67 protein-coding genes and 3 pseudogenes (2 of these 70 only partly in view) are annotated in these 115343 nt (G+C 33.0%); 31 read left to right on the forward strand and 39 right to left on the reverse strand.

Translation table 11 applies throughout. The annotated features are described in order from the left end of the window. Positions 1-2858, forward strand: the 3' portion of a protein-coding gene (locus RHP49_13120) for a T9SS type B sorting domain-containing protein (protein ID WNH11837.1). Its footprint begins 454 nt before the window's first position; only the last 2858 of its 3312 coding nucleotides appear in the window; the start codon falls outside the window, past its left edge; it ends in the stop codon at positions 2856-2858. Between the two features lie 68 nt (positions 2859-2926). Here the strand turns inward: RHP49_13120 and RHP49_13125 are convergent, their stop codons facing one another. The 11 genes and pseudogenes from RHP49_13125 to RHP49_13175 all read right to left on the reverse strand — a co-directional run bounded on the left by RHP49_13125 (position 2927) and on the right by RHP49_13175 (position 17121). Continuing rightward, positions 2927-4978, reverse strand: a complete 2052-nt coding sequence (locus RHP49_13125) for a DUF349 domain-containing protein (GenBank protein WNH11838.1) — start codon at positions 4976-4978, stop codon at positions 2927-2929. A 104-nt stretch (positions 4979-5082) separates the two neighbouring features. Next, a complete protein-coding gene (locus RHP49_13130; protein ID WNH11839.1) occupies positions 5083-5823 on the reverse strand; it encodes a shikimate dehydrogenase in 741 nt (246 codons plus the stop codon). Then, positions 5820-6836: a DUF368 domain-containing protein gene (locus RHP49_13135; GenBank protein ID WNH11840.1), complete on the reverse strand. Its 1017-nt coding sequence runs from the start codon at positions 6834-6836 to the stop codon at positions 5820-5822. The genes RHP49_13130 and RHP49_13135 overlap by 4 nt, the downstream gene beginning before the upstream one ends. Next, a complete protein-coding gene (locus RHP49_13140) occupies positions 6836-7756 on the reverse strand; it encodes a DUF368 domain-containing protein (protein WNH11841.1) in 921 nt (306 codons plus the stop codon). Before RHP49_13140 ends, RHP49_13135 begins: the two co-directional genes overlap by 1 nt. Positions 7757-7808: 52 nt before the next feature. Continuing rightward, positions 7809-9196: pseudogene (locus RHP49_13145) on the reverse strand (tetratricopeptide repeat protein). 155 nt (positions 9197-9351) lie between these two features. After that, positions 9352-10527 (reverse strand): aspartate aminotransferase family protein, encoded by a 1176-nt coding sequence (locus RHP49_13150; GenBank protein WNH11842.1) that lies wholly within the window; start codon positions 10525-10527, stop codon positions 9352-9354. Next, positions 10524-12335: an OstA-like protein gene (locus RHP49_13155; protein WNH11843.1), complete on the reverse strand. Its 1812-nt coding sequence runs from the start codon at positions 12333-12335 to the stop codon at positions 10524-10526. Before RHP49_13155 ends, RHP49_13150 begins: the two co-directional genes overlap by 4 nt. Positions 12336-12483: 148 nt before the next feature. Next, positions 12484-13767, reverse strand: a complete 1284-nt coding sequence (locus tag RHP49_13160) for an adenylosuccinate synthase (protein WNH11844.1) — start codon at positions 13765-13767, stop codon at positions 12484-12486. Positions 13768-13778: 11 nt separating this feature from the next. Continuing rightward, positions 13779-14231 carry a transcriptional repressor gene (locus RHP49_13165; protein WNH11845.1) on the reverse strand — a complete coding sequence of 151 codons (453 nt, stop codon included), beginning with the start codon at positions 14229-14231 and terminating at the stop codon, positions 13779-13781. A gap of 26 nt (positions 14232-14257) precedes the next feature. Continuing rightward, positions 14258-16477, reverse strand: a complete 2220-nt coding sequence (locus RHP49_13170; protein ID WNH11846.1) for a RelA/SpoT family protein — start codon at positions 16475-16477, stop codon at positions 14258-14260. A 71-nt stretch (positions 16478-16548) separates the two neighbouring features. Further along, on the reverse strand, positions 16549-17121 hold the full coding sequence (locus tag RHP49_13175) for a non-canonical purine NTP diphosphatase (protein ID WNH11847.1): 573 nt from the start codon (positions 17119-17121) through the stop codon (positions 16549-16551). 169 nt (positions 17122-17290) lie between these two features. Between RHP49_13175 and RHP49_13180 the strand changes: the two genes are divergently transcribed. Further along, the gene (locus RHP49_13180; protein WNH11848.1) at positions 17291-17590 is read left to right on the forward strand and encodes an HPF/RaiA family ribosome-associated protein; all 300 of its coding nucleotides are present in this window, start codon (positions 17291-17293) and stop codon (positions 17588-17590) included. 3 nt (positions 17591-17593) lie between these two features. Here RHP49_13180 and rlmH read toward each other — a convergent pair whose 3' ends face one another. Beyond that, entirely contained in the window at positions 17594-18067 is a 474-nt protein-coding gene (gene rlmH / locus RHP49_13185) for a 23S rRNA (pseudouridine(1915)-N(3))-methyltransferase RlmH (protein ID WNH11849.1), read from the reverse strand. 130 nt (positions 18068-18197) lie between these two features. On the opposite strand from rlmH, the gene nadC reads away from it, so the two are divergent. The 3 genes from nadC (at position 18198) to priA (ending at position 22535) form a co-directional block, all read left to right on the forward strand. Beyond that, complete coding sequence (gene nadC / locus RHP49_13190; GenBank protein WNH11850.1) at positions 18198-19058, forward strand: carboxylating nicotinate-nucleotide diphosphorylase; 861 nt, start codon at positions 18198-18200, stop codon at positions 19056-19058. Between the two features lie 78 nt (positions 19059-19136). After that, complete coding sequence (locus RHP49_13195) at positions 19137-20078, forward strand: YihY/virulence factor BrkB family protein (GenBank protein ID WNH11851.1); 942 nt, start codon at positions 19137-19139, stop codon at positions 20076-20078. A 3-nt stretch (positions 20079-20081) separates the two neighbouring features. After that, on the forward strand, positions 20082-22535 hold the full coding sequence (gene priA / locus RHP49_13200) for a primosomal protein N' (GenBank protein WNH11852.1): 2454 nt from the start codon (positions 20082-20084) through the stop codon (positions 22533-22535). A 65-nt stretch (positions 22536-22600) separates the two neighbouring features. Here the strand turns inward: priA and RHP49_13205 are convergent, their stop codons facing one another. Continuing rightward, the gene (locus tag RHP49_13205) at positions 22601-23296 is read right to left on the reverse strand and encodes a LytTR family DNA-binding domain-containing protein (protein WNH11853.1); all 696 of its coding nucleotides are present in this window, start codon (positions 23294-23296) and stop codon (positions 22601-22603) included. A gap of 200 nt (positions 23297-23496) precedes the next feature. Here RHP49_13205 and rpsF point away from each other — a divergent pair, with 200 nt between their 5' ends. From rpsF to RHP49_13250, 9 genes are all read left to right on the forward strand, one after another. Then, on the forward strand, positions 23497-23835 hold the full coding sequence (gene rpsF / locus RHP49_13210; protein ID WNH11854.1) for a 30S ribosomal protein S6: 339 nt from the start codon (positions 23497-23499) through the stop codon (positions 23833-23835). After that, the gene (gene rpsR, locus RHP49_13215) at positions 23835-24134 is read left to right on the forward strand and encodes a 30S ribosomal protein S18 (protein ID WNH14424.1); all 300 of its coding nucleotides are present in this window, start codon (positions 23835-23837) and stop codon (positions 24132-24134) included. Before rpsF ends, rpsR begins: the two co-directional genes overlap by 1 nt. Before the next feature lie 13 nt (positions 24135-24147). Next, the gene (gene rplI, locus RHP49_13220; protein ID WNH11855.1) at positions 24148-24594 is read left to right on the forward strand and encodes a 50S ribosomal protein L9; all 447 of its coding nucleotides are present in this window, start codon (positions 24148-24150) and stop codon (positions 24592-24594) included. Between the two features lie 99 nt (positions 24595-24693). After that, a complete protein-coding gene (locus RHP49_13225; GenBank protein WNH11856.1) occupies positions 24694-25161 on the forward strand; it encodes a DUF6495 family protein in 468 nt (155 codons plus the stop codon). 147 nt (positions 25162-25308) lie between these two features. After that, positions 25309-26679 carry a histidine--tRNA ligase gene (gene hisS, locus RHP49_13230; protein ID WNH11857.1) on the forward strand — a complete coding sequence of 457 codons (1371 nt, stop codon included), beginning with the start codon at positions 25309-25311 and terminating at the stop codon, positions 26677-26679. A gap of 694 nt (positions 26680-27373) precedes the next feature. Next, positions 27374-30193, forward strand: coding sequence for an insulinase family protein (locus tag RHP49_13235; protein WNH11858.1), 2820 nt, complete (start codon positions 27374-27376; stop codon positions 30191-30193). A 21-nt stretch (positions 30194-30214) separates the two neighbouring features. Continuing rightward, positions 30215-30661: a protein-disulfide reductase DsbD family protein gene (locus RHP49_13240; protein ID WNH11859.1), complete on the forward strand. Its 447-nt coding sequence runs from the start codon at positions 30215-30217 to the stop codon at positions 30659-30661. A gap of 15 nt (positions 30662-30676) precedes the next feature. Then, the gene (locus RHP49_13245) at positions 30677-32635 is read left to right on the forward strand and encodes a cytochrome c biogenesis protein CcdA (protein ID WNH11860.1); all 1959 of its coding nucleotides are present in this window, start codon (positions 30677-30679) and stop codon (positions 32633-32635) included. 232 nt (positions 32636-32867) lie between these two features. Continuing rightward, on the forward strand, positions 32868-35420 hold the full coding sequence (locus tag RHP49_13250; GenBank protein ID WNH11861.1) for a M1 family aminopeptidase: 2553 nt from the start codon (positions 32868-32870) through the stop codon (positions 35418-35420). Between the two features lie 256 nt (positions 35421-35676). On the opposite strand, the gene RHP49_13255 is transcribed toward RHP49_13250, so the two are convergent. From RHP49_13255 to RHP49_13340, 18 genes and pseudogenes are all read right to left on the reverse strand, one after another. Next, positions 35677-36996, reverse strand: coding sequence for a DUF6055 domain-containing protein (locus tag RHP49_13255; GenBank protein WNH11862.1), 1320 nt, complete (start codon positions 36994-36996; stop codon positions 35677-35679). 18 nt (positions 36997-37014) lie between these two features. After that, entirely contained in the window at positions 37015-38970 is a 1956-nt protein-coding gene (locus RHP49_13260; protein WNH11863.1) for a glycoside hydrolase family 97 protein, read from the reverse strand. A gap of 138 nt (positions 38971-39108) precedes the next feature. Further along, positions 39109-39276: a hypothetical protein gene (locus RHP49_13265; protein ID WNH11864.1), complete on the reverse strand. Its 168-nt coding sequence runs from the start codon at positions 39274-39276 to the stop codon at positions 39109-39111. 275 nt (positions 39277-39551) lie between these two features. Continuing rightward, entirely contained in the window at positions 39552-39812 is a 261-nt protein-coding gene (locus tag RHP49_13270; GenBank protein WNH11865.1) for a hypothetical protein, read from the reverse strand. 69 nt (positions 39813-39881) lie between these two features. Next, positions 39882-40235 carry a hypothetical protein gene (locus RHP49_13275; GenBank protein ID WNH11866.1) on the reverse strand — a complete coding sequence of 118 codons (354 nt, stop codon included), beginning with the start codon at positions 40233-40235 and terminating at the stop codon, positions 39882-39884. After that, positions 40198-40521, reverse strand: coding sequence for a DUF5695 domain-containing protein (locus tag RHP49_13280; GenBank protein WNH11867.1), 324 nt, complete (start codon positions 40519-40521; stop codon positions 40198-40200). The genes RHP49_13275 and RHP49_13280 overlap by 38 nt, the downstream gene beginning before the upstream one ends. 357 nt (positions 40522-40878) lie before the next feature. Then, positions 40879-41200: pseudogene (gene tnpA, locus RHP49_13285) on the reverse strand (IS200/IS605 family transposase). An 822-nt stretch (positions 41201-42022) separates the two neighbouring features. Further along, on the reverse strand, positions 42023-44170 hold the full coding sequence (locus RHP49_13290; protein ID WNH11868.1) for a family 43 glycosylhydrolase: 2148 nt from the start codon (positions 44168-44170) through the stop codon (positions 42023-42025). 152 nt (positions 44171-44322) lie between these two features. Next, positions 44323-45282 carry an ornithine cyclodeaminase family protein gene (locus RHP49_13295; GenBank protein WNH11869.1) on the reverse strand — a complete coding sequence of 320 codons (960 nt, stop codon included), beginning with the start codon at positions 45280-45282 and terminating at the stop codon, positions 44323-44325. An 87-nt stretch (positions 45283-45369) separates the two neighbouring features. Further along, the gene (locus tag RHP49_13300) at positions 45370-48057 is read right to left on the reverse strand and encodes a DUF5695 domain-containing protein (protein ID WNH11870.1); all 2688 of its coding nucleotides are present in this window, start codon (positions 48055-48057) and stop codon (positions 45370-45372) included. Between the two features lie 9 nt (positions 48058-48066). Further along, positions 48067-49773: a DUF885 family protein gene (locus RHP49_13305; GenBank protein WNH11871.1), complete on the reverse strand. Its 1707-nt coding sequence runs from the start codon at positions 49771-49773 to the stop codon at positions 48067-48069. A gap of 29 nt (positions 49774-49802) precedes the next feature. Further along, positions 49803-52862, reverse strand: coding sequence for a glycoside hydrolase family 127 protein (locus RHP49_13310; GenBank protein WNH11872.1), 3060 nt, complete (start codon positions 52860-52862; stop codon positions 49803-49805). Between the two features lie 50 nt (positions 52863-52912). Then, positions 52913-55165: a DPP IV N-terminal domain-containing protein gene (locus RHP49_13315; GenBank protein ID WNH11873.1), complete on the reverse strand. Its 2253-nt coding sequence runs from the start codon at positions 55163-55165 to the stop codon at positions 52913-52915. A gap of 206 nt (positions 55166-55371) precedes the next feature. Beyond that, on the reverse strand, positions 55372-56592 hold the full coding sequence (locus RHP49_13320; GenBank protein WNH11874.1) for a Xaa-Pro peptidase family protein: 1221 nt from the start codon (positions 56590-56592) through the stop codon (positions 55372-55374). Positions 56593-56656: 64 nt separating this feature from the next. Next, positions 56657-57901: an FAD-dependent oxidoreductase gene (locus RHP49_13325; protein WNH11875.1), complete on the reverse strand. Its 1245-nt coding sequence runs from the start codon at positions 57899-57901 to the stop codon at positions 56657-56659. Between the two features lie 109 nt (positions 57902-58010). After that, the gene (locus tag RHP49_13330; GenBank protein WNH11876.1) at positions 58011-59018 is read right to left on the reverse strand and encodes a 4-hydroxyproline epimerase; all 1008 of its coding nucleotides are present in this window, start codon (positions 59016-59018) and stop codon (positions 58011-58013) included. Between the two features lie 32 nt (positions 59019-59050). Continuing rightward, entirely contained in the window at positions 59051-60580 is a 1530-nt protein-coding gene (locus RHP49_13335; GenBank protein ID WNH11877.1) for an aldehyde dehydrogenase (NADP(+)), read from the reverse strand. Between the two features lie 25 nt (positions 60581-60605). Next, positions 60606-61556 (reverse strand): dihydrodipicolinate synthase family protein, encoded by a 951-nt coding sequence (locus tag RHP49_13340; protein WNH11878.1) that lies wholly within the window; start codon positions 61554-61556, stop codon positions 60606-60608. A gap of 138 nt (positions 61557-61694) precedes the next feature. On the opposite strand from RHP49_13340, the gene RHP49_13345 reads away from it, so the two are divergent. Next, the gene (locus RHP49_13345; protein WNH11879.1) at positions 61695-62540 is read left to right on the forward strand and encodes an AraC family transcriptional regulator; all 846 of its coding nucleotides are present in this window, start codon (positions 61695-61697) and stop codon (positions 62538-62540) included. A 68-nt stretch (positions 62541-62608) separates the two neighbouring features. Here RHP49_13345 and RHP49_13350 read toward each other — a convergent pair whose 3' ends face one another. The 8 genes from RHP49_13350 to RHP49_13385 form a co-directional block, all read right to left on the reverse strand. Beyond that, on the reverse strand, positions 62609-65008 hold the full coding sequence (locus RHP49_13350) for a glycoside hydrolase family 127 protein (GenBank protein WNH11880.1): 2400 nt from the start codon (positions 65006-65008) through the stop codon (positions 62609-62611). 71 nt (positions 65009-65079) lie between these two features. Continuing rightward, the gene (locus RHP49_13355) at positions 65080-66510 is read right to left on the reverse strand and encodes a DUF6055 domain-containing protein (protein ID WNH11881.1); all 1431 of its coding nucleotides are present in this window, start codon (positions 66508-66510) and stop codon (positions 65080-65082) included. A gap of 363 nt (positions 66511-66873) precedes the next feature. Then, the gene (locus RHP49_13360; GenBank protein ID WNH11882.1) at positions 66874-71001 is read right to left on the reverse strand and encodes an FG-GAP-like repeat-containing protein; all 4128 of its coding nucleotides are present in this window, start codon (positions 70999-71001) and stop codon (positions 66874-66876) included. A gap of 151 nt (positions 71002-71152) precedes the next feature. Next, the gene (locus RHP49_13365) at positions 71153-72574 is read right to left on the reverse strand and encodes a DUF1735 domain-containing protein (protein WNH11883.1); all 1422 of its coding nucleotides are present in this window, start codon (positions 72572-72574) and stop codon (positions 71153-71155) included. Positions 72575-72610: 36 nt separating this feature from the next. After that, on the reverse strand, positions 72611-74296 hold the full coding sequence (locus RHP49_13370; protein WNH11884.1) for a RagB/SusD family nutrient uptake outer membrane protein: 1686 nt from the start codon (positions 74294-74296) through the stop codon (positions 72611-72613). Between the two features lie 17 nt (positions 74297-74313). Beyond that, complete coding sequence (locus RHP49_13375) at positions 74314-77334, reverse strand: SusC/RagA family TonB-linked outer membrane protein (protein ID WNH11885.1); 3021 nt, start codon at positions 77332-77334, stop codon at positions 74314-74316. A 32-nt stretch (positions 77335-77366) separates the two neighbouring features. Further along, positions 77367-79139, reverse strand: coding sequence for a RagB/SusD family nutrient uptake outer membrane protein (locus RHP49_13380; GenBank protein WNH11886.1), 1773 nt, complete (start codon positions 79137-79139; stop codon positions 77367-77369). Positions 79140-79155: 16 nt separating this feature from the next. Next, positions 79156-82362, reverse strand: coding sequence for a TonB-dependent receptor (locus RHP49_13385; GenBank protein ID WNH11887.1), 3207 nt, complete (start codon positions 82360-82362; stop codon positions 79156-79158). Positions 82363-83585: 1223 nt separating this feature from the next. On the opposite strand from RHP49_13385, the gene RHP49_13390 reads away from it, so the two are divergent. The 16 genes and pseudogenes from RHP49_13390 to RHP49_13465 all read left to right on the forward strand — a co-directional run. After that, the gene (locus RHP49_13390; GenBank protein ID WNH11888.1) at positions 83586-86711 is read left to right on the forward strand and encodes a glycoside hydrolase family 2 TIM barrel-domain containing protein; all 3126 of its coding nucleotides are present in this window, start codon (positions 83586-83588) and stop codon (positions 86709-86711) included. A 620-nt stretch (positions 86712-87331) separates the two neighbouring features. Then, the gene (locus RHP49_13395; protein ID WNH11889.1) at positions 87332-88261 is read left to right on the forward strand and encodes a helix-turn-helix domain-containing protein; all 930 of its coding nucleotides are present in this window, start codon (positions 87332-87334) and stop codon (positions 88259-88261) included. A 66-nt stretch (positions 88262-88327) separates the two neighbouring features. Next, complete coding sequence (locus RHP49_13400; GenBank protein ID WNH11890.1) at positions 88328-89479, forward strand: iron-containing alcohol dehydrogenase; 1152 nt, start codon at positions 88328-88330, stop codon at positions 89477-89479. A 366-nt stretch (positions 89480-89845) separates the two neighbouring features. After that, positions 89846-89995 (forward strand): annotated as a pseudogene (locus RHP49_13405) (IS3 family transposase). A gap of 363 nt (positions 89996-90358) precedes the next feature. Then, positions 90359-94555, forward strand: coding sequence for a two-component regulator propeller domain-containing protein (locus RHP49_13410; GenBank protein ID WNH11891.1), 4197 nt, complete (start codon positions 90359-90361; stop codon positions 94553-94555). Between the two features lie 478 nt (positions 94556-95033). Beyond that, the gene (locus RHP49_13415; GenBank protein WNH11892.1) at positions 95034-97829 is read left to right on the forward strand and encodes a hypothetical protein; all 2796 of its coding nucleotides are present in this window, start codon (positions 95034-95036) and stop codon (positions 97827-97829) included. A gap of 13 nt (positions 97830-97842) precedes the next feature. Further along, the gene (locus RHP49_13420; GenBank protein ID WNH11893.1) at positions 97843-98859 is read left to right on the forward strand and encodes a family 43 glycosylhydrolase; all 1017 of its coding nucleotides are present in this window, start codon (positions 97843-97845) and stop codon (positions 98857-98859) included. A 164-nt stretch (positions 98860-99023) separates the two neighbouring features. Beyond that, a complete protein-coding gene (locus tag RHP49_13425; GenBank protein ID WNH11894.1) occupies positions 99024-100424 on the forward strand; it encodes a glycosyl hydrolase family 28 protein in 1401 nt (466 codons plus the stop codon). A gap of 6 nt (positions 100425-100430) precedes the next feature. Next, the gene (locus RHP49_13430) at positions 100431-101624 is read left to right on the forward strand and encodes a DUF4861 family protein (protein ID WNH11895.1); all 1194 of its coding nucleotides are present in this window, start codon (positions 100431-100433) and stop codon (positions 101622-101624) included. A gap of 119 nt (positions 101625-101743) precedes the next feature. Next, positions 101744-103351 (forward strand): glycoside hydrolase 43 family protein, encoded by a 1608-nt coding sequence (locus tag RHP49_13435; GenBank protein WNH11896.1) that lies wholly within the window; start codon positions 101744-101746, stop codon positions 103349-103351. Between the two features lie 681 nt (positions 103352-104032). After that, positions 104033-105307: a glycoside hydrolase family 88 protein gene (locus RHP49_13440; protein WNH11897.1), complete on the forward strand. Its 1275-nt coding sequence runs from the start codon at positions 104033-104035 to the stop codon at positions 105305-105307. A 24-nt stretch (positions 105308-105331) separates the two neighbouring features. After that, the gene (locus RHP49_13445) at positions 105332-106651 is read left to right on the forward strand and encodes a sugar porter family MFS transporter (GenBank protein ID WNH11898.1); all 1320 of its coding nucleotides are present in this window, start codon (positions 105332-105334) and stop codon (positions 106649-106651) included. A 189-nt stretch (positions 106652-106840) separates the two neighbouring features. Continuing rightward, positions 106841-108691: a glycoside hydrolase family 97 N-terminal domain-containing protein gene (locus RHP49_13450; GenBank protein ID WNH11899.1), complete on the forward strand. Its 1851-nt coding sequence runs from the start codon at positions 106841-106843 to the stop codon at positions 108689-108691. Between the two features lie 642 nt (positions 108692-109333). After that, positions 109334-112546, forward strand: a complete 3213-nt coding sequence (locus RHP49_13455) for a TonB-dependent receptor (protein WNH11900.1) — start codon at positions 109334-109336, stop codon at positions 112544-112546. Positions 112547-112559: 13 nt separating this feature from the next. Further along, the gene (locus RHP49_13460) at positions 112560-114323 is read left to right on the forward strand and encodes a RagB/SusD family nutrient uptake outer membrane protein (GenBank protein ID WNH11901.1); all 1764 of its coding nucleotides are present in this window, start codon (positions 112560-112562) and stop codon (positions 114321-114323) included. A gap of 33 nt (positions 114324-114356) precedes the next feature. Further along, on the forward strand, positions 114357-115343 hold the 5' portion of the coding sequence (locus RHP49_13465; GenBank protein WNH11902.1) for a DUF5013 domain-containing protein. Its footprint extends 225 nt past the window's final position; 987 of the gene's 1212 nt are visible here — the first part of the coding sequence; its start codon is at positions 114357-114359; the stop codon falls past the right edge of the window.

Here is a 115343-nt window from a genome sequence, read left to right on the forward strand (position 1 = left end):
ATGAATATGTGCCAGATTTGGGTATAACTTGGACAGACGCTAGAGTGGCTGCAGAGAGTTTAACATATTTTGGTTTACAAGGTTATTTAGCAACTATTACATCTGCTGATGAGGCTCAGTTAAGTGGAGAACAAGCTGCTGGAGCTGGATGGCTTGGGGCAACAGATGAAGGTGCTGAAGGTGTTTGGAAATGGGTTACAGGACCAGAAGCTGATGAGGTTTTTTGGAATGGAGGAAATAATGGGTCAACACCAACTTATGCCAATTGGAATATTAATCAGCCTGATAATGCATGGGGAGGAGTTGGCGAAGACTATTTACATGTAACAGATCCTACAATTGGTACTAGAGGCGCATGGAATGATTTAAGAGTAGGGGGAGATGGGCCAGGACCTTATAACCCTAAAGGTTATATTGTAGAATATGGTGGAATGCCAGAAGAAATTCCTTTGAATATAGCTACAAGTTCAAGTATTTATACAACGTCTATTGTTAGTACTAAGCCATCTTCAATTTGTGGTAGTGGTGCAATAACTTTAGAAGCTACGGCATCGGGAGGTGCAGATGTATTATGGTTTGATACTCCAACAGGAGGAGATCCTATTGTAAAAGGTACAACATATACAATACCTAATTTAACTACTACAACTACTTATTATGCTTTAGCTTCATTTAATGGCTGTTATGAAGGTGTTAGAAGACCTGTAATTGCAACTGTAAAGCAAATACCGAGTATAGATTCAGTAGTTGGTGATTTAGTTTGTGAGTCTGGTTCAGGAACTTTATCTGCTACTGCATCAGCAGGAATAATAAATTGGTATACAACACCAACAGGAGGAGATCCTATTGTAAAAGGTACAACATATACAACACCTGTTTTAAATACCACTACCACTTATTATGTGGATGCCACATTAAATGGATGTACAACCCTAACAAGAACTGCCGTTACACTTACAGTTCAAAAAATACCTTTACCTACTGCGGTAGCGAATCAACGTTTTTGTGACATTGAAAATGCTACTATTTCTAACTTAGCTATTACTGGAAATTTAGTTTTATGGTATGCTGCTGCTACTGGAGGAACTCCGTTAGATAATACGATTCCATTAACAACAAATACGACATATTATGCATCACAGACACTAAATAGTTGTGAAAGCCTGTCTCGATTGCCAGTTAATGTGGTAATTGACGAAACGGTTGTTATACCTCAATCTTCATTTATTCCTGTTTTGTACGAATGCGATACAATGGATGATAGTGACGATACAAATGGTTTTACACTGTTTGATTTAACAACAAATGAAACTGTTTTATTAAATGGAAAATCTGCTTCAAACTTTACTTTTAATTATTTTTCTGATTTAGCTTATAGTATTCCAATTGCTACACCCTCTAATGCTTATAGAAACACTATTAAAGATGGTCAAATTATATATGTTAGAATTATAAATAACCTTAATAATTCTTGTTTTACAGAAACTTCTTTTGAAATAAAAGTCATAGCATTACCAGTAATTCAATCATCAATAGTATTCAAAAATTGTGATGAAGATGGAATTGCCGATGGATTTACTGATTTTAATTTAGCAGAAGCCAATGATGTTATATCTAACAATAATTCATCTAATTTGAACTTTACGTATTATAAGTCGTTAAATAATGCTAGTATAGGGAATAATGATAATGAAATTAGTGGTTCTATATATAATAATATAGACGGAAATAAAGTTTTTGCACGTGTCGAAAATAGTTATGGTTGTTATCGTGTTTCAACAGTTAATTTACAAGTTTCTGCAACAGCGTTTCCACAGGGGTTAGTTGAAGAATTAGATGTTTGTGATGAAGATGATGTTATAGATGGAAAGTATACCTTTGATTTAACTCAGGCCGATAACATATTTTTAAACCAATTTCCTCCTCAAAATTTAAGTGTTCATTATTATAAAACAAGAAATGAAGCACAATTGGAACAAAATGAAATTCTAACTAAAACGAATTATATAAACGACAATCCATTTTCTGAAGTATTATTTGTACGTGTAGAGAGTGAAGATAATGGTGAGTGTTTTGGAATAGGACCACATTTATTATTAACCGTGCATCCTAGACCAGAATTTGAAGTAGATAATTCTGCCATTTACTGTTTAGATAATAATCCAATTACCCTTACAACATTTAACCCTAAAGGAAATTACACTTATCAATGGAAAGATGAAAGTGGGCAAGTTGTTAGTAATTTGCCATATGCTGAAGTGCTTTCAGGTGGGGAATATACAGTTATTGCATTTTCTAATTTTGGTTGTGAATCTTTTCCTGTATCATTTTCAGTAGTAGAATCTGCTATTGCTACAATAAGTTCTGAAGATATATCTATTGTAGAGCTTACAGCTAACAATAGTATTAAAATAAATAATGCTAATAATAATTTAGGTATCGGTGATTATGAATTTTCTTTAGATAATAGTAATGGACCCTATCAAGATGAGCCTGTTTTTCAATATGTTGGAGCTGGGTCGCATACGGTATATGTAAAAGATAAAAATGGATGTGGGATAGCATCAATAGAAGTTTTTGTACTTGGTTTTCCTAAATTTTTCACACCAAATAATGACGGCACCAATGATACATGGCAAATAAAAGGATTGGGTACAGATTATACTAATGCTTCTAAAGTGAGTATTTATAATCGCTATGGTAAATTAATTAAACAGTTAACCTCTAAAAGTGGTGCTTGGGATGGGACTTTTAATGGCGAATTATTACCCGATTCAGATTATTGGTTTTTGGCAGAATTAGTTGAAGTTACTGGAGAAACTAGAATACACCGAGGGCATTTTAGCTTAATTAGGTAGGATAGATTGAATTATAAACAAAAACAGCTTGGTAATTACCAAGCTGTTTTTGTTTATATACTAAATAATTAATAATGTTCTTTTATTTTTTTTAACTTACTTTTCCATAGTTCCAAAGATTCTTTGTGGTTTTTTATGTTACTATGTACTTCTTTTACAAGCGGGTTGTCATCATTTACATTGGTGAAAAATTGTAAATTATTTTCCAATTGATTTATCTGACTTTTAACTTCATCTATTTTTTTGCGAATAAAAGAACGCTCATTGTCTAAATTTCTATTGTCTTCAGAAGTATTAATGTTGTTAAGTTTGTTTTCAAACTTAATCATTTCAACTTCATTTTTTTCCATTTTTAAATTAGATAATAAACTGTCTATTGTTTTTTGAAATTTACCTTCAATATAACGTTTGTCATTAGGGACTCTACCTAAAGCTTTCCAGTTGTTAATTTGTGCTTTTATAACCTCTATATCTTTGTCTTTATCACCTGAAGGTTTTAATTCTTTAAGAGTTTCAATAAGGGTCGATTTTTTATTGAATGCCTCTATTTCTACTTCGTTTGCAGCATTCTTTTGGGCATGTAATTTATCAAAATAGGCATTGCAAGCGCTTTTAAATTGCTTCCATATTTTATCACTATCCTTACGAGGTACATGTCCGATTTTTTTCCAATCACTTTGTATTTTTTTCATTAAAGCAGTGGTAACTTCAAAATCATCACTGTCTTTATTATCTTCAGCTATTTTTATAAGTTCTAGTTTTTTCTGAAGATTTGTGTATTGGTCTTTTTTAAGTCCTTTATAAAAACTATTCTTTTGTCTGTTAAAAACTCTAACGGCATCTTTAAACTTAGCCCAAGTAGCTTCATTTACTTTTATAGGAACTTTACCAGCATTAAAAAACTTATTTCTAAGTTCTTCAACAGCTTTAATTTTATTTTGCCAACCGCCATGAGAATTTGTTTCTTGGGCATTTAAACTAACTATACTTGTTATTATTTCTAGTTTATACTCAAGGTTTTTTTCATAAACTTTATCTATTTCTTGATAATATTCTTGACGTTTATCATTAATTATTTTCGTAGCAGCTTTAAAACGATCCCATATTTCTTCTCTATGTTCTCTTCCAACAGGACCAAGTTCTTCTTTCCACATTTTATGAAGTTCTTGTAATTCTCTAAAAGAACGCATTACATTATCGTCTTTAGCTAATTCTTCAGCACGTTCTATAATCTTTGTTTTTTTCTCTAAATTATGTTTGAAATCTAAATCGCGTAAATCTCTATTTAAATGTAAAAAGTCGTAAAACATTTCTACATGGTGGTGGTAACTATTCCAAGCATTATTGTATTTGTCTCTGGGAATAGGACCTGTATTTCTCCAACGCTCCTGTAACTCTTTAAAGTGTTTATAGGTTGTGTTTATGTTTTCTTCAAGGTTGATAAGACCTTTAAGTTCTTCTATAATTTCAAGTTTATCAGCTAAGTTTTGTTTTAGATTTTTTTCTAAACTTTTATAATGATCGTTAAGCTTTGTTCTATATTCTTTATATGCTACTTTAAATCTTTTTTGAACAGGAGATGAGTAATAAAAATCAATTTCGTTACCTCCGTCATTTAAAAATTCTTCTTTTTTCTCGTCTAATAGTGCTTGAAACTTATTTTTAAATTCATTATTAATACCATCAACATGAGATTTTATGGCTTGAACTTTTTCGTTTTTAAGTAGTATTTCTAATTCTATGGCAAGTGCTTCTAACGACATGTTATCATACTCTTTTACTTCAATGGTATGTCGTTCTTTGTTGCCTTCATCTTCGGCATCTTCAGCGTTAGATTCTTCAATTTCATTAATCACTTTTTCATCTTCAGAATCTGAGACCTTTACATTAGAAGTCTCTTCTCTATTAGGTTTTTCTTCTTCTTTTATAGGGGCTTCAGTATCTTGATGGCTTTCTGCAATAGCATCTTCATCAACAATAGTTGCATTATTAACTTCAGATTTTACGTCTTGAATTTCTTCTGTCTCTAATGAAGAATTATGAGTTAAGTTATCATTGTTTAACTCACTTGTACTGTTTTTTGTTTCTTCTACTTTTTGTTGTTCGTTACTGTCAGACATTTTAAAAATGTTTAGGTTCATCAAATTACTTTCGCATTAAAGATACTAACAAGTATACTATTTACAAAAGAGAAGCGAGGCTTTTAATAAAATAAAAGTTTGATTTATTCTAAGTTCCAAATGGACCAAGCTTTCTCAGCCTGTAATTTTAACATGTTTAAACCGTTTTCGGTTACTGCACCATGTTCTTTTCCTAATTTAAGAAACTTAGTTTCTTCAGGGTTATAAATTAAATCGAATAAAATGTGTTGGGTTGTAATAGCGCTATATGGAATATCAGGGCAATTGTCAATGTTTGGAAAGGTACCCAAGGGGGTACAATTTATTATTATTTGGTGTTCTTTAATAACGGTTTCTGTTAGTGTGTTATAGGTATAACTAATGCCTTCAGATTGTTTTCTTGAAACATATTTGTACTCAATACCAAGTTTGTTTAAGCTGTAGGCTATGGCTTTACTAGCGCCACCAGTACCTAATATTAAAGCTTTTTTATGATGCGGCTTTAAAAGTGGTTCTATAGATTTTGAAAACCCGTAGCAGTCTGTATTGTAACCAATTAGTTTTCCTTTTTTTGTTATTTTTATCGTGTTAACAGCGCCTATCGCTTTTGCTTTTTTATTTATCTTATTTAAAAAAGGCATCACGTCTTGTTTATACGGAATGGTAACATTTAAACCTTTTAAATTTGGTGTGTCTTTTATAATTGAAGGGAATAAATTGATAGTTTCTATATCAAAATTCTCATATGTCGTGTTTTCAATATTTTCATTTTTAAACTTTTCTTTAAAATATGATCTTGAAAATGAATATGATATGTTTTTACCTAAAAGTCCTAATTTGTTCATTTGTTTATTCTCGTTTTTTGCCCGTAAATTTCTAATGCTAAAACAACAGCTATTCCTAAAAAAATAAAAGCAATGGCATAATACGTTTCTGTGTTAAATTCAGGGATGTAGCGTTTATAATTTTGTATAATTTTTGTTCCAGTTGAATCCAGTAAAAAACCACCGTTTTCATGTATTTTAAAAATAGTTTTTTTCCATGGCCAGACGACACCCAGAGAACCAACTATAAAACCAATAATAGCAGAAAGTGTAATACTTTTGTAATGTTTTAAAATATAGCTTAGTGCATGAGAAAAAGTAACTAAGCCTGTTACTGAACCTAATGTAAATGCAATTAAAACTTTTAGCATTCTTAAGCGTTCTATATTTTCAATAAAGCTGAAATCCCCTCCCAGAATTTCATAGCTTGTATCGTATAATGCGTTTACTGAATCTACCAAAAGAAGCACATAATTTCCTAAAATAATGAGTATAAATGAACCGGAAAAGCCTGGGAGTGTCATACCAGAAACACTAATAATACCACAAAAGAATACAAACCAGAGATTGTCGTTTTCTTTTGCTGGATTTAAAAAGCTGATACTTAAACCTAAAATAATTCCAATAGCTAGTGATGTGTATGTTTTATAATTCCAATCTTTAAAATCTTTATTAATATAATAAATGGAGCCTATAATCATTCCGAAAAACACACTCCAAACATAAAGTTCATAATGCATTATAAGATAATCTAAAACTTTAGAAACACTAAAGTAACTTATTATCATTCCTAGGAAAAGCAACCCTAAAAAGCGTCCGTTTACATAATTGAAAAAGCTTTTAAAACGTCCATTGATAAGTAACATAAAAGCTTTACCGTTAACCTTTTTTAACGAATAAATAAACTCTTCATAAAAACCAGCAACAAAAGCAACAACACCACCAGATACGCCAGGAACTTTATTAGCAGCTCCCATGCCTAATCCTTTTAGAATAAGAAAAAGTTTGTCGGTTAATGTTCTAGTTTCTTGCATTACTGTTTTTTGGTGCCTAATCTTTCTAATATAAAAATAGTTAAAAATCCAATAATCATTAAAGCAACAGCAAAAACGATTTGATTATCGCCATTAAAAGAAAAAGGAGATATGCTTTCTTGTAATAAGGGTATTTTAATGCCTTTTGAATTTGTATATGAAGTCAATGTTTTTTTCCATGGCCAAACTTTATTAAGAGAGCCAAAAATAAAGCCTGTAAGAATTGCTAAAGTTACATTGTGATAATTTTTAAAAAGCCATTTTAAAAGATGACTAAAACTTAATAAGCCAATTAAGGCACCCAAAGTGAAAATGGCTATTTTTTTTATATCGAAATCATGTAGAGCATTACTTAAGGTTTTATAAGCTCCTAGAATAATGAGTATAAATGATCCTGAGATTCCTGGTAAAATCATAGCACAGATAGCGATGGATCCAGCTATAAATAAGTATAATAAACTATCGTTGCTTGCAAGTGCCGGAAGAGATGTAACGTAGTAAGCACTAATACCACCTATTACTAATGCAATAATAACTGTTATATTCCACTTAGTTATTTGTTTCCCAATAAAATAAATACTTGCTATAATGAGACCAAAAAAGAACGCCCAAATTAAAACAGGATGATTTTCTAATAAATATTTAGCAAGTCTCATAATTGATACAAAGCTGATAATAATACCGCCTAAAAGCGCTAAAATAAAATTACCGTTTATTTCGTTCCAAAACGGTTTTATGCCTTTACTAAAAAGGGTTTTAAAAAGAGATGGTTTTACGTTGCTAATTGTAGTAATTAATTCTTCATAAATACCAGAAATAAAAGCTATAGTACCACCTGAAACTCCAGGAACGGCATCTGCCGCACCCATCGCTATTCCTTTAAGAGAAATAATTAAATAATCTTTTAAGCGTCTCTGCATGTATTGATTTTTATAAGTAAACCAAAGATATGTATTTTAACACGACGATTAATTATAGATTTGTTTTTAGTAAATTTTTAACAAGTATTTTGTTAGAAACTTCAGGAAAAAGTTCTTCAATAATAAAGGTATATTCTTCATTATGTTTTAACCCGTTTTTTAAATAAAAAGCACCTTTATCATTTTCGTTTAGAGAAAAATATAACCCTGCTAAGCGGTATTCTATTTCAGCATTATCAGGATGAAATTCTAAAGCTTGTTCAAAATTATATTTGGCGGCTTCAGGCTCACCCAATTTAATTAATAAATCACCTCGAGACAACCAAGTATTTAATTCATAATTGCCTAATTCTAATGTTTTTTTAAATCCACGTTCTGCTTCTTCATAAAAATTTAAACGTTGATTAATATGAGAATATAGTTTCCAATATATTACATTTTCACTATCAATATTAATCGCTTTATTAATGTAGTATAAGGCTTTTTGGTAATTCTTTTTTTGTTATAATATCTAGTAATAGCTATCCAACCTTTGTCTAACAAGGGGTCTTCGTGTACTGTTCTATCATAATATTGAAGTGCTAATTCATCATTATTTAATTTCTCATAACAATTTCCAATTCGTAATAACGCAAATGAAGTAGGATCGTCTAATTTAAGCGTAATACTATAGTTTTCTATAGCTTCTTCATAGCGTTTTAATTTCTCAAGAACTTTACCACGCTCGAGATAGGCTCCTAAAAAAGTGTCGTCTGAAATAATTGCAAAATCAAATGCTGTTAATGCTTTTTTATATTCTTTTAAAGTGAAATACTGTTTGCCTAATTGATGCCATGCCACTTCGCAATATGGATTTTTGTCCAAGAATATATTTAAATATTCTATAGCATCCTCATTCTGATTTAAAAATTCAAAGCAATAAATAATATTATATAGAGCAGAGTAGTCTTCAGTATCTTCCTCTAAGCATTTCATGAAATATATTTTGGCATCTTCAAATTGATCTAGAAATAAATATTCCATTCCTATTAAAGAATACAAATCAACAACATCATCAGTAAGCTCTATAGCAGTTTTTAAGACTTCAATAGCTTGTAAATGTTCGTCTTTTTTAGATAATATATTTGCCTTTTGAATAAAAATTTCTTCATTCATAGGGTCTAAACTATAAAGCTCATTTAACAATGTATCTGCTTCAATTAGTTTGTCTTCAAATACATAAATTTCTACTTTGAAAAGCCTTAAATTAATAGAGGTAGGGTGCTGGTCTAAACCAAGTTTTATAGCTTTTTTCGCCAATGCAATTTTACCTTGATTAAGATAATAATGAATGATGTTTTCAAATTCTTCCGAATCGAAGAATAAAATACGATTTGTTTTTAACATCGATTCAAACTTAGTAAGCGGCAAGTTGTTATTGTCATTATGACTAAACTCCATAAGCACATTTGTAAGGTTTCTACCAGAATAAATTTAAGATTCTATTCTATTTTACAGAGGTAATTTGGTAAATGTTTTTAACAAAGTAATGAACAAGTGTAAGTTTTGGGGTGTTCTGTTCTGATTTTTAGTGTGTTGAAGGTGTTTGGTTAGTGTTAAATATTGTTTAAAATATCGATAATTATAGAACAACCTTTGGTTATTTCCTCATTTGAGATCGTTAATGGTGGTGTGATTCTTACTGCTTTAGGTTCAAAAAGTAACCAAAATAAGATTAAACCTTGGTCTTGACTTTTTAAAACTAATGAATTAGTTATGGTTTCTGATGGTGTAATGATGGCTAGCATAAGACCAATGCCTCTAATTTCTTTAATTAAAGGGTGTACTAAAAGTTTTCTAAATAGTAGTTCCTTTTCTAATGCTTGCTGCATTAATTTACTATTTGTAATTTCTTTTAAAGTAGCTAAGGCAGAAGCCGCAATCACTGGGTGTCCACCAAATGTAGTTATATGTCCTAATTTAGGATTGTTCATTAATAAGTCCATCAAACTACTTGAAGCCGTAAATGCTCCTATGGGCATACCACCACCTAATGCTTTACCTGTAACTAATATATCTGGTATGCAATTATAATTTTGAAAACCAAAAAGGGTTCCTGTTCTGCCTAGCCCTGGTTGAATTTCATCTAAAATTAAAAGTGCTCCAACTTTATCACATTGTGCTCTAACTTTTTCTAAATAGTTGTTTTTAGGAACAATGAAACCAGCGCCTCCTTGTATGGTTTCTAAAATCACACAAGCTGTTTTTGTTGTTATATGTTGTAAATCTTTTTCGTTATTGAATTCTATAAATCTAATATCGGGTAATAATGGTCTAAAGGCTTGTTTGCGTTCTTCGTACCCCATGATGCTTAAAGAGCCCATAGTATTACCATGATAGGCTTTATTGGCTGCAATAATCTCGCTGCGTCCTGTTGCTCTACGAGCTAGTTTTAATGCGCCTTCAATAGCTTCGGTGCCAGAATTGGTTAAATAGGTTTTACTTAATGATTCAGGAAGATTTTTTGCTAATAATTTGGCTAGTTCTACTGCTGGTTTTTGAGCATATTCGCCATAAACCATGACATGCATATATTTGTCTAGTTGGTCTTTAATGGCGCTAACTACTTTGGGATGATTGTGACCTAGCGGACAAGCAGAAACTCCCGCAACAAAATCAAGATATGCTTTGTTATTGGTGTTGTAAATATAACTTCCTTTGGCATGAGAAATTTCCATAGCCAATGGATGAGATGATGTTTGAGCTTGATATTTTAAGAAGTCTTCCTTCATTTAGTTTTTTTTATAACTTTATTTGAATTAAGGACTTGCTTTCTGTTTTTTATGTTTTTAGGCAAGCTTCTAGAGGCTTTTGGTGTTTTGTCTTTGTCTTTAGGAGTTGCGTCTTCAGTTTCAGCTTCTATATCAGCTTTTTTAATGCGTTTTAGTAGTTCTTCATCAAAGAAATCTTCTTGAGGAATATAATCGTCCAATCCTTCTATTATTGGCAAAACCAAAGGTTCATCATCTTTAAATAAATCTTCAACACTTAGTGGGCGTTCATCTTCTCTCCAGTCAAATCCTTTTAGTATTTTTTCTTTTTCTGGGTATTGAGATTCTGGATACATTTTTGCATCAATTTGATTTATTCTATTGTATTCTTCAATGTCTCCATTTTCAAATAGCATATGAATACTTCCTGACTTTGCTTTATCTATACCAACAAGTTCATCTTTATCATTTCTAACATAAAAAATAGATTCGGCATTTTTGTTAATATTTATTTTTCGTAAAATGTTTTCATCATTAAACCATCCTTTTAAATGCATGCCATAAATTTGGCTGTACCCATTTTCACTAAGGGTATCTTTACTTATAATAAACGCATTATTGTAAACTAACAGCGAGTCTAATTTCTCAGTTTTTGGGTTCGATATTAAATGAATAGTATCGCCTGTCATTTGACTTTTTATATTCCAAAGGATGGGTCTGCGTTTTGTAGAAAAGGCATCACTAGAATCAAAACGGTCTAAGTTAATTAATTGAGTTAATCCTGTTTTTTGATCGGCGTGTATAGAATCGGCTTTAGCACTTATATCCGACTTATAAAGTTTGGCATTATAATATGCTTTTACGATTCTATGCTCAGGTTTACCTGTTACCATAATTTTATCGGCATGCATATAAATAGAATCGTTTTCTTGAACTGTTATTGCTAAAGCTCTTTTAGTGATGAAAAGGGAGTCTTTTTCTTTAAATACTTCGGCGTAATGCCCTTTTATAATACTATGGTTTATCGTATCTGTTACTTTTATATTATTGGAAGCAGAAGCAAAACTTGTGTTGTTATCAAAGTATAAACTGTCTCCAAGAATTTCTCTATCATCGTAATCTATTTTTGCGTTTTTAAGTGCGTATCCTACTTTGTTTTCAGTATCATAAAACCCTTTTTCGCAATAGGTTTTACTTGTTTCTGTAGTTATGGTTGAAGGACCAAATAAATAGGCGAGACCTGTATCTGAATAAAAATCAAAAAAGTTTGAATTTATAGTGGCGTCTTTATTTACAAGAACTACATCTTCTACAAATTGATACTTTTTAAGATTCATATAATAGCGACCTATTTTACTGGTAATAGTTCCTGATGAGTCTTTTACTACCGTTCCTCCGCTTTTGTAGAATGTTTGTTGTTTTAGCTTGTCATAATATAAAGTATCGGATGTAATGGTAGAACTAGGGTCTGTTAAAACAACATCGCCACTGGCAAATGCTAATTCTGTTTTACCGCTATATTCAATATATTTAGAGGTCATATTGATAGTATCACCCTCAATCATTTTTACATGTCCGAAAGCTTCAATAAATTTTTCCTTACTATAATGAATTGCTCTGTCACACCATAAATCGATGCTACCATGTTTTATATGAACCTGCTGGGAATCATCACGGGTAAAAATTTGTGCTCCAGGATATTTTACTTCATCAAAATCTAAAAAGCCAGAATATGGAATTTCAATTTTCTTTTTTTCTTGAGCTTGCAAGTTTGTTATTGAAACAAAACTAAAAAGGATTATAAAAAATATAGATGGTAGTCTATTCAAAATATAAAAGATTTGTGACAAAAATAACGATAATAATAATGTTTAATTATCTGTTGGCTTTTTTTTGTGATTTAAATAGGTATTAGTTTGAAGCAAAAAACGCTCCAAAAATAAATTGGAGCGTTTTTAATATATTTAAAGCTTTATATTAAGCTAATTGCTGTCTGAAAATAGTCTGTTTTCTATCTGGTCCAACAGATACAATAGTAATAGGAATTTCTAATTCTTTTTCTAAAAACTCAATATAATCATTTAATGATTTAGGTAATTGAGAAGCTTCAGACATGCCTGTTAAATCTTCTTGCCAACCAGAAACCTCTGTGTAAATAGGTTCAATGTTTTCTGGATCAATATTATAAGGGAAGTGTTCTATAACTTCGCCTTTGTATTTATAAGCTGTACATACTTTTAAGGTTTTAAAACCAGAAAGTACATCGCCTTTCATCATCATTAATTGGGTGACACCATTAACTTGACAAGCATATTTTAGTGCTACTAAATCTAACCAGCCACAACGTCTTGGTCTTCCTGTAGTAGCTCCAAATTCATTACCAACACGACTCATGGTTTCTCCGTCTTCATCAAATAATTCGGTTGGGAATGGACCTGAACCTACACGTGTAGTATATGCTTTAAAAATCCCAAAAACTTCTCCTATTTGGTTAGGAGCAACTCCTAAACCGGTACAAGCACCTGCAGCAGTAGTATTACTTGAAGTTACAAAAGGATAAGTTCCAAAATCTATATCTAATAAAGAACCTTGAGCACCTTCTGCAAGAATGGTTTTTCCAGATTTTTGTGCTTGATACACATATTCTTCAGAGTCTATGAATTTTAAAGATTTTAAAACATCTATAGCTTTAAAGAATTCGGTTTCAAGTTCTTTTAAATTATATTCAATATCTACATCGTAGAACGCAATCATAGATTCATGTTTGTCGGCTAAAGCTCTGTAGCGTTCTTTCCAATCGCTTAATTCTAAATCGCCTACACGAATACCGTTTCTACCCGTTTTATCCATATAAGTTGGACCAATACCTTTTAATGTAGAGCCAATTTTAGCTTTTCCTTTAGAAGCTTCACTAGCTGCATCAAGTAAACGGTGTGTTGGTAAAATAATATGTGCTTTGCGAGAAATAACTAAAGATTTTCTATAATCTACATCTTGCTCTTCAAGTTTATCTAACTCACCTTTAAAGATAACAGGGTCTATAACCACGCCATTACCTACTAAGTTGGTTTTACCTTCGTGAAAAATACCTGAAGGAATGGTGTGTAAAACATGTTTTTTTCCGTTAAATACAAGAGTGTGTCCTGCATTTGGACCTCCTTGAAAACGTGCAATAATATTGTAGTTAGAGGTAAGTACGTCAACAATTTTTCCTTTGCCTTCGTCTCCCCATTGTAATCCTAGTAGTAAATCTACTGCCATTGTAAAATTAGTTAATTGGTTGATTTTCTATTTCCGTAAAAATAAAGTGAATGATTGTTAATTTCGATATCGAAAACTTCTTCGATTGTTTTTTTGATAGATTGAATTCTTGGATCACAGAACTCAATAACTTCTCCGGTATCGGTTAGTATGATGTGATCGTGTTGTCTATCAAAATAAGATTTTTCGTAATGTGCTTGATTTTGACCAAATTGATGTTTTCTTACCAAGCCACATTCAAGAAGTAATTCTATAGTATTGTATAAAGTAGCACGAGAAACGCGATACTTTTTATTTTTCATATTAAGATATAATGATTCTATATCAAAATGCTCTGTGCTGTTGTAAATTTCTTGTAGTATAGCGTAACGCTCCGGTGTTTTTCGGTGCCCGTTATTTTCTAAAAAGTTTGTAAATACACTTTTTACTATGTCTTGATTTTTTGTATCTGCCTTTGCATTCATAATTTCGTCGCAAATTTACACTTTTTTTACACTCTAGTAACCTTATCTATACCATTAATTTTTTTTAGCTTCTCTATAAGCTTTTTTACAAGCGTTTTATTTTTAACAACAACGCTGATTTTTCCTGAAAATAACCCATCATCACTATCAAAACTTAAGCTCTTCATATTCACGTGCATATTTCCAGAAATAACCTTAGTAATATCATTTACTAATCCTATATGATCTATTCCTGTGATAGTAATTTGCGCTGCAAATTCTTGCTGAGTAGAATCCACCCACTTAGCAAGCATAATTCTATAGGCGTAGTTAGATTGTAAAGTTAAAGCGTTTGGGCAATTTTTTTTATGAACTTTTATGCCTTCTGTTACTGTTAAAAACCCAAAAACATCATCGCCTGGAATAGGGTTGCAACAATTTGATAGTTTATAATCTAGTTTCTCTTCTTCTTTTCCAAATACTAGTGAATCATACTTAGCGGTTACTTCATCTTTTTCTAAATCTTCTTTTTTAACATTTGCTTTTCTGGTTATTTTATTTTTAATAAAACTCATTAAAGCATTGTTTCTTGAAGACGCATAATCTTTAATCATGGGATTGTCTATGGTTCCTAACCCCACTCTATAAAATAAGTCTAAACTTGTATTAAGTTTAAAATAATTAACAAGTTCGTTAATAGAGTTTTCATTTAAAGAAATTTTAAGTTGTTTCAATTTTCTTCTTAAAATTTCTTTACCTTCTTCTCCAATACGCTTTTTATCTTCTTTTAAAGCAGATTTGATTTTACCTCTAGCCCTTGCAGTTGTTGCATAATCTAACCAGTTTGCATTTGGTTTGGCACTTTCGGAAGTTAAAATATCTACTTGGTCGCCACTGTTGAGTTCATGACTTAAAGGAACAAGTTTGCCGTTTACTTTAGCGCCGCGTGTTTTCATACCAACTTCGGTATGAATGCTAAAAGCAAAATCTAATGACGTTGCTCCTTTTGGTAGCGACTTTAAATCTCCAGCAGGTGTGAATACAAAGATTTCTTTTGAATATAAATTGAGTTTGAACTGCTCAACAAAATCTACAGCATTTGTTTCTGGGTTTTCTAGAGCTTCCTGTAGCCTGTTTATCCAGCCTTCTAAATTATCTTCTTTTTCGTTTTCTTGTTTGTATTTGTAATGAGCAGCATAACCTTTTTCTGCAATTTCGTTCATGCGCTCACTTCGTATTTGCACTTCTACCCAACGTCCTTTTGGCCCCATTACAGTAATGTGTAATGCTTCGTACCCTGTGCCTTTTGGAGAAGAAATCCAGTCGCGTAAACGTATTGGGTTTGGTCTAAAATGATCTGTTACTATAGAGTAGATTTTCCAAGCTAAAAACTTTTCATTGGCAGCATCACTTTTGTAAATAATTCTGATGGCAAATTTATCATAGACTTCATCAAAAGAGACACCTTGCTTCATCATTTTTTTTCTTATTGAAAAAATTGATTTTGGACGTCCTTTTATAGTATAGTTAAAATGCTCTTTATCTAAAGAATTTTTTATTACATCACTAAATTGTTCAATGTATTTATCTTGTTCTTCTTTACTTTCTTTTGTTTTATTTAAAATATCGAAATAAACCTCTGGCTCGGTATATTTTAGGGCTAAATCTTCTAATTCAGTTTTTATGTTATAAAGACCAATTCTGTGTGCTAATGGCGCGTATATATATAAGGTTTCTGATGCTATTTTTTCTTGCTTATCTGCACGCATAGCATCCATTGTCTGCATATTGTGAAGTCTATCGGCAATCTTAATAATAATAACACGTACATCATCATTAAGTGTAAGTAGCATTTTTCTGAAATTTTCAGCTTGTAAAGACACATCCATGTCTTTTTCTTTGCTTAATGATGAAATTTTAGTAAGTCCATCAACAATAGTTGCTACAGTTTTTCCGAATAGTTTATCAATATCTTCAATGTTGTAATCAGGACTGTCTTCAACCACATCATGAAGTAGTGCAGATGCTATAGAGGTAGCATCTAATCCTATTTCTTGTGCAACAATTTTAGCCACAGCAATAGGATGAAATATATAAGCTTCGCCAGATTTTCTGCGTTGATTTTTATGGCCATCCAAGGCTATATCAAAAGCTTTTCTAATAAGTTTCTTATCGTCGTTAGTAAGTGTTGTATAACTAACTTTTAATAACTCTTTGTAGGCTTTGGTAATGGCTGCGTTTTCTTTTTCTATTTCTTCCTCTGTCATAAATTAAAAATAGCATAAAGAAAATTAACAACCAACAGGATTCTAGTTTTTGTTAAGATTTTTTTTAGGATTTAAGAATTTAAAAATTCTACTAATTGATTCACTGCCTTACCACGATGCCCAATACTGTTTTTTGCACTTAAATCCATTTCGGCAAATGTTTGTTTGTGTCCGTTTGGTTGAAAAATAGGGTCGTATCCAAAGCCTTTTTCGCCGTGTTTGCTAGTTGTAATTTTGCCTTCGCAAATGCCGGTAAAGTTATATTGCTTGTTATTAAGTATTAAACTAATAACTGTTTTAAATTGAGCATTTCTGTTGTCAATACCGTTTAAGTTTTTGAGTAATAAATTCATGTTATCGTTTGCGTCACGTTTTTCACCTGCATAACGCGCTGAATAAACTCCAGGATTACCATTTAGTAATTCAACTTCAAGACCAGTATCGTCTGCAAAACAATCGTAACCATAATGATCTTTTATAAATTGAGCTTTTTGAATAGCATTACCTTCAATAGTATTTTGAGTTTCAGGAATATCTTCAAAGCAACCTATATCTTTTAAGCTTAAAAGTTTAATATGACTAGGTATTAAAGATTGAACTTCTTTGAGTTTATTAAGATTATTTGTAGCGAAAACGAGTTCCATAGGTATTTGAATATATATAGCAAAAATACTATTATAATTATTTAAAGTAATAAGGTCAGATTAAATTTCTAGTGAAAAAAATACAATCATTTTATGATTTTTGTTATTTAGATTTATTTTAAAACTTGTATCTTAGGATAGAATTATTAACCCAAAAAAAGTATTGATTATGACAGTAAATTTCGAATATGTAGGAGTGGATGTAAGTGAAACACTTTCAGCTTTCACAGAAGATAAATTAGAGAAATTATTTAATAGATATGAATTTTTAATAAATGCAACGGTTCGTTTTAAACAAGAAGAAAATCAGCATGATGCGGGTAAAATTTGTAATATAGAATTAAGTTTGCCTGGACCTAGAATTTTTGCAACCTCAAATGAGCGTAATTTTGAAATATCTGTAAGAGAGTCTATTAGTGACTTAGAGCGACAATTAAAAAAGCGCAAACAAGTTTATAAAACGTTCTAAGTATTATCTGTGATGATAAGGTTCATTTTTTAAAATAGTGAATCCTCTATAAAGTTGTTCGATAATAAATAGTCTAACCATTTGATGGGAAAATGTCATTTTAGATAATGATATTTTCCCATTCGATTTTTTATAAATTTCTTCCGAAAAGCCATAAGGACCTCCAATAACAAAAACAAGTTGTTTAATACCCGAGTTCATATGTTTTTGTAAGTATGTTGAAAATCCAACCGAATCTAATTGTTTTCCGTTTTCATCCAATAAAATTAAGATATCTGTATTATTAAGTTTCTTTAAAATAAGTTCGCCTTCTTTTTGTTTTTGCTGTTCTTCGCTTAGATTTTTTACATTTTTTATATCAGGAATAATGTCTAAAGAGAAATTAATATAAAACCCTAAACGCTTTTGGTAGTCGTTAATTAAGGCTTGAAGTTCTTTATTGTCTGTTTTGCCTATGGCGAGTAATTTGATAGTCATATAACAAAATTACTATTTACTATTTATGAATAATGTATTTAAATAAGAAAAAAACATAAAATTCATAAATCTAATATTTAATAAAGTAAATCAATTTCTTATTTTTGTTAAAATAAATTAACCGAAAAATATGATTACACAAGAACAATTTGATAGCGAAGTTAAAAGGATAATTGCAAATGCGATTAAAGAAGATGTAGGGGATGGTGATCATAGTTCATTAGCTTGTATTCCAGAAAATGCAAGAGGAAGAGCTAAGCTTTTAGTAAAAGATAAAGGAATTATAGGCGGGGTTAATTTTGCTAAAAAAGTTTTTGCTTACGTTGATAAAAGATTAAAGCTTGATATTCTTATAGAAGATGGTACAGAAGTTACCTATGGCGATATTGTTATGTATGTTGAAGGCCCATCTCAATCTATTTTAAAAGCGGAGCGTACCGTTTTAAATGCTATGCAGCGTATGAGTGCCATTGCAACAAAAACCAGAATGTTTGTAGATTTATTAAAAGGCACAAAAACCAGAATTTTAGATACACGAAAAACGACTCCATGTATTCGTGTTTTAGAAAAATGGGCTGTAAAAATTGGAGGTGGAGAAAATCATAGATTTGCTTTATATGATATGATTATGCTAAAGGATAATCATATAGATTTTGCTGGTGGTATTACTAAAGCTATAGATATGGCAAAAGAATACTTGAAGGAAACTGGCAAAAATCTAGATATTATGGTTGAAGCTAGAAATTTAACTGAAGTAGAAGAAATTTTACAAAGTGATGGTGTTTATAGAATTTTAATTGATAATTTCGATTATGAAGACACAAGAAAAGCTGTAAAAATGATAGGAGATAAATGCCTTACAGAGTCTTCCGGAAATATTAATGAAGCAACAATACGTCATTATGCCGAATGTGGCGTAAACTATATATCTTGTGGAGCTTTAACGCATTCGGTACATAATATGGATTTAAGTTTAAAGGCAGTAAAATAATTAGCTTAAAAAATAAGTTAATAATTGCATTCCTCTTTATTTTAATAACTTTGTTATAAATTTTAATGCAAATTATTAATGACAAAACCTATTGAAGACAAACTAGATAAAATTCCTGTAATTAATATCTTAGTGCGGTTTTTTAAAAAAATTAAATTACCAGGTCTAGAAGGTTTGTCTTTTTATGATTTGTTAGAATTATATATAACAGGTATTGTAAAAGGGGCATTAACAGCGAGAGCAAGTGCCATAGCTTTTAATTTTTTTACGGCGTTATTTCCTTTTTTATTATTTATTTTAATAATAATACCTTATGTGCCTATTGACGATTTTAAAATTGAATTTTTACGCTTTTTAGAATCGTTTTTACCCCCTACAACTTCCGATTTTTTCTTTCAAAATATTTTTGAAAATATAGATCAATCACAGCGAGGAGGGTTGTTGTCGTCCGTTTTTATTTTATCAATTGTTTTAATGGCAAATGGTGTTAGTGCTGTTTTTTCTGGTTTTGAAAGTTCTTATCATGAGCAATTAATACGTAATGTCTTTCGTCAATACTTATTTGCTTTAGGTATTGCTTTAATATTAGCCTTTTTACTTATAATCACTATTATTGTTTTAGGTTATTTTCAAATTTATGTAGTGCAAAAATTGTTAGACACCTTAGAAGGACAAGGCTATGAGGTAGCGTCACAAGGTGTGTTTTGGTTTGATGTTGTTAAGTATTTGTTTTTTGTGATTATGGTGTATTTGGCAACAGCAACATTGTATTATTTTGGAACAAAAGAAGGAAAACATTCTAGTTTCTTTTCGGTGGGCGCTTTGTTTACCACTCTTCTTATTATACTAACTTCATATTTATTTGGTGTTTATATTGAAAATTTTTCCCAATACAATAAATTATATGGGTCTATTGGGGCGCTCTTAATCTTATTGTTTTATTTGTGGCTTAATTCTAATATTTTATTGCTAGGTTACGAATTAAATGCATCTTTGAATAAACTACGTAAAATGTATTAGTTTATGCAGTATTTTATAGATGTTATCATTCCTATTCCGCTTAAAAAACTATTTACTTATGGCATAACAGCTTCTGAAGCTGAATTCTTAAAAGCTGGAATGCGTGTTGCAGTGCCTTTTGGGAAATCGAAAATATATACAGGTATTGTTTTCAGTATACATAATGATGCGCCAACTGCATACGAAGCTAAAGATATTCAACAAATTTTAGATGAAACGCCTATTGTAAATGCAAAGCAATTGCAATTATGGCAATGGATCGCTAATTATTACATGTGTACTTTAGGTGATGTTATGCGTGCTGCTTTGCCTAGTGGTTTTATTTTAGAAAGTGAAACAGTAATTACTAAAAGTAATAGTATAACAATTGATGAGTCTGTTTTAAAAGACGATGAGTTTTTGGTTTATGAAGCGTTACAGCATCAGTCTTCATTAAAAATTCATGATATTTCTAATATCCTTGATAAAAAGAATGTGCTTCCAGTAATTAAGCGACTTATTGAAAAGGAAGCTATTTCGGTAGAAGAAGAAGTCTATGAAAAATACAAACCTAAGTTAGTTAGATATGTGAAATTGAATGCTAATTTTTCTTCAGAAACAGCGCTTAGGCAATTATTAGATGATTTAAGCAGAGCGCCAAAGCAAAAACAGGTAGTTATGACCTTGTTTTCCGTATCTGCAACAACAAAGAAACCCGTAAAAGTTTCCGATTTATCTAATGAAAGTGATGCTTCTTCTTCCATTATAAAAACGTTAATAGACAAAGGCATTTTTGAAGAATACCATATTCAAACAGATCGCGTACAATATTCAGGAGAAGATAATGAGGACACAAAACATCTTAACACTTACCAAGAAACAGCATTAATAGAGGTAAAAGAGTCTTTTAAAACTCATAATGTTTCATTGCTACATGGTGTAACATCATCTGGTAAAACCGAAGTATATGTGAAGCTTATTGAAGACGCACTTAGTGCTGGCAAACAGGTTTTGTATTTATTGCCAGAAATTGCACTTACCACACAATTAGTTACCAGACTTCAAAATTATTTTGGAGAGCAAGTAGCTGTTTTTCATTCTAAATACTCAACGCATGAACGTGTTGAGGTTTGGAATAACGTTTTAAATCATTCCGCGAAAGCGAAAATAGTTTTAGGCGCACGCTCTTCTATATTTTTACCTTTCGATAATTTAGGATTAATTGTAGTAGATGAGGAGCATGAGCAGTCGTTTAAACAATTTGATCCTGCACCGCGATATCATGCAAGAGACACGGCTATTGTGTTGGCTTATATGCATGAAGCTAAAATACTATTAGGGTCGGCAACTCCGAGTTTAGAAAGCTATTTTAATGCCAAACAAAATAAATATGGTTTTGTAGAATTAATGCATCGTTTTAATGATGTTTTAATGCCTGATATTGAATTGGTAGATATTAAAGATAAGCTAAAAAAGAAGCTTATGAAAGGGCATTTTAGCGATCGACTTATTGGAGAAATGACCGAAACTTTGCAGGAAGGACACCAAATTATATTGTTTCAAAATAGACGCGGATTTTCTCCTATAGTGGAGTGTAATACTTGTGGTGTATCTCCGCAATGCTCTAATTGTGATGTGAGTTTAACGTATCATCAATATAGACATCAATTACGTTGTCATTACTGCGGATATGTAGAAGCGATGCTAAAAAAATGTAAAGCATGCGGAAGTAGTGAGATAGATAGTAAAGGTTTTGGTACCGAGCAAATTGAAGCAGAGGTGAAGTTGTTGTTTCCAGATTATAATGTGGCTAGAATGGATTTAGATACCACGCGAGGAAAATATGGTTACGAAAAGATTATTACAGCACTAGAGCAGCAAGAAATAGATATTTTGGTTGGCACACAAATGCTTACTAAAGGCTTAGATTTTAGAAATGTCAAGCTTGTTGGTATTATGAATGCTGATAATATGTTGAACTTTCCAGATTTTAGAGCACATGAACGAAGTTTTCAGTTGATGTTGCAAGTAGCTGGTAGGGCTGGACGTACTGAAGAACGCGGTAAAGTTTTAATTCAAACCTATAATCCGTACCATAATATATTACAGCAAGTGTCTACTAATAATTATGTAGATATGTTTAACGAACAAATGAACGATCGTTATAATTTTAAATACCCACCAGTTTATAAGCAAATAAAAATAACTCTAAAGCATAAAGATTATAATAGGGTGGAAACCGCATCTATTTGGTTTGCTAAATCGTTACGGCAACTTTTTGCTGATTTTGTTTTAGGACCAGAATCGCCACCTGTAGCTAGAATTAGAAATCAGTTTCATAAAAACATATTGGTTAAGATTCCTAAAAACCAATCGTTATCAAAAACTAAAGAAGCTATTGCTAAAATAAACAACAGCTTCTTTAGTATTAAGGATTTTAGGTCAGTTAAAGTAATATTAAATGTCGATAACTTCTAGTGAAATAGAAATTTATTAAATTCTGTAATTGAACTAGTCCCGATGAAGATCGGGATTTTTATTCTTTAAATATTATTTAATGCGTCAACTAGTTGGGTTTTCTTGTTCCTGCTTAAAGGAATTTCGTAAGTACCAACTTCAACATTTTTACTGTTAAATCTATCAATTTTATCAAGGTTTACAATATAAGATTTGTGGATTCTTAAAAACTTACCTTCAGGTAATTCGGCTTCAAAAGATTTCATCGTAGATAATACTACTAAACTATTTTCTTCTGTTACTAATTTTACATAATCACCAAGGGCTTCAATCCACTTAATATCTTTAATGTAAACTTTACGTTTTTTAAGATTACTTTTCACAAAAATATGTTCACCTTCTTCTTCGTTAAAGTCTAAAGTCAACTTGTGTTGTTCTAAAGCTTTATCAACAGAAGTATTAAAACGTTCTCTTGTAATGGGTTTGTGTAAGTAATCGGTAGCATCGTAATTAAATGCTTTAAAAGCATATTCAGTTTTACCGGTTACAAAAATAATTTGAGGTTTGTTGTTTAATACGTCCAAAAGTTCAAATCCATTTAACACTGGCATTTCAATGTCTAGAAAGATTAAGTCAACTTGATGCGTATTTAAACCATTCTTTGTTTCTAGAGCACTACTGTACTCTGCTATTAAGTTGAGAGAGGGGTGATTCTCTACAAGCTTAACAATAGACAGACGTTGTATTGCTGAATCGTCTACTACTACACAGTTTAAAGTCATAACATTTTGTATTATTTAGGTTAAGATATCGACAATAGTACAAAAAATTCGGCTAAAAACCAAAAAACATCGTTTAAATGCATGAATTAACAAAATTTTAACATTTGTTTTCCTCCACAAATATACTCTAAATTATTGTTGTTTTATATGAAGTAATTAACTATTTTTGCACCCAATTTTTAACAATAAACACGATTTTTATGAATCATTATGAAACTGTTTTCATCTTAAATCCCGTTTTATCTGAAGATCAGATAAAGGAAACAGTAAAGAAATACGAAGATTTTCTTGTTTCTAACGGCGCTAAGATGGTATCAAAAGAAGATTGGGGACTAAAAAAATTAGCTTACCCAATTCAAAACAAAAAAAGTGGTTTTTACCATTTATTTGAGTACACTGTACCTGGAGATGTAATTAATCAATTAGAAGTAGAGTTTAAGCGTGATGAGCGTTTTATGCGTTATTTAACTGTATCGTTAGATAAGCATGCTGTTTCTTGGGCAGAGAGAAGAAGAGTTAAACTTAAACAAAAAGCTTAATTATGTCATCAATAGAACAACAATCTAAAGGAAAAAAAGACGGAGAAATTAGATATTTAACTCCGCTTAACATCGATACAAATAAGACAAAGAAATATTGTATGTTTCAAAAGTCTGGAATCAAATATGTTGATTATAAAGATCCAGATTTTTTAATGCGCTTTATAAACGAGCAAGGTAAAATTTTACCAAGACGTTTAACAGGTACATCATTAAAGTATCAAAGAAAAGTTGCTGTAGCTGTAAAAAGAGCACGTCACTTAGCTTTAATGCCTTATGTAGCAGATTTATTAAAATAAAATACCGATAACAATGGAACTTATATTAAAACAAGACGTTGAAAATTTAGGATTTAAAGACGATGTTGTAACAGTTAAGAACGGTTATGGTAGAAACTTTTTAATTCCTCAAGGACAAGCGATATTAGCAACAGTATCTGCAAAGAAAGTATTAGCAGAAAACTTAAAGCAAAGAGCTTTTAAAGAAAAGAAAATAGTTGATGATGCTAACAAAATTGCTGATGCTTTAAAAGCATTAGAAGTTAAAATAGCTGCTAAAGTAGGTACAGGAGACAAATTATTTGGTTCTGTAAACAACATAGATGTTGCTGCTGCTTTAGAAAAAGAAGGTCAAACTATTGATAAAAAATTCATCACAGTTACAACTGTAAAACGATTAGGTAAATATACTGCCGTAGTACGTTTACACAGAGCAGTATCTGTAGATTTAGAATTTGAGGTTGTTGCACAAGCAAACTAATATCAAATATTTTAGTACAAAAGCCTCAACTTAGTTGAGGCTTTTTTTTATTAAATTTATATGATTTCTGTTTTCACGGAAATAAAAATTAAATTTTCAATGAAGTATAGTAGACTTACAAAAGAACAATTTGAAGAATTACATCAAGAATTTATAAACTTTTTAGCCACACAATCTATTACGGCAGATGAGTGGGCAAATTTAAAAGTAAATAAACCTGAAATGGCTGAAATGGAACTCGATGTTTTTAGCGATTTAATATGGGAAGGTGCTTTAAATAAAGCAGAGTATCTAGAGCATTTTGCACCAAAGCATATGTATTTATTTCGTTTAGGTGAAGAAAAAATGAATGCCATTGTAGTAAACGTAAAAAACGACGTAGATATCACCACGCAAGAAGGATATACTTGGTTACGTGAAAATTTAATGGACGATAGTGTAGAATTTTTACAAGCTGATAAAGATTATAGCGACGATAAAAACTTGGATAAGTTTAAGATGATTGAACAAGGTGCTGTGATAACTAAAGGCGAATTGTTTACCTATTTTAATAAGCTAATCAATTAAATTTTGTCATTCCTGCGAATGCAGGAATCTATTTCAATTAAAAACTATTATTTTTGTTTCCCTCAGCATACTAGAACAAAAGTTGGTATGATGAGGTTACAATTGATAATAACTCATTAAAAAGATACCCGTTTTCACGGGCATATTATGGCTCAAAAACCAAGCATTCCTAAAGGAACCAGAGATTTTAACCCAGAACAAGTAGCAAAACGCAATTATATATTTAATACCGTTCGTGGTGCTTTTGAAACGTTTGGATTTCAACCTATTGAAACACCAAGTTTTGAAAATTCGGATACCTTAATGGGGAAATATGGTGAGGAAGGAGACCGTTTGATTTTTAAGATTTTGAATTCCGGGGATTATTTGTCCAAAGCAAATGAAGAAGCATATAAAGAAAAAGACTCTACTAAGCTAACTTCAACCATATCTGAAAAAGCCCTACGCTACGATTTAACCGTGCCATTTGCTCGTTATGTAGTACAACACCAAAACGAGATAGAGTTTCCTTTTAAACGTTATCAAATACAACCTGTTTGGCGTGCTGATAGACCTCAGAAAGGTCGTTTTAGAGAGTTCTTTCAATGTGATGCCGATGTAGTTGGAAGTCAGTCGTTATGGCAAGAGGTGGAGTTTATACAGTTATATGATACCGTGTTTTCTGCATTAAAACTAGAAGGTGTTACTATTAAAATTAATAATAGAAAAATACTGTCTGGAATTGCAGAAGTTATTGGAGCTTCAGATAAATTAATCGATTTTACAGTAGCATTAGATAAGTTAGATAAAATAGGCGAGGAGAAGGTGAAAGAAGAAATGCTAAGTAAAGGTATTTCGGAAGATGGAATTTCAAAATTACAACCTTTGTTTACGTTGTCAGGTTCTTTTGAATCTCAAATTGAATCTTTAAAATCGATATTATCTGCTTCTGAAGAAGGACAAAAGGGGATTGAGGAATTGGCTTTTATAAATAGGGCTATTTCTGAATTAGGATTATCAACAGCAACATTACAATTAGACGTGACCTTAGCACGTGGTTTAAACTACTATACAGGCGCTATTTTTGAGGTTTCTGCACCAAAGGAAGTCAATATGGGGTCTATTGGTGGCGGTGGTAGATACGACGATTTAACTGGCATTTTTGGAATGAAAGATGTTAGTGGTGTTGGTATTAGTTTTGGTTTAGATCGTATTTATTTAGTGCTTGAAGAATTAGGATTATTTCCTGAAACGGTTGCAAAAAATATCGAGGTATTATTCATTAATTTTGGTGATAAAGAAGCGTTGTTTAGTTTAAAAGCGATTAAGCAGTTAAGAAAACAAGGTATTAATGCCGAATTATATCCTGATGCTGCCAAAATGAAAAAACAAATGAATCATGCTAATAAGCGCGCGATTCCGTTTGTAGTTTTGGTTGGCGATCAAGAAATAGAATCGAATACTTATACGTTAAAAAATATGATTTCAGGGGAGCAACTTAAATTGTCTTTAGACGCTTTGATATCTCATATTAAATAAAAAAGTCCCGAACATTAATTTAGGACTTAAAGTAACATTAAGTATAAAGCAGATTTTGGATTTCGACTAAATCAAACTTTATTTTATTAATATTTTTTTAGTAAATACCCCTTTTAAGGGGTTTACTTTTATAATATATGTTCTAGAGTTTATGTTGTTTTTGTCGTTACAAGTTGTGTTTCAACATTTACTAAGTTTTAAAATTAAAAAAAACGACTTATTAGGTCAGTTGTTTTGAACTAAAGTTTTTCCGAAATTGTTTTACTTACTTTCCTATTTAACTTTTTTGTTAAATAAAATTGACATGAATTAAGGTTTTTTTCTACATTTTAAGATATTAAGAATGCCCCCAAATTTTTTTTAATAATGCTAATACTTTGGATATTATATTCTTGCAAGAAACTAAATGAAAATATTCGATTCCTTTAGATCACATATTTGATTTATAAAAACATTCATTTTTTAGCAAGTTGTCACTTTATTACGTCTAATTAATAATATCGATTGAATTTTAATTTAGTAACATGTATTTTAATGATTTAATTTGTTTCAATTTTTTTGAATTAGTTACTCAAATTTTGAATAAAAAAAGAGGGCTGGTATTAAAGCAGTCCTTTTTTCTTAAAACTATGTCAAATAAATTTCTATCAAATGCTATTAACTTATTTTTACAACATTGAATAATTTAAATCACATGAAACACATTTTTATTATAGTATTTTCTTTTTTTATTGCAATCTCTATAAAAGGGCAAGCACAAGCACAAGAACTTAATTTTAATGATCCTTTGCCTTTAGACGAGACTATTAAAAAAGGAGTTTTGTTAAATGGTATGACTTACTATATAAAAAGTACGGATGTAGTAAAGGATGCAGCGAGCTATTATATTATTCAAAATGTAGGTTCTATTTTAGAAAATGAAGATCAGCAGGGACTTGCTCACTTTTTAGAGCATATGGCGTTCAATGGTACAGAGCATTTTCCTGGAAAAGGTATTTTAAATACGCTTCAAAAGCATGGAGCTGTATTTGGAAAAGATATTAATGCATATACCTCGTTTGACGAGACTGTTTATAACCTAAGCGATATTCCAACTAAAGATGGCTTAATAGATACTTGTTTAACAGTTTTGCATGATTGGTCAAACTATTTATTGTTGACTGATGAAGAAATTGATGCCGAGCGTGGTGTAATTAAAGAAGAATGGCGTACTGGGCAAAGTGGGCAAAAACGTTTATATGTGAAATCGTTGCCTACAACATATAACCATTCAAAATATGCCGACAGAATGCCTATAGGATTGATGTCGGTTGTTGAAGGATTTGATTATAAATCTTTACGTGATTTTTATCAAGATTGGTACCGAACAGATTTACAAGCAATTGCGGTAATAGGGGATGTTGATGTGAATGAAATAGAACAAAAAATTATAGAAAAGTTCTCGAAAATACCTCCTATTGAGAATCCTAAAGAACGTATTATTATAGACATACCAGAGAATACTGAAATGGGTTTCAGTTTTGGTACCGATCCAGAACTTTCTTCAGCTTCTATAAGTTTTGGTATTCGTCATAAAAAATCTTTGGAAACCGAAACCGTTGCCGATTTAAAACGCGATTTATTACAATCTATGGCCGTTAGTATGTTGTCGTCAAGGGTTTCTGATATTGCCCAAAAACCTGAAGCCTCATTTTTAGCTGGCAGAATTGGTTATACTAGTTTATCAAGAACCACCAACTACTTTTATATGTCGGTTTATCCAAAACCTAATCAGCAAAAACAAGCATTTAAAGAAGTGCTAACTGAAGTACAAAGAGCAGTTAATTTTGGATTTATCCAATCAGAAATCGATAGAGCTATTGCTAACATAAGAACGTCTTACGAAAATCAAATTGCTAAAAAAGAAGACAAAAGCCACGAACAAATAGAGCGCGCAATTCAAAACAATTTCTTGTCAAACCGTACTATGGATGACATTGAAAAAAAGTATGAGATTTCAAAGAAAATTTTGGCAGGTATCACGCTTGAAGAATTACACAGTACTATCAAGAAACTATATGCAAAAAACAACAGGTTTTTAAATATAGCAGGTGTTGAAGGGCAAGATAATTTATCTGAAGATTTAGCGAGAGAAGTGATTCTATCCGTTGAAAATGATAGTTCTTTAAAGCCTTATAACGAAGCCTTAGACGGAAAAACTCTAGTATCTAGTTTAAATATAATTCGTGGTTCTATCAAAAAAACAAAAAATGATAAAGCAGTTGGCTCAACTACATTTATCCTAAGTAATGGTGTACAAGTGCATTACAAATTTGTGGATAAAGAAAAGAACAAAGTGAGTTTGAAGGCTATGAGTTACGGAGGTACGTCGCTTTTAGCTGATGAAGATTTACCTTCGGCTTCATTGGTTCGAAATTTGGTTCAGATGTCTGGTTTGGGTGATTTTACTGCAGCCGATTTAAAAAAGATGTTGGCAGGTAAAACAGCTGGAGTTAGAATAGGATTAAGTGAAATTAGCGAATCACTTTCAGGAGGTTCAAACACAAAAGATGTTGAAACCATGCTTCAAATGGTGCATGTATACTTTGCAAAGCCCCGTTTTGATACCGATGCCTTCAAAGTTCTGGAAAGTAATATAGATGGTTATTTAATTAGAAGAAGTAAGAATGTAAGTGAGCAAATGCGCGACAGTTTGATTGTGACAGTTTATGGAAAAAACAATCCGAAAGAGCGTATTTTTAATCAAGAATATGCCGATAATATCTCATTTGAAAAAATCAAGAAAATATATAAAGACCGTTTCGCTGATGTATCCGATTTTGAATTCTTCATTGTTGGCGATGTCAAAGAGGCGCAATTAAAACCACTTTTAGAGCAGTATATTGCAAGTATTCCAACAAAAAAGACAAGAAGAGAAAATTATAAGGATAATGGTGCCGAATGGGTGTCAAAACATATTGATAAAGATATTTTTTTAACATTGGAAGACCCTAAAGCCAACGTAAATATTATGTATAAAAAAGAGATGCCATTTTCAAGAAAAAACGTAATTTGTACCAATGTTTTAGGTGATATTTTACAATTACGCATTACCGAAACCATAAGGGAAGCTGAAGGAGGAGCATACAGTCCGCGTGCCAGTGCCAGTTTTGAAAGGCAACCAAAACCTCAGGCTATTGTATCGTTCAGTTTTGATTGTAACCCAGATATGGCCGATAAATTGGTAGGTATAGTAAACGGTGAATTGCAAAACATTGCGAATGGTACGATTAGTGATGAAGACTTAAGCAAAATAAGAACCAACTTTTTAAAAGAGTACGAACAAGCAAAAGACAAAAATAGTTTTGATATGCAATTATTGACTAAGTATTTTAGGTTCAAAGAAAATATAAACGACCCTAAACACTTTGAAAGTATAGTAAAAAGTATGTCAAAACAAGACATTCAAAATATCGCTAAACAAGTTTTAAATACTGGAAAATCATACGAAGTTGTGTTTAAGCCAAAACAATAATTTTAAAATTTTAAAAAAAGCATGAAAAAATTAATTTTATTAGTTGCTTTAACAATAGTTTTTATAGGTCAAGCTCAAGTATTAGAACCCGTAAAATGGAACGCTTCGGTTAATAAAATTTCTGATTCAGAATATGAGCTTGTTGCAACAGCCACCATTGATAAAGGTTGGCACTTATATTCTCAATCGGTTCCGAAAGATGGACCAATTTCAACAGGTTTTACATTTGTAGGAAACAAAAATTACCTTAAAAAGGGAAATACTTCGGAAGAGGTAGGATATATCATTGACGACCCTATTTTCGAAATGGAAATTAAATATTTCGAAAAAATGGCAGATTTTAAACAGCGTATAAAATTAAAAGGAAAGGTGCCATTTCAAGTCAAAGGTGCCGTTGAGTTTATGGTGTGCAATGATAGGAGGTGCTTATCACCAACCGAAGTAGAATTGATATTCAATGTAAAATAAATTTGAAGTTATAAAATGAAGAAGTTTCTTTTTGGATTAACGCTATTAATATTGTCTTTAACAACTCAGGCCCAAGTACTAGAACCTGTAAAATGGACTACCTCTGTTGAAAAACTGTCTGATTCAGAATATCAATTAATATCAAAGGCTACTATAGATTCTGGGTGGCATTTATATTCGCAAACCGTTCCAGAAGGCGGTCCAATTGCAACATCATTTATTTATGATGATAGTGAAGGCAATTTTACCATTGTTGGCAATACTAGTGAAGATGAAGGGCATATAGTACAGGATCCTGTGTTTGAAATGGAAATTAAATATTTTGATAAAACAGCAACTTTCAAACAAAAAATAGAGGTTAAAGACGGTTTGGAAACCGTGAAGGGATTTGTTGAATTCATGGTATGCGACGACTCCCGTTGCTTGCCACCTACCGAGGTGGATTTGGAATTTAATATCCTAAGTTCATCTACATCTAATGTAAAAGAACCAACAGGTATTTCAGAATTATCAAAAGGTTCTAAAACCCCCGAATCAAAAAGAGGGTTATGGTCTATTTTTATAATAGCGTTTTTATCGGGGTTCGCAGCTTTGTTAACACCATGTGTATTTCCAATGATACCAATGACGGTAAGTTTCTTTACCAAACAGAGTAAAACTAAGGCCGCTGGAATAAGAAATGCTGTTATTTATGGTATTTCCATTATGGTTATTTATGTTTTATTAGGTTCGCTGGTAAGTTTGATTTTTGGAGCGGATGCGCTTAATGCCTTATCTACCAATGTGTGGTTCAACATAATATTCTTCTTATTATTATTAATTTTTGCGGTATCGTTTTTAGGTGCTTTCGAAATTATGCTGCCTAATTCTTGGGCCAACAAAGTAGATCGTCAAGCTGATAGAGGTGGGTTAATTGGTATATTCTTTATGGCATTGGCATTGGCTATTGTGTCTTTTTCATGTACAGGCCCTATAGTAGGTACATTGCTTGTTGAGGCGGCTTCTGGCGGCAGTCAAGTAGGTCCAGTTATTGGTATGTTAGGGTTCTCATTAGCAATTGCCTTACCATTTACATTGTTTGCGGCCTTTCCGGGTTGGTTAAATTCATTACCCAAATCTGGGGGTTGGTTAAACACGGTAAAAGTTTTTTTAGGGTTTTTGGAGTTGGCTTTAGCGTTTAAATTTCTATCAAATGCAGACTTAGTGCTTCAGGCTCATTTTTTGGAAAGAGAAGTGTTCTTAGCGATTTGGATTGCCATTTTTGGAGTTTTGGCGTTTTATTTATTCGGTAAAATACAATTGCCACACGATTCTCCAGTTAGCCATATTTCGGTAGGAAGATTAAGTTTAGGTCTGCTTGTGTTATCTTTTACTATTTATATGATTCCAGGTCTTTGGGGAGCACCATTAAACTTAATTAGTGCGTTTCCGCCACCACAACATTATAGCGAGTCGCCATACGGAGTAGGGTACACCCAATTGGGTGCTGGTAATTCAGCGAGTCATACGGAAGTTCCAGAAGGTGCGCATTTAATGCCTCCGCATAACATTTTGGCTTTTAACGATTACGACAAAGGTTTGGCTTATGCTAAAAAAGTTGGAAAACCTGTAATGATTGATTTCACAGGGCATGCCTGCGTAAATTGTAGAAAAATGGAGCAGAAGGTTTGGGTAAAACCTCAGGTTTTGGATATCCTAAAAAATGATGTGGTATTGATATCATTATATGTTGATGATAAACGTAAATTGAAAGCAGAGGAGGTTGTCGATTCTGAATTAAAACCTGGTGAAAAGCTGAAATATATCGGTCAAAAATGGAGCGAATTACAAACCATTAAATATAAAACAAATTCACAACCATTTTATGTTTTGATGAGCCATGATAAACAAAATTTGATCGAACCCATAGCATATACGCCAGATGTTGACACGTATTACAACTGGCTCAAGGAAGGGATTTCAAATTTTAAGTAAGAGATCTATTTAATTATAATCATCTCTGCTATTGCAGAGAGCATTTTATTAAAGCATAAACAATGAGTGTAATTGGTAATTTTATAAAAAAGTCTAAATAAGAGTTGCTAAGAATAAATTTATTCATAAAAGCAATACGTCTATCGAATCAGAAACTACAAAAGGGTGGTTTTGATACAGATTTAAGAAGTTAACCTATAAACGGACAATCATTAAATACCATTGAATATCTATGAGAAACCTGTTTTTTATTCTTTTTATTGCGCTTTTTTCTTGTAAAAACACCCAAAAAAACGAATCATTGTTGGTTTCAGGCATTTCGGCAGACTTGGCGACTTATCGTAAAGATCAGGTTTCAGATATCGTTTACCACCTGTCATTCAATATACCTTCTGAGAAGGATAAACGCATTAGTTCTAAACTCGAATTAAGTCTCCAAATAAACGATTTGGAACAGCCTTTATATCTAGATTTTAATGAAGATAAATCCCTTATTAAACAAGTAACTGTTAATGGAGATTTTATTGAAATCAATCATCAAAAGGAACATCTAATTATTGCAGAAACATATTTGAAGAAGGGCAAAAATGTTGTTACAGTTGTTTTTGATGCCGGGGAAACATCATTAAACAGAAGCGACGATTATTTGTACACGCTATTGGTTCCCGATAGAGCCAGTACCTTGTTTCCTTGTTTTGATCAGCCCGATTTGAAGGCAAATTATATATTAGATATCACTGCGCCTAAAACCTGGCAAGTGTTATGTGGAGCGCCATTGGAATTAAAGGAAGACAATCATGATTATATCAGATATCTCTACAAGATGTCAGATAAAATGAGTACTTACCTGTTTTCATTTGTGGCGGGCGTGTTTAATAAAACGACACAGCGTCCTGAGGATATGGAAATGACACTGTTATTCAGAGAAAACGATTCTGTTAAGATAAATGCTAGTGTAGATGATATTTTTATGTTGCATCAACAATCACTCGATTTTCTGGAAGATTATACCCAGTATGATTTTCCATTTCAAAAGCTGGATTTCGTTGCTATTCCTGAATTTCAATATGGGGGTATGGAACATGTTGGCGCTGTTCAATATAGGGAATCGTCATTGTTTTTAGATGAAACAGCAACTCAAGAGCGATTATTGAACAGAGCACAATTAATTGCGCACGAAACGGCGCATATGTGGTTTGGAGATTTGGTGACCATGAAATGGTTTGATGATGTTTGGTTGAAAGAAGTATTTGCCAACTTTATGGCTGGTAAAATAGTAAATGGTTCTTTTCCTGAAATAGATCATAGATTACGTTTTATGCAGGAGCATTATCCGAGTGCTTATAGTGAAGATAGAACCCTTGGGGCTACACCTATTCGTCAGAAACTGGGTAATTTAAAAAATGCGGGCACCCTTTACGGTAATATTATTTACCATAAAGCACCAATTATGATGCGTCAGCTTGAAATTATTTTGGGAGAAGCACCTTTTAGAAGCGGAATGCGACAGTATGTAAAAAAATATGCGAATGGTAATGCCGATTGGAATGACCTAGTGACAATATTAGATAACGAAACCTCAATAGACCTAAAGCAATGGAGTGAAGTTTGGGTAAATCAATCTGGTCGTCCTATAATTTCAGATCAAATAGCTTATAAGGATGGGAAGATTTCAAATTTCGACATATATCAAAGTGCAGAGGATGGTAGCGACAATCTTTGGACGCAAACGTTTAGTCTTGGATTGGTTTACGACGATTCGATACATATAGCTTCTATAAACATTAAGGATAAAAAAACAACATTAAGTAGTGTGATTGGTATGTCTAAACCTCGATCAATTATTTACAATTATAAAGGACTCGGGTATGGCGTATTTCCAATGGATCTTTCAAATGCTAGTATTTTTGAAATAAAGGATGACGTAGCACGCAGTTATAGCTATATTAATTTATATGAAAGTATGCTCAATAACCATTTATCTGTTAATAGCGCTTTTAATGAGCTGTTAAAAGGTATTAATACTGAAAAGGACGAGCTTATTGTCGATTTGATTTCTAGTGAAATAAGAAGTGTATTTTTGAAATATTTTACCGAAGAACAACGTGAAAAGATGTTAGGAACATTGGAGAATATTCTAAAAGAACGATTAAGTAAGAATTTGCAACCAGGCATTAAAAAGACAATATTTAATTTATACAGAAGTATAGCTTTTACAATCGAAGGCAAGGATTTTTTATATGGGGTTTGGAATAAAACTAAAATGATAGAAGGTCTAAGGTTAAATGAAAATGATTATACCAATTTAGCGGTTACACTGGCCATTTATAATCATGAAAAAAGCGATGAAATTTTAAAAAAGGCATTAGACGATATTGTAAACTCAGATAGAAAGAAACGTTTCGAATTTATGCTTCCGTCATTGTCAAATAAAGAATCAGACAGGGATGCTTTTATGATATCATTATCCAAACCAGAAAATAGGGAAAAAGAATCATGGGTATTATCGGCATTAAGCAATATACATCATCCATTGCGACAACAGTCTGCAAAAAAGCATTTAAGACTTTGTTTGGATTTATTAGAAGAAATTCAGCTTACAGGTGATATCTTTTTTCCTAAATCATGGCTTAATGCCACAATTGGAAATTATTCATCGCATGAAGCGTATAAAGTGGTTCAGGATTTTTTAACTGATAATCCTAATTTTAATCCAGTTTTAAAAAACAAATTGTTACAATCTACAGACGGACTATACAGAGTTCGAGAATTAAGAAAGCCATAGGTGTTATTATTCTTATTTTAAGTGATAAAAAAATGATTCTAAATTATTGGACTAAGATAGTTGCTTGATGTCGATTTTTTTAGCTCAATACCATAACCATATGCACCATAGTTGATGTTCATTTTTGTACGAGTTGATTTGTGAGATGTCGTTATCAGTAATTGTATCTATTATTACATTATGGAGAAAGACAAAGAACGGTAAGCTAGTTTTGAGTCAAAAGATATAGATAAGTCAAAAGATATGGTTACTTTTTTTAATTATATAGAGTTGTTCCAAATATTTTTATTTTATATGGCCATTGAGCTTCAGGCTTATTTGATTTATTTTCACCCCGACTAACAGGTAAAGTCCAATGTTCAGTTGGAGCACCCATAACAACTAACCATAAATATGCTGTGTTTTTTGGAATCTTAAAAGTAGCTATCCCTTTTTCATCTTTGAACATATCTCCATAAATACGGCTACCATCTTTTAACGATGCAAGAAAACCATAGCGCCAACCAGACTTATCTGTTTTAATAACATTATATTCATTATCAGTAGCAAGTCCTTTAAATTTTAATTTAACTTTTGTTCCTGCTTTTGGAACGTTAAGTTTTATACCATTAAATCCGTAATTTTGTGGACAGTTCATAGAATCTATTTTATACCAACCATGTCCTATATCATTAAGTTTGCTGATGTGTTGATTAGCATATGATTTGGCTACATTTTCAATTCTTTTTAAATCCCATGTGATAAATTTTATTGAAGCATCAAACATTTCATTATTAAATTGTTCTTGTGTTAAGTTTTTGATGCGTTTATAAGTCATAACAACATCTTCACCTTTTTGGGTTGATCGACATAAGTTACCCCAAAACTCAATTCCATATTTATTGGACCAGTATTCAAGTACATAAGGGGAATGATACATGTTTGCAGGATGTAAAAAAGCATAATGTGTCCCTTTTAAAAAACCCTTTAAATGGTAGTTTTCAAAAGTCATCCATTGAGGATAAACTTGCCACAGCATATATTGTGCAGACATTTCCATAATGGGACCTTCAGGTCCTGTTTTACTATCAGCACGACTCATGTATTGAAAGGAGTGACCTATTTCGTGAGCCAATGCACCATAAGGCGGTTTGTTTATTCTTTTGGCAGGTGTCCATAAAACACCCACTTTTTCTTCTTCACCACCACCAAAAGCGGTGTTTTCATCACCTCCAAAAACGTATATGAGTAATTTATAGGTATCACTAATAGAATTTCCTTTTTGTACCAATTTTAAATCATTTACATAAAAATTGTAAAAGCGTTCACACTCAATAATAGCTTTTTTGGGATTGAAACGTTTGGTTGAATCTGAGTTAGTCATGGGATCATTACCATATTCTTTATGCCAGAACATAGCGATGTTGTCTGATTCTATCATACGGCTATAACTGTAATCACTTTGAGGGTTGTCATAATTGTTGTTTTCTGCGACATACCAAACTTTTGAAGGGATGTATAACGTCTTCTTTAAAATATTTTCTTGAGCATTAGTAACACTAAAAAGTGATAAAAATAGAAATGCAAAGCTTTTCATAAAGTGGCTCATATTCAATTATTCTTTGGTGATTATAGCGCTCCATCCGCCACCTGATGCGATGTTTGCAGTCGCCTTTGTGCTTTTGGTAACATGTAATGTTTCTATTTTATAATCTTGAGCAAACATATCTACATTTATACCATCTCTATATACTTCCATGTTATAAGAGCCTTCACCCAAAAAGCTCAAATTAAGGGGTAACGATCTGGCATTGGAATCTGTCATTCCTCCAATGTACCAAGTATCTTCTTTCCTTCTGGCTACAACTATATAATTGCCCACAGAGCCATGAAGCACTTTAGTTTCATCCCAAGTAGTTGGAATTTTAGTTATGAAGTCTACTGTTTCTTGCTCTTTATAATAGGTTGATGGCGATTCACACATCATTTGTAATGGTGCTTCATAAACGACGTACATAGCGACTTGATGCGCCCGTGTACCTAAACTCATGGGGCGATCGAAACTGATGGCATAATTTTTAGTTTGTTTGTTTATCATTGCGCCTGGTGTAAAATCCATAGGGCCTGCTGCCATACGAATAAATGGAATGGTTACATTATGTTCGGGTGTAATATCTTCGCTCCATTTATTATTTTCATTGCCTCTTACTCCTTCGTAATTGACTACATTTGGATACATGCGTCGTAACCCAGAAGGTTTAAATGCTCCATGGAAATCTACCAATAACTGAAGTTTAGCACACTCTTTTGCTATTTGCTCGTAAGAGTTTACCATATATTGGTCGTTACGTTGCATATAATCAATTTTGATACCTTTAGCCCCCCACCTTTTATAGGTTTCAAGAATTTCTAAAAGGTTTTCATCAAGTGGTTTCCAAAGTACCCAAAGTATGATACCAACATTTTTTTCGTTACCATACCTAATTAATTCATTTATATCCATTTCTGGATTAAAGTGCAAAATATCTGTAGTAGATTTTGTCCATCCTTCATCTAAGATTATATACTCGATGTTATTTTTTGAAGCAAAATCTATATAGTACTTGTAAGTATCATCGTTTAGACCTGCTTTAAAATCTACTCCGTAAATATTGTTGGCATTATACCAATCCCAAGCAACTTTTCCTGGCTTAATCCAACTAGTATTTTTTATAACAGTTGGTTTAGCCAATTGATAGGTTAAATTGCTTTCTATCAAAGTGCGATCGTCATCACTTATAATAAATACACGCCAAGGATATACTCTCTTTCCTGTTGTTTGGGCAATATAATCCGCCTCTTTTGTAATGGTTTGAACACGATCAGATTTTCCATTTTTATCAACAGCTTCTAATACATATTTTGGAAATATAGCATTCATGGTAGTGCTGGCATTTCCTTTTAAAAATAAGCCTGGATAATCAATAAGTGCAGTTTCAGTAAATAAAACCTTAGCCTTATTTGTAATAAATAATACAGGAAGACTGCAAAATTCGTTAGTTAAAATTTCTGGTAAGGATTTATCTAAATACAAACGTTCATTATGGGAATACATGGATTCTTCTTGCGGAAACAAAGATTTAGTGCCTTTAGGAAAGGTAAGTGATATATTTTCTGAAACAACTTGGCGTCTTGCATGCGCTTCATCAATAAACTGATAGGCAACCCCATCGTTATAAGCTCGAAAGTTGAGTTTATAATGACCTCGATATGTTATTGAAATTTCGGTATAGTCATCTTTTATTTTAGAATCTTTATGGGCAACTACAGGATGTATAGTTTCAGAAACACTTTTAATGGTATGTTTTTTTACTTTTGGATTTGTTCCGAAATCTGTATTGGACGTAAAATCCATACCAGCTTCAGCCTTTTCTATAATAACGTTACCGTTTAGAGAGGCAGACCATATAATATTATCTGAATTATCAATGCTTATTCGTATGTTGCCATCTGGAGATTTGATTTCATAATTTTGAGAGTGTGCTTGGCAAATGATAAAAAAAATAGATATATAGGATAGTGTTTTTTTCATTTTTAGTCTTTAGTTAAATGTAATGCTTATGAATATTTTTAGTTTATATAAATCAGGATTATTTAATTTTTAAAAATAATTCATTTTAAAAATAATTATCAGGTAATTGTTCACCTTGTTTTGTTGTTTATTACCCATTTACTGCTTTAAACTTATAATATGTTGCTTATTACTAATTGGAAGTATAAATGTTTTTGTGTTTTCTAGCTTGTTTTCGTCGGGGTTTAACTTTCTATCATCAATAAAAACCTGCCATTTACTTTTTGAGAAAAGCGTCATTTTAGTATTATGATTAAAAATGGGCATTATTTTCAATTGTTAATATGATTTCGTTTTTTGTTTTAGAGTAGGTGATAGGTCTATCTTTTTTAAAACTATCCCGATTAATAGTTATTCCTGTTTTTTGTTTATTGGAAACCACCCAGAATGCATTCAAAACTCCATCTTTTGGTAAAATAGAAAACGTGTTATTTTTTAATGTATGGGTTTCTCCATAAGTAAACCAACTAAAAATGGGATCTTCTGCTAAAATGGTTGCAGCAGTTCTAAAAATAGCACCATTTCCTAAATCGGCTTCACCATCATAATGTCAAGAGCCTCTTGGGTTCATTCTGTTCTTGAGCCAGATTCCGCCATTTTTTTACTGACTGAATGCTCAATCCATGGCGCCATTGTTTTCTTTTCCTGAAAACCAATAACCATAAGTTAGAGGCTTCTATTCCAGTATTTATTAAAGTGTAAGAGCTTAGGTAAGAGGCATAGCCTAATTGTAGCCAATCGCAAGGAGTTTCAGAGAAATTTAATGCATAATCTAAAATACTCCAACCTCCCATTCTAGCCATATAGCTTAAAGTATCATCTGAACCTAAAGAATAACAGGAGTTATTAATCTATCCTCTTACTGCTAAGCCTTATGAATGCTGACGTTCCATAAATAATTTACTATCTTTCATAGTTGCTTTTGGATGTGAATACCATTTTCTTAATTTAACGTCATACCAAAGGTTTGAGTCTGGCTTCATTGAAGTTTCTTTATCGTTAGGAATAAATACATTTTTTGCTGCTAAAAAGGGAGCCTTACACAATGCTGGGTCGTCACTTGCTAAAACGTAACCCCACCAATTATCGAAACCATCTGTATTATCTAGATCTCTAAGTTCTTTAGCATCCATATCCCAAACCGAATACAAACCATTATACCATTTTATAGAATTGGTATGCTGTTGTTTATATACAATAAACTGGCTTCGTTTTTTTATTGCCATTATAATAGATGGACAACATGTTTTCTCCTAATTTTTTAAAGTTTACTTCGTAAATTTCAGTATCAGTATTGTTTGATTTTAAATATTTTGTTTCAGTGAATTCAGGATATTCAACGATTATAAAGTCTATCTTGTTTTTTGAACGCAAAGCGAATTTGGCTGTTAAATCTTGCGGTATTGTCATTCCAGGAACTATCCTTGTATCAAAAAGATGGTTTTTATATAGGATGTCCCGCATCTCATTATAACTATTAGCCCATTCTATTCTAAAGCCATATTCGGCCATATCGCCATTTGTTCCGTTCGGATTTAGTTATAATGTTGTATTGTCCAATTTCCAACTTCCCAATTTTTATTTGCTTGCGGCAAGTGCAGAATGAATAAATACATTACCTGTTTCATTAAAATATTCAAGTTTTGTTTCTGGTTTACTCATAACTATTAAGTATGGAGCTTCACCTGAGGGCCTTGTAAAATAAATAAACCACTATGGACTTCCAGTCCATAGTTTTTAACAAAAGAATGAAATTCTTTCTTAACATTACTCTAATATCCAGTTGCCTTTTTCCGTATTGGGCTTATCCTTGTGATGCTCAAGATATTCTTGAACCATCTCATCTGTTATCTGACCTGTACTCTATATCCAACAGCCCAAAAAGACGATCCAATACTGTTTATTTAACTTCGGAAACTCTTGTTGTAAAAGACGAGAGGAACGACCTTTTAATTTCTTTACCAACACTTACACTCATTTATGGTGGGTACTCAACGTGCATATGAATATGGTCTTTACTCACAACACCCTTTAAAATATGGACATCATTAGAATTACATATCTGTATCAACAAATCTCGACAGCGATTTTCAATATCTCCCTGTAAAACGGAATAACGATATTTTGTTACCCAAACTGAATGACAACTTAAATTACTTATCGAATGTGAATTCTTGCGGTAGTTTGACATACAACAAAACTAAAACATTTATAGAAACTAAAGTAACTGCAATGAAATTGCAGGGTTTTAACCTTTAACTTGATAATAAACGAGCCATTTTCTGCTATATGTTGGTGTTTTACAAAACCTTATTCAAAAACATAGTTTGGGTCTTCGCCACTTGGTTTTTTCCAAGGGAGCGGGATAGATAAACTTCCAATGTTCATTGGGAATTTGCTAATATTTTGAATTTTTATATTTCAATCGATGCCACCATTTTTTTACCGAAAATGAACGCTCCATCTTTATAGGCATGCCTTTTAGAAAATCAGTATAAACAGTATTTTTACCATTTTGAGTTACTGTTGTTTTATAGGTGTACAAATCTATCCAGCCTCCATAAACAATTTCATATTGTACTTCAGCCTTGCCCCAAACAGATCCGGAGTTAACAATATTCGCATGGTGTAAATCCTTAGGTGAATAAATTTTACTGATACTATCCTGATTTAGTTCAACAATAATATTAGAATCTTTTATAGTATAAATGCTTGTATTTTGACTATTTAAGTTTTTACTGCTAACTATAAAAAATACTTTTTGATGTGTAATTCATGATTATTGTTTTATTTAAAGAGGATAAGATTATTACTCAGTTCATTTTGAAATATTAGCTGTATGATGGAAATTAAGTTAGAATTACAATTTAAGCATGTATTTGTAAGTTTAAGCCTTTATTGTTACCTGAAAATTTGTGTAAATTATTTTTGTTTTTGTAGAGTAAAAGAAAAGTCCTCTGTATTAGAGGAATTTTTCATGACAAGACAAATAATTATTGAATAGAAATATTCTTTAGTTTTTTTTAGGAGAGGTTGCTTTCATGAGATTTTTTAACTCATTTTCGTTTAGAGCATAGTCATACATTTTTAGTGAAGATATATATCCCGAATAATTTTCACCAATATCTGAGGCACCAATAATTATTTTAGCATTATCAATAGCAGAGGAGAGGAGCATGTTTTGGGAATTATCTAAAACACCATCAACATAAATTTTCTCTACAACACCATCAAACGTTAAAACAATATGATGCCATTTATTAGCTTCGGGTACGTTGTTGTATTTCATGTCAAAATGACCATCTAAATGTGGTGCAGCACCGTAATGTCCACTATTATAAGCAAAAGCATTATATGAATTGGCTAACCTATATTTATATCTGTTACACCAAGAAGCTAGAATCTCACCTTCATTTGAAACCTCTGGATTTTTCACCCAAGTTGCCATAGAGTATGAACCATTCCATGCTAATTGTTCAGGAACTGGTTTATTTAACACTAAAGAGCCTTTAGTAAATTTAAAAGCTTCAATACCTTCATCATCTGTATCAATTGTTACATCTCCTTTTATAGAAAAAACACCACCTATAGACCCTTTGTTTTCAATGACTGCATTCGATTTATCTTTTGAAATCCCTTCTAAATTTAAATCAATCAACATATCATTTTTACTTCTAATAGCTGGTTTAATTTTAGACTTTTTATTTTTGAGTTGTAAAGGAATATCAAACAACGAGCTATAAACTTTTATATTCCAAACAGCAGCGTATAATCCTGATTTTTCTGTTCCTGAAATGGTTAACTTAATATAACGTGCATTTACGTTATTGTCATCAATCATAGGACTTCCAGAGGTTTGATCATTGGATTTATTCGAATACATTTCCCAGGTTTTCCCATCTTCAGAATATTCTAAAGTATATTGGTAATAATAACTAGCAAATTCAAATTGCGTCATGACTCTGGCTACTTCTTGCACAGAACCTAAATCGATCGTTAAATTTTGTGGTAGTGAATTATCGCCTGCTTTCCACATGGTTGCATTATTATTATCGATAGCAAATTCAGACATATAATTATAATCGTATTCTAGTGATTTTAAATGATAAGAAGAAGATGCGGTTACCCTAGTATTATACGCAATATTTTCTGGCACTTTAGAATTTACAATATTTTCGATGCCTTTCATGGTTGGCACAACGGTTTTTATGGTAGAATCGTTTTCAAAAATCATTTTGTCAATACACACTTGTCTTGACAGTCCACCGCGTGTCATTGGGTAATCGTGCTTATGGTATACGATGTAATAATCGTCACCATCCTGCAAAACCGAGTGATGTCCAGGACCGTGTGTTGTTTTATCTTCATTAGTACTTAAAATAGGATTATTTTCTCCTGGAGTAAATGGTCCATAAGGGCTATCTGCATATGAGTACATAACTTTATACGTTTCGTCATGACAAGACTCTCCCGAATACATAAAAATATATTTATCTCCTTTTTTCATCAAATATGCTGCCTCAAAAGAATTTGGAGTTTGTTCTAAAGGAATATTGGTGGAATTCACCATGTCTTTCATGGTATTTGTATCTAATTCACCAACCGCATAACCGCCATTGTAATGTACCCAAGTACCCCAATAACCATATACTTTCCCATCGGTATCAGTAAAAAATTGAGCATCTAATGAAGGAAAACCATCTCTTGGATATCCGTTTGGAATAACGGGCTTATCATTTTCGTCTAACTTTGTCCAAGGTCCCACGGGAGTATCAGACACATAGCCATATATGTTACAACCAATTTCACAGTTGCCGAAGTATAAATAATATTTACCATCCTTTCCCTTTACAATATCTGGAGCCCAGAAATTTGTAATAGGCATATTTGTAAAAGAAGGAATCTCCATCGTATAATTATACCAATTTTGTAAATCGTTACTATACCAGACAGTAGGAGCTCCTGAAGCTAACATTTCATTATCTGTAGTGGCATAGATATAATAGATATCCCCAAACTTTTTAATAGTTGGGTCTGCATAATAACCAGGTAGAATAGGGTTACTTGAAAAATTAGGCAAACTATCTGATACTTTTTCTTTACAACTTGTAAACAAATATGTGGTAATAAAGAAGATGAAAAACACTGATTTTTTAAGCATCGTATTTATATGTTTTTTTAAAATTTTAGAACTATACTTAATTGGTTTTTAAGCACAAAACACCCCTATTAACAAATATAAAATACTATTATTTTAATCGGTGTTAATTATTACCTCATATATTGTAAATATTAGCTTTTCGCTTTTTCGAATTACTTTTGAAATAATTTATAGAAGTATGAAGCTGCGACCAAATCTTCTAAAGCATGACCTACAGACTTAAACAATGTAATTTCAGAATCAGAAGTTCGACCAGATTTTATGTTACTACATAATTCGAACAAATCTGCTTTAATAGTTTCTTTAGATAAAATCCCTTTTGATAATGGTATGGCTATATCTCCACTTTCTTTTAATCCGCCTTGGTAGGTATCTAAAAAAACATTCGATTTTTTTATAGCTTCATCATCGGCTTCTCTAGTATCTTTTTTATAAGCACCTACTAAATCGACATGCTGGCCTTTTTTTAACCATTTACCTAAAACTAAAGGGGTAGGAGATAAGGTTGCAGAAGAAATAATAGCTACTTCAGAAATTTTATCTTCTATATGGTCAATGGCAATACATTTAAACGCTTCATTTTTTAAATTATCACAAATTTTCTGAGATTTTTCTAATGTACGTCCCCAAACATACACTGTTTTAATAGGTCGAACAGAAGTATGGGCTTTAATTAGATTGATTGATAATGCCCCCGTTCCAATCATTAACATCGAGGATGCATCTTTTCTAGAAAGAAAGCTACTAGCTAGTGCTGATGCAGCTGCGGTTCTTTTTGCTGTTAGCGATTTTGCTTCTAAAATGGCTTTAATAAATCCTTTATGCCCGTCTAAATAAATATACATACCTTGTATTGCTGGCAAATTATATATTCCATTATTGGGACTTACAGTTGCAATTTTTACTCCTAAGTCATTTCCAGGATTAAAAGCAGGCATCAATAACAACGTAGAATCTTTTTCTTCTTTAGGGTTCGAAAAATCGTGGTGATGGCGCATTGGAACCTCAATGTCAGCATTTGAAAAACCTATTTTAAGTGCCTCTATTAATCCAATAAAATCACAGTTCTCATTTATGAAATCATCTGTTATGTAAGGAATTGTTGTGTTCATGTAAAATGAATTTAAAAATAAACCCCAAGGAAATTAAATGGTCTTGGGGTTAAAGGTTAAATATAAAAACCAAATAATGAATAGTTTTTACAACTTAATAGTCATACTGTTTTTTTGTAATGGAATTTCAAAAGCGCCTCTAACTTTTGCAAATGGAAGCTCTAAATCATTATTCGATCTTAAATAGGCTTTTGGTGTAAACTTATCTGCGCTATTTAAAGTGATTTCTACAGTATCTGTTTTTGTATTATAGGTTACTTTTTCGAATGTTCCTGCATCTAATGTTAGCCAAAGTTTTTTAGAAGCTATATATACTTTAGATTTTGCAGCTGTTGTTATATTAACCTCAACAACTTCTTTTTTAGTATTTAAATTTCCTCCAAAAGCTACCCAACCTAAATTTTCATCATTTACAATATAAGTTGATGTATTAACAGCATAACCATAAAACCCAGAACCATAGTCTCCAGACAAGTAGTCTATTCTAAGCTCCGTAGGGTATGAGTGAAACGCTGCGGAACCAAAACCATCTTGTGTAATATTAGAAATACCACCTAAAAGCCCTCCATAACCCACTTTTAATAAATAAAAATCATTTGTTTTCCTGTATTGTTTAAGTACAGGAATGGCATTTAAGGATGAGCCATAGTGGTGAATTTGTCGTTCTACTCTCGATAGTTTTCCGCCATATAAAAAATCCCAATATCTGCGCGCATTTCCATTGTATGCCCAATGTGGCATGGTTGGCATATATGCTAAAATGGCATTAAGTGTTATATTGGCTTTCCAATGATATCCAAAATAATCAGACCACATATATACTTCTTCTTGTCCTGTTGAATCCCAAGGCATTTCACTACCAAAAGGGTAATCTAAAGCTTTCCAATGATCTGCTCTTTCTTTCATTCTAGCTTCTAAATCTGAAGCCATTTCTGTATAATTCTCTGTTTTTAAATCTTTTAAAATATATAAAAACACGGATCCTTCCATTTGGCCAAACTGCGCATAATAAGGAGCTTGGTCTACCATCGCAATAGTCGTGTGATAAGCTTGTTTCAAATACCAATCCCAAGTTCTATTATCAACTAGACCTTCGTGATATCTTGCCAAACGGTACATAGTCCAATAAGCTGCAGCTACGTGCGGATAATTATAAGACCTTCCTGGATCATTAGCATGTTTATGATCCCAAGCTGTCCACGATTTATAGTTTTCATCATCACTATAAGTTCCTTTAGGCAATGAATCTGGCTCATAGTAAAAAACACTTTTTTTAACACCATATTTGTTTTTTCCTTCTTTGTATTGAATAACTCCCCAAAGTGTACTATCTACAAACTGTTCTAGTTTTTTTATTTCTTCTTTATCTGGTTGAATCAACTGCTTCATAATAGCAGCTAACCAACTACCAGCACCACCTTCATCACTTAAACCGCTAATCCAAGATCTACTATCTTTTGTTACTTGTTTTTTTGTTTCGTAATCGTAGCTTATTACAGATGGATTTCTTTGAAATGGATCGTTAGGCTCATCAAACCATTGTTTTGTAGTTAAGAAATGACCAAAATCTTTTATTACTTCGGTTTCTGGTTTGATAACCTTATAATTTATGGTTTGTTTTACTCCATTTTCGTAATTAATGGTTAGTCTAGCACGTCCCCATTTTTTACCATGAACTTTATATTTCTTTAGCCCTTTATCTGTTAAGCCTTCCTCTTTTATTTTAAGGGCATCTTTAGGTTCTACTTCAAAAGAACTCACATTACTTTTGTAATTTAAAAATAATTGAGACTCAATGTCTAATGGAAGTACATAACCTGGTATACTTGTCGCCACAGGTTGTTCTTCTTTTACAAGCGTATTTTGAATAGCTTTAATACCTTCAGAAAGGACAAACCTTAAAGAAAAATCTTTAGATTCATTTGGTTTTAAAATTAATGATGTTGGCGTATTCCATTCGTTAACTCCTTTCCACTCATTATCACCATAAGCTTTACTATATACCATCCATTCGTGAAATCCTTCAAAAACGATACTTCTAGGAGTCGGGTCGTCTAATAACGGGCGATACGCTTCAAAAGCCATGTTTTTTTGAGGTAAAACTAAAAGTGATGGACCTCGACCACTCAGTCTTTTTACTTCTAAATATCCTGCATCCATACCGATATAAGGATCGAAAAATACATTTTGAGCATGTGTTTCGTTTAATGATTTTCCTTCTAAAATATTATTGAAAATCATAGGAATTCCTAAAGCGCCGATTTCGATGTTATTTGCCGATTTATTTATTATTTCAAATCGTAATACCAATTTGTCATTATCAATTTCGTAAAAACGTTTAATTGTGACAGGAATATCGTTAGGTAAGGTGTTTGCCAAATCGGCTCCAGCAACGATAGTTCCAAATGGTTCTATAGGTGTCACTGCAGACCGTTTAGCAGCTGTTGAGTAACTTTTCCAATCCCTATCAATTTCTTTAATTCTTAAATTGATATCACCTAAGTGATACAAACCATCTTTATCTCTAATTTCTAATCGGTCACTAGGCGTAAAGTCAAAATTTAAATCTTTAATAGGTTTTAGTCCAGCAACGGTTTGAGAAGCCTTAACTAATTTTAATTGAAAATCTGGTGTGTTAAATTTTTGATAAACATCAGCAATGCCTAATGTTGGCTCTTTTTCTTCAATTCTGCTCCAATAACCTTGAGCTTGAATAGAGCTTGTTGCTATTAAAAATAATACAATATAATAGCTGTGTTTTATTTTCTTATTCATTATATTTTTCTATTTAAATTCTGTTGAGAATTTCCAATTCGTTTTATAATTTTTATTTAATGGTAAGTCCTGTAATAAGCTTCTTAATAACTCAATAGGCATCATGTTTTCTTTTAAAACACGATCATGAAATTGTTTCTCGGTCCAACCTTTTGCTAACATTTCATTTCGCAAAGCATAAAATTGTAAACCACCTGTCATATATGCCATTTGGTACAATGGTGGTGTATAACTTGTCGCAAATGAACGTCTAACTTCAGCTTCTGCATTAGCATATTCGTGTCCCACTTCATCTACTAACATATCAATACATTCTTGAGGAGTCATCTCTCCTAAATGATATTTTAATGAAAAAACAATACGGGCACATCTATGAATTCTCCAAAATAACATCCCTAGTTTTTGTTCTGGTGTTTTAGGGAATTCTTTGTTCCATAAATTTATTTCCCAGTATAAAGCCCATCCTTCCATCCAAAATGGTGTATCGAATGTTTTACGATAGCTTTTATTACGTGCGTTCATGAAAAACTGAAGGTTGTGTCCAGGTAATAATTCGTGTTGGACTGTGGCTCTTGAGAAATTAGGATTATTACCACGCATGCTCATCATCTTATCATCTTCACTCATATCTTGTGTAGGGTAGGAGATGCTTATTTCCCAACCACCCGTAAAGAAAGGGTTCACTTTTTGGCGTTCTGGAGTCATCATAATCATACCCCAAGTTTCTTTAGCCATTTCTGGGAAAGTAATTAAATCTCTTTCTTCAATAAAGTCAACAGATTGATTGTATAGGTCCGTAATGACTTGAGGTTGTTCTCCAACAGGTACATAGGTGTCTTTAACGTGTTCTAAAGCTGCTTTCCAGTTGGTTCCGTAACCTAATTCCTTTGAAGCTTTTATCATTTCTTCTTTACACCAGTCAAACTGCTTTTTTGCAGTTTTTATCATATCTTCTGGCGTATAAGGAATATATTCAAAATTTAAACTTTCAATAAGTGCTTCTCTCCCTATAGGTCTTCCAACAATTCCGCTACCGTCATCTTTAATGCTAGATTTAGAGTAATTGTCTTTAAGTGAATCGGCATATTCTTTTAATTTACTTGATAAATTTTCATAAGGTTTTTCTACCCACCACGTAAAATCGGGATCGTAGCCGTAATAAAAAGAATAGGCTTCTTTTAGCGCTTTGTTAAAAGATTTAATAACTTTAGAAGCCTTTTCAGCCATTAACCAGTTTTCAAAAGGTTTTTCATTACTTTCTTTAATTTGCTTTTCTAAAGTTTTACTTGCCTTGTGTAATATGGTTCCTAGGGCTTGTGCTTTTGGTTTTTTACCACGTCTTCTTTCTATTAAAAACGGATAAATTTCTTTAGTGAAATCTGCAACATAAGCAACTTCCTTAAAAGCTTTGTAATCTATATTTAAAAAGTAGCTTTCTTTTGCGATTAGATTTTTTAAAAGCAAATAGTCTACCTTTTCTTGTTGCGTCAAATTTTCAAAATCGATAGCTTCGATTTTTTCATCCCAGATTTTATATAAGGTTGTAAATCGTTGATAATATTCTTCAGATTCTTTATTATTATAGAACGTATTTAAAGCACGTTTATCTGCTGAAAACGTGTTTACTAGGTCTATTAAATTACTTTGGGCAGTTACTACCATAGATAAAAGAAAAATGATTAAAAAATAATATGATTTTAAAGTTTTATAGTTCATTGTTTTTAGTTTTTTTGTTATAATAAGAACTATTTTAAGTTGACATTAAGATAAACTGAATGACGTCCGTATGTTTCATAAAAGGGTTTAAAAACAGCATCATCTATAGTAAACTCTAACTTTTTAGGATCTCCTTTTATGGATTTACTAAGGTCTTTAACGTCAAAGGTTACTTTGCGCCAATCTTTTCTAGCTTCAGGTTCTTGAGCCGCTAATAAAATAGGTCCGTAAAATAAACTGGCAATATTTTCTTGATCCATAACTGATTCTAAATGAAATTGAAATGGCATAGTTAATTCAATAGTATCTCCACTTTTCCACTTACGGCATAAAGTGAAATAGCTTCCTGGTTTGGCATCCACTTTTTTGTTTTTTCCATTTATTTTCATAAAAAAGCCTTTGGTTGCCCAATGTGGTACACGCACGTTAATATCAAATTTCCCTTTTCCTTTGATGGTTAAAAGTGTATGATCTTCTTTTGGAAAAGCAGTTGATTGCTCTATTATAACATTTTTTTCTGTCCAGTTTAAAGTAGATGGTACATAAAGATTTACATACAAACTATTATTATCAGTACTTTTAAAATAAATGGAATTCTGAAGTTTTGTGCTACTCTCAAGTGCCGTGCCATTACAACAAGTAAAACCTTTCATATCTGGATTGCCAAAGTGTTTCATAGATCCAGGTCTTAATGGCACATGATACGTGTTTGCTGGACTATCTTCTGCAACAGAAGCAAGAATATGGTTGTATAAACCACGTTCGTAATAATCCATTAACTCTGCACGAGGATCAAATAGAAACAGATTTCTTGATAGCTTTAACATGTTGTATGTTGCACAAGTTTCATTTTGTCCTCCAGACGACAAACCATTTTTGTAAATGGTTGCTGGTTGTGCTATAAAACATTCTGCATTCGCTGGATTTCTTGCACCTGCAACACCACCAATACTGTACATATAATCGTTAACCGTTTTATACCAAAAATTATCGGCAATATGGTAATATTCTGAAGCATCAGAATCGCGGTATGTTTCTAGCGCTCCCATAATTTGAGGAATATGTTGGTTGGCATGCAATCCGCGGAAAGTATCTACGTTTTTAGCTAAACCGTGTGAATGATTCGCATCACCATAAAACATTTTGATATTATCAAATAACTGAGCGGTTTCAAAATAACGTTGCTCATTTGTTATCCTGTACAATCTAGCCATAGCCTCATTCATACCACCAAATTCTCCGGCAATGTAACTGTTCCACATACTAATAAGTGTTTCTGTTGGCAACTTACTAAGTCTAGCATGCACCCAGCTTCCCATACCTTTTGCTACTTCTAAAGCTTTTTCGTTTCCACTTATTTCGTATATATCCATTAATCCAGCAAGTATTTTATGCAACGTATAATAAGGTGCCCAAATTTGAGTTTTCTGTCCCCCATAATTTGCACCATTTTCTAGCATGATGAATTGATCTGGTGGATAAGCGCTAATAAATCCTTCTCCCCAATTCCAGTAATCTGTTCTTATACCATCTTCACTTAAATCGGAATCAAAACCAGTTCTATTCGCTCCCGGCGGTACTGCTGTTGGATCTGAAACAAAAGTGCCACCGGCTTCTTTAGGTTTTCCGGACATTTGTGATAATTTGTATAACACATCGACCATATAAGTCATTTTATCATCAAAAATTTTCTGAAGTTTCTTGTCGTAACCTGTACTTGCGTATGCTTGTGCAATAGCCGTTAAATAATGCCCTGTGGCATGACCACGTAATTTTGTTTCTTGTGTATCCCAAACCCCCAAAGCAGATGCGTTTTTAGGTTGTTTTTCTCCAAAAGCGTTACGAAACATATATAAGAAATCGTCTGGATTCGTTTCAGAAAGCGTTGTTACGAACTTATCACGGTTCTCAATAAATTTTGTGTTGTGCCCATGAAGATCAGATTTTAATGCTACTTGATCTAAATTAAAAACTTCTAATTTTCTGTTAGGTGTTTTAGATTCATTGGCATCTACAACTGTAACAAATGCCTTTGGTTTAAAGTCTGTACCAGATACACGTCCTGTTACAACATATTGCCCTGTTTTAAGTACATCTCTATTGTCGGTTGGAGCTGGCCAAATAATACGCACTTCTGGACCTTCAACCTCCGTTTTATATTCCCCTTTTACATAACGCGGAAGCCTAGGTAAATTTCCAATAACTGTTTCTACTTCAATATTTGGAACACTTGTTAAAAATTGGTTGTAAAGCTGAGAATTGCTTCTAGAGAATTTAGGTAAATCATCTACTGGACCTTTTGTTTCATTTACAACTGTTTCCGTAATTCCTAAAGCATTACGGTAAATTCCACCTATTTGCTTTTCAGTCAACGGTATTCTATATATTCTGAAATCAAATAAATTAGCATCAAGGAAAGTATGATTAGAACCCAATGATTTTCCTATATATAGTGCGTTTTTTTTCTTAGACTTATTGTTAAATAATTTCTCTAAATCTAATTCTACATTTTTAGTTTCGCTTACTTGTTTACCATTTACATACGAGCTTATCGTTTTAGATGGAATATCCATTACTAACACTAAATGATTCCATTTATTAGCCTCTAATGCAGTAGCTGTTGTTTTGTAATTTTTTCCAGATTCAGTAATAATCTCAGCTATATTTTCTTTTTTATTTTTGATGCCTAGCGGAGCAACAAACACATGTGAATTGTTGTTTTTTCCAAAGTCGAATACATATTGGCCTGTTTCTGTTGATCGCAAGTAAACCCAAGTAGAAATACTCAAAGATTCTTCTCCTGTAACTGCGCCTGCAGGAATAGAAACATATGCTTTATTGTTTCCTGATAAAGAAATTACTTTTCCAAATTTTTCATCATCTACGAATTTAATTTTAGAGGCATCAACACTACCATGAAGATTATTTCTAGACCAGTCTTTTACATCACCAGCAAATACATAGCGTGCAATTAATCCGGTTTCTCCAATACCATCCAAAATTTGATCACCGCTTTGTGCCGTTACATTTGTTGTACACAAGGCATAAAAACTAAGTGTTAAACAAACTAATGACTTATAGTTTTTCATAATTAAATTACTTTTCTTCATATTGTAAACCTATGATTTATACTTTTATTTTATTGTTTGTATGTAGTATCCCAAGAAGGTGGTGTTATATTTAAAAGATGTTTTACAAAAAAGTCTTTTCTTTTACGTTCTCCATAATCGCCACCAGCAGAATGTGCCATTCCCGGTACGGTTACTAATTCAAAATCTTTATTCGCTTTTATTAAAGCATTAGCAAACTGCATTGTTGAAGCAGGATCAACATTATCATCTACTTCTCCTAAAATTAGCATTAAATTTCCTCCTAACTGGGCTGCATTTTCTACATTAGAGCAGGCTTCATAATGTGGTCCAATAGGATAGCCCATAAACTGTTCGTTCCACCACATTTTATCCATTCTATTGTCATGACATCCACATGAAGCTACAGCTACATCGTAAAAATCTGAATTAAAAACCAAAGCAGCACCTGCATTTTGACCTCCAGCAGAAGTTCCGTGTATACCTACTTTATCTACATTCATATACGGGTATTTTTTTGCAGCAGCTTTCATCCAAAGTTTTCTGTCAGGAAAACCACCGTCTTTTAAATTTTGCCAGCAAACATCATGAAATGCTTTAGATCTGTTTGAAGTTCCCATACCGTCTATTTGAACGACAATAAAACCTAACTCTGCTAACGATGTCATTGACCAGTAATAAGGTCGAAAATCTTTAGGTACAAACGAATCGTGGGGTCCTGCATAAATATACTCAATAATTGGGTAGCTGCGGTTTGGATCGAATGTTGTTGGTCTTACAATAATGCCCCAAATATCTGTTTCACCATCTCTACCTTTTGCTGTAAAAACCTCTGGAGCTTTCCAACCCTGTTTGATTAGTTCGGAATCATCACCTTTTTGAATTTCTAATAATTTATTGGCGCCGTCTGTAGTTTTTAAAAGTGTTGTTGCAGGCTTATCTACCCTAGAGTATTGGTCTACGAAATACTTATAATCTTTAGAAAAAGTTACTTTGTGATTACCATTTTCTGAAGTAAGACGTTTAAAATTTTTACCATCAAAATCTATTTTGCAATAATGTATAAAATAGGGGTCTTGATTTCTATCTAATCCGCTGGCTGTAAAATAAATTTCTTTATTTTTTTCATCTACATGGATCACTTTTCTAACAACCCATTTTCCTTTAGTTAGTTGCTTCTTTACTGTGCCATCTCCATTATATAAGTAAACATGATTCCAACCATCACGCTCTGAAGTCCAAACAATTTGTTTGCCATCTTCAATATCATATCTAAATTTTTTACTACTATAGTCAATAAATGTCTTGCTTGTTTCATTTATTAAAACACTTAATTTACCAGTTTCTGCATTAACATTAATAACCTTATAAGCTTGGTGTCCTCGTTGATTATACTCAAAAGTAAAAGCTCTGCTATCTGCTCTCCAATCTATTCTAGAAATAGCATATTGGCTACTAAATTCATCTGTTGGAATTTTTATATGTTCTTTCGAATCAATTAAGAATAATTGAGGACTTTTAAAAGGTAGTTCGTCTCCGGGTTTTAAATAATCTCGTGTTTGTAATTTTGGCTGAAGTTGGTCTTTCGGACTAGACTCTATAAAGTAAATTTTATGATCTTCACCAGGTTTTACTTTATAAGCCATAATTTTTTTGCTATCGGGAGACCATTTTATATAAGTTGAATAGTAATTTCCCTTTGTACCATCATAACTCAATTGAGTTTCGGCATTCGTTTTAATATCTTTTATATAAAGATTTGAATTCTTTATGTAAGCAATTTTAGATGCATCTGGAGAAGGCACATTTTTATTTTTAGTTTCATCAAAAAAATCGCCCCAATATCTAGAGTCTCTATCTTTTTTTTCCTTGATTGTATCTAAAATAGTTAAATCGTAAGTGTCTAAATTACAAGACAACTGTAGGTTTTTAAAGTTGAAATTAAGATTATTACTTTCTGAATCTAACTTTAAGTTTTTAATATTTATATTGTTGTAATTTACTGTTTCATTTGTCTTTTTAGTTAAAACCTCTGCTAGTTTTTTATGATTAAAAACTGGTTTTTGTTGTTTCGTTTCGGCATTTACAAATAAATATTCCTTTCCTTCTTTTGAATTATTTACATACCATAATTCGTTAGTAGACACCCAGTAGAATGTTGATGGTGTATTAAAAACTTTATCTCTAAATAAAGAATCTACGGCAATCGCTTTTTTATATTCTTTCAAAGTACCTTGACTGTGCATTGAAATACAACAAAAAAACGTTACAAAGACACTTGTTTTTAGGGTTACCTTTTTCATAGTTCGATTTATTTATTTATAAAAATAAATATTATGATTAAACAGGTCTAGCCTAAAGTTATCTAAAAGTAGTACTATATTAGCCTTAACATAAAGTTAATAGTCGAATTTGTGTGATTTTAATACAAAAGCCTATACCAAATTATATCAAAACGAAAAACGCTTAACATCTGTAAGAAAAAGTTTTCTCATTAACTTAGTTAGAATTAACCTTTAATACCAAATGGATTTTCAATAGAATAGGCTGGTTGCGTAAACCATTTTGGTCCGTCTGTAGTCATATAAATGTGATCTTCTAATCGAATACCAAATTGATTTGGAACACAAATCATAGGCTCGACACTATAACACATTCCAGATTTTAAAATAGTTTCGTTTCCTTTTAGAATATATGGATATTCGTGAATATCTAAACCAATGCCGTGGCCAGTTCTGTGTGGACATCCTGGAAGGTTGTAATCTGGACCAAGACCGTGAGACGTTATTGTGTTTCTGGCAGCAACATCTACTATTCCACAAGTATTTCCTGATTTTGAAGCATTAAAGGCTGCTATTTGAGCTTCTTTTTCGATATTCCAAATCTTGCGCTGGTAATCAGTAGCTTCTCCAAAAACATAGGTTCTTGTAAGATCTGAAATATAATCGTGAACCGAACAACCTGTGTCTACCAAAACAATATCATTCATTTCTAAAGGTTTTGGTGTTTTTACACCATGAGGAAATGAGCTGTCTATACCAAATAAAACAATACAGAAATAAGAACCCGAAACCACTCCATAACGTTTGTGAGCTTCATGTATAAAATCTTCCACTTCTTTAGCAGTAATACCAACTCTTAATATTCTAGCTGTTGCTTTATGAACTTCTAATGTGATGTCCATTAAGGATTGCATAATAGAAATTTCAGCTTCAGATTTAATCATTCTACATGCTGAAATGATAGATTTAGCATTGCTTATGGTTAACGTTTCTGACGCATTTAATATACCTTCATAAATGAAAAAAGGAGTGCTCTCATCAATTAAAACTTCACCTTCTGAAATACCTTCAGATTTAAGAATATTGTTAAATAATGTAAACGGACTTTCATGTTCTTCCCAACAATGAATTGGTCCTTCCATCATCATAAAATCTCTAATAGTACCTTTTTCAAAATTAGGAGCTATATAATGTATTGCACCAGTTGATAATAAAATGGCTCCAACCATTCGTTCGCTAGAATGCCAATGTGTTCCTGTAAAATAGAGTAAATTCGTTCCAGCATTTAAATAAATTGCTTTTACGTTTTGAGCTACCATAAGCTCACAAGCTTTGATAATTCTATTTTTATATTCTGTCTTCTGGATAGGTTTTATTAAATGCGCCGTAGGTTTTATGGCATTTAATTCTGCTTCAATGGTTGAACCTCCTATTCCGAATTTATTCATACTTTTTGTGTTTTTCTTTTATATTTTGAAGTAATTAATTATAAAGATAATATTTGTTTATAATTTATTTAAAACGTTCTGGCGATAATGGATTTAAATTAACCGAAGCTTTTTTGTTTTCAATTAATTCTGTAACAAGTTTTCCTGTAATTGGGCCTAAACTCCAACCCATCATAGCATGTCCAGCAGCAATAGTTAAGTTATTGTACTTACTTGTTTTCCCAATAAACGGCACGCCATCTGGAGAAACAGGTCGTAATCCAGAAGTAGCATTAGCTCGTTCTTCTTCGTTAATTTCAATGTTTTTGTAATATTTTTTAGCGGCATTAGCTAAGGCTTCAACACGTTCTTTTTTAACTAATGTGTTATTTCCTGAGAACTCCATAGTACCAGCAAAACGCGTAAATCCATCCATTGGTGTAATGGCAGCTTTTGCCTCTAATAAAATGGTTGGTATGGTAATGCCTGTTGGTCTGTGCACGTCCATACTATAGCCTTTACCGCCTTGAATAGGCACTTTTAAATTTAATTTTGAAGCTAAAGCTGAAGTCCAACTTCCACTTGCCAATACGAAATCGTCTGCTTCGAAGGTATCGGTTTGTGTTGTTACAGACACAATTTGATTGTTTTTTATAGTAAAGTCTTTTACTTCTTGATTGATTTTAAAAGTAACGCCATTATTTTTTAACCACGTTTTTAGTGTTATCATAAAATGATTAGGCGTCATGTGCGAATCACATTTATAATGAGCTGCTCCAATAACATGATCTGATAAAACAGGTTGAATTTTTTGCAATTCTTCTTTGTTTAACATGGTAACATCTAATCCTTCTTTTAAAGCCCGATGTGCTATTTCATGTTCTTCTGCTTCACTTTTAGTATTGCTAAATGCCATTAAAACACCTTTTTTTTCATAATAAAAATTAAAGTCTAAAGAGGCTAACATTTCTTCAAATAAATGCTGACTTTTTAAGTTAAGTTCTTTTAAAACTGGAATCGATTTTTCAACATTTAGTTTAGTTGTCGATTTTTTAAAGAGCCATACCCATTTAAAGAAATCAAGATCTAATCTAGGTTTAATATAAAATGGACTTGAGCTATTAAACATCCATTTTATACCTTGTGTAATAATTCCTGGTGCAGCGAGTGGTATAAAATGACTCGGAGTTAAATAACCGGCATTAATAAATGATGCTCCTGTTGAAATATCGCTTTGATCTAATACTGTTACTGCATGACCTTCTTTTGCCAAGTAATAGGCACTACACAATCCTGAAATTCCACCACCAATAATAATTACTTTTTTCATTAGTTTTAAAATGTATTTTGTTTAAAAAATAAAATGCGCCAGTAAAATCTATTTTAAATTTGATTTTTTTCTGTGCGCATCTTTAGTTTTTGTTATTTGTTTTTAATTATCAGATTACTTGAAATCCATGTGCGTAAGGATCATCATCGTCTATAATTATATTATTATATCCAGTTACTTGCGCCCAGCCTTGTATGCTAGGTATGATGGCTTTTTTATCTGCAAGTGTAGTTTCTTGTTCTACTTTACCAATAAATTTACTCCCAATAAAGCTTTCGTGAATAAATGTTTCTCCTAATTTTAATTTCCCTTTAGCATGTAATTGTGCTATACGAGCCGAAGTGCCTGTGCCGCAAGGGGAACGATCTATAGCTTTGTCACCATAGAAAACAGCATTTCTTCCTGAGGAACTTGGGTCAATAGGATTACCTGTCCAAAGCATGTGGCTTACATCTCTAATCGTATCATTTTCTGGGTGAATAAACATATTAGGGTACTTAGCATTGATGAGATCTCTAATTATTTGAGAATACTGTATAATTTTACTGGCCGTAAAATCATGTATACCACTGAAGTTTTTTTGAGGATCTACAATTGCATAATAATTACCTCCATAAGCAACATCAAAGGTTAATTCTCCAAGTTCGGGACAATCTATGGTTAAGTTTTCTGCCGCTAAATACGATTTTACATTTACCAATTTGACCCAATCTACTTTTTTTCCCGTTTGTTGGTATTCAATTTCAACAAGTCCTGCAGGTGCTTCCATTTTAATGTACCCTGGAAATTTTGGAGTTACTAATCCTTCTTCTATAGCAATAGTAATCGTGCCAATGGTTCCATGGCCACACATAGGTAAACATCCTGAAGTTTCAATAAAAAGTATAGCAAAATCATTTTTAGGATCGTGAGGTGGAAATAAAATACTACCACTCATCATATCATGGCCACGAGGTTCAAACATTAAACCTTTACGAATCCAATCGAATTCTTTTAGGAAATGTTGACGCTTTTCACTCATAGTATTACCTATAAGATTTGGACCTCCACCAGCTATAACACGAACAGGATTTCCGCATGTGTGAGCATCTACACAAAAAAATGTTTTTCTTGCCATATAGTATTCATGACTTTTTTAAAGTCTTAAAATTAATTGTTTTTTAATGACTCAGGAAGCAATTCTGTTGGGAATGATTGATAACTTACCGGTCTAACCCATCTGTATATCGCATCTACACCTACAGATGTAAATTTAGAATCAGATGAAGCAGGGTATGGACCACCATGATGCATAGAAGGACAAACTTCTACACCAGTAGGAACCCCATTAAAAATAATTCTTCCAACACGATTTGTTAACGCATCAACAATATCGGTCAGATTTTCAATGTCTTCTTTTTCTGCAATGATAGTTCCTGTTAACTGTCCTTCAAGAGCTTCAATAATTGCAACTAATTGGTCTTCGTCTTTACTTTTTACCACCAATGAAAATGGACCAAAAACTTCTTGATGAATTTTAGGATTAGCTAAGAAATTCGCACCAGAAACACTTGCTATTGCAGAAGCTACAAAGTTGTTTTTTAACTCACCTTCAATTTTAGCAACAGTTTTAACACCTTCTTGAGACGTTACACTCGCTTCATTTTTATTGTAACCTGCTTTGATGTTAGGATGCAACATGCATTGTGGTTCTATAGCAACTGTTTTGTTTGCTAAATCTTGAATGAAGTCTTCTGTTTTGTCGTTTTCTGTAGTTATTATTAAACCAGGATTGGTACAAAATTGTCCCGTTCCAACAGTTATAGACCCTGCATAGGTAGATGCAATAGCTTCACCGCGATTAGCGATAGCTAAAGGTGTAATAATCACAGGGTTTATGCTACCCATTTCGGCGTAAACAGGAATAGGTTCTTCACGTTTGGAAGCTAAATTAAAAATAGCTCTACCGGCATTAATACTTCCAGTAAAACCTACTGCCTTAACTTTTGAATGATTTACTAGTGCAGAGCCAACAATAGGTCCACGACCAGAAAGATGTGAAAATACGCCGTTAGGCATACCAGTTTTTTCTGCTGCTTTTATAATGGCAGACGCTACTAATTCTGATGTTCCAGAGTGCATTTCATGCGCTTTTACAATAACAGGACATCCTGCAGCTAAAGCACTAGCAGTATCTCCTCCAGCTGTTGAAAATGCGAAAGGGAAATTACTAGCTCCGAAGACTACAACCGGACCTAAAGGCGTTACCGTTTTACGTAAGTCGTCTTTAGGCAAAGGTTGTCTATCTGGTATGGCAGCATCAAACTTGTTGCCCTTCCAGTCTTCATTTGAGACTAAATCGGCAAACGATTTTAATTGCATAATGGTTCTACCACGTTCACCTAAAGCTCTTCCTTCGGGAAGCCCAGACTCAGTGGTGTAGGCATTTATTAATTCTTGATCTAAAACTAAAATTTCATTGGCTATAGCATTTAAGAATGCTGCTTTTTGTACTCCAGAAACTTTTCTAAATACTTTGAAAGCCTCAGAAGCTAATTGGGCTGCTTCTTCAATTTCTTCAAAAGTTGCTTCAATAAATTCGGTCGTATTTTCAATATTTAGTTTAGGGTTAATAGTTTTGTGACTAATCGTCCCCAAAGCACTCAGTTTATTTCCAATATAATTTTTGCCTGTAATCATTGTTTTTATATGTTTTTGTAGTAAGCTATATTAAGTCTAAAACTTCAAGTCTTTCTTTTGCTAGAAAATATCTTGCTCGAACATCATCAATTTGCTCTTGAGTTAATTTTTTACCAAGAGTACGAAGCCCACCATCTGTATCATTATGATGAATTCCCATAGCAAACTTAAGGCATTCCATAAGCAGTGGTTGAGCATCAAGGTATGATATAGAATTCATAGCCTGAGAAATTTTGTTTGCCTCAGCCCATTCTCCTTTTAAAACATACTCCTGCATAGTAATACTAGCTTTTGGGAAGATAGTACCTACACCTGTAATTCCACCACATGCTCCAGCAAGTCCTGCATGTACAGTGACACTGTCAACACCTGCTAAAATTTTTAAATCTTTGTTCTCTAACATCAGCGTTTCAATAGTTGAAACATCTGTAGTCGATATTTTAAGAGCAGTTACTTCAGGTAGAGCAGCAAGTTTTATAAGAATATCAGTTGAGAGAGCATGATATCCGGCTGCATCAGGGTTGTTATAAGGCATAATTGTTAGGCCTGCCTCTTTTGCGGTTGCTGCAGCAAGCTCATAGTACGCAAACATTTCTTCATCAGTAGGGACCTCCTTAGTTTTTGGTGGCATGACCATGACTGCATCAACTCCAACCGTTGCAAGTCCTTCAATGATTTTGGCAAGCTCTTCCTTAGTTTCTGCTGCAGCTCCACTGATTAATGGTACATTGTATTCTTTAGCAACCTCAGAAAGAGATTTTAGTAAAGATAAACGTTGTTCGTTGCTCAGGTAGCTATTCTCACCTAGAGTACCAGAAGCTACAAGTCCGCCCATTCTGCTTCCTCCCTTACCCTGAGCATTTAAAACAGCTGCGGCTTGTTTTTGTGTTATATCAAAGTCAATTTCAAGGGCACCAGATTCCGACTCTTTTAGCCATGTAAAAACGGCTGGCATAACGACTTCCCAATTTATCATAAAAATTTAATTTATATATGCAAATTTAGACCTTGTTTGTAGAAGATTCATGACAATTATTAACTTATTGTGATACTATATTATCTTGATAATTGGTTCGTGTTGTTTTTTTTAGTAATATTAGCAAAATTCATAAAGATGAAAGTACTTCCGTTTAAAATTCCGAAGCCAGAAAATGAAGCACTCGTTTATCAAGAAGAGCATTTAAGAGTGTTATACGATCAGCTACATCAGCATAGTGAAATTCAAATTAGCTATATTCAAAATGGAGCAGGAACATTATTGGTGGGTGATACTATTAGTGATTTTAAACCCGGTGATATTTTGGTGTTTGGCCGTTATGTACCCCATGTGTTTAGTACGGATACCAATTTTGCTGATTTAACAGATGTTTACACGTTATTTTTTGACAAAGATTCTTTTGGTAAAGAGTTTTTTAATTTACCAGATATGGAAGGTTTGAATGCCTTTTTTGAAGAATCACAATATGGGATTAAAGTGAAGTCCAAAAAAAGGAAGTTAATTAAAGAGTTCCTTAAACTTAAAAAACAAAATAAAGTACAGAGAATAGGAACACTTTTAAAGATTATAGACTATATTAATCTAGCAGAAAAAAAACCACTATCTTCTTTTGTTTATAAAAAGAAATATACGGATGATGAGGGTAAGCGTATGAATGATGTGTTTAATTATGCTATGGAAAATTATTTCGAACCTATTACGCTAGAAGAAATTTCCGAAAAAGCTAACATGAGTAAAAATGCTTTTTGTCGTTATTTTAAAAAACGAACTAACAAGACTTTTTTTCAGTTTTTAATTGAAATTCGTATAGAAAACGCTTGCAAACTTATTTATAATAGTCCAGATATTTCTATTGCCTCCATCTCTGAGAAGTGCGGATTTCAAAATACAGCTAACTTTAATAGAAAGTTTAAAGAAATTAAAGGGGTTACACCGACGCATTATAGAATGCAGAGGTTTTAATACATTCTAATACAAAAAGGCTTTAGTTTTTAAAAACTAAAGCCTTTTTGTATTATTAATGCTTTTTATTATTCTAATTCCCACTCAAAAATACCAGCAGCAGTTTTCTCTGCTAGTTTTACTTCTATTTTAATAGCTTTGGTTTTAACTGGTTTAAAAACAACCTCGTTTGCTAAACCTTTTTCAAGACCATAATTTGTAGTGTTTTCAACAGGTTGCCATGTATTATTGGCATCTTTGTAATAGATTTTCCAATAATCTGGCACTTTACAACCTCCCCAAGGTTTGTCGTCGTACCAATACACGGTTGAACGGCTTACTGTTTTTTCAGAATCGAAATTATAAGAAATCCATTCTGTAGTGCCTTCTTTTGGCCACCAATGATAATATGGTAATGTACGGTCTTCAGCATCTTTAGGAATAAGCCCGTCGTTAATAGCCACAATTGGTTTAACATTATGAGAAGCATCAACTTTACTTTCTGAAGCTAGGGTTGGAGCCATCGCTGGTTTGGTTGCGTTTAATTCTATTGGTAACCAAACAGCCATATCACCACTTCCACGGTGTGCCCATGCGTAATAAGGAATCATGTTTAATTTTATATCTGTAGTAACAATTTTACCATTATCACTATATCTTAATGTTTGTGCATCGGTTTGAATAGTGTTAATACCGTAAAGTAAATCTTTTTTTGTTTCAACCTTGAATTCAGGTTTTTTGTTTAAAATCACACTGAAAATATTAAAATCATTATCTGACCATTCAGCACAATACACAATAGGACCTCTTTCTATTGACACTTTACCACGATCTGCCTCAACTGCTGGGTGTGCTTTTACTGTTCTCGGCTCCATTTCGAAGTTTATTTCTACTTTGTCACCTTTTTTCCAAGTCTTGTTAATATCGAAGTACCCTTTGTTAATAGTGCTAGAAACTGTTTTTCCGTTTACTTTAACCGAAAAATTTAAAGATTTTTTGTCTGTATAACTATAAAGATTTGAAGGCACAACCGAATTTTGAAGCCATCCTGGAACACGAACTTTAAGTGTGAATTTTTGTTTTCCTTTTGGAGCTAGATCAATATTAATATTGCCAGACCAAGGGTAGTTTGTAGTTTGTTTTAGTTTTAATGATTTACCTTTTACTTCTAAATCTGATTCATTGGACATAAATAGATTTACATAAACATCAGATTCATCTACTGCATAAATATATCCAGGAACAGATGGAATAAAACGACTAATGTTTGATGGACAACAAGCACAACCAAACCATGCTTGACGTTGGTGTTGACCAATAGATTCTAGAGGATTAGGGTAGAAGAAGCTTCCGCCATCTAATGATACACCTGAAATAAGTCCGTTATATAATGTCCGTTCTAGAACATCGTAATATTTAGAATTACCATGTAATAAAAATAAACGATAATTTAAATAAACATTTCCTATAGCAGCACAAGTTTCGCAATATGCAGACATATTTGGTAATTCGTAATTTTTTCCAAAAGATTCACCATGTCCAGTAGCTCCAATGCCTCCTGTAATGTATAATTTTTTTGATACTATATTATCCCAAATTTTATCAATAGCGTGAATGTAATCTTCATCGCCTGTAAGTGCAGCAACATCAGCCATACCAGAATACATATATGAGGCACGAACAGCATGCCCAGCGGCTTCTTCTTGTTCTAAAACAGGTTTGTGAGATTGACTATATTCACTTTTTATATGTGTATGTCCGCGCTCATCTAATAGTAACTTGGCAAAATCAAGATATTTTTTGTCTCCTGATACCACAGATAATTTTACAAGTGCCATTTCTGTTATTTGATGACCAGGTACTACCATAGTTTGACCTTGTTTATCACCAACTTCTCTAACGGCACAGTCCGCAAATTTAATGGCAATATCAAGAAAATTTCTTTTTCCTGTTGCTTGGTAGTGAGCTATAGCTCCTTCAACCATATGCCCAAGGTTATAAAGTTCATGACTTAAATCTTCTTCTTTTTCCCAGCGTTTTGATCCTGCCCATTCGTGAGTATGTTCAGGATTCATGGTACGAAACGTATATAAATAGCCATCAGGTTCTTGAGCTTTACCAATAATAGTTATTAGGCTGTCGATGTATTTACTTAATTTTTTGTTAGGATAGGTTTGCATTGAATAACTGGCACCTTCTATAGTTTTATAAACATCGGTATCATCAAATGTAAAACCTTCTACTTTATTATTTTCAGATGGGTGTGCTGCCATTATAAAGTTTTCATAACGTCCAGTTTCTTCACATTTCACAAAAGCAAGCGGAATTGTTGTTTCTCTACTAGCCTTAATGCGTTGCCCCCAAAAAGCATCCGTTACCTGCACAGATGTAAATGGTACTGGTGTAATAGGATATCCAGTATTTGTCGTTTCTTGTGCTATACTTATAAACGAGGTTAGTAGTAGGAGACTTATTATTAATCTATTCATAGAACATGTGTTTAAATTATTCTTTAGTTTATTAGGTATTCTATTTTATACTTAATCTATTTGTTAATTAATTATTCAAGAGCTGTATTCGTAAACTTTACTTTATATGGGAATTTTTGGTCATTAGATGGTTCATCATCCCATATATGGTTAACATGTTCTGTTGGAGCTCCTGTTACAACTAACCATAATGTTTTTGTGCCCTCTGGTATTATTATAGAAGCATTTCCTTTTTTAGTTCTTTCCATGGTGCCATAAAAAGGAACGTCTCCTTCTTTTACGGCAACAAAGCCATATCGCCACCCTTCTACATTAGCATAACCACCATCTAATCCATCAAAATCTACAGAAACACTAGTTCCTGCAACTGGAACACTAAGTTGAATTGCATTATAACCGTATGGTTGCGGAATTTGATTTGCTGATATTTGATAATAGCCATCACCAACAGTTTCTAATACTGTTACATGTTGATAGTTTTTCTGATCTGCTATGGATAAATTTTTAATATAATCTTTATTATAAACTCCTAAAGGATAATCCCAAGTGATATTTTTAGAGGCGTATTCAAAAACTTCATCATTAAAGACTTCTTGAGAAATTTCAGTAATTCTTTTGTAAGTTTGGATAGGGTGTTCAGGTTTTAAAGCATTTCTCCATAGTTTCCCTAAAAAGTCGATACCATGTTTTTCTTTCCAATATTCTTGTAAATACATAGATTGATATCTGATATCTTCATGTGAAAAATTTTTATGAATATTATCTAACAAATAAGGTAGTTCGCCTACATAATCTCCATTATTTTGTTGCCAAGACATATATTGTGCGCATTGTTCCCAAAACTGACCAACATAAGGTTGGTCTCTAAAACCATATTTTCCATCGCAAGCCACTTGATATTGAAAAGAATGCCCAAATTCATGAGCTATAACCGCTCCTCCATGTGTTGTTGCAGGATTTATCCATAATGCACCAATCACATTATCATAACCAGCTCCTGTGGCAAGCCATTCTTCTTGGTAAAGCAACATAACAATCATTCTATAATTGTCTGTTTGCGAGCTTCCTTTTGTTACAAATTTCATGGTGTCACGATAATAAGTATAAAAGCCTTCAGCCATTGTAATTAAATTATTGATGTCTACTCGTAGGTTTGTTCTAGAGGTTTTGCTAGGATATTGTCCAAAACCCTTTTCCCAAAAAACAATAATATCATCAGATGAAGCACTTCGTTGATAACTCCATTTGCTATCGTTAGAGTCAAAGTCGTTCTCTTTTAATTCATTTGGTATATAGACCGCTTTACCAGTAGTTGGTTTTTCTGCAAAAATATATTGAAAGTTTTCGGGAGGTGTAATTTTTGTGTCATCAGGTGTTTCAGGTGTTTCAGGTGTTTCAGGAGATTCACTTATAGGATCATCTGAACCATTACTAGATGAGCAAGAAAAGCATAGCAAAACAAAGCATGTAATGATTATTTTAAATAAAGGTATTCGTTTCATATTTATAATTTTAGATTATTTTGGGTGACCAAATATTTATAATGGCATTTATGAAATGAGCTTTGTTTAAGAAGGTTTTAATGATAAAGCCAAAGAAGACACTTTAACTTCTTTGGCTTTTCAAAAACTTAACAAACTAAACTATTAATTACTACTAAATATTTTAAGTTACTAACTTTAATCATTAAAATTTTTATAAAAACATCTTAAGGTTTAATAAAACATAAAATTATCATCTTAAAATTGTTAAGGGAAAATATAATTATCTAAAAGTGATAGTATATTATCTAATTTTATTTGATTGTGATTTTTTATATAAATATTGATTATCATTAGTTTACTGCATAAGTTAATAGAGTTTTTCTAGTTGTCTAAGACTAGTTTTTTTGTGATATTATTTATTTTTAAAAGATAAATTCCAGATGACATGGTTTTTGGAAATTTGAAGGTTGTTATTCTTGTTGATTCTGAATAGAATTTATCTAATAAAACGATATGTCTTCCATTAATATCGAAAAGATTAAACTCATCAGATAATTTTGTATTCGTAATAGAAAATTCGTCTAAAGATTTTTTAATAGGATTTGGGTATACAATGTTTTGCAAATTGTTGTTAGTTAGCTTTCCTTTAAAATAATCATTGGCAAAATAAAAATCATTTTGTCCAATTTTTTCACCAATTTTTCTGCCAGGTATGTCGTCTGCAGGTGGGTGTATACCTCCCCATATTCTAGAAAGACTGCATTGGTCTGAAGCATCGCGATATGTTGCCCATTGCAGTATAACATCTGTTGAAGGACCTTTCTCAAAAACTAAAAAATCATCTTTTTTTGCGATGAATTCGCCCAGACCACCAGGAAAGTATTCATTTCCTGTAATTAGTGTCATGACTTCTGCTGCTGCTCTAGAATAGGTTGAGTGTCCAGAAACATAACCTGCAAATGGAGGTGTTACAAATGATGGTCGTTGGTAAGGCCACCAATTTTGTGCTAATATCCAACCAACACCAGCTTCGTCTGTATTAGCATCATGAATATAGTCATGTCCTTTCCACGCATATACTTTAATTTTACCAATGTTTTCGTTGGAGTTTCCAGCCAATGGATCACCATCTTCAATGGTTTCTATATAACCTTCTTTTAAAGGAATGCCAGCTACATTATAATTTGTTTTTGAAGGATCTGAGCTTTGTCCTAATTCTGCCATAAAACGAATGGCCGAAATAGGTCTTATATAATCATACCAGCCTTTAATGCCCCATGCAGCAATTGCGCAATCGTGCATAGTACCTGCTAATGTGAAATAAGATTTTACATCCCATTCTAAATTGTCTAATTTATCTCCTGTTCCATGCCACTTTTTAATAAACAACTCATGATCATTTACATAGTTAAGTATAGTAAACCAATGTCCAGGCGGTGTTTCTGAATCAGGACCATCTGCCCAAAATTCAGCCAAAACTCTAGTGTAATCACCTCTAGGAACTATTTGTTCTTTGTATGGAGCTTGTGTATAGGGGTTTATGGTATGACCTACGCTAATATCGCCACCTTTCTCAACTTGATAGAAATCATTATAATTTTGTATATCATTAGGTAGTGACTCAAAATTAATGTTTCCAATAGACTTTGGAGATACATCCCACATCACATTATCATGAGGGTCTAGATGAGAACTCCAAATAGAAACTAAAGAGAAACCCCATTTATAGGCATCGCTCGAAGCTGTTGATGATGATATATCGAGTAGGGGTGGACTACCAGGATCATCATAAACAAGGTAGTTATTTCCTGATCTTTGATAGATTGTCTTTTCTGATTCATTTAAGTTAAAAGGTTTTACATTCCCCCATTCAGGACCCAAAAAAGTAGGGGTTGATCCTTCAATTAGATTACCACTTTGATCTATAAAGGTGTTAAAGCTTAAAGGCTGCCATCTGTTAGGGTTAATTACTAGGTCACTATTATTATCTGGATTGTTTAGTGGCAATGCAGGATTTGTTGGTGTGTAATACTGATTGCTATAATTATTTAACTCGTTTGATCCGTCTGTATGCCCATAATCAATTATAGATTGTGCTATATAATTTCCTAATGCGATAGGGTTTCCAGTAGAATAATCTGTAGATGTGTCACTAATACTATAATTCAAACCTTTCATTAAATCATCTAATTGCTTCATCGTTATATCTACATTAGGGGAATTTCTAAAACGATATTTTAATAGCCTATATGCCGCATAGCTTATTGTTTTATCTCTCGATTCTATAAGGGGTTCTGATGATTGAAAACCGTCAAACTTGTTTAAAAATCCATGCACATTGTTTCCAATAAGATATAGTTTTGCATTCGCATCATATATAGCCCAAGCGTCATACATAGCGATACTTGTATGGAAAAGGTTTCTAGCATGTACAGTAGGTCGTGCATAATCTTTTCTAATTGCTTCCAGTAAAGCTTCATTCCATAATCTGGCAACAGATTTTTTATTTATGAATGGATTTGGATCTGAGGAAGATTTTAATGAAATATTTAGGTTAACGCCCTGGCTAGAGCAATAATCATTTTTTTCAATAATTGTTATTGTACCTATTGTACCCGTTCCCCATTTTATTTTTATAGTGTTTGTGTTTTCTCCGTCTATAATGGTACCCCCAGAAACGTTCCATGCAATAGTATTTCCCGATTGTGGTGGATAAGAGTAAGATTCTGTGCTAGATTGTAATACATCACTATTTCCATAGATTTCAGATTGTGTTTCAAGATATATACAATTTCCGGAACTTATGGTGGCATAAGGATTGAAATTACATGCGTTAGGATCCATACATCCATAGTTTTTGATACTAGGTTGATTTGATGAAACGCTATAATTAGACCCTTCTATAAAATTAATGGTTTTATCTATTGGTAAATTAGTGAATGTTTCAATTTTTCCTGAAGGCCAAATTATTTTTAATTCTTGAATTTGTGTAGCATTTGCTAACCCAAAATGAACAGATTTTAAATTTTGTGATAAAAACGATTTGCCAGTATAATATCTGTACAATGTATTTTTGTTTGTTTTTAAGACTAATTTGGTTCCGATAGCATCTCTGTTAGAAGTTGTTCCTTGCAAATTAACTTTTAACCAATGCAATTCTTCAGTAGGGTTAGTAAAGTCGGTTGTAGTATTTTCATAGAAATAAGAAGGTCTGTCTGCATTGGTTACAAAAATATCTTCATCACCATCATTGTCAAAATCGAAAACTCCGGCACCAACACTAATAGTTAATGCTCCTAAATTAGAACTGTCTGATTTATCAATAAATTTAGAGCCACCATTAGCATGTAAGTTTTGAAAATAGATATTTTTTTCAGAGTTATGCCCCTTATATTCGAAACCATTAAGTACCAATAAATCTTCATCCCCATCTAAGTCGAAATCAGCAAAAACAGTATCCCAAGACCATCCACCAGATTGTACACCTTGTTCTAGTGCTAAATCAATAAATGTGTTGTCACCTTTATTTGTTAATAAAGGATTCATTAAGACATCTGTAATATACATATCAAAAAAGCCATCATTATTATAGTCTCCAAATGCAATTCCCATATCATTTCGAGCATGGTTTAATCCATATTTACTAGCTTCTTCGGTGAAGCCTTTCCCATTTTGATTTATAAATAAATCGTTAGTTCTATTTATTACATCATTAGCAAGATATAAGTCCATCCAACCATCATTATTAAAATCGAACGGTATACTCATTAAGGAGTTCTTATGTTCTGTATTTCCAAATAAATCAATTTGACTGGTGAATGTTCCATCGCCATTATTTGTATAAAAACTATTACTATCACATCCTTTCCAATCAGAAATATATAAATCTAAGAAGCCATCTTTATTATAATCAAACCAAGTAGCTCCAGTATTAATACATCGACTGTCTACTCTTAAGCCAGCTTGGTCTGTTACATCTTTAAAAGTGCCATTTCCTTGGTTATGAAAAAGATAAATTTGATAAACATTAGTCATAAATAAATCGGGGAAGCCGTCATTATCGTAATCACCCCAAAAAGCGCCGTGTTTTACGCCTTCAAAAACTTTATCATATGTCGTTCCGTCTTTTTCAATGGGAAATAAATTCAACAATAGCCCAGATGCTTCTGTAGCATCTGTAAAAGTACCATCATTATTGTTTTTGAATAACCTACTATGACTTTTGCTTATACCATCTTCATCTTTGCCTAAAGCCACAACAAACATATCAAGAAATCCATCTTTATTATAATCTGCTATGGCTACACCATTATTTTCTTCTAAAATGCTAAGTCCAGCGACAGATTCAATTCTATTAAAAGTTTGAGCTTTTAAATAATGACAAGGGATTATAAAAAGTAAAATAAATATAAAAACTGAATGTTTTATTATTTTATTTTTTAGTTGATAAGTTTTAATTGGCATTATAATAAATTTGATTTTAAAATAAAGCGGAATGAATTTTTTCATTTTACTAAAAGGTTTTATAATAATATTGAAAAAAGAAATACGTTATAATAATAAACCCCAATAAAAACCAATTATTTGGTGCATATTGGGGTTTATTATTATCAAGAATTAAATGTAAATTCTTGACAGGTTATTTCTATTTTTAAATAAATTAAGGCCTCCACTCATTTACACCATCTCTAATTCTATTTCTCCAAACCATTTCTGTCGAAACATTTGTTGTGTATTCTTCAAAAGCGTAGTTTACTGTATAGTTTAAATTAAAGGTTCCTGTAGCAGGATCGTAAGTGTTAGTACCATTCTCTACAATACTTGCTATAGGAGAACTTTCGTAACCTACTGGCGCAGGAATACCCCAAACTCTCCATTCGTGAATACCTATAAATTCAGCTGGAGGCGTTGCATAAATGCGAATTTTATTTGTATCAATTTTATCAAAACTGGTAACGTTATATTTATCAGGGTCATTACCTGTGTCGATAACACCATAATCTGCTTCTGATACAGCCACGCCATTAACAACGTTATTGTTGTAAAGTATTTTCCATTCACCTAAATCTAAATCCCAATATTCAAGATAAGATTTATTAGGAAATACAACTCCACCACCATCTGCTGCCCAATACACTTCAGACATAGTTATAGAAAATGTTGAGCCAAAATCATACTCAATCCAATTCTCAGCAGCAGGTCCAGAAGGAGCGCCATAGTTACCCCAAGCTAATATTTGATCTGTAAAAGCAGAGCTTGCAGGATCAGTACCGCTTTTTACAGCATTTTCACTATTCCAAGGTGCAACATATGAGGAAGTTACTGTGGCATCTAAGGCTATGTTTTTTGGAGAATTGTCTACCTCTAGGTTTGGACTATATTCTAATGAAACCGAATTATCTGCGTTTACATGCAATTTCATTTTATAATTATCACCTATTAAATTCATTAAACCATTCATTTCAAGTGAATCTAAGTATATGGTACTGCCTTTTAGTACGTTACTAATATTACCGCTATTTAAAGTCTCTCCACCTGGAGCAACCGTTTCAAAATCACCATTTTGATTATAAAAACCTTCTTGCTTATTAATGTACTTTAAAACAAGTATTTGAGTTTTTTGAGTACTCAATATACTATCCTCTGAAGTTTCAATTAATTTAAAAGGAATCGCATAATTCATTTTTGTTGTTAGTGGATCGTTTAAAAATTGAATTGAATCTAAAACAATCGATACTTTACCTACAGTTTCTCCAGCTGGAATAATGAATCTGCTTGAATTACTTAAACTGTAGTAATTTGCAGGTAGCATCGTGTAATCTGTGCCACTAAGTAGGCTTGGATCCAATTGGTATTCAGCCCATCTTTCATTTTTATTATCCAGGATACCGGCTAAATAAATACCGGCATCCAGTTTTAAACCTTCTCCTTTAACTACCGTTCTCCATAAGACTCCTGTTTCATTAGAGCCACCATCTGCACTCGAAAAAGCTACCGAAGAAAACTCATTATCCAGTCTAAATTCATCATAGCAGCTTGTTAAAACGCTAAGTAATACTAAAAATATTAATATTTTTTTCATATGTTTCATTTGTTAAATCTTTTTCAATTAAATGGGTTACCAGCCCGCATTTTGTTTAAGATTACTCATAATCAATGTTTGTGAGTATGGCAACGGTGCATATATCATGTAATCTTGATATGTATGGTTTTCTACATTAACGTAGTTATAATCATCCCCATTTACCAAATCACGTGTTATTTCAACACCTTCTATAGCATGGTTAAGTGCTTTATTCCATCTACGAATATCCCAAAACCTAAAGCCTTCAAAGCATAATTCAATACGTCTATTGTTTTGGATAAAATCTCTGAATGCTTCTGTTCCAGCACTTTCTTGGTCAAGCATGTATTGGTCTTCATATTCTGGAGTACCAGCGTTTGAATCTATACCAGCGCGCATTCTAATTTTTGCCATAACATCTGAGGCAGAGTACCCTAAAGCATTACCATCTGGACCATATGCTTCGTTAGCTGCTTCAGCAAAATTAAGATAAAGCTCAGTTTTACCAAGATATACATAAAATTTAATATCATTTACAGTATTACTAGGATCTAATTTTACCGTTTTGCTCAATAGCTTTTTCATATAATATCCAGTTCGAGTTCCTTGTTGGGTTAAACCACCAGGAGCATCTGCACCACCAATATATGTTTTTATAGAGGTACCATTATAGACATCACCATTAAAGAAAATGAATCTGTAAAACCGTTCATCTCGATTTGAATAAGGGTCTTCTGCATTATATAAAGCACTTGTTTCAATAGGATACCCATCGGCAGTTGGAAAAATATTTACTAAATTTTGAGAAGGATTACACTGTCCACTACCAAAAAGAGAAGGAGGGTAGTAATTGCTTTCTAAACCACGACCTTGATATGTTGGTTGTATCCAAATGTTATCAAAACTTGTAGCATCGTTAAAGTTATTGTAAGGTGTCAAATCTGTTAATCCGCCAGACGCATCAATAGCCTCGGCGGCAGCAGTAGCAGCGCGTTCCCATAAGGCTTGTGTAGAAGGTCCATAAGCAGGACTCGCCGCATTTAAATACACTCTAGCTTTTAACGCCATAGCAGCTAACCCAGAAGCTCTTCCTCTATTGTTTAAACCAGTAAATACATCGGCGCCACCGTCATACTTTAAAGGCAGTATAGCAATTGCAGCATCGCAATCTTGCACAATTTGAGCAACGCATTCTTCATAGGTGTTTCTTGGAAGGTCTAAGTCGTCGCCTTGCTCTAATGCTTTTGTAACAATAGGAAAGCCAAGAACTTCAGATCCACCCGCTTCAGGCTTGCCCGCATAGTTTTTCAACAATTCGGCTTGATAAAAAGCTTTTAAAAAATAGGCTTCTCCTAATCTATTCGATTTAAGTATGGAGTCTCTATATTTGTCTGATACACTGTAAATTAAATCTGCACCATTTTCGATGTATAAATTAAGATACTTAATTTTATCGTAAGTATATCCCCAGTTTCCAATAGGGCTACTTTCTACATTCCAGCTACCTAGCGCTAGTGAATTACTGCCAGGTTGTGAAGGGACGGCGTTGTCAGTATAATAATCCATCGTTATAGGGTAGCTAGTATTTAAACCCGCATAAGCGTTTGCTAAGATGCCTTCACCATAGGTTGAGTGGCTCCAAAGATCTTCTGTTGTTTGATCCTGTATTGGAAGGGGATCAATCTGACAAGAGGTCAAGAAGATACCGAAAATTAAATAATAATATATTTTATGTTTCATAATCTTGTTGTTATTGATTAAAATTTGCATGATACCCCTAAAGTAAAGGTTCTATATATTGGAAAACTATTTACACCTGCACTTATACTTTCTGGATCTAAATTGTATTTAGATAATTTGGAGAAAGATGCTATGTTTTTTCCTCTAACAAAGAATTTTAAGTTAGGTAATATAAAATTAGTACCGGCAGCTTTAGGCATCGTGTAACTAAGTTCTATGTTCTTAATACTAAAATAAGCAGCACTCTCTAGCCAAAATGTAGAGCTTTGGTAATTGTTTTGAGATAGCGTCGTTAGCCTTGGGATATCATTAGTTACAGGATATCTGTTTAATAGAACTTCTGAGTAATTAGCCCTTGGATTACTTCCATTGAAATAACTAGTATTTAAAGATCTTACACCATCTGCGATACCTTGACCAACAATATAAAGTCCAAAACCTTTATATTTTAAGTTCAGGTTTGCGCCGTAATAGATTCTTGGTGCATGGTCTCCTGTAATGTGTATATCTTTTTCATCAACTACACCATCATTATTGTAATCTTGATATCTTATATCACCTGGTTGCACATCACCCCAACTTTGAGTAACACCTCTAGAAGAAATTTCACTTTCAGATTGGTATAAACCTTCAGCTGCATAAGTTCTGTACAAATCAGTATCGGTACCAGCTAATTTTCTATAATCATCAAGTGCTTCAGGTTCATCTACATCTACATATTTAGATCTGTTATACATGATGTTTCCACCAAAGCTATATTTTAGGTCACCAATACTATTTTTAAACTGCAGGTAGCCTTCAAGTCCCCATTGTTTGGTCTCTCCATAATTACTAAGTGGCAGGAAGCTTCCCGTGCCAAAAAGTGATGGTGTTAAAGAACTTCTTTGAGATATTTGGTTATAGTTTCTGCGGGCATAGTAATTAGCCTCGAATGCTAAGGTTTTATTTAACAATTCACCTTGTAGGCCAATGTTTAAATAACTCATTTTAGGAAGCTCGTAATTTGTGCTACCTTCTTGTTGGATAGCATAAACATTAACACCGTTACCTCTGTTCCCTTCAATACCAGATTGCCATCCACCAACATTTTGCCAAAGTGTTGTGCCTAAATAGTATGAATTATATGTAGCATTTCCAGAAGAATCAGCAAAAAATGTATTAAAATTTTCATTGCCAACGACGCCATACGAACCAAAGAATTTTAAATAATTTACAAATTTACTATCTTTTAAGAACGATTCGTTGCTGGCAATCCAAGCAGCACCTGCGGTTGGATAGACTTTGTATCGGTTACCGTCAGGTAACTTCATACTTCCTGAATACGCTAAATCAAGTTGTAAAACATATTTGTCATCATAAGCGTAATTTGATCTATAACTAAAATCTTGTTTTTTTACAGGTTGGTAGTTTGCAAATCTTCGTGTTTCAACAAGTCCAGAATAATAAGAAGCATTCATTGTTAATGCATGTTTACCAAAGGTTTTGTCATAATTTAAACTTAACAGTGCTGTGGTACTCCTTGTAAAATTATCTCCAAGAGGACCTAGGTTAGGTTCAATTATTTCTTCCTGAGTTCTTTCTAATTCGTTATTAGGTAATAACCTGTAAAGTTCTGCACTACCTCCTTTTCCATTACGAACATTACTATAAATATCGAAAGCAGCTGTTCCTGTAAAGGTAAGACCGTCTAATAATGAATCTAAATCTAATAATAACGATGCAGAGTTTTGGGAATTAAGATTAACACCTTCTGAGTAGCCACTATATAGTAAGTTGTTTTCAATATTTGAATTAAAATCATTACTTACTATATATTTACTATCATATGCTATAGCGTGGGCATTTGCAGGTGTTCCAGCAATATAACTAAATAAATCAAAATTACCATTTTGTCCTGGATTGTCTAATTCTTGATAGGTACCAGATAAATTAACATTAAATTGGATTTTTTCGGTTAATTTGATATTTACACCACCTCTAACTTTAAAACGATTAGATGATGTATCATCACCAATTTTTTCTAACCCTTTGGTTTGAACAAAGTCTAAAAGTGAAAAATAGTTAACTTTTTCATCTCCACCACTAAAATTAAGATTTGCTCTGCTAAATGTTGATGCTTTTTTAACATAATCGTTATAGTAATCTATATTAGGATAGTATAAAGGGTTTGATCCGTTTTGGTAGGCAGCTAATGCCGTAGATGAGTATAATGGTGATAAACCATCATTCACTAAAGCTTCGTTATATAATGTTGCATAGTTATAAGAATCTAAATATTCAGGCTTTGCAGTAGGTGAACTAAAACCACTTTCGGTAGATATCGATACATTTTTTTTGAACTTTTCACCTGTTTTTGTAGTTATCCACATTACTGGGTTTGTACTTGATAAGCCTAAGGCAGCTAATCCAGATAAATCTTTTATAACCTGAATTGTTTCAATTTCATAAACCGTAAGATCTGACGGGTCTCTTATAATACCATCAATATAAAATGATACTCCTTGACCTCTTAATGAAGCAGAAGCACCTTGTTCTGTGGGGTTATTTCTAAATAGATTAATTTGTAAACCAGGAATTCTTCCCGCTAGTGTTTCTAGAAATGTACCTGCCGGGTATGATGCGAGTTCGTCCCCTGTTATAGTATAAGTAGAAGAAACACTTCTGTTATTAGAAAAAGTTTGAAAAGGTAGCCTTACATTATTTTCTAAATTCCCCATATTTAGTATTGTAATATTGGGTTCTGTTAATTCTCCTTCTATTATTTCTATAACTTTAAATATGTATCCGTCTTCGTCAATAGTAAGCTGATCTTTTTCTGAAGCTACTTCAATTGAAAAAACACCTGCTTTATTCGTGATACTCTTGTCTTTTGCTTCAAATGACTTAACAAGAACATTTGAGATAGGGTGTCCATCACTATCCATAATCTTACCAGTAACTTGAGAAACGGCGTCGCTCTCTTGCGCTTGTAAAGATGTAGAACAGAATATCCCGATGGTTGCAAAAAACATTAACATGTTTAAGATTTTTCTATACATAATTGTTTTCTTTTTTCGTGTTAATAATAATTTTACCATCCTGGATTTTGTTTAAACGATTCGAACATTAAAGCGTCCTGTAAAGGAATAGGCCATTTGTAATGTTTTTGATCGAATGTTCTTGTAAAATATGGTTCTGAAGCTCTTTCTATTATATAACCAGTAGGTGAAGCAGGATCTTCTGTGAAATTATCTTCAAAATATTGTTTGTATTCTAGTTTGCTAGCATCACCCCACCTAGATAAGTCAAAAAAGCGTTTTCCTTCTAAATAAAGCTCTACAGCTCTTTCGTTTTTAATACGCGTTCTAAACATTTCTTTAGAAGCTAAGTAAGACGTGTTTACTGGAGGCATTTTAACACGATCTCTAACAATGTTTACTGCCTCAACAGCACTTATAGTAGCTCCAGGAAGTTTATAGTTAGGTCCGTCAAGTTCATTAGCTGCCTCTGCGTACTGTAAAAGAATATCAGATAATCTAAAATAAATAACATGTGTAAATGGTGCCGCAGCTCCAGACCATTGGTCTACATTTTTACCCCAGAATTTTCTAGCCATATAACCTAAATGAGCATCTCCTGGTTGACTGTTTCTTTCTGCTCCACCTTTATACAATTCTAAATATTTATCGGTTAAACTGGTCCATCTTTCACCATTAAAAAGAATAGAATGGTAAAATCTTGGGTCTCTTCCAACAAATGGATTTTGTGGATCAAAACTAGGGTCGTCTTTAATAGATAAACCATTTACTGTTTCAAATCTATCTACAAATGTTGCAGAAGGTGTAAATCCTTGTGTTACATTTTTGCTTTCAATACTTGTAGTTGTTAATACACGATATGCACCACCTGCACCATTTAGGGCAGCATAGTTTTCCCAAATAATTTCATCGTGATAAGGTTGGTACATAAAAATACTATCAAAACTTGCAGCATATTCTATAGTCTCAACTCCTCCTGATGGGATTTTGTATGTTACTTTATCTGTTCCTTTAGATTGTATTAGTTTGTATCTATTGTTGCCAAAAGGACCTAATTCAGATAACAAATCCCATGATGCTTGGGCAGCAAGTTTCCATTTAGCGGCATCATTTGAAGGATTATTGCTTGGACTAGCGCTAAATAAAAGAGCAGACGCTTTAACCGCCATAGCTGCTCCTTTTTCCGGTCTACCTAAGTTTTGAATGTCCCACCTTTGAGGTAATAGCACAGCAGCAGAATCGCAGTCTGCAGCAATTTTTAATGCTGTTTCGTGGTAAGAAAGCCTAGGTAATTCAAAATCATCTGAGGCATTAAAAGAATTCGTAATATATGGCATTCCTCCTTGGCGCTTAAGCATTTCGTAATAATACCAAGCTCTCATAAAATGTGCCTGACCTTTTAATTCGTCTAATTCTCCTTGTGTTGCACCTTCTAATTTAGGAAGATACTCTAGTGTTTTATTTGCAATACGTATACTAGACCATGCATTCCAAACACCGTAAAACTGTAGAGCTTGCCCTGTGTCGTAAGATCTTAACCAATCTCCTCCTTGTGCAATTGGCATGGTTTCCCAGTTAATTGAATTCACATAGCCTTCATCGCTTAATGCAGCAATATAGCTATAATCACCAGCGCTAAGGTAATTTTGCAAATGCTTATACATACCATCTTCATACTGTCTAAACTTGAAGTAGTCCTGAAGCAAGTCTTCCTCGGGTATACCTGCAGAATCTGCTACCTTATCTAGATAATCTTCACAACCAGTAAGACTGATTAATGCAGAGAAACCTAATATAATTGATAAATAATTTATTGCTCTTTTCATGTTTCTGATTTTTTTATTAGAATTTTGCACGAAGTTCTAAGGTGTATCTTTTCATTTGTGGATAGGCTCCAAAATCAACTCCAAAATTCGATCCTTCAGGATCACCACCCCATTTACGTTTTCTCCAAGTCCATAAATTGGTTCCTATTAAACCAAATTCTAAGCTTGAAATACCAACCGCTTTTTTAATAGCTTTAGATTGAATAGCATAACGAATGTTAGCACTTCTTAATCGTATATACTGGCCTTCAACCATTGAAAAGTCGCTAATTTGATAATTATATTGCTTACTAGCTTCGGCATGAACAGCAGGAAACTCTGGATTAGTATTTGTTGGTGTCCAGTGATTTGCATGCGCTGTATAAGCATTATCTTTATTTTCTGTGAAAGGATATAAGTAAAATAAACCACCTTGTCTCATTGGTGTTTGTACACTACTAATACCATAGAAGTTTAATTCTAACGATAAGTTTTTATAACCACCACTTAAAGTACCATTCCATGTTAGGTTAGGTATTGAAGGGCTTTCTGCAACCACGCGGTCTTGACCATCAATAGAACCATCTCCATTAAAATCTAGAAATTTAAAATCTCCAACAATTGGGTTTCCACCTCCAACTTTAGGGTACAAAAATAAATCGTCGAAACTTTGATAAAAACCTTGAGTTACAATACCTGTTGCAGGTGTATAGGACCCCATTCTTCTTGCGATATCAACAGGTTTTCCTTCTGCTTTTAAGTTGAAAGGAATATTGTCTGATTCATCATAATATACCATTCTGTTTTCTGAAGCAGATACATTACCTGAGAACATGATATAGGAACCGTCTTTAAACGCTTTATTAAACCCTAATTCTACTTCGAAACCGTGACTTTTAGAAGATCCTATATTTGCTTGAATATCTGGAACTCCCGCATAAGAAGGAACTCTTTGTCTTGTTTGAAGCATATCTTCTCTTCGTTCATCAAACAAATCAATATTAAGCGTAAAAAGGTTATTTAAGAAAGCAAATTCAAAACCTAAGTTTTGTTTATATACACGTTCCCATGTAGCATCTAGTATTGGAAGACGACCTTCGTTTATATATCCATAACCTTGTTGTGGATATCCAAATGAAGTACCTCCACCTTGAGTAAATTCAGAAAGATATAGCCATCTGTCTATACCTGCAGAGTTACCTACAATACCATAAGAATACTTGATTTTTAACATATTGATAGATTCTTTCAAGTTTTTAAAAAACTTTTCGTTAGAAATAACCCATCCACCAGCTGCTGCAGGAAACGTACCAAAACGAAGTCCTGGTGCAAATTTTTCAGATCCAGAATGTGCTACACTCGTTTCTAAGAAAAAGCGATCGTCGTAATTATAATTTAAATTACCTACCCAGTTTTCTTCAAAACTTGGGAAAAAGTATAATTGATCTCCAACTGATTTTCTACGGCTAATTAACCCCAATCCTGATACATTATGTTTACCAAAAGAACGATTATATGCTAAATTGAATTGAAAATATTGACTTCTCCAGCCTTTAAAAATGTTTTCAGAACCATTTACCTGTAATGTTGGTTGAGGTGTATCTAAATCTAGACCTCCATAATTATCAAATCTAGACCATTCTTGAGTATCTCGATTAAGATAGTATCCAAAATACTGAGGTAACCAATAATTTTTTTGATAAATTACGTTAGAGTTATAAGAGTACAATACATTTGTAGATAAGCCTTTTGTGATAAAATCAAGCTTTTGGTCGAACTGAAGATCAACATTAAGCTCATTCGCTTTAAATCTATTAAAACCTTGAGCTCCTAACCAGTTCATTTCAACTTCACCTTGTGCGGGATTAATATATGGTCTTGGTCCTGTTTGGTTATAAGGTATTACATTATCTGGATACTGCTCTAAAGCATCTGCAGGGTAAAAAGGCATTGAAGTTACAGGTTCATACCAAATTGGTTGCGTAAACGTATCTTCTGGTTTGCCCCATGCTTTAACATTACCACCTAAATTAATAGTTAATTTTGTTGTTTTAGAAATATTAAAGTCAAGATTGTTTTTAAAATTGTAACGTGTACTTCCGTAATGTGCATTTTGTTTGTCATAATCGTAAGGGAATTGATCTCCTACAGACCAAATATCGCCTTCTTTAAGAAAACCTACAGAAGCATAATATTGAACGAAATTGTTACCACCTCTAGCATTAAGATTGTATGTTTGATCGAAACCTGGTTCAAAATAATAATCCATCCAGTCTGTATTAGAATATAAATAAGGAAGATCCTGAGTCCTATAATGCTCGAGTACTTCATCTGATACTAAAAGATCCCATTTGCCGTCATTGGCCCAAGCTTCATTTCTAAGCTTCATAGTTTCATAAGCATTCATATATTCTGGAAGTATAGCTGCTGTTTTTACAGAAACACTGCTAGAAAAATCTAATTCCAGAGCACCTCTTCTACCTCTTTTAGTTGTGACAATAATAACGCCATTTGCGCCTTTAACACCATAAACAGCTGTAGCAGAGGCGTCTTTAAGAATCGAAATAGATTCAATATCATTAGCATCTATGTTTGAGAATGTTCTTTCTACACCATCTACAATAAATAAAGGAGTGTTATTTCCCATTGAAGAGTTGCCACGAATAGACATTTGTATAGGTGATGCTGCATAGTAACCTCCTAAAGCTTCCTCACCCGGAGTAGGGTCGGTTTGAATAACCGTTAAACCAGGTAATCTACCTTGTAGACTGTTTTCTACACTACTACCCATTCTAACTGACATAAGTTTTTCTCCTGATATTTTGGAAACAGCACCTACCACTGATTCTTGTTTTTGAGCTTTACCAAAAGCAACAATAACAATGTCTTCTAGAACTTCTTGACTTGGAACCAATGATACATTAATTTCTGTTTTCCCATTAATAGGAATCTCTTGTGTTTTAAAACCCACAAAAGAGAATACTAAGGTTTCATCGCTCGATGCTGAAACAGTAAATTTTCCGTCGAAATCTGAAGATGCACCTCTACCGGTGGATCCTTTAACCAAAATCGTTGCACCAAATACTGGTACGCCTTCAGAATCTATTACTGTTCCTGTTATATTTTGTCTTTGCGCATAAGTTGCAACGCTGAAAATAAACATGAAAACAAACATTATTCTGTAACGAAGTAAACTGGATTTACTTGGAACTCCTCTACAAGGGATAAAGTTGATTTTTTTCATAAAATTTGGTTTTTCAAGGTTTGTTAGACCATTTTACTTTTAATTGTTATTGTTTATTGGTTTTAAAAATTGAGTTATTTGTGTTTCATTGATTATCATTTTTTTGTTTTTATTTTAGGATTAATGTTTCTGAAAAAAATTAATAAATCGTTAACTTTAAATTTAGTAGTTAACCAAATATTTTTTGCTTGCTTACTAAGCAACTATCTTTAAAAAAAAATATAACAATCACATCTTTAATGAGATGGTTTTGTTTTTAAAAAGAAAGGAATTGACGTTTGGTAAAATTAGAATGTTAATATTTTATTAATTAAATATAATTAGCAGAAAGTGATACTATATTAACTTGTTTGTGAATTTTTCATATAAATTTGAATAAAACACACATATGTATAAGTTTTTGTTCAAATTTGGTAAGATATAACCGTTATGTGTCGATTATGTTAAGGATATTTAAATATAGAAGTTAGGGTCTTTAAATTTTATTAATGTTTGTATTCATTTGTTTTTTATAAATTAATACAAACATCATATTTATATTTAACTAATTGCTTGAATGCATAAAACAACTTTAATTCGATAAGAATTTTATTTACACTATATAACTGTATTACGTGTTTTTATTTCAGAACTCAAAATCAGGATTTACTCTTCTTGATTATATTTTTACAACTAATATGTGAATTATTTAAAGAAATACATGTGTTATTGGTTTTATGCTAAAAATATGTGAAAAATAAATAAGTAAATTATTTTTTTTGATAATTATTTAGAAAAATGTCTTTATTCATTATAATTAATAAAATAGTTGCTAAACCATATCTTCTTAAAAATTACTCTTCTACATAATTGCAAAACAGTGTTTTTTTCTAACTTAAATATACTGTTGTATTGTACAACTATCTATACCCTATAATACCGTAATTATTAGATTATAGATAAATACACTAAATAAATGCTAACCTTAAATTTAAAAAATCAAATTTTGATTAAAATGATAATAGTCATGATGAATATGGTAATATAGTATCATTATGAGTTAATAATTAACTTTAATAATAATGAGATAACATATATTTTTATGCCAAAACTTTCTTTTTTAATATTAAAAAAGAAAGTTTTGTATTTTAATTTGCTGTAATCTTTTTATTAGTTATTTGACCTAAGGGTGGTCAAATTTTATATTTAAGATTCTTAAAAAGAATTGTATAATTAAATATTCTATGAAAAACGTATTTTTATTTTTTAGTATTCTTATTTTAATTCAAAATAGTTTTAGTCAAAACGATTGGGAAAACCCAAACATATTTGAGAAAAATAAAGAGCAATCACGTGCTTCTTTTTATTCTTATTCAACTATTGAAAAAGCAAAAGTTGATAATCCGAAAAAAGAAGCTTTTATAAAATGTTTAAATGGAAAGTGGAAATTTAATTACACAAATAATTCTACAGAAACACCTAAAGACTTTTTTAAGCTAGGGTTTGATGCTAGCAACTGGGATAATATACCAGTACCTAGCAATTGGGAAATGTACGGTTACGGGTTTCCTCATTATGTAAATGCGGGTTATGCCTTTAACACAATAAATCCTCCTTTTATAAAAGATTCAGAAAATTCAGTAGGTGCTTATATTACAGAGTTTTTTGTTGACGATGGATGGTTAAATCGTAATGTTTACATTCAATTAGGCGCAGTAAAGTCGGGGTATTATTTATGGATAAATGGAGAAAAAGTAGGATATAACCAAGATTCAAAATTACCAGCAGAATTCAATATCTCTCCCTATTTAAAAAAGGGTAAAAATAAACTAGCGGTCAAAGTTTTTCAATTTACAGATGGTAGCTATATTGAGGATCAGGATTTCTGGAGATTATCTGGCATTCAAAGAGATGTTTTTCTTTTTGCAAGACCTAAAATTCACATTAGAGATTTCTTTGCAAAAGCATTACTCGATTCAAGCTATGAACATGGTGTCTTTAAATTATCGGTAGACATAAAAAACACTTCTAATATAAAAGCATCACATTTAAAATTACAATATAAGATTTTAGATGCTCAAGAACAACAGGTGTTAACTGATGAGTCCTTATTTAGTGTAAAGAGTTTAAGTTCTGAAAATTTGATATTCAATGGCAATATTCCTAATATACACTCTTGGTCTGCAGAAAATCCGTATTTATATACATTACTATTATTTATAAGTGATAACTCAGGAAAAACTATTGAAGCGACTTCAATTAAAATAGGGTTTAGAACGACTGAAATTAGAGGGGGACAATTATTAGTTAATGGTAAACCTATTCTTTTAAAAGGGGTAAATCGTCATGAACATAACCCTGATTATGGTCATGTTGTAAACGAAAAAGATATGCTAGCAGATATTAGAATGATGAAACAATTTAATATAAATGCAGTACGTACTAGTCATTACCCAAATGATCCGCTTTGGTATAAATTATGTGATAAATATGGTTTGTATTTATATGATGAAGCTAATATTGAATCACATGGTATAGGTTATGATATCAATAAAACCCTAGCCGATAAATCCGAATGGAAAGAGGGGCATGTAGCTCGAATGTTGAATATGGTTGAGCGTGATAAAAATCATCCATCTATTATTGTTTGGAGTATGGGAAATGAAGCTGGAGATGGACATAATTTTTTAGCAGGATACAAAGCCATTCATAAAAGAGATACAGATAGACCAGTGCATTATGAGCGAGCAGAAAGACAAACAACGGTTAACGAAAGGCATACCGATATAGTACCTAATATGTATGCCCCAAACAGTTGGGTTGAAAAGTGGATTGGAATTGATACAGAGCGTCCGTTTATTTGGTGTGAATATTCACATGCTATGGGGAATAGTAATGGTAATTTTAAAGAATATTGGGATTTAGTGCGCGAAAACCGACAACTTCAAGGTGGTTTTATTTGGGATTGGATGGATCAGGGCTTAACAAAATATAACGCTAAAGGTGATAAGTTTTGGGCATATGGTGGATTTTTTGAACCGAAAGGAGTTAAAAATGATGATAATTTTTGTTTCAATGGTCTAGTAGCTACAGATATGACGCCACATCCTGGCTTGTATGAGGTTAAAAAAGTATATCAAAATGTTAGATTTAGTGCAACAGGAATTTCTGAAGGACAAATAAATATAAAAAACGAATTGTTTTTTAATAACTTAGACGCTTATTTAGTGCGTTGGAATCTAATTGAAGATGGTGAAATCATGCAAACAGGCGTCTTTAAACCTTTAGGAGTTTTACCGCAAGCAGAAAAAGAATTCAGCTTAAACATAAAAGATTTTAATAGGAAAAAAGAAAGTGAATATTTTATAAATGTTTATGCAATACAAAATAATGAAACTGAAATAATTCCTTTTGGACATATAGTGGCTTCAGAACAATTTGCTTTAGGAACTTATAACGAAGTTGTTAAAGTGAGTTCAAAAGCATCTAGCGAAATTATTCTAAAAGATAATTTAAATGAGATAACTATTTCAGGTAGTAATTTTTTAATGCAGGTGTCTAAAAAATCAGGAGCTATAACGTCTTATAAAATTAATAATTACGAAATGATTACCTCGCCATTGTTACCAACGTTTTGGCGTTCTCCAACTGATAATGATTTTGGCAACGGTATGCCAACACGTTGCGAAGTATGGAAATCTGTAATGAATACTGCCATAACAGAAGCAGTAAGCATGGAAAAAGTATCAGAATCTGAAATAAAAATTAGCACAAATCTTAAATTACCAACCATAGATGGTTATATAAGTATGGTTTATACGATTTATAGTCATGGAAACATAGATGTGAATTATAAATTTGAAGCAACTAAAACAGGTTTACCAGAAATACCTCGTATTGGTATGGTTTTTAGAATGCCAAGAGATTTTGACAATTTAAAGTATTATGCTCGAGGACCTTGGGAAAATTATATAGACAGAAATACAGCATCTTTTATTGGTGTTTATCAATCAAAAATCACTAATCAATTTGTACCTTATGGCAGACCTCAAGAGAATGGACATAAAACAGAAGCTAGATGGTTATCAATTACAAATCAAGTTGGTTTAGGTTTTAAAATAGAAGCCAATAAAATACCTTTTGAATTTAATGCATTGCATTATAGTACTAACGATTTGGATTCAGGAACTAAAAAACTATTATTAACACCCATTGATTTAAAAGAAGGTGATTTTGTTGAAGTTCATATAGATCATAAAATGATGGGTATTGGAGGTGATAATAGTTGGGGAGCAAAACCACATAAATCTTATATGTATTACGCAAACAAAGTATATGAATATTCGTTTTCTATCATTCCTGAATTATAAAAAAAAAAAGGTCTAGTTATGAAATATGTTATAGCTTAAAATTAATTTACGTTGAAGTTTAATAAGAGTTAGAACCTTTAAATTTGTGCTGTACACAACATTTTTCTATACATTATATATACTGAAGTAGTATTTATACACTCTATTAAATCATTTAATTTTTTGGCTTTAAATGCCATTTTAACACATTTCCTTGTGTTCCGCGAAAAGCTCCACTCCATTTTTCTATTTTGGAACCCTGAAAAGAAGCACTATATTTTAAGTAAATCAGGAATTAAGTCCACTTAATAGGAACTCAATATTTGTTATTTTGTTCCATTTCCTGTGTTTTTATTTTTTACAAAAGGTTTAGATCCACATCCTAAGTCGTAACCACTATACCTTTTTTTGATAGCAAAATAATAACATTCAATTTTGTATAACAATATATCCAGACTCATTCGTAGTACTTTTTAGATGTCTCAATAAATATGAATATTGTTGTAAAAACACCAAGCAAGAAAAAGAAGGTAATAGTGATAGCTCTATGGAAAGTAAATCAAAATAAATCTTATGAAATTTAAGAAAATTGTTATTCAAAATGCTATGTAACTATCTATTCATTCTATTTACTTTAAGAAATGACAATTGGTAGTTTTATCCATACATTTGCCATCTCAAATTTTTGGATGCCGATGGAAATTGCGAATTATACCTTAAAAGAATTTTTTGATCAAAAGAAATCACCATGCCTTTCTTTCACTGTTTACAGTTTGGAAGATGATGCCGTAAAAAAGGAAGAAAAATTACATAGAAATGATTATTTTCAGGTCATTTTATTACAAGAAGGGAAAGTAAACCAGCATATTGAACACGAAAGTTTACAGTTATTGAATAATCAGATTTCAGTGGTTTTTCCTCATCAGATAAATGCATTCGAACTGTCAGCTAAAGCCAAAGGTATAGTGGTACAATTTGATGAGGTATTATTTTGTTCAGATTTATTGAAAAACGAGCTCATTTCCTATAGTAATGATTTAATGAATAAATTAAATCATGTGGTTTTAGACGCCGATACCTTTTATAAAATAAATCATTATGCGGTTCAAATTCTCGATTTGTTTAAAAACCTATCACCAATCAAGAAAGAGCAGATTCGGTTTTATATAAAAATCATGCTGCTTGAAATAATAGAAGCAGCACATCAAAAAACAAATGGGTTTCAAGCTCCAGGTCAATTAGATGTATTTGCACGTTTTAAAACGCTTATAGAAGAAAATTACAAGTCAAAGCGAACAGTAACTTACTATAAGGATCAACTTCAGATTACGTCTAAAAAGCTAAACGGGATATGTAAAAGTAAAACGGGTAATACTGCACTAACTATTATTCACGAACGTATTCTTACCGAAATTAAGAGGCAGCTTATATTCTCAAGTAAAAACCATAAAGAAATTGCATACGATCTAGGTTTCGATTCGCCTTCGGCATTAAATAAGTTTGTTTATGCTAAGTTAAAAGAGACACCAAGTGAGTTAAAAGAATCGTTGTCCAAAATTTATAAGTATTAGGACAGTTTTTATAATCAAAACCCTCTTTCCCTTGTCTAGTTTTGTCTCATCTAAAAAACATACAAGATGAGTAAATTATTTATAGCAAGTGAAGTTTTTCACGGTGTTGGTACCCTGGAAGAATTAAAAAATATTAAAGGACAAAAGGCCGTTATTGTAACTGGTGGAAGTTCAATGAGAAAAAGTGGAGTTTTAAACAAAACGGTTGCTTACTTAAAGGAAGCTGGTCTAGAAACTGAAGTTTTTGAAGGTGTAGAAGAAGATCCGTCATCAGCTACATGTCTAAAAGGAGCTGAAGTCATGAAAACGTTTCAGCCAGATTGGATTGTTGGTGTTGGTGGATGTTCTGCTATCGATGCAGCTAAAATGATGTGGGTATTTTACGAGCACCCAGATGCAGATTTTGATGCTATGACTAAACCGTTCTCAGTTCCAACCTTAAGAAATAAGGCTAAATTTGTAGCTATCCCTTCTACAAGTGGAACAGGAACAGAAACGACAGGTTTAGCAGTAATTACCGATCGTGAGAAAGGTGTTAAATATCCTATCGTTTCTTACGAATTAACACCTGATATTGCTATTGTAGATGGTGAAATTTGTTCAACTATGCCAGCACACGTAACATCTAATACAGGGTTAGACGCATTAACACACTGTGTTGAGGCTTACGTATCAAATATTGATGATAACTATGCAGATGCATTAGCAAAAGGGGGATTAGAAATTGTATTTAACAATTTAAAAGAAGCAGTAAATAATCCAGACAACCTTAAAGCACGTCAAAACATGCACGATGCATCGTTTATGGGAGGTTTAGCCTTTAACAATGCGTGGTTAGGTATTGTACACTCTTTATCTCACCAAGTTGGAGCGCTTTATGGAGTTCCTCACGGGGCAACTAATGCTATTTTCTTGCCAAATGTAATTCGTTATAATGCAAAAGATTCTGAGCGTTTTCCGGATTTAGCTAAAATTATTGGTAAAGAAACTGCAGAAGATTTAGCGGTAGCAGTTGAAACATTAAGAGCAGAAGTAAACAATCAATCAGCGATTAAGGAGTTTGGAATTTCTCAAGAAGATTGGGATAAAAACTTAGATTACATGACCAAAAATGCTTTGGCAGATCCTTGTACAGGTTTTAATCCTAGAAAACCAACTTTAGAAGAGTTGAAAGCTATTTATACGGCTTGTTACAACGGAGAAATTGTTAGTTTCTAAATATTAACAGTTATAAAAAATGTAAAAATCCAGTTCTATTGAACTGGATTTTTCTATTAATATTATATGTATTTATAATGCAAATGTCATTGGAGCATAAGACTAGTTAAATTAAGGGCTACTTGGTGGGATTTAGAGTTGTTTGTTTTCCCATTATAATATGTTTAACCTTATGCTTTCATATTATAGGTGTTAGTCTTTTTAAGTATTCACTTAATCTCCCTTGATTATATCTATTGTCTTTTTGAGAACATTATCTTAACAAAAACATAGCTGTTTTTTTAATTTAATTAAGATTTGTTTTTTGAAAAAAATCTCAAAAAGGAATATTTGATTTCCATTATCCGGTTTTTATTCCGTCCGCTATTCCATTATAAGTTAAGATCTGAAGCCGAGTTATTGATCTTTGGGTGGATAGAAACTTGATACAATAATAAACGAAGACATTCTTTTTTAGGGAACAAAACAATAAGAGAATTTGAATTAGACATGTATAACCATAAACTAGTGGCTTAGTCATTTAACTTATTGTCCAGTTTTTTGTTGCAAGTCCAGTATACATCTTCTTACCGGTACAAGTTGGTTAATTGCTATTCAAATTTAGTTTTATTTTATACTGAACATTTCTAGTGTTTTGTAGTTAAAACCAATAGTAAATTTATTTTATATAAATTATAGTACAAAATTTATTAAAAAATGAATATTAAAGCTTTAGGGAATTCAAATTGCTTTTACCTTCTTTATTTTTTATACATTTAGAGGATTAAAAATGGATTATAAATTTGTAAGGCCTTTTTAATAAAGCATACACATTGGAGTTATGTATGAATGGTTTTTAATTTTTTGGCTAATAGTTTTATGTGTAAGTTTCTCAGTTTAATGTTGATTAGTAGGTACAATAGAGGTATTGTTTTTTTATTTTTTTTATTATTTTCTTCAACCAAGTCTTTTTGTCAATATCAAAATCTTAAATTTGAAAACCTTGATACAGCAGAAGGGCTATCCAGTAGTACAAGCACTGAGATTTTTCAAGATAGTGAAGGTTTTATGTGGTTTGGAACTATTGATGGTTTAAATAGGTACGATGGTTATAGTTTTGAAATCTACAGACCAATTTTAAATGATTCTACTTCAATAAGTAACAATCGAATAAGTTCTATTGTTGAAGATTCCAATGGGTTTTTATGGATAGGGACAAGCAATGGACTTAATTTTTTTGATAAAAAACAAGAAAAATTTAGTCGAATTTCATTGCATAATAGATCAACAAATTTTGTTGACCAAGGAGAAATTATAAACGATTTATTGTTTGATGAAGTTAGTGAAACATTATGGGTGGCAACAAAGAATGGTGTTGTAAGGTTAAATTTAAAGAACCAATCTACACCTTATAGTGATACTATTAATTTTTCCCATTACATCAATATTAATAACAATCTCCAGACCATAGACAATAACGATGTTACAGCAATTATTCAAGACAAGGAAGGTGAGATTTGGGCTGTTACAGAGGGAAATTATTTAAATAAGTACCACCCTAAAAAAGACTTATTTACTAGGGTGCTTATCGATATTCCAAATTCCTACGAGTTAAACCATATTCCCAAAAGTATTTTAGTTGATAGTGATGGCGATTTTTGGATTGGCAACAATTTATCCATGTTAGTTTTTTGGGATAGAAGTAAGAATGCGTTTATTCAACTAACTCCAGTAAAGGTAAACATTCCAATTTTTCACATGTATCAAGATAAAAAAGGTGTTATTTGGATTGCTACTGATGGTGATGGCATATATTTATATGATAAGAAAAAGGGATTGCTACAGCATATATCCCATAGTCCCTTAAACAGTTTTTCACTTCCTAATAATCAACCTTCCAATATAATGGAAGATAAGGATGGTATTTTTTGGATTGCCACATATAATAAAGGTGTAAGTAAATTAGTGTTGTCCAAGTCGGCTTTCGGGCATTATTTTTATGAATCAGACAATCCCAAAGGTTTAAGTGCAAAAATAGCTCAGGCCGTACTTCAAGATAATGAAGGAAGAATTTGGATTGGGACAGATGGAGGGGGATTAAATCTATTTGATGAAAAGACAAATTCATTTAAACATTTTAAGGCAAATGCCAATAAAACTGGAATAAGTTCTAATAAAATAGTAAATTTAGTAGAAAGTTTTGATGGAACTATTTGGGTGTGTACCTGGGATGGAGGGCTTAATAAATTTAACCCTACTACTGAAATAGCCGAACAATTTAAATATGAATCCAATAATCCATATACCATTGGTCAAAATACGGTATGGTGTGCTGTAGAGGATTCTGAAAAAAGATTATGGTTAGGAACACAATCTGAAGGGTTGAATCTATTCGATTATAAAACAAAAAGGTTTTATAAATTTAAAAGCATTCAGGGAGCAAAGAACAACTTAATAAGCAATCTGGTTTTTTCCATATTTATAGATTCCAAAAATCGTCTTTTAATAGGCACATCGTTAGGGTTATCTGTGGTAGAGTTAGATAAAATATCAGATTATATACCCGATGAAATAGATTTTATTGAATTAAAAGAAAAACTAATTCAAGGTACAAGGGTCAATTATATTACCGAGGATCATTTAGGTAATATATGGATAGGAACAGATATTGCATTGCATCATTTGGATAGTAATCTTAAGTTTGTCAAATCCTATTCAACCGTAGACGGCCTTCCAAATAACCTCATTTTAGGAATCGCAGAAAGTAACCAGAATAACTTATGGATTACTACAAAAGGAGGGCTTTCTAAATTTAATATTGACGAAGATAAATTCTATAATTACAATATACAAGATGGTGTTCAGGGCATGGAGTTTCAAAGTAAATCCATTGAAAAATTAAAAGACGGTAGAATACTTGCTGGAGGAATAAATGGATTTAACTTATTTGACCCAAATAAAATTATTGAAAGACCAGAAAACCTTAAACCTATAATAACAAGGTTTAAATTATTTAATGAAATAATAAAACCAGGACAAAAGCTTGATAATAGAGTCGTTATAAAAGAATCCATTGCAAGTACCAATTCAGTTGAGCTAAAATATGATGAAGGTTATTTGTCTTTTGAATTTGTGGCTTTTCACTACGAAAACCAAAGGCGCGTTAAGTATAGGTATCGCATGAAAGGGATTCATAATGATTTTATCAACGCAGGAGATAACAGGTTGGCAAATTATTCAAGCATTCCACCCGGAGAGTATGAGTTTCAAGTAAAGGCATCCATAGATGGCCAATGGGATAATGCAGAAAGTTCTAATATTAAAATCCATGTATTGCCTCCACCTTGGAAAACATGGTGGGCATATTTGCTTTACGTGTTGTTTTTTATAGTTCTTCTTAGGTTTGGTATGCATTATTACACTAAAATGGTTAAAGAAGAGAAAGAACATGAACTGGATCAAATGAAGCTACAGTTCTTTATTAATGTATCCCATGAACTACGAACACCACTAACGCTTATTTTAAACCCTGTAGATAAAATTATATCGTCATTTAATAACCCTGAAATTGTTAAATCATCTGCTTATACACTTCAAAGAAGCGCAAGAAGATTGTATTATTTAGTCAATCAATTATTGGATTTTAGAAAACTGGATTTGGGTAAAGTTCCTCTTAAATTGGTTCATGGAGATCTAGTTAAATTTAGTGAAGATGTGTATAAATTGTTTGAAGGTTTGGCCAAAACAAAAGGAATAAAATATAAGTTTAAAAGTTCCTTTAAAGAATTACCGGTAAATTTTGACCCTGACAAAGTTGAAAAAATAATTACCAACTTAATTTCAAATGCTTTAAAATATACTAATGAAGGAGGTTCGGTTAAGCTTTTAATTTCCAAACCAAACGCATCAAAAAAACATTTGTTTTCAAAAATTTTAAATAAAAAAATATCTGAAGAATTTGTTCAAATAGAGATTAAAGATACGGGTATAGGTTTTAAAAAAGAACAACTCAAAGATGTTTTTGGAAGGTTTGTAAATGCAGGAAACACCAAAACAGGTATGGGAATTGGTTTGAATATTACCCAAGGGCTTGTAAAAATACATGGCGGCGAAATTTTTGTTGAAAGTAAGCATGAAGAGGGCACTGTTTTTACTGTTTTACTACCATTAAATCTTAAAAATGAACATAGCGAATCAATAGATGGCGCAAATAAATATATTAATGAATTTGATTTAACCAGTGTGCAGTCTGCCGAATATGAAATTGAGGCTTATGCCGAAAGTATTGATGAACGAATTCAAAACACAGATTCTAATTCCGGAGGAAAGAAAAAGCAAGTCATATTAGTTGTAGAAGATAATAAGGAATTAAGAAAACATTTGGTTTACGAGTTTGGTAATTCATTTAAAATAATGGAAGCAGTAAATGGCGTTGATGGATTGGAGAAGATAAAAAAGTACCATCCCGATTTGGTAATAAGCGACGTTATGATGCCAAAAATGGATGGATTTGAATTATGCCGTTTAGTTAAAACTGAAATTGAAATTTGCCATATTCCTATTATTTTATTAACAGCTAGAAGTCTGGAGGAAGATCGAATAGAAGGCTATAATACCGGAGCCGATGAATATTTACCAAAACCTTTTAATATAAACATTTTAAGGGCAAGAGTCAAAAATTTATTAGAAGCCAAAAAAAGATTAAGAGATAGGTTCGCTTCCATTGGAGGTGTTGTTCCATCAAGTGAAATAACATCCAATAGCTTAGATGAGGCCTTTTTGGATAAAGCGACTAAAGCCATTATGGACAATATATCTGATCCGGATTATAAATTAGACAATTTGTTAAATGAAATAGGTACAGGTAGGTCTCAATTTTACAGAAAGATAAATTCTATAACAGGCCAAAATCCTAGCAATTTTATTAGAACAATTCGGTTAAAACATGCATCAGAATTATTGCTTAAAAATGAATTTTCAATAAAAGAGATTACCCATATGACTGGCTTTAATTCAACAGCATATTTTAGTAAAACTTTTCGCGAATTATTTGGCTTAACACCAACAGAATATTTAGAGAAAAAACTTAAAGATTAGCTATGAGTAGCATTTAATTGTTATTTAATTGCGGTTTTGGGTTGAAATGGGCTATAAGTTATCAATATTTAATTATAATTTATAAGCTTTCGCTGTGCAATTTTTTAAAATTGCTAACGAACTTAGATTTTAGTTTTGAACTCATTTTAACTTTTGTTTTTAACCGAAAAATGGGATAAAATTTATACAGATAAGGCACCTTTTGCTAGACATAAAAAAGTAACGTTTGGTGTGGTGCAATACATTTAAACGAAAAATAAAATGGCTTTTACGATGATTACACGATTCCAAAAAGTTTTTTGCGCCATATACCCAAAAGGGTAAATAAATAAAAATTAGTTCATAAGGGTTTGCTAGGCGGATCTATCTAATGAAATTGAGAAGTATTGTTTAGTAGTTTTTTTGAGTTAGTTGTTTACAATGGTTGCCAGATTAATTTGGTGACCGTTGTTTTAAAAACGAGAATAATTTAATGTAGATGAAGAGCTTTTTTGTTGTTATAATTATATTATTTACATTTAAAGGACTGAAAACGTATGCCCAGGATTTTTCCATCCCACAATCTATGGGAATAAGTCACCCTAGAATTTTAACCCGCTCAGAAACTCAGGAAGAGTTGGAATTTCTTGTTGAAAAAAAGAAATGGGCAAAAGCAATAATAGAAAAGACAAAAGAAAGATTACATCCCATACTTGAAAAATGTAGGGATAATGCTGATTGGTTGCGTTCTCGGTTACAAATGTATTGGAAAGCCAAATCCACTCAAGTCTATATCAATGGAGGCAAGTACAGTTATGCAGATGGTGAAGCACCTGTACCCACGGTTAAATTTATTGGAGGACGTGGAACGCCATCTGAGTATAATAAACCAAAGTTAGAAGATGTTAAACCTTTTATGGATGATCAAAGAGGTTTATATTTACAAAATAGAACAACTGAGGTATGGGAGTGGGCTGCCATTTCTGAAACTAGTGGAATTACTGCATCTATTAATCGTGAAATTTTAAGTATTGCTAGAGATGCCGCTTTTTTATATTGGTATCAAGAAGATGAAAGATATGCAGATTTAGCATATAATATATTGGATACTTATTTAAAAGGGGTGTATTATTTAAATGAACCCATCGACTTAAGTCACGGTCATCATCAAACTTTGGTAAGTTATACTCAGTTTGAAGTGATTCAAGAACACGTATTGAATGAAGTGACACAGTGTTATGATTTTTTACATAATTACATTAATAATAACCATCCGGGCAATTTAAAAATTTATGATGCTACCTTGCAAAAATGGGCAGATTTAATCATTAAAAATGGCGTGAGTTTTAACAATTGGAACCTATTACAGGCTGCTCATATATCAAATATAGCATTGGTTTTGGAAAATAACGACCATTATAAAAATGGTAAAGGAGGCACTTATTATTTAGACCAAATTATGAACCATACTTCTACGCGCCAATGGTCCATGAAAAAACTAATGGATTATGGGTATGATTATAATACAGGCATTTGGAATGAAAGCCCTGTATATTCTATGAACGTCCTAAATGATTTTATGCATTTTGCTGAATTTTATGATCGTAATTTTAATATAGATTTGATTAAAGAAATGCCTGTTTTAAGACAAGCGGTAATAGCAGCCCCAGAATATTTATATCCCAATAAATTCAAAGTAGCTTTTGGTGACGGACATTATAGTCACTTAAGGGTTGAACCTATTAAATATTTAATAGAAAACGCTCAAAAATATAATAAGCCAGAAGATGAGGTTTACTTTACTAAAATGCTTAAAACTATTGATGAAGAGCATGAGTTTAATGATAAATTTGTAGGTGAAACTATAGCTGATTTATTTTTGCATGAAGCTTTGAATGTTAAAGAAGATATCAAAGCAGGAAAACTATCAGATTTTACTTCGCCTTTATTTTATGCGCCTAAAACAAGCTGGTTGGTGCAACGTCAGGGAGAAGATGAAAATGATGCTTTAATGATTAGTCAGATAGGTTCTTTCGGAAACCACATGCATTCTAATGGTATTGCTATGGAATTATACGGTAAAGGATTACCATTAGCCCCAGAGATGGGTAATGGGTCCGGTTATTTCTCGATAGACTATGCAGAATATTACACGCAGTTTCCTGCCCACAATACAGTCATTGTAAATGGGAAATCTAAGTATCCTGAAATGAAAAGCAATCACGCTTTTAAGGTTTTAGGAATGTATCCAAAAAGTCAAAGTAAAAAAGGGAACATAAACGGTTATACGTTTTCAGATGTAGAATTTCTAGAACCAGAAACCCAAAGTCAGCAACGAAGGGTTATGGGGATTGTTAAAAATGATACAGGAGGCTATTATATAGATATTTTTCGCTCTAAACAACAGGAGGGTAAGGATGTAAAACACGAATATTTTTATCACAATTTAGGTCAGAAACTTAATTTAGCAACCCCAAACGGTGATGGGTTAAAACTTTACCCTACCAGTAAATTAGCTTTTGGAGATGGCGATTTAATGGCGTATGATTATATGTGGCATAAAAAATCCATCAAAACGAATGAGGATTTTAAAGGACAGTTTTCTTTACAATTAAAGGATAAAGAGGTTAACATGAATGTATGGTTTAAAGGAGACGAACATCGTGAGGTTTTTTCTGTTATGTCCCCTAAGTCAACTGCTTTTCGTCATGGTCCTATACCAAAAGAACTTAATGAAGCTCCTATTCCAACCTTAGTAGTAAAGCAAAAAGGGGAGGCTTGGACTCGTCCGTTTGTAGCTATTTACGAACCTGCTTTAGACAGTAATAGTGATATTGAATCGGTAGATTATTTCGGTGAAAATGGATCGGTAGGTATTGTTGTAAAACAAAAAAGAGGTAAAGAAGACGTGATTTTTTCTAATACATCATCAGATATGGAATTAGACAAAAATGGATTTTTTATGAAAGGAACTTATGCCGTTGCCAGTACCAAAGGAGACGACTTTAGTGTATTCCTTGCTAATGGAAAAATCATAGGAAATACGGTCTATACTATCAATGTAAAATCAGGTAATTCCTCGGTAGCTCTAAAACAAGAAAATAAAAAATTATATATTACCACAGAATCTCCAATTGAATTAACTGTTCGTGTTCAGGATAAAATTAAAAAGGGCACAATAACTAATCCTACAGGAAATATATATCAAGGTATGTATAACAAAAAAAACAAATCGATAGTATTTAAACTTCCTCCCTTAACTTTTCAAACCATTAAAATAAATTATTTTGAATAAAAATAGAACCTATATGAAATCAATTAGAGTATTACAATTTTTAAGTATGTCAATTTTTTTATTAACAGTTTTTAGTTGCAAACAAAAGAATAAAACTGAAAAAAGTAAGAGCATACATGCTGAAATAGCTAAAATAAACAATCCAATAATTAAAGGTACTTTTGCAGATCCAACCATAGTTAAACACGAAGGTAAGTATTATATATATGCAACTATAGATCCTTGGGGAGGTGATGAATTGGCTGTTTTTGAATCTTCAGATTTCATTAATTGGGAACAAAAGCATATTAATTGGCCTACAAAAGAAGCCTGTACAAGTTCAACATCAAAAGAGAACATGGTTTGGGCTCCATGTGTTATTAAGGGTAAAGATGGAAAATTTTATATGTATGTTTCTGTAGGCAGCGAAGTTTGGGCAGGCGTTAGTGAAAAACCATTAGGGCCTTGGAAAAATGCAAAGGAAGACAATACGCCTTTTATTAAAGGTGATATGTTTCCAGAATACCACATGATAGATGCGGAAGCATTTATAGATGACGATGGTAAAGCATACCTCTATTGGGGTTCTGGTCTAAACTGGGTTAACGGGCATTGCTTTGTAGTTGAATTAAATGACGATATGGTTTCTTATGATGAATCCAAAATTAAAGATGTGACACCGCCTAATTTCTTTGAAGCGCCATTTATGTTAAAAAAGAACAATAAGTATTATTTAATGTACTCAGACGGGAAGTGTACCAATAGCACCTATAAAGTTAGGTATTCGGTAGGAGATACACCTTACGGCCCTTGGAAAGAAGGAAAAAATAGTCCGATACTATCAACAAGTAAAGACTCTACGACCTTAGGGCCAGGACACCACACTGTTTTTAAAGAAAATAATCAAGATTATATTTTATATCATAGAATTAAAGATAACAAAGATGCCATTTTACGTGAATTGGCTATCGATAGTTTAAATTTTGATTCGGAGGAGGCTATATTAAAAGTAAAACCACAGGGTGGCGTAAGTGATTTTTTGAATAACTGATATTACGGCAAAAAAAAAGAAGATGATTAAAAGGGGAGTTCCATATAACAAATAAAAAACAATATATATTTATATATGGAACTCCCCACATACGAATAGTATACACACGAGGAAGATTGTTAAGGTGTCCCATCTGACAATTAAAAACCAATAAATAAGAACAGATGAAACTAAGAATAGCATTGATAATGCTTTTATTAACAGTAGGTAAAGGAATATCCCAAGAGTTAATTACCTACGAAATCCCCAGACAGTATAAATACACCATACATAATGATGATTTTACGGTATTGGTAAGGGTACCTGAAGGCGACTGGAAGGATTTATATGAATATCGGGTAGAGGTAGATATGGACACAAAATCAAAAGCATCTATGGTGTATTTTGATTTTGAAGGCAAAGTAGAGATTATGGTCAAAAAGAATAATGGTAGTCTTGATCAAGTAAAAATTAGGCCATTGGCCAAAAATATTGTTCCCGATGTAAAAGAAAACACCATGCTATTTTCTTTGGATAAGCCAATGAAGCTTTCTTTGGAAGTAAACGGTGATAGGTTACACAATCTACACATTTTTGCAAATGCTATTGACAGAAATAAACCAGATTTAAATGACCCTAACGTTATTTATTTTGGGCCAGGGGCACACCAACCAGGAGATCTTCCAGGAGATGTTTTTAATATACCTTCTGGGAAAACGGTATATGTTGATGGCGGCGCTATTGTTAAAGCAAAATTTTTGGTAGATAAAGCCCATGATGTTAAAATTTTAGGAAGAGGTATTGTGCTTCAGCCAGAGCGTGGTGTGGAAATTCGCCATTCAAAAAATGTAACGGTAGATGGATTGATTTTTATCAACCCTAAACATTATACTATATATGGAGGTGAATCAACCGACTTGACCATTAAGAATATTAAATCCTTTAGTAGTGAGGGTTGGAGTGACGGAATAGATTTAATGTCCTGTTCCAATGTGGAAATTGATGATGTTTTTATGCGAAATTCAGACGATTGCATTGCTATTTATGGACACCGATGGGACTTTTATGGAGACGCACGCAACTATAACATTAAAAACTCGATTCTTTGGGCAGATATAGCACATCCTACAAACATAGGTATACATGGTGATGCTGAGCATGGTGGAAATATCATTGAGAACATTAAATTTTCAAATATCGATATTTTGGAACACGATGAAGATGACGTAGTTGCCGAAGGGTGTATGGCTATATGTGTAAGCGATAACAATACGGCGAGAAACATAAGTTATACAGATATTAGGATAGAAAGCATTCAAGAAGGGCGCATTTTTAATTTTGAGGTCTGTTTCAGTGAAAAATATAGTGCAGCTTCAGGACGAAAAATAGAGAATATTACTATGAAGAATATCTCATACAATGGTCCTTATGTAAATCCATCCATTATAAGAGGCTACAATTCAGAACGTAACGTTGAAGGGATTACTATTGAAAATTTAAGGATTAATGGAGAGTTGGTTACTAATCCAAAAGAAGGCAATATCAAGATTGGAGATTTCGCAACCAAAGTGATATTTAAAAAATAAAGAAATATGCACAACTATATAAAAATAACAGTATTGTTATTAATAATTGGTCTGCTCGTTTCTTACAAAAGCCAAATCACGAACCAAGAACTAACGATTCAAGTTGAAAACAATCAGAACTTTTCTCGAAATGAAGTCGTGGAGATTCCCTATGAAAAGTTTTCTGGATTATTAAAAAGTACAGATCAAGAAAATATCAGGGTAAAAAAACAAGGTTCACAAGACTATTTAATTACTCAATGGATGGATAGCGATAGTGATGGGGTTACCGATGCCTTGCTTTTTCAGGTAGAAGTAGCTGCAAATTCTTCAGCAAAATATGTGGTGCTGGTTGATAGCATGAATCCTGTTAAAGAAACAAAAGCAATTACTTTTTCTAGACTAGTTCCAGAAAGAACGGATGATTATACATGGGAAAATGATAAAGTTGCTTTTAGAACCTACGGACCGGAAGCGCAACGTCGAATAGAAGAAAATAAATACGGAGGCACATTATCCAGTGGAATAGATCTTTGGTTAAAACGTGTAGAATATTCTATTATAGATAAATGGTATGCAAAAAATCTAGAAACCGAAGGGTATTATCATATTGATCATGGAGAAGGTTACGACCCTTATCACGTGGGGAAAAGTAGAGGCACTGGAGGTCTTGGTATTTGGGAAAACGATAGTTTATACGTGTCTAAAAACTTTATCGCTTGTAGAACCCTAGCCACAGGACCTTTAAGAACTATTTTTGAATTGGACTATGCGCCTTGGAGTGATTATAATGTGAAAGAAACCAAAAGAATTTCTTTAGACTTAAGTAGTAACTTTTCAAAATTTGAAATAAAATTAAATGCAGAAAAAGAAGTTCCAAATTATACCATTGGGATAACATTACACGATGGAAAAGGGGAAGTTAAATTGAATCAGCAAGAAGGTTGGTTTAGGCATTGGGAGCCTATAAATGATGCTTATGTAGGTGAAGGCATTATAATAGAACCAAACAAAGTTCAAAAAGCATTCGAATATCAGTCGAAAACACCAGATCAAAGTCAGGTACTATTGGTTGCAAAACCACAAAAAGTACTTACTTATTATGCGGGTTTTGCTTGGACCAAAAGTGGACAGGTTACTACGTTGGAAGATTGGGATAAACTGTTAGAAAGACAAGTTAAGATAGTAGGGAATCCGTTAAAAATATCAGTCGTAGAATAAAAATGAATTTAAAAACACACCTTGTTTATTTAACGAAATCGTCATGATTTGGAAACCTAAACACCAATGAAAATAAAGCGATACCATATGACCATTAAAAAAACAATAAATATTTACATATGAAAAGAAGTTGTTTTCTAATGTGTATTATGTTTGTGCCTTCTCTTTTTGCACAAAATTACATTTCTAAAGTTTGGCAATCAGATAATGGAGACGGCACCTATACAAATCCAGTTTTATATGCAGACTATTCAGATCCAGATGTGATTCGAGTTGGAGAGGATTTCTATATGACGGTGAGCAGTTTTAACTGTACACCTGGTTTACCAATTCTACATTCCAAGGATTTGGTGAATTGGGAAATAGTAAATTATGCTTTGGAGAAACAAATTCCAGAAGAGGTATTTAACAAGCCTCAACATAGCAAAGGGGTGTGGGCTCCAAGTATAAGATATCATAAGAATGAGTTTTATATCTATTGGGGAGATCCCGATTTTGGAGTATACATGATTAAAACCAATGATGTTTATGGAAAATGGTCTAAACCCATATTGGTTTTAGAAGGAAAGGGAATTATTGATCCTTGTCCTTTGTGGGATGCGGAAAACACCTATTTAATACATGCCTGGGCAGGAAGTAGAGCAGGGATTAATAGTATGTTAACCATGCGTACAATGAATGCCGAGGGAACAACGGTTTTAGACGATGGTAAAAATGTATTTGATGGTCACGGGAAACACCATACAGTTGAAGGGCCAAAACTCTACAAGAAAGGATCATATTATTACATATTAGCTCCAGCAGGAGGCGTAGAAAGGGGATGGCAATTGGCGTTGCGTTCTAAAAATATTTATGGACCTTACGAAGAAAAAATTGTATTAGAACAAGGCTCTACAGCTATTAACGGTCCACACCAAGGAGCTTGGGTAACATCAGCATATGGAACATCTTGGTTTGTGCATTTTCAAGATCAAGCCGTTTATGGAAGAGTCCTTTGGCTGGAACCTATGAGTTGGAAAAACAATTGGCCCGTGGTGGGTGAAGATTTGGATGGAAATGGTGTTGGAGAACCCATACTTGCTTATGAAAAGCCTGTACAGGGAATGCCGATAACATCACCAAAAGAAGATGATGAGTTTGATAATGGAAAACCAGGTTTACAATGGCAATGGTATGCAAACGCATCTGTGAAATGGAGTGCGCAGATTCCGGGAACCGATTATTTAAGGCTATTTGCCATCAGTAAAAAAGAAGAACCAAATTTATGGAATGTACCCAACTTATTGTTGCAAAAATTGCCTGCACCTAATTTTAAAACCACTACAAAAGTTACTTTAACCACAGAATGGAATACACCAGGAAAGATAGCGGGTTTGATTATGATGGGACAGTCTTATGCATATATAGGAATAGCCTATCACGATGAAAAGTACTGGGTACAGCAAGTTATTTGCAATAAAGCCATAGAAGGTCTTGAAGAAAAAATTATAGACGAAAAGGAATTAAAATCAAATACTGTTTTTTTAAGGATGAAAGTGTCTGCTCCCAACGCAAATTGTGTATTCAGCTACAGTGAAGATGGCAAAATATTTAAAGAAATAGGAACTGGTTTTATCGCAGAAAAAGATTTATGGATTAGCGCCAAAATGGGTGTTTTTTGTGTGAGTGAAAAAAACGTTAGAATGGGCGGCTATGCCGATTTTGATTGGTTTAAAGTTGAAAAATAATAAGCTCATTTAAAGAAAAATAACCTGTAATACAACCATTTGGTGCTATACAGGGCATTAAAATAAGGCAGAATTTCAATAAACTGTGTAACTTTAAAAAATAGCTTGGCGATGACCCAAGCTATTTTTTTTTATCTAAATTCCCCGATAGCTCTGCTTCAGAGTTTGCTTTGCAGTGCCTAACTTGAGAGGCAAAACTATTTTTTTTGGCAGTCCTGAGTGAGGTAAAGTGTAAAATTTTGGTTTTCGGAATCTGAGGTCAAACATAAAACAGACGAAATCCTTCTATGCTTTATCGAGGTAGTCTCTTTCAATAATTTTTTTTAAATGACTTATAACTCCCAAGTCCAAAAACAGCAATTTCAGATTGTTATTATAGACCACAATCTATTTGTAATCAATTTAACGAGGTGAAGTAAATCGTTAAATCAATACACATCCAAAATATCCTTATTGTAAAGCATTTTTCATGAAATAAGAATGAATAGTAATTATAATTTATACGGTTTGGATTATAATTTATAGAACAAAATCTTTATTCTTTCTAATATTGACCCACGCTGTTTCATATTGAAATAAGTAATAAACTAAAAAATGACTGTCATTATTATCTGTTATTAAAATGATGGTTTTATAAAAGATTAAAAAAGATTTCAAGATAAAAGTATGCAAGGTAAGAGTATGAATATATATAGAGAGCGAATAAGTATGGGTGCTAAATTACAAGTTCCAGGGTTAATTTTTATGGCATTATTCCTGTTAATTGGTTGTATGGGTTCTAAAGAAAGAAATGAATCTAACTTAAATTTTGATGTAGATAAACAATTGGATTATTGTGTAACCCAAAGTGAAAAAACAATAGCTTTAAACTTTAAAGATCAAATGATTCCCAGAAATGTAGCCACTAATAGTAGTGCTTGGCGATTGGTGGAATATAAAGATTGGACGAGTGGGTTTTGGCCTGGGGAACTTTGGTATTTGTATGAATTTGCGGGAGATAAAAAGTTAAAGACATTTGCAGATAAATTTACAAGATATTTAACACCACTTTCGGTGACGCCTGCTTTAGATCATGATCTTGGATTTCAGGTGTTTAATAGTTTTGGTAATGGGTATAGGTTAACTGAAAACCCAGAATATAAAGACGTTATTCTTAAAACGGCGGACACACTTGCTACACTTTTTAATCCTAAAGTGGGAACCATTTTGTCGTGGCCAAGAGAGGTGCCTAATATGGAGTGGCCGCAGCACAATACGATTATGGATAACATGATTAATTTGGAATTGTTGTTTTGGGCGTCTAAAAACGGAGGTAATATATCGTTGTACAATAAAGCTGTTAGCCATGCAGAGGTAACCATGAAAAACCATTTTAGGCCTGATTATACGTCTTACCATGTTGTGATATACGATAAAGATACCGGGAAGAAAATAAAAGGAGTTACCCATCAAGGGTACAATGATGAAAGTATGTGGGCAAGAGGGCAAGCCTGGGCCATTTATGGCTATACCATGGTGTATAGGGAAACCAGAGACCCAAAATTTTTAGATTTTGTGCATAAGGTAACCAAGGTGTATTTGGATCGTTTGCCAAAAGATTTAATTCCATATTGGGATTTTGACGCGCCAGGAATACCAAATGAGCCTAAGGATGCATCGGCTGCTGTCATCGTAGCTTCCGCACTTATAGAATTGTCCACTTATACTAAGGATGAAACATTGGCAAAAAAGTATGTCGATAAGGCTGAACAAATGCTTGCTGAACTCTCCATGAACTATCAAAGTAGAAATATGAACACTGCTAATTTATTGCATTCAACAGGGCATAAACCAGCAGGTTCTGAAATTGATTATTCCATAATATATGCAGATTATTATTATGTGGAAGCCTTATTAAGATTGAAAAAAATGAAAGCAGGTAAGCCCCTGAATTCAATAGCATTAAAAACTGAATAAAAAGTTTAAAAACAAATGAACTAGATGAATAATAAAATTTTAATATGGTCTATTGTTGCAGCATTGGCTGGATTTCTTTTTGGATTTGATACCGTAGTAATTTCGGGAGCCGAAAAAAAGTTACAGCTTTTATGGAACACCAGTGATATTTTTCATGGTACTGTGGTTATTGGCATGGCCTTGTGGGGAACTGTTGTAGGCGCTATTTTAGGAGGCATACCTACAAACAGGTTAGGAAGGAGAAATACGTTAATATGGATAGGTGTTTTATATACAATTTCAGCAATAGGATCAGGATTGGCTAACGATCCCATTACTTTTGCCATATTTAGGTTTATTGGAGGCTTAGGAGTAGGAGCATCCACCATAGCCGCACCAGCCTATATTTCTGAAATTGCCCCCGCAAAAGATAGAGGAAAATTGGTTGGGCTATATCAATTTAATATCGTTTTCGGTATATTGGTAGCTTTTGGCTCTAACTATTTGTTAAGCGGAATAGGGGATAACGATTGGCGTTGGATGGTAGGAATAGAAGCAATACCAGCAGCTATTTATACACTATTAGTATTTGTCTTACCCAAAAGCCCACGATGGTTATTGACCAAATTTAGAACCGAAGAAGCTAAAATAGTATTACAAACAATTAACCCAGATGTAAACCCTGAAGATTTAATTTCTGAAATTAAGGAAGAAATGGATACTACGGTACCGAATGAAAATATTTTTCTTAAAAAATATAGATTCCCTGTTGTTTTAGCGTTCTTAATTTCTTTCTTCAATCAATTATCAGGCATCAATGCCTTACTATATTATGCTCCTAGAATTTTAACCGAAGCAGGGCTAGCTGAGAGTTCTGCCTTATTAAGCAGTATTGGGGTAGGTGTAACCAATATGATTTTTACATTGTTGGGGATTTATTTGATTGATAAATTGGGTAGGAAACAATTAATGTATATAGGTTCTATAGGTTATATAGTTTCTTTGTCATTAGTTTCTTTGGCTTTTATTTTTAATTGGGAAGGCCGTTATATGCCCTTGTTTTTGTTTGCTTTTATAGCTGCCCATGCCATTGGGCAGGGCGCTGTAATATGGGTGTTTATTTCAGAAATTTTCCCAAATCATTTAAGAGGGTTTGGACAGTCTTTTGGGTGTTCAGTACACTGGGTTTTAGCAGCAGTGGTTCCGTCATTGGTTCCAGTCTTATTCACTGTGATAGGTGCAGGAGCTGTATTTGCCTTTTTTGCTTTTATGATGGTGTTTCAGTTGTTGTTTGTTGTTTTTATGATGCCAGAAACCAAAGGGAAAACGTTGGAAGAATTACAAGAAGTAATGATAAATAAATGAGTAAGAAAATAAAAGGGGACAAAGTAAATTAATGTATGTAAACCATCCATAGTAAGGTTTTGTTGTCCGAGGGAATGATTATTAAGATGTTGTATATGGCCGACAAAAACAAATAAATATAAACGTGTTATAGTAGTATTTAAATTCAATATGATGATAATGGTTACTAGATTAAACAAGTCCATTTTAATGATATTGACCCTGTTTGTTTTCAATCAGGTTCAGGCTGAAGATTGGCATAAACTGTTGATGTCTCCAGACGGAAACTATAAGTTTACAATTACAAGAAACAATACTGGAGAAATTAAGTACAGTGTAGATTATAGGAGTAAATCTCTAATAAAACCTTCCCAATTGTCCATTTCCCTCGATAATCACCTGTCCGAATGGGCATTTGCTATTAAAGAAAAGCCAGAAGTATCGTGGATGGATGGACTGGTGTTGAAAGAAACAAAAACAAACTCGGTTGATTCCAGCTGGATGCCTGTTTATGGTGAACGCTCGGTTATACAAGAAAAGTACAATGAGCTGATACTAACTTTTGAACAAAAGGCCAGTGCTAACTACAAAATGGATATTCAGATCCGGGCATACAACGAAGGCATAGCCATTCGGTATTATTTCCATACCAACCCAACAGGTATTTATTACCGGATTACTGAAGAGAACACCGAATTTACTTTCCCTGAAGGTACACAAGCCTGGTTTGAACCCTGGGCACAAGGACCATTTACCAAAATGTCTTTGTCTAATTGGCTGACCGAAAGTGAAAGACCTTTGACTTTGGAACTTGAAAACGGCCTGTATGCCTGCCTCACAGAAGCTGCCATGGTAGATTTTGTCAGAACCAAATTTGAACTGGCTAGAAATAAACCCAATACCGTAAAAACAGTACTTTATGAATCTGTAGACAAAGTACCATACTTCAACACACCGTGGCGAGTAATTATGGCGGCAGAGACTCCTGGTGAATTGATTGAGAATAATGATATTTTACTAAACCTGAATGTGCCCTCGAAAATTAACGGAGATTCATGGATTAAACCTGGTAAAATTGTTCGAGATAAGTCCCTCACGGACAAAGGTTCTAAAGAATGGATAGACTTTGCTGCTGAACATAATCTTCAGTATTTATTAATCGACTGCTGTTGGTATGGCGAACATTTTGGATGGGAAACGGATGCCAAAGAGGAGCGGATTAATTTACGGTTGAAAGAATTGATTGCGTATGGAAATGAGAAAGGAATTGGCACATTCTTATATGTCAATCAGCAAGCCTTGGCTAAACAGGATGTTGAGCTATTTCCACTATACAAGAAATGGGGCGTAGCGGGTGTGAAATATGGATTTGTTCAGGTGGGTTCACATCGCTGGACGAAGTGGTTGCACGAATCGGTGCAGTGGGCAGCTGATAACCAACTTATGGTCAATATTCATGATGAATTTCGACTCACCGGGGAACAGCGTACCTGGCCGAACATCATGACTGTAGAAGGTATTCGTGGCAATGAAGAAATGCCAGATGCAACACATAACACCATATTGCCATTTACCAGAGGTATTGCAGGTATGGGAGACTATACCATATGCTACTACACACCTCGCATCAAAACCACGCATGCACACCAACTGGCCCTTTCCATAATTATGTATAGTCCACTGCAAACCTTGTTTTGGTACGACAAAGCTTCCGATTACCAAGGTGAATCTGAGATTGAATTTTTTGAAAAGGTACCCACAATATGGGACGATACTAAAGTGCTGGATGGCCGAATAGGCGAATACATCGTCATAGCCAGACGCTCCAGTGACGAGTGGTTTATCGGTGGCATTACGAACAATGACGCCCGCGAGATCGAATTGAATTTCGATTTCCTTGACGAAGGTGAAAAGTACATGGCCACCTTTTATCAGGATGATGAATCCATTAACACCCGGACGCAAGTGTCGTTGAAACAGAAAAAACTGAACAGTAAATCAAAGATAAAACTGCCTCTAAAAGCTTCAGGAGGTGTGGCAATATGGATAAGAGCACAGTAAAAATCAGACTTTGTTAACCAATTGTCGTGGCATCAACAACTAAGGTCATGATGTTTTATTGTTGTTGTTTCAAAGATTAAATAGTATTGTACTTTGTCTAGTCAGTTTCATATAAAATACAATGATTCCAAAAAGACTAGACTTCCAACATATCCATATTGCTTTTTTATTAACTCACTAAAGTTATAATAATCAGGTTCGCAATCTTTTTTGAAAGATTACATGATAGATAACCCTATTGGCATGGGAGTAATAAAAGAGAATTTTAACCTCCTCATAAGTTTGAATTTTACTTAAAATGTTAAACATCTGTGGCTATTATATGTTTCAACAGATAGAAGGTAATAGAGGTAATAATCGTGATGATATACTTTCTCTAATTTATTTCAGTTTAAACGCGGGTATTGTAGTGTTTATAACACTTTAAATCGTGTTGTAACTATAAAATGAGTGATAATTTATCAATATTGAGCTATAATTGATACCGTATGAAGACTGATGTAATTATCATTGTAATCTAAATTCTTTATAAATTTTTGTTAAAAAGCGAACTGTTGGTTTCTTCTATAATTAAGGAAATTAATTGTAAAGCAAATACAAGAAAAAGACTAAAAACTAAATATTAACTAAAACTAAATTTTTATGAAAAAAACTTATTTTGCTAAAGTGAAATCACGAATGGGCAGTCTCATTGGTGTTTTTTTGCTATGTAGTATGTTTAGCAATCTGCATGCCCTTCCGGATGACATTAGCACGGAAGTGGACATAATTTTAACGAAAGTCACCGGAAAAATTACGTCAGCCTCAGATGGCCAACCATTGCCAGGTGCAACGGTAATGGTAAAAGGAACTTCAAAAGGAGTCGTATCCAACTTTGACGGCGATTACGAAATAGAAGTGAACGATCCAGCCAATGCCGTATTGATGATATCCTTTATAGGATTTAAGACTGTAGAAGTTCCTGTAAACAATCAAAGTGTTATTAATATAGCATTGGAAGAGGACAATGCGCTGTTGGAAGAAGTAGTAATTGTGGGATATGGACAACAAAAGAAGGCAACACTAACTGGGGCAATTGAAACAATTTCCGCAGCAGCTTTTGAGGATAGGGCGATAACCAACCCAGCATTGTCTCTTCAAGGTCAAACCCCTGGATTGGTAGTAACCCGTGGTTCTTCCAGACCTGGTAATGAGGGTCTTAAATTACAAATTAGAGGTGTTACCTCTGTTAATGGAGGCTCACCTTTAATAGTTATTGATGGTGTTCCTGCTTTGAATGACAGTGCATTTTATAACATGAACCCAGATGACATAGCGTCTATAAGTGTTCTTAAAGATGGAGCGGCTTCTATTTATGGATCTCGGGCAGCCAATGGTGTGATTTTAGTAGAGACCAAACGAGGAAAATCTGGTGAAATTAAAGTAAACTTAACCAGTAATTTTAGGGTCAATGCTATTGGAATTAAACCAGCTGTTTCTGGTTTAAGAGATTATGCTGCTTTGAATATCGATGCTACCGATCAGGATTTGGCATATGCTGGTACTGCTTGGTATTGGGGCTGGGTAAATAGGGAAACCCTTGTAAGAATGCGAGATGAAGGTCCTGGTATATATACCACCCAATATTGGGGGGATATTTACCTTGGAGAAGGCAATCGTTTTAATGATATGTATGGTACGTCCTACTCAAACCAAACTAACTTAAGTATTTCGGGAGGTTCCGATAGAGCTAAATATAGGGTGTCTGCCGGATATGCTGAAAATGTAGGGAATCTTAAACCTTCTTATGATGGGAAGAAGCAATATAATCTAAGGTTTAACCATAGTTACAAACTTTCCGATAAAATAAATATCGAAACTGGTATCTCTTATTTTAGGTCTCATGTTTCTGGTCCTTCAGGAGGTCTTGGTATTACTTCATTAGCATATGATCCGCCATTGTTTCCTGCTAAAAACCCGTATGGGCAATGGTATGCCAATTTTGGTGTTGCTGGAAATAGACACTCAATAGCGAATGTTTTAGAAGGTGGTCGGGATGAGGCATATGCCGATCAATTAAAGTTGAATATGGCAGTTACCTACGATATTACCGATAACTTAAACTTTCGAGCAACAGCTAGTGTAGACAAGGAATTCTTGGATCAAGAAATATATAAGATTAATATACCCACGTACACGTGGTTTGGTGAAAAAGCACCGGAGTCTGTCAATACGACCTCTTCCTTTGAAAAGAAGAAAAAGGATATTAGCTATCAAAATTTTGGCGCATTTCTTAATTACAAAAAAACATTTTGGGAAGACCATAGCTTTGGTGTAATGGTCGGGACGACTTCCGAATTGAGAAAAACGGATGATTTATATGGCTATAGACAAGGATTTGAAGATAATGGAGTCTATGACTTGAATGTGGCATCTCCTGAAAATAACGTGACCAATGCAGGAGGATCTTCTAATTGGGGCTTCCTTTCCCAATTAGGACGTTTCAATTACGGATACAAAGATAAGTACCTCTTGGAGTTTACAGGTAGAAGAGACGGCACCTCAAAATTTCATTCTGATTACCGTTGGTCGTTCTTTGGAGGTACTTCCGCCGGATGGGTCGTAACCGAAGAATCATTTATGCAAGATGTTTCCGTATTGAACTTTCTTAAGTTCAAGGCTAGTTATGGTGAGATGGGTGGACAGGTAGGTATTGGTAATCATGATTATGTGTCTGCCATAAATCTGGGGTCAGCTGTTTTTGGAACTAGTGCTTCCCTTCAAACTACCGCATCCATTCAAGGGCTTACTAGCCTTACCCGTACTTGGGAAAAAATTAGTGTGGCGAATTATGGTGCTGAGTTTAGGCTTTTTGATAACAAATTAGCTGGATCATTTGATTATTTTACCAAAAAGAACGATGGGATGTTAATCGCTGTGAACTATCCAGATCTATTAGGTGGGACGGCTCCTAAAACAAATAGTGGGCTTTTGGAAGTAAAAGGATGGGAAGCCATGCTTTCATGGAAATCGAACATAGGCGATTTGAAATATAATGTGTCTGTGAATATGAGTGATACAAATAATAAATTGGTAAGCATGGAAGGAGTAGGCATATACAAAGCAGGCCTTAACTCAACTATAGAAGGCTACCCACTAAACTCATATTTTCTATATGAGACAGATGGTTTTTTTGCCAATGAAACAGAAGTGGATGCTTACTATGCACAACTTAATAACGGAGGAGAAATTCCTAATGCCAGTAACGAAGCCGTACGTTTACGCCCAGGAGATACAAGAAAAGTTAATTTGGATGGGGATGATGTTATCTTAGGATCTGGGACTATAGCAGGTGGAGATGGTGATGTTAAATACATGGGCGATGCCGCTCCTCACTACACCTATGGTATCAATTTAGGCTTTCAGTACAAAGGGTTTGACCTGAGTACATTTTTTCAGGGTGTGCTTAACCAAAACATTGTAAGAACCGATGGTATGGCTTATCCGTTTGTTACAGTGGGTAATAACCAAACTACAGCTTATAGAGGCAAAACCTGGACAGAAGAAAACCCTAATGCTGCCTACCCAAGAATGACATTTCATACAGCTAGAGCCAATTGGAACTGGAAAAATAATGACTTTATGATGCAGAACAACCGTTATATCAGGTTGAAGTCATTGGTGTTTGGTTATACGTTAGAAAACCTTAAAATTGGAAATGGTTCTTTGGATAGGTTCCGTATCTATTTTTCAGGGAACGACCTGTTTGAATTGACAAGTGTTAAAGATGGCTGGGATCCTGAATTTGGATCGAGTAGCAATAGCTCGTATCCATTTAATAGAACCTATTCACTTGGTCTAAATATAACATTCTAAAAAAATGAAAACAATGAAAAAAAATAATTTTATATGGATGCTGTTAGGAATATTAATTTCGTTAACAGCATGTGAAAAAGAGTTTCTGAATTTAGAACTGCCAGATGCACTATCAGAATCATCTTACTACAAAACACCAGACCACTTTAGGACTGCGGCCAATAGTTTGTACAATAGTTTGTGGGCCTGGGGAGATGCTCAAGGGCTTCTTTTGGACAGAGGATCTGACTTGAACACCTTTATTACAGGCTACGGACAAGGAAATATTAATCCAGGAAACACAGATTTTGTTTGGACTAATTCCTATAAATATATTAGGGACGCCAATGTGCTTTTGCAAAAAGGCAACGAATATTCTGGAGCACCTGAAGAGATTGAACAATATGTTGCAGCCGCTAAATTTTTTAGGGCGTATCATTATTTCTTTCTACTCCAAAGGTTTGGTGGGGTACCTATTGTAACAACTGTGTTGGATGTAGATTCTCCAGAATTATCTAGTAGAAGAAACTCCCGTTACGAGTTACTGTTTCAGGTAAAGAGCGATTTAGAAGGGGCTATTGAAGGTTTGCCCAATGAAGCAAATATAGCCTCTAGTGATAAAGGCCACATAAGCAAGGAAGCCGCACAGTCATTATTGGCAAAATCACTTTTGTTTGAAGCTACTTGGGAAAAATATGTAGGCACTTCGACCGATGGGGATGGAACTACTAATGGAGCAGGATCGACAAAGCCTACAGGGTATCCTTCTATGAACGACATGTTTCAACAAGCCGCAGATTTATCTAAAAGTGTTATGGATAGCGGTAATTTTGAGTTGTGGAACTACAATGAAGAGCTAAATAATTTGAGCATGTACTACCTCTTTAACTTAGAGGATGCTGGATCTAATCCAGCTGGACTGGACAAGTCAACGAACAAGGAGTTTATATTGTATAGTAAATATGATGTTGTGCTACGTCAAGGACGTACTAATATTAGTCACGCTTCTTATTACTCGTCAATAAACCAGAATTTTTTGGATATGTTCCTTATGACAGACGGTTTGCCAATCGATAAATCCCCGTTATTTCAAGGGTACAAGTCAAACTATGAGCAATGGTTTGATCGTGATTACAGGCTATATGCATATGCTGGCGGTAACGAACAAGAGGTGGAAATATCAGAAGAAACACCAAAACTTTTAGAAGGAGGAGTTCCTTATTGGAACCGTAAATTCAGGTCTTATAACTATCCAAATTATAGGGAAGCGGCCACAGAGTCATCAGATTTTCCAATTATCAGGTTTGCAGAAGTGTACTTAACGTATGCAGAAGCCTTATATGAATTAAATGGAGCGATTACTGATGGACAATTGAATGAGTCCTTAAATTTGGTAAGAGGACGTGCTGGTGTAGCTCCGTTAACCAATCAATTGGCTACTACCTATAGTTTGAATATTCTAGAAGAAATTAGAAGAGAAAGAACAGTAGAGTTGTTTCAGGAAAATAATAGGTTTAACGACTTAAAGAGATGGGGTATAGCTGAAGAAGTGTTAAGTGCACCACTTTTCGGACCTATTATAGAAGGTACTGACTATGAAACCAATACGGATTTGTACGATCCATCGAAATTTCAATTTGGGGAAGCCGTAAAACAGTACACGGCCGAAGGACCTAAGAGAGCGATAGTAGTTGATCCAAGTAGTAACAGAAGCTGGGCTCGTAAAAATTATTTAATTCCTATTCCTGTTGAAGAAATCAACTTAAATGGTAGTCTTCTACAAAACCCAGGGTATTAATCTCGTAGTGTGTAATATTTTAAAAAAGAACAAATGAAAAAATTAAGTTTTAGATATAAAATAGGTATTTTGGCCTTAGCCAGTATATTTGTGGCTATAGTTTCGTGTCAGGAAGAGTACGATCCTGATCTAGTAACATACCCCGAAATTACTGTAGATGGGTTTTCCCCAAGTGAAGGATATCCAGGTTCTATAGTTACCATTACGGGAAGTAATTTTGGAGATCGATTTGAAGCTGCAAAAATAAGCTTCAATGGAGAACTCGTTACCGACTTTGTGAGTTATCAAGAGAACATAATGGAAGTAAGAGTTCCCCAAGGTGCAACCAATGGGAAACTCTCTGTTCAGGTATGGACACATGTTAAAGATTCCATAGGCAGCTATGCGGTAAAACAATTGCCAAAAATGGATTCCACCAAGGCTGAAAATGGTTCAAATATCACTTTCCCTGGAGATGTGGTTACCATTATCGGAAGTAATTTTGGTATTGATGCAACTGCCCTTGTTATTACTTTCAATGGAACTACTGCAGAGATTGTTTCAATTCAGGATAATGAAATAAAAGTGATTGCTCCTGAAGGGTTTGCGACAGGATATATAGACCTTACCATAGGAGGTTCTACCGTAGTAGGCTCTACCGTAATGATAAATCCTACTGCGTCTGGTGATATTACACCTTATTTCTTAGCAAATACTGGAGTTGTAGATGCTCAAGGAGGAGGGTTTGGATTTAGTGAAGATAGTGGTACTGGTAGATATAGAATACTTTCGGAACCATGGATAACAAATAGCGCTGGAAAGAATAAGAGCGGTATTGGTGGCTGGGGACGTGAACAATGGAATGGTCGTGAAGGATATATATGCTGGGAAACATGGGGCAATACACCAGTCGATAACGGTATAATCTATCAACCAACATCTTTTGCGTTGCCAGTTGGGAGTTATACGATAACACTTAATTATTATTCTGAAACTCAAATGGATTCTTCGGTTTATTTAGAAGTTGCGGCAGGAGGAAAT

The organism is Flavobacteriaceae bacterium HL-DH10 (genome assembly GCA_031826515.1).
Classification (GTDB): domain Bacteria; phylum Bacteroidota; class Bacteroidia; order Flavobacteriales; family Flavobacteriaceae; genus Thalassobellus; species Thalassobellus suaedae.

Coding starts and splice junctions, on each gene's coding strand:
- RHP49_13125 (WNH11838.1), bottom strand. CDS start 4,978: ATGTCTGACAGTAACGAACAACAAAAAGTAGAAGAAACAAAAAACAGT.
- RHP49_13130 (WNH11839.1), bottom strand. CDS start 5,823: ATGAACAAATTAGGACTTTTAGGTAAAAACATATCATATTCATTTTCA.
- RHP49_13135 (WNH11840.1), bottom strand. CDS start 6,836: ATGCAAGAAACTAGAACATTAACCGACAAACTTTTTCTTATTCTAAAA.
- RHP49_13140 (WNH11841.1), bottom strand. CDS start 7,756: ATGCAGAGACGCTTAAAAGATTATTTAATTATTTCTCTTAAAGGAATA.
- RHP49_13150 (WNH11842.1), bottom strand. CDS start 10,527: ATGAAGGAAGACTTCTTAAAATATCAAGCTCAAACATCATCTCATCCA.
- RHP49_13160 (WNH11844.1), bottom strand. CDS start 13,767: ATGGCAGTAGATTTACTACTAGGATTACAATGGGGAGACGAAGGCAAA.
- RHP49_13165 (WNH11845.1), bottom strand. CDS start 14,231: ATGAATGCAAAGGCAGATACAAAAAATCAAGACATAGTAAAAAGTGTA.
- RHP49_13170 (WNH11846.1), bottom strand. CDS start 16,477: ATGACAGAGGAAGAAATAGAAAAAGAAAACGCAGCCATTACCAAAGCC.
- RHP49_13175 (WNH11847.1), bottom strand. CDS start 17,121: ATGGAACTCGTTTTCGCTACAAATAATCTTAATAAACTCAAAGAAGTT.
- RHP49_13180 (WNH11848.1), top strand. CDS start 17,291: ATGACAGTAAATTTCGAATATGTAGGAGTGGATGTAAGTGAAACACTT.
- rlmH (WNH11849.1), bottom strand. CDS start 18,067: ATGACTATCAAATTACTCGCCATAGGCAAAACAGACAATAAAGAACTT.
- nadC (WNH11850.1), top strand. CDS start 18,198: ATGATTACACAAGAACAATTTGATAGCGAAGTTAAAAGGATAATTGCA.
- RHP49_13195 (WNH11851.1), top strand. CDS start 19,137: ATGACAAAACCTATTGAAGACAAACTAGATAAAATTCCTGTAATTAAT.
- priA (WNH11852.1), top strand. CDS start 20,082: ATGCAGTATTTTATAGATGTTATCATTCCTATTCCGCTTAAAAAACTA.
- RHP49_13205 (WNH11853.1), bottom strand. CDS start 23,296: ATGACTTTAAACTGTGTAGTAGTAGACGATTCAGCAATACAACGTCTG.
- rpsF (WNH11854.1), top strand. CDS start 23,497: ATGAATCATTATGAAACTGTTTTCATCTTAAATCCCGTTTTATCTGAA.
- rplI (WNH11855.1), top strand. CDS start 24,148: ATGGAACTTATATTAAAACAAGACGTTGAAAATTTAGGATTTAAAGAC.
- RHP49_13225 (WNH11856.1), top strand. CDS start 24,694: ATGAAGTATAGTAGACTTACAAAAGAACAATTTGAAGAATTACATCAA.
- hisS (WNH11857.1), top strand. CDS start 25,309: ATGGCTCAAAAACCAAGCATTCCTAAAGGAACCAGAGATTTTAACCCA.
- RHP49_13235 (WNH11858.1), top strand. CDS start 27,374: ATGAAACACATTTTTATTATAGTATTTTCTTTTTTTATTGCAATCTCT.
- RHP49_13240 (WNH11859.1), top strand. CDS start 30,215: ATGAAAAAATTAATTTTATTAGTTGCTTTAACAATAGTTTTTATAGGT.
- RHP49_13245 (WNH11860.1), top strand. CDS start 30,677: ATGAAGAAGTTTCTTTTTGGATTAACGCTATTAATATTGTCTTTAACA.
- RHP49_13250 (WNH11861.1), top strand. CDS start 32,868: ATGAGAAACCTGTTTTTTATTCTTTTTATTGCGCTTTTTTCTTGTAAA.
- RHP49_13255 (WNH11862.1), bottom strand. CDS start 36,996: ATGAAAAGCTTTGCATTTCTATTTTTATCACTTTTTAGTGTTACTAAT.
- RHP49_13260 (WNH11863.1), bottom strand. CDS start 38,970: ATGAAAAAAACACTATCCTATATATCTATTTTTTTTATCATTTGCCAA.
- RHP49_13265 (WNH11864.1), bottom strand. CDS start 39,276: ATGCCCATTTTTAATCATAATACTAAAATGACGCTTTTCTCAAAAAGT.
- RHP49_13270 (WNH11865.1), bottom strand. CDS start 39,812: ATGGCTAGAATGGGAGGTTGGAGTATTTTAGATTATGCATTAAATTTC.
- RHP49_13275 (WNH11866.1), bottom strand. CDS start 40,235: ATGGCAATAAAAAAACGAAGCCAGTTTATTGTATATAAACAACAGCAT.
- RHP49_13280 (WNH11867.1), bottom strand. CDS start 40,521: ATGGCCGAATATGGCTTTAGAATAGAATGGGCTAATAGTTATAATGAG.
- RHP49_13290 (WNH11868.1), bottom strand. CDS start 44,170: ATGCTTAAAAAATCAGTGTTTTTCATCTTCTTTATTACCACATATTTG.
- RHP49_13295 (WNH11869.1), bottom strand. CDS start 45,282: ATGAACACAACAATTCCTTACATAACAGATGATTTCATAAATGAGAAC.
- RHP49_13300 (WNH11870.1), bottom strand. CDS start 48,057: ATGAATAAGAAAATAAAACACAGCTATTATATTGTATTATTTTTAATA.
- RHP49_13305 (WNH11871.1), bottom strand. CDS start 49,773: ATGAACTATAAAACTTTAAAATCATATTATTTTTTAATCATTTTTCTT.
- RHP49_13310 (WNH11872.1), bottom strand. CDS start 52,862: ATGAAAAACTATAAGTCATTAGTTTGTTTAACACTTAGTTTTTATGCC.
- RHP49_13315 (WNH11873.1), bottom strand. CDS start 55,165: ATGAAAAAGGTAACCCTAAAAACAAGTGTCTTTGTAACGTTTTTTTGT.
- RHP49_13320 (WNH11874.1), bottom strand. CDS start 56,592: ATGAATAAATTCGGAATAGGAGGTTCAACCATTGAAGCAGAATTAAAT.
- RHP49_13325 (WNH11875.1), bottom strand. CDS start 57,901: ATGAAAAAAGTAATTATTATTGGTGGTGGAATTTCAGGATTGTGTAGT.
- RHP49_13330 (WNH11876.1), bottom strand. CDS start 59,018: ATGGCAAGAAAAACATTTTTTTGTGTAGATGCTCACACATGCGGAAAT.
- RHP49_13335 (WNH11877.1), bottom strand. CDS start 60,580: ATGATTACAGGCAAAAATTATATTGGAAATAAACTGAGTGCTTTGGGG.
- RHP49_13340 (WNH11878.1), bottom strand. CDS start 61,556: ATGATAAATTGGGAAGTCGTTATGCCAGCCGTTTTTACATGGCTAAAA.
- RHP49_13345 (WNH11879.1), top strand. CDS start 61,695: ATGAAAGTACTTCCGTTTAAAATTCCGAAGCCAGAAAATGAAGCACTC.
- RHP49_13350 (WNH11880.1), bottom strand. CDS start 65,008: ATGAATAGATTAATAATAAGTCTCCTACTACTAACCTCGTTTATAAGT.
- RHP49_13355 (WNH11881.1), bottom strand. CDS start 66,510: ATGAAACGAATACCTTTATTTAAAATAATCATTACATGCTTTGTTTTG.
- RHP49_13360 (WNH11882.1), bottom strand. CDS start 71,001: ATGAAAAAATTCATTCCGCTTTATTTTAAAATCAAATTTATTATAATG.
- RHP49_13365 (WNH11883.1), bottom strand. CDS start 72,574: ATGAAAAAAATATTAATATTTTTAGTATTACTTAGCGTTTTAACAAGC.
- RHP49_13370 (WNH11884.1), bottom strand. CDS start 74,296: ATGAAACATAAAATATATTATTATTTAATTTTCGGTATCTTCTTGACC.
- RHP49_13375 (WNH11885.1), bottom strand. CDS start 77,334: ATGTATAGAAAAATCTTAAACATGTTAATGTTTTTTGCAACCATCGGG.
- RHP49_13380 (WNH11886.1), bottom strand. CDS start 79,139: ATGAAAAGAGCAATAAATTATTTATCAATTATATTAGGTTTCTCTGCA.
- RHP49_13385 (WNH11887.1), bottom strand. CDS start 82,362: ATGAAAAAAATCAACTTTATCCCTTGTAGAGGAGTTCCAAGTAAATCC.
- RHP49_13390 (WNH11888.1), top strand. CDS start 83,586: ATGAAAAACGTATTTTTATTTTTTAGTATTCTTATTTTAATTCAAAAT.
- RHP49_13395 (WNH11889.1), top strand. CDS start 87,332: ATGACAATTGGTAGTTTTATCCATACATTTGCCATCTCAAATTTTTGG.
- RHP49_13400 (WNH11890.1), top strand. CDS start 88,328: ATGAGTAAATTATTTATAGCAAGTGAAGTTTTTCACGGTGTTGGTACC.
- RHP49_13410 (WNH11891.1), top strand. CDS start 90,359: ATGTTGATTAGTAGGTACAATAGAGGTATTGTTTTTTTATTTTTTTTA.
- RHP49_13415 (WNH11892.1), top strand. CDS start 95,034: ATGAAGAGCTTTTTTGTTGTTATAATTATATTATTTACATTTAAAGGA.
- RHP49_13420 (WNH11893.1), top strand. CDS start 97,843: ATGAAATCAATTAGAGTATTACAATTTTTAAGTATGTCAATTTTTTTA.
- RHP49_13425 (WNH11894.1), top strand. CDS start 99,024: ATGAAACTAAGAATAGCATTGATAATGCTTTTATTAACAGTAGGTAAA.
- RHP49_13430 (WNH11895.1), top strand. CDS start 100,431: ATGCACAACTATATAAAAATAACAGTATTGTTATTAATAATTGGTCTG.
- RHP49_13435 (WNH11896.1), top strand. CDS start 101,744: ATGAAAAGAAGTTGTTTTCTAATGTGTATTATGTTTGTGCCTTCTCTT.
- RHP49_13440 (WNH11897.1), top strand. CDS start 104,033: ATGAATATATATAGAGAGCGAATAAGTATGGGTGCTAAATTACAAGTT.
- RHP49_13445 (WNH11898.1), top strand. CDS start 105,332: ATGAATAATAAAATTTTAATATGGTCTATTGTTGCAGCATTGGCTGGA.
- RHP49_13450 (WNH11899.1), top strand. CDS start 106,841: ATGATATTGACCCTGTTTGTTTTCAATCAGGTTCAGGCTGAAGATTGG.
- RHP49_13455 (WNH11900.1), top strand. CDS start 109,334: ATGAAAAAAACTTATTTTGCTAAAGTGAAATCACGAATGGGCAGTCTC.
- RHP49_13460 (WNH11901.1), top strand. CDS start 112,560: ATGAAAAAAAATAATTTTATATGGATGCTGTTAGGAATATTAATTTCG.